Annotated in this window: 91 protein-coding genes and 1 pseudogene (2 of these 92 running past the window's edge); 47 read left to right on the top strand and 45 right to left on the bottom strand. The window is 65.3% G+C overall.

What is annotated here, in order from left to right; genetic code table 11:
• The 4 genes from ACFFDA_RS07345 to ACFFDA_RS07330 all read left to right on the top strand — a co-directional run.
• On the top strand, positions 1 to 63 hold the 3' portion of the coding sequence (locus tag ACFFDA_RS07345) for a TonB-dependent receptor plug domain-containing protein (RefSeq protein ID WP_404477392.1). The gene continues 2,652 nt to the left of window position 1, outside the view; 63 of the gene's 2,715 nt are visible here — the last part of the coding sequence; the start codon falls outside the window, past its left edge; the stop codon is at positions 61 to 63.
• Between the two features lie 159 nt (positions 64 to 222).
• Positions 223 to 1,788, top strand: a complete 1,566-nt coding sequence (locus ACFFDA_RS07340) for a sodium:solute symporter (RefSeq protein ID WP_404477391.1) — start codon at positions 223 to 225, stop codon at positions 1,786 to 1,788.
• A gap of 15 nt (positions 1,789 to 1,803) precedes the next feature.
• Complete coding sequence (locus ACFFDA_RS07335; protein ID WP_404477388.1) at positions 1,804 to 2,694, top strand: N-acetylmuramic acid 6-phosphate etherase; 891 nt, start codon at positions 1,804 to 1,806, stop codon at positions 2,692 to 2,694.
• Positions 2,695 to 2,700: 6 nt separating this feature from the next.
• On the top strand, positions 2,701 to 3,429 hold the full coding sequence (locus tag ACFFDA_RS07330) for a GntR family transcriptional regulator (protein WP_404477386.1): 729 nt from the start codon (positions 2,701 to 2,703) through the stop codon (positions 3,427 to 3,429).
• 82 nt (positions 3,430 to 3,511) lie between these two features.
• Here ACFFDA_RS07330 and ACFFDA_RS07325 read toward each other — a convergent pair whose 3' ends face one another.
• From ACFFDA_RS07325 to ACFFDA_RS07315, 3 genes are all read right to left on the bottom strand, one after another.
• Entirely contained in the window at positions 3,512 to 4,183 is a 672-nt protein-coding gene (locus tag ACFFDA_RS07325) for a spermidine synthase (protein WP_404477385.1), read from the bottom strand.
• 52 nt (positions 4,184 to 4,235) lie between these two features.
• Entirely contained in the window at positions 4,236 to 4,571 is a 336-nt protein-coding gene (locus ACFFDA_RS07320) for a DUF6481 family protein (RefSeq protein ID WP_404477383.1), read from the bottom strand.
• A gap of 81 nt (positions 4,572 to 4,652) precedes the next feature.
• Entirely contained in the window at positions 4,653 to 4,859 is a 207-nt protein-coding gene (locus ACFFDA_RS07315) for a cold-shock protein (protein WP_007684000.1), read from the bottom strand.
• A gap of 809 nt (positions 4,860 to 5,668) precedes the next feature.
• Between ACFFDA_RS07315 and ACFFDA_RS07310 the strand changes: the two genes are divergently transcribed.
• From ACFFDA_RS07310 to ACFFDA_RS07295, 4 genes are read left to right on the top strand one after another with little or no spacing between them, the layout of a single operon-like run.
• A complete protein-coding gene (locus tag ACFFDA_RS07310) occupies positions 5,669 to 12,136 on the top strand; it encodes an Ig-like domain-containing protein (protein WP_404477381.1) in 6,468 nt (2,155 codons plus the stop codon).
• Positions 12,137 to 12,168: 32 nt separating this feature from the next.
• Entirely contained in the window at positions 12,169 to 13,401 is a 1,233-nt protein-coding gene (locus ACFFDA_RS07305; RefSeq protein WP_404477380.1) for a TolC family protein, read from the top strand.
• Positions 13,398 to 15,608 carry a type I secretion system permease/ATPase gene (locus tag ACFFDA_RS07300; protein ID WP_404477379.1) on the top strand — a complete coding sequence of 737 codons (2,211 nt, stop codon included), beginning with the start codon at positions 13,398 to 13,400 and terminating at the stop codon, positions 15,606 to 15,608. The genes ACFFDA_RS07305 and ACFFDA_RS07300 overlap by 4 nt, the downstream gene beginning before the upstream one ends.
• Positions 15,598 to 16,788 carry an HlyD family efflux transporter periplasmic adaptor subunit gene (locus ACFFDA_RS07295; RefSeq protein WP_404477377.1) on the top strand — a complete coding sequence of 397 codons (1,191 nt, stop codon included), beginning with the start codon at positions 15,598 to 15,600 and terminating at the stop codon, positions 16,786 to 16,788. Before ACFFDA_RS07300 ends, ACFFDA_RS07295 begins: the two co-directional genes overlap by 11 nt.
• A gap of 571 nt (positions 16,789 to 17,359) precedes the next feature.
• Here ACFFDA_RS07295 and ACFFDA_RS07290 read toward each other — a convergent pair.
• On the bottom strand, positions 17,360 to 17,770 hold the full coding sequence (locus tag ACFFDA_RS07290; RefSeq protein WP_404477375.1) for a hypothetical protein: 411 nt from the start codon (positions 17,768 to 17,770) through the stop codon (positions 17,360 to 17,362).
• A 234-nt stretch (positions 17,771 to 18,004) separates the two neighbouring features.
• Here ACFFDA_RS07290 and ACFFDA_RS07285 point away from each other — a divergent pair, with 234 nt between their 5' ends.
• Positions 18,005 to 19,891, top strand: a complete 1,887-nt coding sequence (locus ACFFDA_RS07285; protein WP_404478308.1) for a potassium transporter Kup — start codon at positions 18,005 to 18,007, stop codon at positions 19,889 to 19,891.
• A gap of 33 nt (positions 19,892 to 19,924) precedes the next feature.
• Here the strand turns inward: ACFFDA_RS07285 and ACFFDA_RS07280 are convergent.
• The 9 genes and pseudogenes from ACFFDA_RS07280 to ACFFDA_RS07240 all read right to left on the bottom strand — a co-directional run.
• Positions 19,925 to 20,174: pseudogene (locus tag ACFFDA_RS07280) on the bottom strand (helix-turn-helix domain-containing protein); the annotation flags it as partial.
• Between the two features lie 108 nt (positions 20,175 to 20,282).
• The gene (locus tag ACFFDA_RS07275) at positions 20,283 to 20,546 is read right to left on the bottom strand and encodes a hypothetical protein (protein ID WP_404477374.1); all 264 of its coding nucleotides are present in this window, start codon (positions 20,544 to 20,546) and stop codon (positions 20,283 to 20,285) included.
• A 76-nt stretch (positions 20,547 to 20,622) separates the two neighbouring features.
• The gene (locus ACFFDA_RS07270) at positions 20,623 to 21,594 is read right to left on the bottom strand and encodes an ABC transporter substrate-binding protein (protein WP_404477371.1); all 972 of its coding nucleotides are present in this window, start codon (positions 21,592 to 21,594) and stop codon (positions 20,623 to 20,625) included.
• On the bottom strand, positions 21,569 to 24,157 hold the full coding sequence (locus ACFFDA_RS07265) for a TonB-dependent receptor plug domain-containing protein (RefSeq protein WP_404477369.1): 2,589 nt from the start codon (positions 24,155 to 24,157) through the stop codon (positions 21,569 to 21,571). The genes ACFFDA_RS07270 and ACFFDA_RS07265 overlap by 26 nt, the downstream gene beginning before the upstream one ends.
• A gap of 358 nt (positions 24,158 to 24,515) precedes the next feature.
• Positions 24,516 to 25,316 carry a class II aldolase/adducin family protein gene (locus ACFFDA_RS07260; protein WP_404477367.1) on the bottom strand — a complete coding sequence of 267 codons (801 nt, stop codon included), beginning with the start codon at positions 25,314 to 25,316 and terminating at the stop codon, positions 24,516 to 24,518.
• 155 nt (positions 25,317 to 25,471) lie between these two features.
• Positions 25,472 to 26,416: a D-isomer specific 2-hydroxyacid dehydrogenase family protein gene (locus ACFFDA_RS07255; protein ID WP_404477365.1), complete on the bottom strand. Its 945-nt coding sequence runs from the start codon at positions 26,414 to 26,416 to the stop codon at positions 25,472 to 25,474.
• Positions 26,417 to 26,420: 4 nt separating this feature from the next.
• On the bottom strand, positions 26,421 to 27,623 hold the full coding sequence (locus ACFFDA_RS07250; RefSeq protein ID WP_404477364.1) for an acyl-CoA dehydrogenase family protein: 1,203 nt from the start codon (positions 27,621 to 27,623) through the stop codon (positions 26,421 to 26,423).
• Entirely contained in the window at positions 27,624 to 28,619 is a 996-nt protein-coding gene (locus ACFFDA_RS07245; RefSeq protein ID WP_404477362.1) for an ABC transporter substrate-binding protein, read from the bottom strand. It lies immediately after the preceding gene.
• A gap of 114 nt (positions 28,620 to 28,733) precedes the next feature.
• Complete coding sequence (locus ACFFDA_RS07240) at positions 28,734 to 28,955, bottom strand: hypothetical protein (RefSeq protein ID WP_404477360.1); 222 nt, start codon at positions 28,953 to 28,955, stop codon at positions 28,734 to 28,736.
• Positions 28,956 to 28,970: 15 nt separating this feature from the next.
• Here ACFFDA_RS07240 and ACFFDA_RS07235 point away from each other — a divergent pair, with 15 nt between their 5' ends.
• The 3 genes from ACFFDA_RS07235 (at position 28,971) to ACFFDA_RS07225 (ending at position 33,050) form a co-directional block, all read left to right on the top strand.
• Positions 28,971 to 29,255, top strand: a complete 285-nt coding sequence (locus ACFFDA_RS07235; protein WP_404477359.1) for a hypothetical protein — start codon at positions 28,971 to 28,973, stop codon at positions 29,253 to 29,255.
• 58 nt (positions 29,256 to 29,313) lie between these two features.
• Positions 29,314 to 30,651, top strand: a complete 1,338-nt coding sequence (locus ACFFDA_RS07230; protein WP_404477357.1) for an anti-phage deoxyguanosine triphosphatase — start codon at positions 29,314 to 29,316, stop codon at positions 30,649 to 30,651.
• Between the two features lie 230 nt (positions 30,652 to 30,881).
• Positions 30,882 to 33,050, top strand: coding sequence for a M3 family metallopeptidase (locus tag ACFFDA_RS07225; protein WP_404477355.1), 2,169 nt, complete (start codon positions 30,882 to 30,884; stop codon positions 33,048 to 33,050).
• Between the two features lie 201 nt (positions 33,051 to 33,251).
• Here the strand turns inward: ACFFDA_RS07225 and ACFFDA_RS07220 are convergent, their stop codons facing one another.
• The 3 genes from ACFFDA_RS07220 to ACFFDA_RS07210 all read right to left on the bottom strand — a co-directional run bounded on the left by ACFFDA_RS07220 (position 33,252) and on the right by ACFFDA_RS07210 (position 35,054).
• Positions 33,252 to 33,734 carry a methylated-DNA--[protein]-cysteine S-methyltransferase gene (locus ACFFDA_RS07220; protein ID WP_404477354.1) on the bottom strand — a complete coding sequence of 161 codons (483 nt, stop codon included), beginning with the start codon at positions 33,732 to 33,734 and terminating at the stop codon, positions 33,252 to 33,254.
• Positions 33,735 to 33,775: 41 nt separating this feature from the next.
• A complete protein-coding gene (locus tag ACFFDA_RS07215; protein WP_404478307.1) occupies positions 33,776 to 34,756 on the bottom strand; it encodes an alpha-ketoacid dehydrogenase subunit beta in 981 nt (326 codons plus the stop codon).
• Between the two features lie 106 nt (positions 34,757 to 34,862).
• Positions 34,863 to 35,054 carry a hypothetical protein gene (locus ACFFDA_RS07210; protein ID WP_404477352.1) on the bottom strand — a complete coding sequence of 64 codons (192 nt, stop codon included), beginning with the start codon at positions 35,052 to 35,054 and terminating at the stop codon, positions 34,863 to 34,865.
• A 226-nt stretch (positions 35,055 to 35,280) separates the two neighbouring features.
• Between ACFFDA_RS07210 and ACFFDA_RS07205 the strand changes: the two genes are divergently transcribed.
• The 3 genes from ACFFDA_RS07205 (at position 35,281) to ACFFDA_RS07195 (ending at position 39,135) form a co-directional block, all read left to right on the top strand.
• Positions 35,281 to 35,556, top strand: coding sequence for an HU family DNA-binding protein (locus ACFFDA_RS07205; protein WP_404477350.1), 276 nt, complete (start codon positions 35,281 to 35,283; stop codon positions 35,554 to 35,556).
• A 468-nt stretch (positions 35,557 to 36,024) separates the two neighbouring features.
• Complete coding sequence (locus tag ACFFDA_RS07200) at positions 36,025 to 37,647, top strand: GMC family oxidoreductase (protein WP_404477348.1); 1,623 nt, start codon at positions 36,025 to 36,027, stop codon at positions 37,645 to 37,647.
• Between the two features lie 51 nt (positions 37,648 to 37,698).
• Positions 37,699 to 39,135 (top strand): aldehyde dehydrogenase family protein, encoded by a 1,437-nt coding sequence (locus ACFFDA_RS07195; RefSeq protein WP_404477347.1) that lies wholly within the window; start codon positions 37,699 to 37,701, stop codon positions 39,133 to 39,135.
• 116 nt (positions 39,136 to 39,251) lie between these two features.
• Here ACFFDA_RS07195 and ACFFDA_RS07190 read toward each other — a convergent pair whose 3' ends face one another.
• Positions 39,252 to 39,923 (bottom strand): TetR/AcrR family transcriptional regulator, encoded by a 672-nt coding sequence (locus ACFFDA_RS07190; protein WP_404477345.1) that lies wholly within the window; start codon positions 39,921 to 39,923, stop codon positions 39,252 to 39,254.
• A gap of 119 nt (positions 39,924 to 40,042) precedes the next feature.
• On the opposite strand from ACFFDA_RS07190, the gene ACFFDA_RS07185 reads away from it, so the two are divergent.
• The 10 genes from ACFFDA_RS07185 (at position 40,043) to ACFFDA_RS07140 (ending at position 61,278) form a co-directional block, all read left to right on the top strand.
• Positions 40,043 to 41,632, top strand: coding sequence for a phytoene desaturase family protein (locus tag ACFFDA_RS07185; RefSeq protein WP_404477344.1), 1,590 nt, complete (start codon positions 40,043 to 40,045; stop codon positions 41,630 to 41,632).
• Between the two features lie 57 nt (positions 41,633 to 41,689).
• Complete coding sequence (locus ACFFDA_RS07180) at positions 41,690 to 41,920, top strand: hypothetical protein (protein ID WP_404477342.1); 231 nt, start codon at positions 41,690 to 41,692, stop codon at positions 41,918 to 41,920.
• Positions 41,921 to 42,219: 299 nt separating this feature from the next.
• Positions 42,220 to 43,479: a cytochrome P450 gene (locus tag ACFFDA_RS07175; RefSeq protein WP_404477341.1), complete on the top strand. Its 1,260-nt coding sequence runs from the start codon at positions 42,220 to 42,222 to the stop codon at positions 43,477 to 43,479.
• Positions 43,476 to 44,156, top strand: coding sequence for a TetR/AcrR family transcriptional regulator (locus ACFFDA_RS07170; protein ID WP_404477340.1), 681 nt, complete (start codon positions 43,476 to 43,478; stop codon positions 44,154 to 44,156). The genes ACFFDA_RS07175 and ACFFDA_RS07170 overlap by 4 nt, the downstream gene beginning before the upstream one ends.
• Before the next feature lie 145 nt (positions 44,157 to 44,301).
• Positions 44,302 to 46,488: a TonB-dependent receptor gene (locus ACFFDA_RS07165; protein ID WP_404477338.1), complete on the top strand. Its 2,187-nt coding sequence runs from the start codon at positions 44,302 to 44,304 to the stop codon at positions 46,486 to 46,488.
• A 914-nt stretch (positions 46,489 to 47,402) separates the two neighbouring features.
• Complete coding sequence (locus tag ACFFDA_RS07160; RefSeq protein ID WP_404477336.1) at positions 47,403 to 50,345, top strand: DUF6603 domain-containing protein; 2,943 nt, start codon at positions 47,403 to 47,405, stop codon at positions 50,343 to 50,345.
• The gene (locus tag ACFFDA_RS07155) at positions 50,342 to 53,809 is read left to right on the top strand and encodes a hypothetical protein (protein ID WP_404477335.1); all 3,468 of its coding nucleotides are present in this window, start codon (positions 50,342 to 50,344) and stop codon (positions 53,807 to 53,809) included. The genes ACFFDA_RS07160 and ACFFDA_RS07155 overlap by 4 nt, the downstream gene beginning before the upstream one ends.
• Positions 53,802 to 58,364: a hypothetical protein gene (locus tag ACFFDA_RS07150; RefSeq protein WP_404477333.1), complete on the top strand. Its 4,563-nt coding sequence runs from the start codon at positions 53,802 to 53,804 to the stop codon at positions 58,362 to 58,364. The genes ACFFDA_RS07155 and ACFFDA_RS07150 overlap by 8 nt, the downstream gene beginning before the upstream one ends.
• Position 58,365: 1 nt before the next feature.
• Positions 58,366 to 60,048, top strand: coding sequence for a hypothetical protein (locus tag ACFFDA_RS07145; RefSeq protein ID WP_404477331.1), 1,683 nt, complete (start codon positions 58,366 to 58,368; stop codon positions 60,046 to 60,048).
• Between the two features lie 108 nt (positions 60,049 to 60,156).
• Positions 60,157 to 61,278, top strand: a complete 1,122-nt coding sequence (locus tag ACFFDA_RS07140) for a zinc-binding dehydrogenase (protein ID WP_404477330.1) — start codon at positions 60,157 to 60,159, stop codon at positions 61,276 to 61,278.
• A 30-nt stretch (positions 61,279 to 61,308) separates the two neighbouring features.
• Here the strand turns inward: ACFFDA_RS07140 and ACFFDA_RS07135 are convergent, their stop codons facing one another.
• Positions 61,309 to 61,761 carry a tRNA (cytidine(34)-2'-O)-methyltransferase gene (locus tag ACFFDA_RS07135; protein WP_404477328.1) on the bottom strand — a complete coding sequence of 151 codons (453 nt, stop codon included), beginning with the start codon at positions 61,759 to 61,761 and terminating at the stop codon, positions 61,309 to 61,311.
• 278 nt (positions 61,762 to 62,039) lie between these two features.
• Here ACFFDA_RS07135 and ACFFDA_RS07130 point away from each other — a divergent pair, with 278 nt between their 5' ends.
• The 3 genes from ACFFDA_RS07130 to ACFFDA_RS07120 are packed head-to-tail and all read left to right on the top strand — an operon-like array spanning position 62,040 to position 63,743.
• Entirely contained in the window at positions 62,040 to 63,371 is a 1,332-nt protein-coding gene (locus tag ACFFDA_RS07130) for an LLM class flavin-dependent oxidoreductase (RefSeq protein WP_404477326.1), read from the top strand.
• Positions 63,337 to 63,612, top strand: coding sequence for an ATP-binding protein (locus tag ACFFDA_RS07125; RefSeq protein WP_404477324.1), 276 nt, complete (start codon positions 63,337 to 63,339; stop codon positions 63,610 to 63,612). Before ACFFDA_RS07130 ends, ACFFDA_RS07125 begins: the two co-directional genes overlap by 35 nt.
• A complete protein-coding gene (locus ACFFDA_RS07120; protein ID WP_404478325.1) occupies positions 63,546 to 63,743 on the top strand; it encodes a hypothetical protein in 198 nt (65 codons plus the stop codon). The genes ACFFDA_RS07125 and ACFFDA_RS07120 overlap by 67 nt, the downstream gene beginning before the upstream one ends.
• 22 nt (positions 63,744 to 63,765) lie before the next feature.
• On the opposite strand, the gene ACFFDA_RS07115 is transcribed toward ACFFDA_RS07120, so the two are convergent.
• Entirely contained in the window at positions 63,766 to 64,095 is a 330-nt protein-coding gene (locus tag ACFFDA_RS07115) for a DMT family transporter (protein ID WP_404477323.1), read from the bottom strand.
• A gap of 199 nt (positions 64,096 to 64,294) precedes the next feature.
• On the opposite strand from ACFFDA_RS07115, the gene ACFFDA_RS07110 reads away from it, so the two are divergent.
• The 4 genes from ACFFDA_RS07110 to ACFFDA_RS07095 are packed head-to-tail and all read left to right on the top strand — an operon-like array spanning position 64,295 to position 70,415.
• Positions 64,295 to 64,702: a hypothetical protein gene (locus tag ACFFDA_RS07110; RefSeq protein ID WP_404477321.1), complete on the top strand. Its 408-nt coding sequence runs from the start codon at positions 64,295 to 64,297 to the stop codon at positions 64,700 to 64,702.
• 54 nt (positions 64,703 to 64,756) lie between these two features.
• Positions 64,757 to 66,040 carry a TolC family protein gene (locus tag ACFFDA_RS07105; RefSeq protein ID WP_404477320.1) on the top strand — a complete coding sequence of 428 codons (1,284 nt, stop codon included), beginning with the start codon at positions 64,757 to 64,759 and terminating at the stop codon, positions 66,038 to 66,040.
• Positions 66,037 to 67,188 (top strand): efflux RND transporter periplasmic adaptor subunit, encoded by a 1,152-nt coding sequence (locus ACFFDA_RS07100; protein ID WP_404477319.1) that lies wholly within the window; start codon positions 66,037 to 66,039, stop codon positions 67,186 to 67,188. The genes ACFFDA_RS07105 and ACFFDA_RS07100 overlap by 4 nt, the downstream gene beginning before the upstream one ends.
• Complete coding sequence (locus ACFFDA_RS07095; protein ID WP_404477318.1) at positions 67,185 to 70,415, top strand: efflux RND transporter permease subunit; 3,231 nt, start codon at positions 67,185 to 67,187, stop codon at positions 70,413 to 70,415. The genes ACFFDA_RS07100 and ACFFDA_RS07095 overlap by 4 nt, the downstream gene beginning before the upstream one ends.
• Before the next feature lie 319 nt (positions 70,416 to 70,734).
• Here the strand turns inward: ACFFDA_RS07095 and ACFFDA_RS07090 are convergent, their stop codons facing one another.
• From ACFFDA_RS07090 to ACFFDA_RS07080, 3 genes are all read right to left on the bottom strand, one after another.
• The gene (locus ACFFDA_RS07090) at positions 70,735 to 72,744 is read right to left on the bottom strand and encodes an ATP-binding protein (protein WP_404477317.1); all 2,010 of its coding nucleotides are present in this window, start codon (positions 72,742 to 72,744) and stop codon (positions 70,735 to 70,737) included.
• On the bottom strand, positions 72,741 to 74,237 hold the full coding sequence (locus ACFFDA_RS07085; RefSeq protein ID WP_404477315.1) for an ATPase domain-containing protein: 1,497 nt from the start codon (positions 74,235 to 74,237) through the stop codon (positions 72,741 to 72,743). The genes ACFFDA_RS07090 and ACFFDA_RS07085 overlap by 4 nt, the downstream gene beginning before the upstream one ends.
• 243 nt (positions 74,238 to 74,480) lie before the next feature.
• The gene (locus tag ACFFDA_RS07080) at positions 74,481 to 75,551 is read right to left on the bottom strand and encodes a sensor histidine kinase (protein ID WP_404477313.1); all 1,071 of its coding nucleotides are present in this window, start codon (positions 75,549 to 75,551) and stop codon (positions 74,481 to 74,483) included.
• 583 nt (positions 75,552 to 76,134) lie between these two features.
• Between ACFFDA_RS07080 and ACFFDA_RS07075 the strand changes: the two genes are divergently transcribed.
• Both ACFFDA_RS07075 and ACFFDA_RS07070 read left to right on the top strand, forming a co-directional pair.
• Positions 76,135 to 78,525 (top strand): TonB-dependent receptor, encoded by a 2,391-nt coding sequence (locus ACFFDA_RS07075; RefSeq protein ID WP_404477311.1) that lies wholly within the window; start codon positions 76,135 to 76,137, stop codon positions 78,523 to 78,525.
• A gap of 79 nt (positions 78,526 to 78,604) precedes the next feature.
• Positions 78,605 to 79,825, top strand: a complete 1,221-nt coding sequence (locus ACFFDA_RS07070) for a cytochrome P450 (protein WP_404477310.1) — start codon at positions 78,605 to 78,607, stop codon at positions 79,823 to 79,825.
• Between the two features lie 22 nt (positions 79,826 to 79,847).
• On the opposite strand, the gene ACFFDA_RS07065 is transcribed toward ACFFDA_RS07070, so the two are convergent.
• Positions 79,848 to 81,173, bottom strand: a complete 1,326-nt coding sequence (locus ACFFDA_RS07065; protein WP_404477308.1) for a spinster family MFS transporter — start codon at positions 81,171 to 81,173, stop codon at positions 79,848 to 79,850.
• A gap of 141 nt (positions 81,174 to 81,314) precedes the next feature.
• On the opposite strand from ACFFDA_RS07065, the gene ACFFDA_RS07060 reads away from it, so the two are divergent.
• The gene (locus ACFFDA_RS07060) at positions 81,315 to 81,590 is read left to right on the top strand and encodes a hypothetical protein (RefSeq protein WP_404477306.1); all 276 of its coding nucleotides are present in this window, start codon (positions 81,315 to 81,317) and stop codon (positions 81,588 to 81,590) included.
• 33 nt (positions 81,591 to 81,623) lie between these two features.
• Here the strand turns inward: ACFFDA_RS07060 and ACFFDA_RS07055 are convergent, their stop codons facing one another.
• From ACFFDA_RS07055 to ACFFDA_RS07000, 12 genes are all read right to left on the bottom strand, one after another.
• Positions 81,624 to 82,154, bottom strand: coding sequence for a VOC family protein (locus tag ACFFDA_RS07055; RefSeq protein WP_404477304.1), 531 nt, complete (start codon positions 82,152 to 82,154; stop codon positions 81,624 to 81,626).
• Between the two features lie 22 nt (positions 82,155 to 82,176).
• Positions 82,177 to 83,433: a hypothetical protein gene (locus tag ACFFDA_RS07050; protein WP_404477302.1), complete on the bottom strand. Its 1,257-nt coding sequence runs from the start codon at positions 83,431 to 83,433 to the stop codon at positions 82,177 to 82,179.
• Positions 83,430 to 84,206, bottom strand: a complete 777-nt coding sequence (locus ACFFDA_RS07045; RefSeq protein WP_404477300.1) for an SDR family NAD(P)-dependent oxidoreductase — start codon at positions 84,204 to 84,206, stop codon at positions 83,430 to 83,432. Before ACFFDA_RS07045 ends, ACFFDA_RS07050 begins: the two co-directional genes overlap by 4 nt.
• Positions 84,207 to 84,235: 29 nt before the next feature.
• The gene (locus tag ACFFDA_RS07040) at positions 84,236 to 85,423 is read right to left on the bottom strand and encodes a sulfotransferase family protein (protein ID WP_404477299.1); all 1,188 of its coding nucleotides are present in this window, start codon (positions 85,421 to 85,423) and stop codon (positions 84,236 to 84,238) included.
• Positions 85,424 to 85,531: 108 nt separating this feature from the next.
• Positions 85,532 to 86,653 carry a phosphotransferase family protein gene (locus ACFFDA_RS07035; RefSeq protein WP_404477297.1) on the bottom strand — a complete coding sequence of 374 codons (1,122 nt, stop codon included), beginning with the start codon at positions 86,651 to 86,653 and terminating at the stop codon, positions 85,532 to 85,534.
• 1 nt (position 86,654) lies between these two features.
• The gene (locus ACFFDA_RS07030; protein ID WP_404477295.1) at positions 86,655 to 87,749 is read right to left on the bottom strand and encodes a TIGR03857 family LLM class F420-dependent oxidoreductase; all 1,095 of its coding nucleotides are present in this window, start codon (positions 87,747 to 87,749) and stop codon (positions 86,655 to 86,657) included.
• 61 nt (positions 87,750 to 87,810) lie between these two features.
• A complete protein-coding gene (locus ACFFDA_RS07025; RefSeq protein ID WP_404477294.1) occupies positions 87,811 to 88,266 on the bottom strand; it encodes a nuclear transport factor 2 family protein in 456 nt (151 codons plus the stop codon).
• A 10-nt stretch (positions 88,267 to 88,276) separates the two neighbouring features.
• A complete protein-coding gene (locus ACFFDA_RS07020) occupies positions 88,277 to 89,470 on the bottom strand; it encodes a DUF1214 domain-containing protein (RefSeq protein ID WP_404477292.1) in 1,194 nt (397 codons plus the stop codon).
• Positions 89,471 to 89,573: 103 nt separating this feature from the next.
• Positions 89,574 to 90,341 (bottom strand): tyrosine-protein phosphatase, encoded by a 768-nt coding sequence (locus ACFFDA_RS07015; RefSeq protein ID WP_404477291.1) that lies wholly within the window; start codon positions 90,339 to 90,341, stop codon positions 89,574 to 89,576.
• Entirely contained in the window at positions 90,338 to 90,856 is a 519-nt protein-coding gene (locus tag ACFFDA_RS07010) for a hypothetical protein (RefSeq protein ID WP_404477290.1), read from the bottom strand. The genes ACFFDA_RS07015 and ACFFDA_RS07010 overlap by 4 nt, the downstream gene beginning before the upstream one ends.
• 63 nt (positions 90,857 to 90,919) lie before the next feature.
• Positions 90,920 to 91,705, bottom strand: coding sequence for an SDR family NAD(P)-dependent oxidoreductase (locus ACFFDA_RS07005; protein ID WP_404477288.1), 786 nt, complete (start codon positions 91,703 to 91,705; stop codon positions 90,920 to 90,922).
• A 141-nt stretch (positions 91,706 to 91,846) separates the two neighbouring features.
• The gene (locus ACFFDA_RS07000; protein ID WP_404477286.1) at positions 91,847 to 92,725 is read right to left on the bottom strand and encodes a helix-turn-helix domain-containing protein; all 879 of its coding nucleotides are present in this window, start codon (positions 92,723 to 92,725) and stop codon (positions 91,847 to 91,849) included.
• A 487-nt stretch (positions 92,726 to 93,212) separates the two neighbouring features.
• On the opposite strand from ACFFDA_RS07000, the gene ACFFDA_RS06995 reads away from it, so the two are divergent.
• Both ACFFDA_RS06995 and ACFFDA_RS06990 read left to right on the top strand, forming a co-directional pair.
• On the top strand, positions 93,213 to 93,530 hold the full coding sequence (locus ACFFDA_RS06995) for a 2Fe-2S iron-sulfur cluster-binding protein (protein ID WP_404477284.1): 318 nt from the start codon (positions 93,213 to 93,215) through the stop codon (positions 93,528 to 93,530).
• A 112-nt stretch (positions 93,531 to 93,642) separates the two neighbouring features.
• Complete coding sequence (locus ACFFDA_RS06990; RefSeq protein ID WP_404477283.1) at positions 93,643 to 94,071, top strand: ester cyclase; 429 nt, start codon at positions 93,643 to 93,645, stop codon at positions 94,069 to 94,071.
• A 213-nt stretch (positions 94,072 to 94,284) separates the two neighbouring features.
• Here ACFFDA_RS06990 and ACFFDA_RS06985 read toward each other — a convergent pair whose 3' ends face one another.
• Positions 94,285 to 94,401 (bottom strand): hypothetical protein, encoded by a 117-nt coding sequence (locus tag ACFFDA_RS06985; protein ID WP_404478306.1) that lies wholly within the window; start codon positions 94,399 to 94,401, stop codon positions 94,285 to 94,287.
• Between the two features lie 287 nt (positions 94,402 to 94,688).
• Complete coding sequence (locus ACFFDA_RS06980) at positions 94,689 to 95,027, bottom strand: hypothetical protein (RefSeq protein ID WP_404477282.1); 339 nt, start codon at positions 95,025 to 95,027, stop codon at positions 94,689 to 94,691.
• A gap of 140 nt (positions 95,028 to 95,167) precedes the next feature.
• Between ACFFDA_RS06980 and ACFFDA_RS06975 the strand changes: the two genes are divergently transcribed.
• A complete protein-coding gene (locus tag ACFFDA_RS06975) occupies positions 95,168 to 95,380 on the top strand; it encodes a hypothetical protein (RefSeq protein ID WP_404477280.1) in 213 nt (70 codons plus the stop codon).
• Positions 95,381 to 95,467: 87 nt separating this feature from the next.
• Here the strand turns inward: ACFFDA_RS06975 and ACFFDA_RS06970 are convergent, their stop codons facing one another.
• From ACFFDA_RS06970 to ACFFDA_RS06960, 3 genes are all read right to left on the bottom strand, one after another.
• Positions 95,468 to 97,894, bottom strand: a complete 2,427-nt coding sequence (locus ACFFDA_RS06970) for a TonB-dependent receptor (protein ID WP_404477278.1) — start codon at positions 97,892 to 97,894, stop codon at positions 95,468 to 95,470.
• A 198-nt stretch (positions 97,895 to 98,092) separates the two neighbouring features.
• Positions 98,093 to 99,187, bottom strand: a complete 1,095-nt coding sequence (locus ACFFDA_RS06965) for a CaiB/BaiF CoA transferase family protein (protein WP_404477276.1) — start codon at positions 99,185 to 99,187, stop codon at positions 98,093 to 98,095.
• Positions 99,187 to 100,116: a 3-keto-5-aminohexanoate cleavage protein gene (locus ACFFDA_RS06960; RefSeq protein ID WP_404476615.1), complete on the bottom strand. Its 930-nt coding sequence runs from the start codon at positions 100,114 to 100,116 to the stop codon at positions 99,187 to 99,189. Before ACFFDA_RS06960 ends, ACFFDA_RS06965 begins: the two co-directional genes overlap by 1 nt.
• Positions 100,117 to 100,548: 432 nt before the next feature.
• On the opposite strand from ACFFDA_RS06960, the gene ACFFDA_RS06955 reads away from it, so the two are divergent.
• From ACFFDA_RS06955 to ACFFDA_RS06945, 3 genes are all read left to right on the top strand, one after another.
• A complete protein-coding gene (locus ACFFDA_RS06955; RefSeq protein ID WP_404476611.1) occupies positions 100,549 to 101,550 on the top strand; it encodes a zinc-binding alcohol dehydrogenase family protein in 1,002 nt (333 codons plus the stop codon).
• The gene (locus ACFFDA_RS06950; protein WP_404476609.1) at positions 101,547 to 102,323 is read left to right on the top strand and encodes an SDR family oxidoreductase; all 777 of its coding nucleotides are present in this window, start codon (positions 101,547 to 101,549) and stop codon (positions 102,321 to 102,323) included. The genes ACFFDA_RS06955 and ACFFDA_RS06950 overlap by 4 nt, the downstream gene beginning before the upstream one ends.
• Before the next feature lie 97 nt (positions 102,324 to 102,420).
• On the top strand, positions 102,421 to 102,927 hold the full coding sequence (locus tag ACFFDA_RS06945; protein ID WP_404476607.1) for a nuclear transport factor 2 family protein: 507 nt from the start codon (positions 102,421 to 102,423) through the stop codon (positions 102,925 to 102,927).
• A 47-nt stretch (positions 102,928 to 102,974) separates the two neighbouring features.
• On the opposite strand, the gene ACFFDA_RS06940 is transcribed toward ACFFDA_RS06945, so the two are convergent.
• The 4 genes from ACFFDA_RS06940 to ACFFDA_RS06925 are packed head-to-tail and all read right to left on the bottom strand — an operon-like array spanning position 102,975 to position 108,397.
• Positions 102,975 to 103,841 (bottom strand): MaoC/PaaZ C-terminal domain-containing protein, encoded by an 867-nt coding sequence (locus tag ACFFDA_RS06940; RefSeq protein ID WP_404476605.1) that lies wholly within the window; start codon positions 103,839 to 103,841, stop codon positions 102,975 to 102,977.
• Entirely contained in the window at positions 103,841 to 104,998 is a 1,158-nt protein-coding gene (locus ACFFDA_RS06935) for an acyl-CoA dehydrogenase family protein (RefSeq protein WP_404476603.1), read from the bottom strand. The genes ACFFDA_RS06940 and ACFFDA_RS06935 overlap by 1 nt, the downstream gene beginning before the upstream one ends.
• Positions 104,995 to 107,163, bottom strand: a complete 2,169-nt coding sequence (locus ACFFDA_RS06930) for a 3-hydroxyacyl-CoA dehydrogenase NAD-binding domain-containing protein (protein WP_404476600.1) — start codon at positions 107,161 to 107,163, stop codon at positions 104,995 to 104,997. Before ACFFDA_RS06930 ends, ACFFDA_RS06935 begins: the two co-directional genes overlap by 4 nt.
• Before the next feature lie 31 nt (positions 107,164 to 107,194).
• Entirely contained in the window at positions 107,195 to 108,397 is a 1,203-nt protein-coding gene (locus ACFFDA_RS06925; RefSeq protein WP_404476598.1) for an acetyl-CoA C-acetyltransferase, read from the bottom strand.
• 157 nt (positions 108,398 to 108,554) lie between these two features.
• On the opposite strand from ACFFDA_RS06925, the gene ACFFDA_RS06920 reads away from it, so the two are divergent.
• Positions 108,555 to 110,225 (top strand): class I adenylate-forming enzyme family protein, encoded by a 1,671-nt coding sequence (locus ACFFDA_RS06920; RefSeq protein ID WP_404476596.1) that lies wholly within the window; start codon positions 108,555 to 108,557, stop codon positions 110,223 to 110,225.
• 43 nt (positions 110,226 to 110,268) lie between these two features.
• Positions 110,269 to 111,051 (top strand): SDR family NAD(P)-dependent oxidoreductase, encoded by a 783-nt coding sequence (locus tag ACFFDA_RS06915; protein WP_404476595.1) that lies wholly within the window; start codon positions 110,269 to 110,271, stop codon positions 111,049 to 111,051.
• Positions 111,052 to 111,202: 151 nt separating this feature from the next.
• On the opposite strand, the gene ACFFDA_RS06910 is transcribed toward ACFFDA_RS06915, so the two are convergent.
• The gene (locus tag ACFFDA_RS06910; protein ID WP_404477274.1) at positions 111,203 to 111,910 is read right to left on the bottom strand and encodes a GntR family transcriptional regulator; all 708 of its coding nucleotides are present in this window, start codon (positions 111,908 to 111,910) and stop codon (positions 111,203 to 111,205) included.
• Positions 111,911 to 112,038: 128 nt separating this feature from the next.
• Between ACFFDA_RS06910 and ACFFDA_RS06905 the strand changes: the two genes are divergently transcribed.
• The 4 genes from ACFFDA_RS06905 to ACFFDA_RS06890 form a co-directional block, all read left to right on the top strand.
• Complete coding sequence (locus ACFFDA_RS06905) at positions 112,039 to 112,890, top strand: fumarylacetoacetate hydrolase family protein (protein ID WP_404477273.1); 852 nt, start codon at positions 112,039 to 112,041, stop codon at positions 112,888 to 112,890.
• A gap of 81 nt (positions 112,891 to 112,971) precedes the next feature.
• On the top strand, positions 112,972 to 113,931 hold the full coding sequence (locus ACFFDA_RS06900) for a VOC family protein (RefSeq protein WP_404477271.1): 960 nt from the start codon (positions 112,972 to 112,974) through the stop codon (positions 113,929 to 113,931).
• A gap of 5 nt (positions 113,932 to 113,936) precedes the next feature.
• Positions 113,937 to 114,677 carry an alpha/beta fold hydrolase gene (locus tag ACFFDA_RS06895; protein ID WP_404477269.1) on the top strand — a complete coding sequence of 247 codons (741 nt, stop codon included), beginning with the start codon at positions 113,937 to 113,939 and terminating at the stop codon, positions 114,675 to 114,677.
• Positions 114,674 to 115,343, top strand: partial view of an SDR family oxidoreductase gene (locus ACFFDA_RS06890; RefSeq protein WP_404477267.1) — the 5' portion only. It continues 107 nt past the right edge of the window; 670 of the gene's 777 nt are visible here — the first part of the coding sequence; its start codon is at positions 114,674 to 114,676; its stop codon lies beyond the right edge, outside the window. Before ACFFDA_RS06895 ends, ACFFDA_RS06890 begins: the two co-directional genes overlap by 4 nt.

Raw genomic sequence — 115,343 nt, 5'->3', positions numbered from 1 at the left:
TTCCCCGACACGTACGACATCCTCGGACGCACGTTCGGCTTCTCGCTGACCGCGCACATCTGAGGACGTCACCCCCTGCGTAGCGTCCGGCCCGTCATCCTCCTCCGACGGACCGGGCGCTCGCTTCTTATTTTGACGCATACGCGGCTGGAGCCCATCCCGATCAGGCCCCCCAGGTTTGACAGGCCGGGTGTTTCGCGTGGCTGACAGGAGACAATCGCGATGATGCTGCCGTTCTCCCTGGCGGACTGGCTTGTGATCGCCGCCTACCTGCTCCTCCTCGTCGCGGGAGGCTGGATCTTCACGCCGCGCAAGACTGAAACCGCGAACGACTATTTCCTTGCCGGCGGCAACGTGCCCGCTTGGCTCGCGGCGATCTCGGTGCTGTCGGCGACGCAATCCGCCGCCACGTTCCTCGGCGGCCCTGACTACGGCTACCACGGCGATCTCACGTACCTCTCCGGCAACATCGGCGGGCTGATAGGCGCGATCTTCGTCGCCCACGTCATGATCCCGCGCTTCTACGCGATCAAGGCGACCACCGCCTACGAGCTGCTGACCTTGCGCTTCAGCGAGAAGGCGACGCGCTGGGCGGGCGGCATGTTCCTCGTCGGCCGCGTCTTTGCCGGCGGGGCGCGCGTCTACCTCGCGGCGATCGCGCTGGCGATGGTCATTACCGGCAGCGTCGAGGCACAAGGCATCATGATCGCGGCGGCGGTGCTGGTGGTGGCGAGCGTAATGTTCACGTTCGTCGGCGGTCTCAAGTCGGTATTGTGGAACGACCTCATCCAGTTCGTCGTCTACCTCGGCTCGGCCGTCGCGGTGCTGGTGTTCCTGCGCCTGTCGATCCCGGCTTCCACCGGCGACATCATCGCCGGGCTTTCCAACACACCCGAAGGCATCGACAAGCTCAAGGTCTTCGACTTCTCGTTCGACCTGTCGCGCCCGTTTTCGATGCTGGCGATCGTCACCGGCCTCGCGCTGCTCTACATCGCCAACGCCGGCATGGACCAGGACACCACGCAGCGCCTGCTTTCGTGCAAGGACGCCAAGACCGGCGCCCGCAGCCTCTACCTTTCGGTGCTGGCGACCGTGCCGGTGGTGGGCATGTTCATCGTCATCGGCCTGCTGCTCTACGTCTTCTACGATCGCCCCGACCTGATGGGCGGCGCCACCGCCGAGGCCGGCAACCAGTTCGGCGGTGAGAAGATCTCGATCTTCATGCACTACATCCTCACACAGCTTCCGGGCGGCCTGCGCGGCCTCGTGACCGTAGGCATCTGCGCGGCTGCGGTGGCGACCACCAACTCGGCGCTGAACGCGATGTCCTCGGTGCTGGTGCAGGACTTCTACCGCCCCTGGCGCGAAAAGCGCGGCACCCCGCCTGAGCACCACTACGTCCAGGCAGGTCGCGCCGGCATGGGCGTGATCGGTTTCGCGATGTTCGTGATGGCAGTGGTCTCGTTCTACTGGCAGCGCTATTCGAGCATGGGCCTGCTGGAGTTCGCGCTGCAGGTGATGGTGTTCACCTATGCCGGGCTGCTGGGCGTCTATTTCACCGCGCTGTTCACCGGGCGCGGGACAACGGGGTCGGTCATCGCCGCGCTGCTCGTCGGCTTCGTGACGATCCTGCTGCTGCAGCCGGGCATCGCCCACGCCATCGGCTTGCCGACCATCCTTAACGGACTCTCGTTCCCCTTCCAGTTGTGCATCGGCACCGTCGTCGCCTTCGTCGTCTGCGCCGCGCCCGCAGGCTCGGGGAAACTGATGATCTCGGCCAAGAATTGAGTGACAAGGGATATCATGAATACGGAAGCACTCGACGCCCGCTATATCGATCTCGACCTCTGGCCGACCGAACTGGCGGTGGAAGCCATGCTCGAGGGCCAGATGGCCGCCATCGCCGCGATCCAGTCTCAGACCCTCGCCATCGCCCGCGCAGCCGAAGCCGCCGCCGCGCGCCTGGGTAGTGCCGGGCGGCTGGTCTTCGTCGGCGCCGGCACTTCGGGCCGCCTTGCGGTGCAGGACGGGACCGAGCTTTACCCCACTTTCGGCTGGCCGATGGATCGCATGATCTTCCTCATGGCCGGCGGCGTCAGCGCGCTGACCGAAGCCTATGAAGGCGCCGAAGACGACGTCGAGGCGGGCCGCACCGAGATCATCGGTCATGGCATCGGCCCATCGGACGTGGTCATCGCCGTCGCCGCCAGCGGCCGCACACCCTACACCGTCGCCGCGATCGAGCAGGCACGCAAGGCCGGAGCACTGACCATCGGCATCGCCAACAATGCCGGAACCGTGCTGGTGGACAAGGCCGAACACGGCATCATCGCCGTCACCGGCAGCGAGGTCGTTGCCGGGTCTACCCGGATGAAGGCGGGCACTGCACAGAAGGCCGTGCTCAACCTGCTGTCGACTGCGATCATGATCCGCCGCGGCCTCGTCTACGAAGGCCGCATGGTCGCCATGCGCATATCCAATGCGAAGCTCTTGCAACGGGGGCGCGGCATGGTTCAGGATATCGCCGGGGTAGACGCCGGCGTGGCGGCTCGCGCGCTCGAGACGGCCGGGAATGAAATCCGGCTCGGCGTGATCGTCGCCATGGGTGTGCCGGTCGAGGAAGGCCGCACACTGCTCGAGGCGCACGGTGGCAATCTGCGCGACGTCATGCAGGTTCTGAAAAGGCGGGATTGACCAAGGATGCGTGACATAGCCTGGACGCGCAGCGAGGAAGGCACGCCGCTGTACCTGCAGCTTGCCCGATCCCTGCGCGAGCACATTAGCAGCGGCGGTATCGACCCCGGCAGCGCGCTCCCCTCCGAGCGGGACCTGAGCGAAATGGCTGGGCTTTCGCGCGTCACCGTGCGCAAGGGTATCGAACAGTTGATCGACGAAGGCGTTCTGATCCGCAGGCAGGGTTCGGGCACGTTCGTCGCCAAACGGATCGAGGCACCCGGCGCCAGGCTCAGCAGCTTCAGCGACGACACCCGGTCCCGCGGCGAGGCACCCGGCGTCGTGTGGATCTACAAGTCCTACGCCCTGCCGACCGAGGAAGAGGCGACGGCGCTGCAGGTTTCCGCAACGGCACGCGTGGCCCGCCTCGGCCGCGTCCGGCTGGCCGGCGGCGAGCCCCTGGCGATCGAGCACGCGGTGATCCCGGCGATGTTCATGCCAGACCTCGAAAGCTTGGGCGATTCGCTCTACCAAGCTTTGGAAAAGCACGGTTTTCGCCCCACGTCGGGCACCCAGCGGCTGCGCGCGTCATTGGCGACGCCGACCGAGGCGGGCATCCTTTGCGTGCAGCAGAATTCAGAAGTGCTGCGGATCGAGCGTCAGACGCGCATTCCGGACGGGCGGATCGTCGAATTCACCCGCTCGGTCTATCGGGGCGATCGTTACGAGTTCGTGACGGAACTCAACGAGGTCTGATCGCAACCTCGAATGATTCGAGGTCGTGACGCCTTTCTGGCAGTTGGCACGAGTGCCCCCGAACTGGTGAAACGGCGGCGGATTACGCCTTTCGGGCGAACCAGATGACGTGATCGTGACCCTTGCCGTGCGTATAGGCTTTCACCTCGACTTCGTCGACTACGAAGCCGGCTTCCGCCAGTTCCGTTGTGAACGTGCCCTCGGGAGTGGCCGACCAGATCGCCAAGATGCCACCAGGCTTGAGCGCCGCCTTGGCGGCCTGCAGGCCGCGTTTTGAATAAAGGTGGTCGTTCAACCGTCGGGTCAGGCCTTCGGGACCGTTGTCGACGTCAAGCAGGATGGCATCGTAGCCGTCCCGCGCCGCGTGGATCAGCATTGCGACATCGTCGTTCACGAGCACGACGCGCGGATCATCGAGGCACCCCCCGGTCAGGTCCCGCATGGGACCTCGCGCCCACTGGATGATCTCGGGCACGATTTCGGCCACGGTGACGCTGGCATCCGCGCCCAGAACCGCCAGTGCGGCGCGCAAGGTAAAGCCCATGCCGTAGCCGCCGATCAGCAACTCGGGGGCAGGTCGCCCGCCGAGTTGCTCGCAAGTCATCGTCGCCAGCGCTTCCTCGGAAGCGCAGATATCCGTGCTCATCAGCTCGTTGCGATCGAGAATGATCGCGAAGTCGGCGCCGTTGCGCACGAGTTGCAGTTCCACCCCGTCCGGAACGCGGGCAGTGCCGATCAGTTCGTCTCCGATCATTGGCTCAATCGTCTGTGGCTCAATCATCGGGACGTCTTTCGGAAGAGGAGAGCTACTTCTTGCGTGCCTTGCGCGCGGCGTAACGCGCATCGCGGGCCGCCTTGCGTTCGGCCTCGGTGAGTTCGGGGGGCGGTGCGGCTGCGATCGCGTCGAGCTTTGCCTGCTCCGCCTTCGCTAACTTTTCCGCGAGCTTGGCTTCGCGAGCAGCCTTGGCGGCCTCGCGCTTCGCTGCCTGCGCGGCTTCGCGCTCCTGCGCCTTTGCTATCCGCTCTGCCTGGACCGCCGGATCGACCGGGGCCTTGGACTTGAGCAGCGCCAGCGCCTTGGCCCGCGCCTGCGCAGCGGCGTTCACCCGGTCCTGAATGCCGGGTTCCTTGTATCCTGCCATCAACTCGTACCTAATTCTGTCAAGATCGTCGTGGAGTGGAAAGGGCCACGCCTTGGCGGCGCGCCCCTTTCCTCACCCTATTCAGGCCGGCTGAAGGTTGACGGCCGAGGTCTTGCCGCGACGGTCGGTTTCCAGCTCGTAGGAAACGCGCTGTTCCTTGTCGAGGGTGCGCATGCCGGCACGCTCGACGGCCGAGATGTGCACGAAGGCATCGTCGCCGCCGCCTTCAGGCGCAATGAAACCATAGCCCTTGTCGGCATTGAAGAATTTGACTTTTCCGGTGATCATGGGACGCATTCCTTGTCCGAGGTTGACGGGCATGCTCCAACGCGGCGCATCCCGGCTTCGTGAAGCAACTAAGGGACAAAGGGAGCAGCTGAAGCGGCCCGATATCCGTCGATGGCGACATCAGCACCGAGGCCCATAGCACATTCTGGACAGATAGCCATGACCGGAGTGAAATGGATGGGGACGGACTGCAAAAGCTTGCGATTCCGCATCGGGGGCTGACGATGCTCCGGAAAAGTCGGCGCCATGTTCGGCTTGGCCGGGAACTGGACCGTATCGGAGAAGAGCCCGTGTTCGAGGAACGCCCGCTCCGATCGATGCGACAAAATCCAGTCTCGATTGTGTAACCGCCAAGAACTGACCGAGGAACCTCAGCGATCTCCGTATCGAGGAGATGGCTGCGCTACGGAATGGCCCGGGTCGCACCAAATTCATCCGTTATCGAACACCAGCGTCCCCGCAAAATTTCCCTAAGCAACGGAAGCGTTTGGTTCCCGTACAATCCCATCGGATTTGGACGAATCCCGAATTGGCTAATCGCGCAAGGTGCTTATCCAAACGCGAGCAGGGTCCTGACAGCAGATCCGTCTGACGGACGCTGGAGCGCGCGATGACGGCGCGGTGCGGTGAACGGCAGGCGACAACAAGACAAGATACGACAATCCGGCATCGATGCGGCCGGATGACGGTGCGCGGGCTTCCTCCGCCAGGGTCGAGTACGGCTCGCACGCACCCGTCGCTCGCCGCTCCACCGGACTGCCCGTTTCCTTGCCGTTCGTACCCGTTCGCCGATCGTGGGAGGTCACCAAATGCCTGTCGAGGCCAAGATTTCGCCAACAACCAGCGGCATCAACACCGCGACCGTCCAGGCGGTCGAAGGGTCGGTTTCAGTCCCTGCGGGCAGCAGCGTGGCCCTGAATGTCGCCCCCGCTGCGGTTGCGGGCTACACCCGCGATGGCACGGACCTGCTGGTCCATCTCAAGTCGGGCGAAGTGATACGAGTCGCCAACTTCTACCTCGACCCCACGAAAGTCTCGCACCTGCTGCTCGTCCAGAACGAGGAACTGGTCGCCGCCGACATCGGCCAGGCCACGGGCAGCGCCTTGTCGAGCGCTACGTACGTGCCGATAGATGCAGCCGCCGGCTTCCAGGCCTCTGCTGCAGTCGAGGCGGCCGGCGCGGCTGCCGGAGCGGGTGGAGCAGGCCTCGGCGCGGGCGCGCTCATCCCGCTCGGCGTACTCGGCGTGGGCGGCCTGGCCGTGGCGGCCGCGGGTGGGGGAGGAGGCAACGACGAACCGGTCACCCCACCCGACACGACCGCCCCCGCCGCCGCGACGGGGCTTGCCATCAATACGGCGGGTACCAGCCTGACCGGCAGCGCGGAAGCCGGCGCGACCGTCAACGTGGACCTCGACGGCAACGGCACGACCGACATATCGGCTACCGTCGGCGCCAACGGTACGTTTGCCGTCGCACTCTCGCCACCGCTGCTCGACGGCGAGACGGTCAGCGTCATGGTGCGCGATGCGGCCGGCAACACCAGTCCTGCGGCCACCGTCACCGCGCCCGACACCACCGCTCCTGCCGCTGCCCAGGGCGTTGCCATCGCCGCCGACGGGGCGAGCATCACCGGCACCGGCGAGCCCGGCGCAACAGCGCAAATCGACGTGGATGGGGATGGTGCCCCGGATTACAGCGCCACGATCGCGGCCAACGGCACTTTCACGATCGCCCTCGCCCCCGCCCTCGACAACGGCCAGCAGATCAGCGTGACCTTGGTCGACGGTGCCGGCAATATTAGCGCTGCCGTGCTGGCGACGGCGCCCGACCTGTCCCCGCTGCCGACCACCGCGCCTGTGATCGATCCAACCGATGGAACCTTCCTCGCGGGCACGGCGACGAGCGGAACCGCGGTGCTGCTCACCGACGCGGCGGGAGCCACGATCGGCCAAGCGGCGATCGCCGCCGACGGCATCTGGTCTTTCATTCCGTCAACGCCGCTTGCCGACGGCACCATCGTCACTGCGACCGCGGTCAACCGGATCGGCGAGGCCGGGCCCGGGGCGACCGCCATCGTCGACGCGCTTGCCCCGCCCGCGCCGGTCATCGCCCCGTCGAACGGCGGCTCGGTCACAGGGTCTGCGGAAGCCGGTGCGATCGTGCTGATCTCCAACGAACAGGGCACTCCCATCGGCCAGGCCACCGTCGATGCCGGCGGCGCCTGGACCTTCACACCCGTAACGCCATTCACCGACGGCACTGTGGTGATCGCTGTGGCGCGCGATGCGGCGGGGAACACCAGCCCGACCTCCAGTATCACGGTGGACGCAGTCGCGCCCGCCACGCCGGCCGTCACGCCGCCTAACGGAGTGTCCGTGTCAGGCACTGCGGAGCCCGGCTCGACCGTTTTGCTCATCGATGCGGGGGGCGATCCCATCGGCCAAGTGATCGCCGATACCGGAGGCACCTGGACATTCGCGCCGACCTCGCCCTTTGCCGACGGCGCCGTGCTGACCGTCGTCGCCCGCGATGCTGCCGGGAACGCCAGCGCGCCGGCAAGCGCAACGGTGGACGCCGCCCCACCTGAAGCCCCGACGATCGCGCCGACCAGCGGCGAGATCCTGTTCGGGACAGCCGAACCCGGATCATTGGTCACCCTGAGCGATGGCGACGGCAATCCCATCGCCCAGGTTAGCGTCGATGCAGCAGGTGACTGGACCTTCACGCCTGCCTCACCGCTGGGCGACGGCACCGTCGTCGAAGCGGCCGCGACAGACGCCGTCGGGAACACGAGCGCGATCGCCAGCACCACAGTCGATGCGACCCCGCCCGCCGCCCCAGAGATCTACCCGACCGACGGATCGGTGATTTCCGGCACCGCAGAGCCGGGCGTTCTGGTCTCCGTATTCGTCGAAAGCGGCGACCCCATAGGCGAGGCCACGGCCGATGCCGATGGCCATTGGACCTTCACGCTCGACGTGTCCCTGCCTCATGGTGCAGTGATCCACGCCCACGCACAGGACCCCGCTGGCAACCAGGGCCCCCAGGCCAGCGCGACGGTCGATTCGATCGCGCCCGATGCTCCCACGGTGGAAGCAACGAACGGTTCACTCCTCGCCGGGACAGCCGAACCCGGCACGACGGTCATGCTGACGGATAGCGACGGCACCGCCATCGGCGAAACCATTGTCGATGACAACGGCGACTGGACCTTCCTCCCGAACCCTTCGCTGGTCGATGGAACGGTGGTCTCCGTAGTTGCACAGGACGCCGCCGGCAACGCCAGCATGGTGGTAGACGTGACGGTCGACGCCGCAGCGCCGGCCGCTCCAACCATCGATCCCTCCAACGGCGCGGTGCTGTCCGGCAGTGCAGAGGACGGATCGATCGTCACCCTGACGGACGGCGACGGCGATCCGATCGGCCAGGTCACTGCCTACGGCAGCGGCAACTGGAGCTTTACGCCCGGATCGCCCTTGCCCGACGGCACCGTGGTCAACGCGGTGGCGACCGATGCGGTCGGCAACACCAGCCCGCCATCCTCCACCACCGTCGACTTCACCCCGCCTGCCGCCCCCGCGATCGACCCTACCGACGGTTCCACCATCACGGGTACCTCGGAGCCGGGCGCTCTCGTAACCCTGACGGACGACGATGGTGATCCCATCGGCCAAGTCAGAGCCGATAGCGATGGCGCCTGGATCTTCACGCCGGGCGTCCCGCTGCCAGACGGCACCATAGTCAATGCCTTCGCACAGGACGCCGCCGGGAATGTCGGTCCGGAAGCCAGCGTGACGACGGACGCCATCGCTCCACCCGCGCCCACCATCGATCCGACCAACGGCACGGTAATCGCCGGCACGGCCGAGGCGGGATCGACGATCCTGCTCACCGACGAAAACGGCGACCCCATCGGTGAGACCCTGACAAACCAGGACGGCGACTGGACATTTACCACCGGCTCGCCACTGCCGGACGGCACGGTCGTGAACGCCGTAGCCCGTGATGCTGCCGGCAACACCAGCCTCGAGGCCAGCACGACCGTCGATGCCGCCCCGCCAGCGCCTCCCTCGATCGACCCCGGCAACGGGGCATTCCTCATCGGTCAGGCGGAGATCGGCGTGGTCATCACGCTGGCGGACGGCAGCGGCGCCCTCATCGGCCAGACTTCGACCGATGGCAGCGGCAACTGGGCCTTCGCGCCTAGTGTCCCCCTCCCCGACGGCACGGTGGTCGTCGCCGTCGCCAGCGACACCGCCGGTAACGCCAGTACGCCTACCAGCACCACGGTCGACGCGGTCTCACCCCCTGCCCCTACGATCGACGCCACCAACGGTTCGGTGCTGTCCGGCACGGCAGAGGCCGACGCCACGGTCACGCTGACCGACGGCAGCGGCAATTCCATCGGCCAGACCGTTGCCGATGGCGACGGTGCCTGGAGCTTCGTTCCCGACTCGCCTTTGCCCGACGGCACCGTAGTGAACGCCGCAGCGACCGATGCTGCCGGCAATACCGGTCCCCAGGCCAGTACTACCGTGGACGCCGTAGCGCCGGCCGCGCCGGTGATAGACCCCAGCGACGGCAGCACAGTAACCGGCCTGTCCGAGGCCGGGACGCTTCTCGTGCTGACCGACGCTGACGGCAATCCGCTGGGCCAGGTGACGGCGGATATCGACGGCGCCTGGTCGTTCACACCGGCATCGCCATTACCCGAGGGCTTCGTGGTAAATGCGATCGCACAGGACGCGGCAGGCAATACAAGCCCCCAGTCCAGCACTACGGTCGACACCACGCCGCCTGCCGAGCCGACGATCGACCCGACCAACGGCTCGCAAGTCACCGGCACGGCCGAGCCGAACTCGACGGTGATCCTGATGGACGGCACCGGCAACGCCTCCGCCCGCGTGATCATTCCCCAACTCGGCCTGCCGCTGGGCCAGGTCTTTGCGGACGAAGGGGGAAACTGGATATTCACTCCCCTTTTGCCGTTGCCCGACGGCACCGTTGTGATCGCAATCTCGGTCGACGCGGCCGGCAATGTGAGCAGCGCGGTGAACACGACGGTCGACGGTGAGGCGCCCCTGACCCCGACCATCGATCCCACTTCGGGCCTGGCGCTGGCGGGAACCGCGGAAGCCGGTGTGACTGTCCTGCTGACCGACGCACTGGGAGATCCCATCGGTCAGGCCACGGCAGACGAAGACGGAAATTGGACCTTCGCCCCGCTCGTTGCCCTGGTCAACGGCACGGTTGTGGATGCAGTGGCAGTGGATGAAGCCGGGAACGAGAGCCCCCCGGCCACCATCACCGTCGATTCGATCATTCCAGCCGTTCCGCTGGTGAACGCCAGCAACGGAACGATCATCACCGGCACCGCAGAACCGGATTCGACCGTCGTCCTGACTGATGGCTTCGGTAACCCGATCGGCACGGCCACTGTCGACGGCAACGGCGACTGGAGCTTCACTCCCGAGGCATCGCTGCTCAATGCCACCGTCGTGATCGCGGTGGCGCAGGACGCCACGGGCAACACCAGCGGACCGACGGCGATCGTCGTCGATGCCCTCGCCCCGGCAAGCCCGTTCCTGTCACTGCTGTCCAACGGCAGCCTGCTCAGCGGTACGGCAGAGCCCAACAGCCGGATCGAGATCGTCATCGATGGCGACACCGCCAACCCAATCGTCGTCAACGTCGATGGCAGCGGCAATTTCAGCTTCCCGCTGTCTGCGCCGATCGTGCTTGGCGAGACCATAAGCGCCGTTGCGGTCGATGCGGCGGGCAACACAAGCCTGCCGACCCTCCTGGTCGCACCAGACATCGCACCGCCAACGCTCTCGGTGCCGGAGGCCGCGGACGGCTTCGTAAACGCAACGGAGATTGACAACGGCATCCAGGTCGAAGTTGCAGTACGGCCGACGATGCAGGTTGGACAGGTCGTCACAGCCCAGTTCAACGGACAGGGGAACTATCAGGTCCAGGCCACGCACACGCTGACCACCGGCGACATTCTGGTGGGCGCGGTGATTCTCAGTATCGTGCCAACCGGAGGGCTTGGCGCACTGCCGGACGGCGCCTCGACGATTGTGGCCAGCGTGGGCGGGGGCGCGGTTTCGTCGCCCGTCGCCTTCACGATCGACACCACGCCCCCGCCGGCGCCGATCGTAGCCCTGACCAGCAGCGTGCTGACGATCTCGGCCGATCCCGGCACCGACCTCACGGTCAATGCCGATGTAGGCGGGACCAGCGCGAATACGGTGGTTACGGCCGACGAGAACGGGTTGGCTTCGGTAAACCTGCTCACCGGCCTGAATGTCGGCCTCGGATGGAACGACCTGCTGACCGCCGAAGTCACCGTCACCGGCAAGGACAAGGCCGGCAATCCCGGCAATGTCGCCACGATTGACGTCGATTCCAGCATCCAGCGGCCGGTGACGATCGGCAACCTAGCCCTCGACGTCAGCCTCAACCCGCTCAACCCGCGGTTCGGGTTCAGTGGCACCACGGAACCCGATTCTACGGTCGTCATCCGCGTGGTCACGCCGGTGTTGAATGTCGAGCTGCTACCTGTCCAGGCCGACAGTTCCGGCCATTTCGACCTTAACCTGCTCAGCCCCACAATCCTGACCCAGCTCGGCCTGAACATCACCGATATCCTCAACCTGGGAGCGCAGATTTCCTTCGGCGTCGTTTCCACCGATCCCCAAGGCAACGAGAGTTCGGCCTACGTCGTCGATCTGGGCCCGAACGGATTGTCGCTGAATATCGGGCAAGTCGATGTCAACGGCACCGTGGGTGACGACGTGATGTCGGGGTCGGTCGGCACCGAGCACATCAACAGCGGTAGTGGCAACGACCTGATCTTCGACGTCGGAGCCGGCGACCACGTCGCTGCCGGCCCCGGCCACGACACGGTGCAGCTGACCGCGACCAACTTCTCGAACGCGGATGGCGGAACCGGCTTCGACACCGTCCTTCTCGCCAACGGGATCGACCTCGACTACGGCGTCGGGGTCGGCACCTTCACCGGGATCGAGAGGTTCGACCTCGGCAGTGGCGACAGCGGCAGTGTCCTGACGCTAACCGCGAGTGAAGTGACCGCGATCACGAGTGGCAACAACACCCTGCAGATCACCGGCGAGAGCAACGATGCCCTTCACGTCACCGGCGCGGTCGACACCGGCACGACGCAACAAGTCGAAGGCGTCGTCTACCACGTCTATAGTTTCGGGGTGAACACGCTTCTGGTCGAGGACAACACAATTCAGGTCGTGGTGTGAAAGCTGCGCGACGGAGGCGAAAGTGGAGAGCCATGGCACAGGTGGCCTTTCTGGTGCTGCCGACCTTGTCTTCGGGGGCTGGCGCCATGACCGTGGAGGACGCCGTGGCTGCGGGTATCGCGCGAAACCCGCAGATCGCAGCGGCCAGCTCGGAAGCCAGCGCGGCGAAGAGGGACGTCGATGTCGCCAAGGCGAGTTACCTGCCGTCCGTTTCGGTCTCGGGCGGTCCGCAGGATACCACGCCGGATAAATGGGGCTATGAAGTGACCGCGGCACAGATGGTCCACGATTGGGGGCAGGCAAAAAGCCAGGTTCGCGGTGCTCGCGCCGCGCAGCGGCAGCGCGAAGACGAGTGGCTGGTGACGCGCGACGATGCGGTGCTGGACCTCGTGGAAACCTACCTCGATGTCCTGCTGGCCCGGCGGCAGCGCGACGTTGACCTGGCCCAGATCGCGACGCTGAGAGATTTCGCCCAGATGACCGGCATCCGCGCGCAAAGCGGCTACGCAGATCGCAGCGAGCCTGACCGCGCACAACTGGAACTTGCGCGGGCGCATCAACGGCTTGCCATCGACGAAGGAACGATCGCCGACGCCGCCAGCCAGTTCGAGACGCTGGTCGGAGCTATGCCGGACGAACTCGTCGAGCCGTCGCCCCCGTCCATGATCCTGTCGGTCGATGGGCAAGACCTTGCCGCTTTGGTCGAAACCGCGCCTCTCTACCGCAAAGCCTTAGAGGACACCAACCAGGCACGGGCACAGTTCGACGAGACCCGCGCCGCGATCCTGCCGCGGGTCAACCTCGAAGCTACCGCCCTCAGCCGGGAGATCGGCGGGCGCATGCAAAGCGACGCTATCGTGGCCGTGCGCCTGCGAATGAACCCCATGCAGGGCCTGTCCAGCTTCGATCGGGTAAAAGGCGCACGTGAACGGATCGATGCCGCGCAATGGAAGGAAGTCGCGGTCAGGCGCGACATCGAGCGGCGGTTGCGCAATCTCGTGACCAACGGCACCGCGCTGGCGGAACAGGAGCGCGCACTCGAACGTCAGGTTGCCAACGCGGGGGAACTGGGCAGCCTCTACCGCGAGCAGTTCGAGGTTGGCCGGCGTGACATCATCGACCTCGTCACCGTCCAGCGCGAACACTACGACGCGCGGCGGTCGCTCAACGAAGTGCACCTCCAACTGATCCGCGTCCAGTACCAGATGGCTGCCCAACTGGGGCGCCTGGCTGACGTGATCGACCTTGGGGAAAGACTGCCGTGAGCACAGCCCTCCACGATGCCCCCCCTATCGAGAACCCGCATCGGGTGCTCCTGCGCGACCGGGACCCGCTGCGCGAGGGGCTCGTTTTGCTGGCCGGCATGCTGGGCCGTCATACTAGTGCCAGCGAACTGGGTGATGGACTGCCACTCGTCGACGGACGGCTGCCTACGGACATGATTCCGCGCGCGATGCGCCGGCTGGATATAGCCGCGCAAGTGCGCCGCTCTGACCTTGCGATCCCCAGCTATCTCCTGCCCGCCTTGCTGGTGCTGAACGATGGCGAGAGCGTGGTCCTTACCGCCATCGACGACGAGAGTGCCACGATACGCCTCCCCCATGCCGACGGCGGCGTGCAGAAAATGGCATATGCCGACCTCGCCGCACGCCACGCCGGGACGACGGTGTTCGCCAAGGCTCGCTTCCGGGCGGACGAGCGGGCGGGCGGGGCGGTTCCGGCGCTCGGGTCATCGACGACCGGGCAGCATTGGTTCTTCGGGGCCCTGCGGCGTTATCGCAACGCCTATCTCGAAGTCGCGCTCGGAGCGATGATGGCGAACCTGCTGGCCATCGCCTCGGCCCTCTTCGCGATGCAGGTCTATGACCGTGTGGTTCCGAACGCCGCCTTCGACACGCTGTGGATACTGGCCAGCGGCGTCGCGCTCGCGATCGTCTTCGAGGCGGGGTTGCGCCACATGCGCGGCCATCTGCTGGACACGATGGGCAAGAGCCTCGATCTCACCTTGTCCACCCAACTGTTGGCGCGCGTCTTGCAAACCCGGCTTTCGGCACGGCCCGCCTCGCTGGGTGCGTTCACCAGCCAGATTCGCGAGTTCGAGGGCGTGCGCGAGTTCTTCACCTCCTCCAGCGCGGCAATGGCCAGTGACTTTCCCTTCACGCTGATCTTCCTTGCGATCATTGCGCTGATCGGCGGTTGGGTGGTGATCGTACCGGTGGCCGCTATCGTACTGATGATCCTGCCCAGCCTGGTCATGCAGCGCCGGCTGGCTGAACTGTCGCGGCGCAACCTCCAGGAGGGGGCGATCAAGAACAGCCTCCTCATCGAGGCGGTCGAGAACCTAGAAGCGATCAAGGCGGGGCGCGGCGAAGGGCGCACGATGATGCTGTGGGAAACGCTGACCGCGCAACTCGCGGAGACGGCCAAGCGGACCCATTCGTTGGCCAGCGCGCTTGGCTATGGCGCGGGCATGGTGCAGCAGCTCTGCTATGTCGGCGTCGTCGCCTTCGGGGTCTACCGCATCAGCGAGGGGGCGATGACCGTCGGCGCGCTGGTCGCCTGCTCGCTGCTCGCCGCACGCGCGATAGCGCCAGTGACCCAGGCCGCCGGCATCCTTGCGCGCTGGCAGCACACCAAGGTAGCACTGCAAGGGCTGGACCAGCTTATGGCAGCACCCGTCGAACGACCGGAGAGCCGGGCTTTCGTGCGCGCCGAGCGCCTGCGCGGCCGGTTCGAGCTTCGCGATCTCGTGGTGCGCTATGCCGAAGACGGCCCGGCAGTGGTCAACGTCGCCGCGCTAGACATTCGCGCCGGTGAGAAAGTCGCAATTCTGGGTGGCAACGGCGCGGGCAAGTCGACCCTGTTGCGGCTGCTTTCCGGGCTTGGCGACGCGACCGCCGGGGGCATCATGCTCGACGGCATGAGCCTCATGCAGATCGACCCTTCGGACCGCCGCGCAGCGATCGGCTTCCTTCCGCAGGACGTCGCGCTGATGCATGGTACCTTGCGCGAGAACCTCAACCTCGAAGGGCGCGCGATCGGTGATGCCGATATGTACGCCGCACTCCACGACGTCGGGCTAGGCCGCTTCGTAAGGGCTAGTCCGCTCGGCCTGGACATGCCGCTGCTGGGTTCGCGCAGTCTCTCCGGCGGTCAGCGCCAGGCGGTGGGGCTGGCAAGGGTCATCCTGCAGGACCCCCCTATCGTGCTCCTCGATGAACCGACCGCCTTCTTCGACCAGACCAACGAAGAGCACGTCGTTGCGCGCCTCCAGGCATGGATGGGCGAGCGCACCTTGGTACTGACCACACACAAGCGCAGCATGCTCGGGCTCGTACAGCGCATCGTGGTCCTGCGCGACGGGGCAGTGGTGATGGACGGACCGGTGGCCGGTATGGTCTCGGGCAATCAGGTCAAGGCCCCTCCAAGGGCTGCGGCTTCGACGATGGGCGGAGCTGCGCATGGCGATTGACGGCATTTCCGCGCAAGGGCTGCGCCGCGAACTCGACGATCCGTTCCGTGCCACGGCGCACCCGCTTTACCGACCCCTTCTGTGGGCTGTGCTCACCTGCATTTTCGTGGCCCTGGCCTGGGCCGCCCTGGCCCGCATCGACGAAGTGACGCGCGGCGAAGGGCGCGTGGTGCCGGTCAGCCGCATGCAGAAGATCCAGAGCCTGGAAGGCGGCATTCTGGGCGACCTGCTCGTGCAGGAGGGCGACATGGTGCGGCGCGGGCAGCCGCTGGTTCGGCTCGACCGCACGCATTTCCAGACCTCCTACGACGAGTCCGCCAATCAGGCGACGGTGCTAAAGGCCGCAATCGCGCGGCTTCAGGCAGAAGTACTCGGCAAGGGTTCGGTCGCCTTCCCTCCCGAGGTGCCGGCCGATAGTTCGGTGGCCCGGTCCGAGCGCGAACTCTTCGCCTCACGCCGCAGCAAGCTGGAGGAGGGGCGCCATTCCCTGCGCCAGCAGATGCGGATAGCACAGGGGCAGCTCGCCATCGTCCAGCCACTGGCCGTGCGCAAGGTGGTGAGCGACATGGAGGCGCTCAAGCTGCGGCAGGATATCGCCACCTACAACGGCAAGCTGGTCGAACAGGAAAACACCTACGCGCAGGAAGCCTATACCGAACTGGCGAACAAGCAGGCGGAACTCAGCGCGCTCAGCCCCATCGTCCAGCAGCGCGGGGACCAGTTGCGGCGCACCGAAATCCGTTCGCCGGTGCATGGCCGGGTCAATACCGTGCTCATCAACACGCGTGGGGGGGTGGTGCAACCGGGCGAACCAATCATGGAAATCACACCGATCGAGGACCGCCTGCTTATCGAGGCCCGCATCCGGCCGCGCGATGTTGCGTTCATCGTGCCTGGCATGCCTGCCAAAGTGAAGATCACCGCCTACGACTACACCATCTACGGCGACCTCACCGGCCGGGTGGAACGGATCGGTGCCGATACCGTCGAAGAGGAGACGGTACGGGGCAAGGAGGCCTATTATCAAGTCCTCATCCGCACCGACGGAGCGCGCCTGATGCGCGAAGGCCGGCCGCTTCCGATCATTCCCGGGATGGTGGCCGAAGTGGATATCCTGAACGGCAAGCGCAGCGTGTTGAACTACTTGCTGCGACCGATCCTCAAGGCGCGTTTGCATTGAAATGGCGGTTGGGTCCGCTAACTCGACCCAACACGTTCGTGATCGCGCACGACAACATTCGAGCGGACATTCTCCCTTCTCCATGGATGAGGGCCTTACGCCCCCCACCGGTCATCCCTGCGAAAGCGGGGCTCCTGCTCACGTGGTGCGGGACGAGAGACAAAAAGCAGGACTCTCGCCTTCGGGAGGGCGACGGCTGCGGATAGGGGTAAAGGATAGCGCATGGGGAACCCGGTCGGCTCGACCACGTTCGTCGAAGCGCTGCGCCCATTCCGGGCATCACCTTCGGCGCGGTCGAAGGCGGCAACCCGCAAGGCGACCGTCCCTTGATCCGCGGCTTCGACGCCAAGGGCAGCACGTATATCGACGGCGTGCGCAGCGTCGGCGGCCAGTAGCGCGAGATATTCGCGATCGAACAGATCGAAATGCCCGGCACGGTCGAAAGCTCAGCACCCGGCTCCGGCTCGAACTTCTCGCTGCCGTCTTTCGAGTGGGGAACCGGAAATTCCCCAAAGATCGTCCAGCCCGTGCCTGATGGAATCGGGACGACGAACAGCCGCTGGTGGACGCATCACACCCCGGCCTGTCCGTTACGGCGAAAATCAGGTTGTCGCCGTGATCGTATGATGTGGCCGTTAGGGGCCGGCTTCATGTTCGGGAAAGCCTGACTTTCCGGGACTACGGGGTCACCGTAAAGGAGGATGTCGAACTGCCGAGGCTCGACCAGCGCGGCGCTCCACCGTGACGGTATCTCGACCTGCTTCCACAGGCCCGGGCCGACGATGAACAAGGCGCTGCCAACCACGGCCAGAGCGACGAGGAGCGTGCACAGGCCGAGCTCGCTCCATCCCGCCGCCGCGGGTGGATGGGAATGGACCTGCGCGTAAAGCCTCGAAGCCGCGAGCCAGGCCGCGGACAAGACGGCTAGACCACCAATGCGCAGCCCGACCCGGGCCGCCAGAGTTTCATACCACCTGACCATCGTCGTACCTCCATGAGGAGGCACACCAACTACGCAGCGGCGCATAGCAATTCGAGAGCGAGGAACGTCGCGGCGCATTGAGATTTCATAACGCCGGCGGCGAAAATGCGACGAGCCGAAGCAATCATATGCGATTCATATGCGACGCGCCTCCTCTCTGCATGGAGATCAAATGCGCTTCTGTGGCATGGATGGCATCGGCCAGAATCGGGATACAACTTGAGCACCAATGACATGCGCGTGGAAGCGCCCAGCAGCCATGCCGTACACGGACGGCTCCCTACGCTCGCGCTCGGGGCGCTTGGCGTGGTGTTCGGGGACATCGGCACATCGCCGATCTATGCGCTGAAGGAAAGCTTCGTCGGCCACCACCCGCTGACCGTCGATGCGCCGCACGTCTACGGTGTGCTCTCGCTGATCTTCTGGACGATGATGCTGATCGTCACGGTCAAGTACGTCTTCATCGTCATGCATGCCGACAACGAGGGAGAAGGCGGCAGCATGGCCCTGCTCGCGCTGATCGGTCGCACCCTCGGCGAAAATCGATGGACTCCGCTTGTGGTGATGCTCGGGGTGCTCGCCACGGCGCTCTTCTACGGCGATGCGATCATCACCCCGGCCATGTCGGTGCTCTCCGCGGTCGAAGGCCTGAGCGTCGTCGAAAGTTCGCTGTCCGACCTCGTCCTGCCGATCGCGATCGTCATCCTCGTCGGCCTGTTCCTGATCCAGAAGCACGGGACCGAGAAGGTGGGCACGTTCTTCGGGCCGATCATGGTCGTGTATTTCCTGGCCTTGGCGGGCCTGGGCGTCCTCAACATGGTCCCCCACCCCGAAATTCTCGGGATCGTCAATCCATGGTGGGCCTACCAGTTCTTCGCCATCGATCCGATGCTGGCGTTCCTGGCGCTCGGCTCCGTCGTGCTCGCCGTCACCGGCGCCGAGGCGCTCTACGCGGACATGGGCCATTTCGGGCGCAAGGCGATCAGCGTCTCGTGGCTCTACGGCGCCTTCCCTTGCCTGATGCTCAACTACATGGGCCAGGGCGCATTGCTGCTCGACAATCCGGCGGCGGCCAGCAATCCCTTCTTCCTGCTCGCCCCCGAATGGGCGCGATTGCCTTTGGTGATCCTCGCTACCTTGGCAACGATCATCGCCAGTCAGGCGGTCATCTCGGGGGCCTTCTCGGTGACCCGCCAGGCCGTCCAGCTCGGCTTCCTGCCCCGGCTGCGGATTCTCCACACCAGCCCGTCGGCCGAGGGCCAGATCTACATCCCCCTCGTCAACTGGGCGCTGCTGGTCTTCGTCATCCTGCTCGTCGTCTTCTTCCGCTCCTCCAGCAACCTGGCGGCGGCCTACGGCATCGCGGTGACCGGCACGATGGTCATCACTGCCTGCATGCTGGGCATCCTAACCTTTAACGTTTGGCGCTGGCCTCCGCTCGTCGCAGGCGGCGTGACGGGAGTGTTCCTCGTCATCGACGGCGCCTATTTCCTGTCGAACGCCACCAAGATTCCCGATGGCGGCTGGTTTCCGCTGGCGGTCGCCGCCGTCGTCTTCCTGCTGCTCACGACCTGGGCCACCGGTCGCAAGATCATGCGCCGCTACCTCGCCGAAGGCGCGGTGGACTACGACCTGTTCATCAAGTCGACGGCAAGCTCGGTGAAGCGCGTGCGCGGCACCGCGATCTTCCTTTCGTCCACCTTAGAGGGAATACCCCCGGCGCTGCTGCACAACGTCAAGCACAACAAGGTGCTCCACGAGCGCGTCATCATCCTTACCGTGGTGACCGAAAATGTCCCGCACCTGGGGCACCAAGAGCGCTTCGAGGTCACCGACCGGGGTTCCGGCTTCTACCGCATCCGCCTTCGCCATGGCTTCATGGAGGACGTGGACATCCCGGCGACGCTCAAGACCATCACAATGTGCGGCGCCCCGATCGCCATGATGGACACCAGTTATTTCCTGAGTCGGCAGACGCTCATTCCGTCGGAACGCCCCGGCATGGCGATCTGGCGCGAGAGGCTGTTCGCGTGGATGATCCGCAATGCCGCGACGCCCATGGAATTCTTCAACCTTCCCACGAACCGCGTGGTGGAACTGGGCTCCCAGGTGGAAATCTGAAGCCGCCGGCTCTCGGGCGGCCAATTCAGTGCGTCATGGTGGGGCCGCGTCATCCGGGATGCGGAAGCGGTAGCCGATCCCGACGTCGTTGCTGATGATCTGCGGTCGCTGGGGATCGGCTTCCAGCTTCTGGTGCAAGGTCCATACCAGCACGCGCAAGTATTCGACATGCCGCTCGTGCTCGTTGGGCCAGACGTGGACCATGATCTGGTCGTGGGTGATGACCCGACCCGGAAGACTTGGCGAGCTGGTACAGCACCGCGTATTCCTTGGGCGTGAGGTGTGGCGGACGCGACCGAAAAGGGCCCGACAGGAGCCAGCCAGCCCATTACGCTGCTTGCCCCGGGAAGCCGTCATGCGGGAGAAACATCCTGCCTGTCAGGAGCAATGCTCAAGTGTCTCCCCGGACGGGCAATCGACTTCGATTGTCGCTTCCGGAACCGGGAAACCGTACGCGTTTCGAGGCGACGAGATCGAGAGCGACGTCCCATTCGACTTCGACGAACGGTTCCTCCCCGCGACCGGAGCGCGATCGTCCCTCCAGCCAGCCCTGGCGCACCGCCGGCCGTGCGATCCGCAGCGCCTCTACGTCGGGCGCGAGCTGGTCGAGGCCTATCGCGGTCGGGTCTGGGTCGGCTGAAAGCGAGGCGAGCACGGGGGCTGCCCCCTGTCCTCGCCGGACTTCATAGATGCCCCAATGCGAGGTGGAATAAGTCGGCTTCTCCAACGCCTTATAACTTCAGGAGGTTCGGCTCGATCAACCCCGCCACGTCTACGCGGCGCGGCAGCACGCCGTACAGGGAATGGAAACGGTCGGCCGCCGCCTGCAGCGAAGTGACGAACGCCGCATCGGGCGGCGACAGGCCCGGCCGCTCGCGCGCCGCGATCAAGCGGGCGATGGCCGGGTCCATCCCGGTCTGTCGCGCGTAGAGAGCGGCATAGGCGGCGGGATTTTCGGAGCACCAGCGGTTGGCATCCCGCGAACGGGACAGGAAATCGGCGATCGCGGCGCGCTTTCCCGGATCGGCCAGGGCGCGCTCGGAGACGGTGACCGCCGCGTAGCCCGGGCCGATCCCGGTACCATCGCGGATCACCCGGGCGCCGTCGGCCTCGGCGCGGGCCTGATACGTGCCGAATATGGCCCAGGCGGCGATCTGCCCCGTCGCAAAGGCCGCCGCCGCGTCGTTCGGCAGCATGTAGCCGATGGTCACCGACGAAGGCGGCAGGCCCACTTCGCGCAGGGCCTCCAGCAGGAGATAGTGCGATATGCTTCCCCGCGCACTCGAGACGATCACGTTCCTCCCCGCCAGGTCCTTCACCGAACGGATCGGCGAATCCTTCGGAACGATGATCGCCATCGAGCGGCCGGACCCCTTGTTCACCGCGGCGATCTTGAGACGGCAGCCGGCAGCGGCTGCAAGGATGATGGGAAGATCGCCCGCCGGAGCGGTATCGACCGCACCGGCGTTGAGCGCCTCGAGCAACGGCGCGGCCCCCGGGAAGTTGGCCCAGGTGATGCCGTAAGGCGTACCCGCGAGCCGTCCCGCCGCCGATAGCTTGGTTTCAAGCAAGTGAACCTGGTCCCCGAGCACCACTTGCGTACCCGCTTCGCGGCCCCTGCCACATCCGGACAGCAGGGCGATGCCGCCCGCTGCCCCTGCCAGGAAGCCACGGCGGTCAGAAACTGACTGCGATACGGCCATAATAGTATCCACCATTGGGGTTGTAGGGGGATGGGCCATAATAGCCTTGCCCGGTCTGCGGACTGCCCGGCCCGTTGGTTTCGGGCCTCACGTTGAAGACGTTGGTAGCCCCTACCTGCAGCGTGGCGAACTCGGTCACTTGCGCGGAAACCGAGACGTCGGTGATCCACTTCGCGCCGAAATGGCGGTCATCGCCTGCGGCGGTGCGCTGCGTGTACTTGCCATAGCGCGTAGTCGTCAGCGTCAGGCCGACGATGCCCCTCGTCCAACTACCGTTGAGCACCAGTTTGGTACGTGGATTGATGACCTCGAGTTCGCCGATGCGGTCGCCGCCGAAGAAGGCCGATCCGGTTGCCAGCAGCGAAGCTCCATTGGCCCCGAAAAGCTGCTGCGGCACTGTCGGCAGCTTGTCGATCTTGGTCTCGTTGTAGTTGAACGCCGCATTGAGGTTCAGTTTGCCGAACCCGGCCGGTGATACGGTCCAGTCAGCAACGACGTCGAGCCCGCGCGTCGACGTATCGACGGCGTTGAAGAAATACTCGATCTGCTCGATCCCGGTCAGCCCGTTGGCATTGAGCAACGCCGTGATCCCGGCGCCGTAAAGGCGGCCGGTGCGCTCGATGCGGTTCTTGATCTTGATGTAGTAGCCGTCCGCGGTGATGCTGAGATTGGCGGCCGGTGTGATGACCACGCCCGCGCCGGCATTCCAGCTTCGTTCGGACTTGAGCGGCTTTGCGCCGAACAGAGCGCCGACCGCCGAATCCGGCGTCACCAGCTTGGCCACGGTCGGCGTCAGTTCGGTTAGGCCGCTGGCCGGGTTGAAGACCAGAGCGGTGCGCCCGTCGGTCTGCGCATAGGCGGACTGGGTCAGCGACGGCGCGCGGAAGCCCGTGCCGACGGTGCCTCGGATTGCCACGACCGGGCTGAATTCGTAGCGCGTGTTGAGCTTCACGCCGATCGGGCTACCGGAACCGTCGCTGTAGTGCTCGCCGCGCACTGCCGCGCCAATGTACCAGGCGTCGAGCGGGTATATCCCGAGATCGACATAGCCTGCATAGACGCGGCGCGCCGCATCCGCCTCGTCGGCGGGAGAGAGCACGATGGCACCCTGCACCACCGGCGATGCAGCGACGCCGACGTTCCAGTCGTACTGCTGGTCTCCCGGCTTGAAGACATAGGTGGCAGGCGTATAGGCCAGCGGATCGCCCGCGAAGGTGCGGAAGCGGTCGAGGCGGTACTCCGCGCCGAACGAAATCTGCACCGGCCGCGCCAATCCGATTTCGAACTCGCGCGTCACGTCGAGGTTATGGGTCCACTGGCGGAACTCGAAGTTGGCGAGGTTGGGCCAGGAGGTAGGGCTCGTGGGCCCGAGCGACGGCTTGATCGAGCGCTTGGAGAACTGTCGGCTGCGATTGCGGCCGAAGCTGCTGGAAAGATCGACGCTCCAGCCCGCCAGATTTCCCTTGGCACCGGCTAGGAACTGGAAGTCCCTCTCGTCGATGTTGTTGAGCGGATAGTATCCATCGGGAAACAGCGCGGTGAAGTTGGCGGCGCCGTTCGGCCGGCGGAAGTTGTTGCCGATCTGCACATCGCGCTCGCCATAAGTGCCGAACGAATAGAGCGTGAAGTCGCCCACCGGCAGTTCGCCATTGTAGGACAAGTTGAAGGCCTTGATCTGGGGATCGCCGTTATGTGCGCCGTCGCCGTCCCAGGCGGCGTTGCGCGCGGCGGCCTCTGCGCTGTTGGCCGCCACTTGCGCTTCCGTCTGCCCCGAACTGGCGACCACTTGTGCGACCGAACGGCTGCTGGGACGGCCATAGAGGTTGGTGTCGGTCGCCTTGAGGTTCCACCAGTTGCCGCCGCGCTTGCGGTAGTCGCCGCTCAGGCGCAGGAAACCACCGTCGCCGATCGCGGTGCCGTAGCCGATCTGGCCCTGCCAGTTGTCGCGATCACCATTGCCGATGTACTGGCTGCCATACCGGAAGCTGGCGTCCAGTCCCTCCTTGCGATTGAGCTGGATGTTGATGACGCCCGCGATCGCATCGGTGCCGTACTGCGCCGCGGCCGAATCCTTGAGCACTTCGATGCGCGAGATGGCGCTGGCGGGTATCAGGTCCAGATCGACCGCATTGACGCCGCTGCTGTCCTGCGTGGTATTGGTCATGAAGCCGCTGTTGTGCCGCCGCTTTCCGTTGACCAGCACCAGCGTGTAGGCGGGGCTAAGGCCCCGGTTCGTCACCGGCCGCACGACCGAGAACACCCCGGCGTGGGTCGCGGAGAAATTCAGCGACGGCAATATCTTGGTAAGCGCATCGCCGAACTCCGCGCCACCGGTCGCAGCGAGCTTCTCGCCGTCGACGACGTCGATCGGCGCCGGGCTTTCGGCAACGGTGCGAGGAGCACCGCGCAGGCCCGTGACCACGATGTCGCTGGCCGGTGCGTTCGAAAGGGCCCCGGCATCCGCCGCTGCTGCGCCCTCGTCGGCTTGCGCCGTTTCCGCCATCACGAGAACTGCCGCCGCAGCCCCCAAAAGCAGAATGAACTTGTTACCCCTGATATTCATGTCGCCCCTTCAATAAAGAATTGACCATGGGACTAGGGCAGTCGAATTATGACTTATAATGATCTTTAGAAAGGTACGGATTGAATGATCTTATCGATGTAGATGAAGTTTTACCTGCCGAATTTTTACTTTCATGAAATTCACCACTAATGCTTTCTATTTGGCAAAACATAGATGTGTGCACCATGAAATGCCGTTTGATACCGTTTCGGAAGAGACGCGCGCCAGGCAAGACTGCCGCAATCGGCTTAGGTGGCGCGAACAAATGCGCCCTGGAGCGTTGTGCCACCAGAATGACGCACGTTGCCTCATTGCAAGCTGCGCTCGCAATGACGACCTAATCCAAAGTCATCTCGCCCTAGCTGTCGAAGCCGGGCAGTTCGCGCGTGACGCGGCGCAGCACGGCTTCCCACACGAGCTGGTTGTGCGGCTTGTATCCTTCCTTGGCGGTCGCTGCGGTCGGCCGCGCGGCAAGCTGCCGGCGTGCTTCTTCCTGGGCTTCCTCGGGTGCGATCAGGATATGATCGCGTCCGCCGGCCAGCGCTGCCACTTGGGCGGAACACGCGGCCTCCAACTGGTAGATCCGGCTCCACGCCTCGCCCGGAGTGCTGCCCAGCGCCAGCGTTCCGTGGTTGCGCAGCAGCATCTGGCTGGTATCGCCAAGATCGTGCACCAGCCTCTCGCGCTCGTCGAGGTTCAGTGCCACGCCTTCGTAATCGTGATAGGACAGCTCCGGGATAATCATCAGCGCACGCTGGCTGACCGGCAGCAAGCCCTCGGCGTGCGCCGAAGCGCCCATGCCATCGCGCGTGTGGAAATGAGCTATGTAATGCGCATCGTCGCGCGCTGCATGAATGGCGGAATGGATCACGTAGCCGGCATAGTTGATGCCGTACTCGCTATCCCCGATGATGTTGCCGTCGATATCCACCTTGACCAGGCTCGACGCCGTGATCTCGTCGAACATCAATCCGAACGGGTTGATGAGGAAGTGATGGTCGGGCCCCGGCACGCGTGCGGAAACGTGTGTGTAGAGGAAATCGTCGAAGTGGTAGATCGCGGCAATCCGATAGAACGCCGCCAGGTCCACCCGCACTTTCCATTCCGCATCGGTGATCCCCTGCCGGCCGATCCGTTCATCTGCAAAGGCGGTCGCCATGATGCCTGTTCTCCTCGGGGCGCCGGAATGGCGCACAACAGTCGTTCCCTTTCACAGGACTTCGTCACGTACAGCAGACATTCGAAACCCGCCCAGATCAAACGAGATTTCAGCCCGGGCTTATCAGCCTTGCTGATACTCGCGCGCCCAAGCGCTCAGTAGCCTCGGGCGGGATCGACGATGTCGCTGGGCCGCTCGCCGCGCAAGTAGCGGCTGAGATCGTCCAGCACCTTTTCCAACAGGCGATGCCGCACCCGCAGGTAGTTGCTGGAAATATGCGGCGTCAGGCGCACTTTCGGATGGGTATATAGCCGATGGCCCGCGGGCAGCGGTTCCGGTTCGGTCACGTCCAGCGTCGCAAAGCCGAGCCGCCCGGCGTCGAGGGCATCCAGCAGCGCCTCCTGATCTAGGATCGCCCCCCGCGCCACATTGACGAGATGCGCTCCGGGACGAACGCGGGACAGAAACTCCGCATCGACCAGGTTGCGCGTCTGGGCGGTGGAGGGAAGCGCGAGAATGATGTGGTCCGATCGCGATGCCAGTTCGGCAAGCGTCGCCACGAGTTCAACGCCGGTCACGCCCGGCTGCATTCCAGAACGCCGCACCGCCGCTACATGGGCGCCCAAGGCCAGCCCTCGCCGGGCGACCGCCGAACCGATCGCTCCCAGACCGACGATCCCGATCGTCGTACCAGCAACCTGCCCCAGCGCCTTCGGCCCCCATTCCTCGCGCGAACGAACGGTGGCGGCATCCAGATCTTTCGCCTGGGCATAAATGGCGGCGATCACGTAGTCGGCGATCTCTTCCGAGGCCACGCCGCGCCCGCACGTCACCAGCGGTGCATCGAGCAGCCACTCGGGATAGAAGTCGATGCCTGCGGAACCGCTGTAGACCCATTGCAGCCGGCCCGGCCAGGGATCGGGGCGCGGCGCCGGGCGGCGCTTCCATGTAGGCGAGGGCATGACCAGCAGCACGTCTGCATCCTGCGCGGAAGCCCAGGGCTCATCCGCGGCCGCTTCCACGATCACCGGCCGAGAGGGATGCCGCGCCAGCGCCTCGTTGAAATCGGCATCGAACTGGCTGGCGATGACCAGCGACACCGGCTCAGCCCGCCAACACGGCACGGCCCGCGGCTACCAGCACCGTGTCCGCCTGGGGCGAATGGATGCGGCTGCACAGCACGTCGCGATAGTGACGTTCGAGCGGATTGCGCCGGCTGATGCCAGGGTTTCCGGTCAGTTCCAGACCGATGGCGACGGCCTGGATGGCATTGGCGTTGGCGATGTGCTTGAGCAGGTTGGCCTCGACCGAAGACGGCAGTTCCCCCCGGTCCGCCGCGACCGCGGCATTGTCGACCAACACGCGGTTGGCGTAGAGCAGGGCCTCGATCTCCCCGAACTTCTCCTGGACGCGTGGCAGCGTGGCGAGTGCCGCCCCTAGGTTGGTCGGCACCCGCTCGTTGAGGTAGCCGGCCAGCCAGTCGCGCGCGGCGCGAGCGACGCCGTCGTAGATCGTCGCGATCGCCAGCGCATTCCACAGCGCCTGGCGGCTGCCGTCGCCACTTCCGGAACGCGGTGCCCATTCCTGCGGGCTGCGCACGTCGACGGCGAAATCCAGCGGGCTCAGCACGTCGTCGAAGACGACCTTGTGGCTCACCGTCGCCCGCATGCCCAGGTGATCCCATTCCGGCTCGATCGTGATGCCGGGCGTAGTCGGGTCGACCAGGAAGGTGCCCACCCGTGGCTCGACCTCTTCGGTCCGGGCCCATACCGCGAACCAGTCCAGCCCGGTCGATCCGGTCGAGTAGATCTTCTCGCCGCTGATGCGCCAGCCCTCGGGCGTGCGGCGGGCTACCGTCTTGGGAAGGCCACCTCGCACCGGCGTGCCCAGTTCGGGCTCGACGCGGAAGGTGCCGATCAGGCCCCTGCCCGCCACCGCCTCGTGCGCAAGCCGCTCGTAGAGCGCGCGCGGCCAGCGCTCGGTCTTTTCCGGCGCGGCATGGAAGGCGTACGTCATGAACAGGATGAGCGCGGTCGACGGTTCGCCCCTGGCCACCGCGCCTAGGACGCGCACGGCATCGGCATAGCCACCGCCATGGCCGCCAAGCGTGCGATCGACGGTCAGGCCGATAAGCCCCTCGCGCGCCAGCAGATCAAAGTTCCCGCGCGGGAACTCGCCCGAGCGGTCATATCGCTCCGCGGTGAGCGACAGCGCCGCGGTAATCCGGCGCAGGTCTTCGTCGCTCGGAGTCCGTCGCGCGGTTCCGGCAGGCGTGCCTCTGGTTGCCAGGGCAAATTGGCTGGCCATTCAAACCTCTTTCGCGATGATGCTGTTGTAACGGTCGGTCCAGAGCGGACGGACGTCGACATGGCGGGGAATGAGACCCGCGCCCGTGAATACGTCCGCGACCTCCTGCTGCGATCGGATCGCCTCGGGTGTGACGGGGCGCAGTTGGTAACTCGCGCTCTGGCGGCGAAACTGGTCGCGTATGTAGTCCGCAGGCACGCCGATCTCGCCTGCGATGATCCCGGCCCAGCGATCCCGGTTCCGCGTGGCCCAGGCATATCCTCGGCCGAGAAGTTGCAAGTAGGCCTCGATCTGGCGCGATTTCACGGCATCGGCCAGCGCCTGTTCGTGAGCACAGACGACATAGTTGCCGGACAGAAAGCCGAGCGCGGTCTTGAGGACACGGGCGCCTTCGGTAGCCAGCGCGCGCTGGATCGGAAATCCGTAGATCGCCCAGGCATCGAGCGAACCGCGCGAAAAGGCGGCGGCCCCGTCCGAGACCATCATCGCGATCGGCTCGATGTCGGACCACTTCAGACCGACGGACTCCAGCATCTGTATGAGGAAATACTGCGACGTCGTCGCGCGCACGTAACCCACGCGCTTGCCTTTCAGGCCGGCAAGATCGCGGATCGTCGAACCTGCCGGCACGAGCACGACCTGATTGTTGACGTCGCCATGGTTGACGGCGATCTGGCAGAAGCTCTGCACCGTGGATGCAGCGGCAAAGACGGGTGGAATCTCGCTGGTCCCGCCCAAGTCGAGCGAACCGGCATTGAATGCCTCCACGACCAGATGACCCGACTGGAACTCGGAATAACTGATCGGAAAGTCCGGTTCGAGGCCGGCATGCCGGAATAGGAGGCGGGGATCGCCTTCGCCTTTCCCGGTGATCGATACGCGCAGCGCACCTGCATCCCGCGCGCCGCCCGAACAACCGGCGAGGCCCACGGCGAGAACAGCAGCACCGCCGCGAAGAACGGCACGACGATCCAGATTGATGCCGTCATGGAACATCGCCGACCAAGACCTCCTCGCAGCCGTTTTCGCTCCACGGGTTCTGGTCGGACGGCCGCGCAGCGACAATCGAGTTCTAGCGCATCTTCGTTGAGCAACGCCAATTTCGCCGCTTTACGAGGTGATCCGCTTCAGTTCGATATCGTGGCGGGGCGGCTTGCGCATGATCCTTTCAAGCTGTGCAGTCATGGTGGCCTTGTCGGGAAAGTCGCAGGCGGCCGCCATCTGCGGATCGCGCGCGATGAATCCGCCGACGCGCTCCACCGCCTCGGCGATCGAGCCTTTGCAGGGCAGGATGGTGACGAAAAATCCCGGCGGCTGCAGGTCGAGCAGCATGTAGACCGCCTTGGAGTGCTCAAAGGACCGCCCCTCGCCGCCTTCGCGCAGTTGCAGCAGCACGCGATCCTTGCCACGCGCCTGCCCGTCTGGACGGCGCTGAGCCACCTGTTCCTCGATACCGAACTCGACGCCCACGACGTCGGCCGCATCGCACGAGTCCTCGAGCAGTCGCCCTATGTCACGAGCGAGATCGAAGCCATCCTGCGTGACGAGGTGCTGCCGGCCTTCGGAGGGAACCTGCTGTCAACGTGGGGGATGGTCGAGGACGACTGGCGACGCGTTCGTGCCCTGCTGTGATGATGGCGGAGCTTGCCCTATCAGCCGCCAACTGGAATAGCCGGCCGATGGTGAGAACATGAGCTGGCACGCCCGCCGCGAGAACTGGAGCCCTCAGGCAGAGGACGCACGCGAAGATGGCGACATCGACTATGCCCGCGTCATCCATTCCGCATCGTTCCGGCGCCTCCAGGGCAAAACGCAAATCCTAAACCTCGGCGACAGCGACTTCTACCGCACCCGCCTGACCCATTCGCTCGAAGTCGCGCAGATCGCCGGCGGCCTTGCGCGGCAACTGGCGAAATCCTTTCCCGACCACACCGCGACCGCGCTGCTACCCGAGCGCAGCCTGATCCACGCGATCGGCTGCACCCACGATTTCGGGCATCCCCCCTTCGGCCACGGCGGCGAAGTGGCGCTCAACTACTGCATGCGCGACGCCGGCGGGTTCGAGGGCAATGGCCAGACCCTGCGCATCCTTGCCCGGCTGGAGACTTTTTCGGCCGGCGCCGGCGCGAACTTGTGCAGACGCACCATGCTCGGCGTGCTTAAGTATCCAGTGGCCTGGTCGAGCGCCCGCAATCCCGCGATCGTCCCTGCCCTGCTTGCCGGCCCCTCCACGATCCGCGTGCTAGACCCAGCCTCGTGCAAGCCGCCCAAGTGCCATTTCGACAGCGAACAGGAGGTCGTCGACTGGGTCCTGCAGCCGCTCTCCATGGCCGAACGCGACAAGTTCCAGGCGCTCGAACGCAGCGAGGGGAAACATGCGCGCACCCTCCACAAGTCGCTCGACTGCACGATCATGGATGTCGCCGACGACATCGCCTACGGGGTCCACGACCTTGAGGATGCCATCGCCCTCGGCCTCGTCACCAAGGAGGCTTTCGCCGCCGCCATCGATGGGCATTGCGCCTCGTTCCTCGATGCACTCAAGGAGAAGTACCCCGGCGAAAGCGAGAACGACGTCTTCTCCCTCATGCTCGATGGCCTGTTCGGCGATGCCAACGGCCGAAAGCGCTTCGTCAGCCGTCTCGTCCATCATTTCCTGACGGGCGCCGTCTATGTCGAGACGAGGGGCTTCCGCGAGCCCTTGCTGCGCTGGCGAGTCGCCCTCCAGGGCCCCCGCCGCGCCTTTCTCGACGCGCTCAAGGGCTTCGTCGTGCGCGAGGTCATCGCCAGTCCCGAAGTGCAGCAGCTCGAGTTCAAGGGCCAGGCGATGGTCCTCGCCGTTTTCGAGGCGCTGGCCGCCGACCCGGAGCGGCTGCTCCCCCGTGACGAACGCACCCGCTTCGAGAAGGCGCAGGGGGATGTGCGAGTGATCTGCGACTACGTGGCGGCGATGACCGACACCCACCTGCTCAAGACTTACGAGCGCCTCTTCAGTCCACGCATGGGTTCGGTGTTCGACCGCCTCTGAACGCACGCAACTTGATTGCGCCGGCAAGCCCAATCTCGCGGCTGACGAAACGACGCGAGCCGCCACGGCGCAACCGTTTTTCCTTTGCTTCCTAGCACTTGCAAGCCCCCGGATTCTGCGCTTGAAGCCTGTGCATCGACCGCGCCGGCATCCCCCGTCCGTCGCGCGTCCCGACACGAAAAGGCACTGCGCCGGTCCCTTGCGGGTTGGCGAAGCCAGGAGAAAATTCGATGAAGACCCGGTTCATGGTCGCTGCCGCCCCCCTCGTTCTGGGCGCTGGCCTGATTGGAGGATTGCCCGTGACCGCGCTCGCCAAGGACAAGCCCGCTTCCGCCGCTACGCCCGCGGCTTATGCGGGGCCGTTCGCCCACCCCAGCACCCTGCCCTTCCACGCGCCGGACTTCCCCGCCTACAAGGACAGTGACTGGCAGCCGGCGATCGAAGCTGGCATCGCCGCCAAGCGCGCCGAGATCAAGGCGATCGCCGCGAACAAGACCAAGCCGACCTTCGACAACACGATCGTCGCGATGGAACGCGCCGGCACGCTGTTCGACCGCGCCTACAACGTCTTCGGCCAGCTCACTTCGGCCAACACCAGTGACGCGCTCGATGCCATCGATACCGCGGTGAGCCCGCAGGTCTCGGCTCTCAACGACGACATCTACCTCGACGAGACCCTGTTCGCCCGCGTCAAGGCCGTCCATGACAGCGCCGCCGGCAAGGCGCTGTCCGGCGAGGATGCGATGCTCCTGGCGACCACCTACGACAAGTTCGTCCATCGCGGTGCCCTGCTTTCGGCAGCGCAGAAAGTCGAACTCAAGGCGATGAACCTCGAGATCGCCAAGCTCGAGACCGCCTTCTCGCAAAAGCTGACCACGGCCACCGCAGCCAAGGCCCCGATCTTCGACACGGCGGCGCAGCTCGCCGGCCTCTCCGACGCCGAGATCGCTGCCGCGGCCAAGCTCGCCGGCGAGAAGGGCCATCCCGGCAAGTACATGCTGGCGCTGGGCAACACCACCCAGCAGGCGGCGCTGACCAGCCTGACGAACCGCGCGAGCCGCAAGGCGCTGTGGGACGCCAGCGTCAACCGCACCTCGGGCGGCGACGAATACGACACCACCGCCATGGTCACGCAACTAGCGACCCTGCGCGCGAAGAAGGCCAGGCTGCTCGGCGCGCCTGACTTCGCCACCTACCAGATGTACGACCGCATGGTGAAGACGCCAGCCCAGGCGATGGAGTTCATGAAGGGCTTCGTCCCCGCCCTGCACGCCACGCAGGACCGCGAGGCCGGTATGCTCGAAGCCGCCGCCAAAGCCGACGGGCAGACCGAAGCGCTGGCACCGTGGGACTGGTCCTTCTACGCCGAGAAGGTCCGCAAGGCGAAGTACGACCTCGACGAAAACCAGATCAAGCCCTACTTCGAGGTCTGGCGCACGCTGGAAGACGGCGTGTTCTACGCCGCCAACCAGACGTACGGCCTGACCTTCAAGCGCCGCACCGACCTGCCGGTCTACCACCCGACGATGCGCGCCTACGAGGTCTTCGACGCTGACGGCAAGTCGCTGGCGATCTTCTACTACGACCCCTTCGCGCGCTCCAACAAGAAGGGCGGCGCCTGGATGAACAATTTCGTCGAGCAGTCCTACCTGCTCGGTGAAAAGCCGGTCGTCAGCAACACGCTGAACATCGCTCTGCCTGCCGACGGCGAACCGGCGCTGGCCAGCTTCGACGACGTAGAGACCATGTTCCACGAATTCGGCCATGCGCTGCACGGCTTCTTCGCCAGCCAGAAGTACCCCTCGCTCTCGGGCACCAATACGGCGCGCGACTTCGTGGAGTTCCCCAGCCAGTTCAACGAGAACTTCGCGACGATTCCTTCCGTGCTGAACCACTATGCCAAGCACTACCAGACCGGCGCGACGATCCCGGCGGAGCTGATTGCCAAGATCGAGGCTGCGAAAACCTTTAACCAGGGCCTTGGCCTGGGCGAAACGCTGTCCGCGGCGATGCTCGACATCCAGTGGCACCAGCTCTCGCCGGAGGAAGCCGCGCAGCCGCCGATGGCCTTCGAGGCCAAGGCGCTCGCCGCGACCGGACTGAACACCGACCTGATCCCGCCGCGCTACAAGACGCCCTACTTCCGCCACATCTGGGACAACGGCTACGCTTCCGGGTATTACTCCTACATCTGGACCGAGATGCTGGCCCACGACGGCTGGGACTGGGTCGAAAAGCACGGCGGCATGACCCGCGCCAACGGCGACCACATCCGCAAGTCGTTCCTGGGCCAAGGCCACACCAAGGACTTCGAGGTGCTGTTCCACGATTTCACCGGCCACGACCCGCAAGTCGAGCCGATGCTGGAAGCCCGTGGCCTTGCACCCACGGCGAAGTAAGGCGTGACGTCGTTTGACTGAAAACTCCTCGTCGTTCCCGTGCAAGCGGGAACGACGAGAAGATAATTAAACAAGATCACGCTCCAGGACTTCGGGCGGGATGACTTTTCATGGGATCGTCATTGCGGGGCCCGCGGCAACTCCATCCGGGCGCGCTGGCCCCAGTTGTTTCCTCCCGGCTTTCGTCGGCATACGCTACGCTCAGAGCAGCAGTACATGCCCCTCGAGCGCGAGCAGGCGGGTCTTGGCTTCCAGCCCACCGGCAAAGCCGGTCAGGCCACCTCCGGCACCGATGACCCGGTGGCACGGCGCGACGATCGAGATCGGATTGCGACCGTTCGCCGCGCCGACCGCCCGGCTCGCACTCGGCCTGCCAATCGCACGGGCGAGTGCGCCGTAGCTGCGCGTTTCCCCGAAGGGGATCGCGAGGAGCGCCTGCCAGACGCTTATCTGGAACTCGGTGCCGCGAAAATCGAGCGGCAGGTCGAATGCCTGCAGGCGGCCGGCGAAGTAGGCGCGCAATTGCGTCTCGGTCTCCGCCAGCACCGGATGGTCCCAGCCTGGCGTAATCGAGCGCGTGATCGGCGGCAGGGGCACGCGCCCCGGCCGGTCGTTTTCCCAAAGGATCGCCCGCAACCCGCCATCACCGCCAACCAGCGCCAACTCGCCGACGGGCGACGCCATGCTCCTGAGAAACAATTCAGGTTCCTGCACGCGCGATCCCCTCAGGCGGCCTTCGGCTGAGCCACGCAGGCGCCGACGAGACCCCGTGCCGCATCCATGATGCGTCCGACCGAACGTTGCGCCAGCGTCTCGACGTGCGGGCCGAAGGGTAGGTGACTATCCGCCGTATTCACCCGGGCGACAGGCACCGGCAACCCGTCGCGGGCATGCTTGGCAATGGTCGCGGCGATCTCGCTGGCGGCGCTGCAGCTATCGTGGGCAGGATCGACGCAGATCGCGCGGCCGGTCTTGCGCACCGAACGCACGATCAGTTCGCGGTCGAGCGGCACCAGTGTGCGCGGATCGATCACTTCGAGCGCAATGCCTTCCACCTGGAGCCGCCGCGCCGCTTCGAGGGCGATGTTCACCGCGCCTGCGATGGCCACAACAGTCACGTCCCTGCCCTCGCGCCGGATTTCTCCCCGACCGAGCGGGAGGATGAAGTCGCGGTCGTGTGGAACGTCGCAGGAGGTCGTCCAGCAGGTCGAATCCTCGAACGACATCACTGGCCCCTCGTCGCGCACGGCAGCTTTCAGCAGGCCCTTCATGTCGTGCGCGTTCGACGGTGCGATGACCGTCAGCCCCGGCATGTTCATGAAGATCGGATAGGGCCTTTCGACGGGGCCCGCCGGATCGGCCTCCCCGTAGAACAGGCAGGAGCGCACTACCATCGGCAGGATCGCGTCCCCGCCGTAGATGAACCGCGACTTCGCCACGAACGAGCAGATCTGGTCCATGGCCGGAAACCGGAACGAGGTGATCGTCGCGTCGACGATCGGGCGCAGCCCACCCATCGCCGCGCGCGCGGCGACGCCGATCACGCCGCGGTCGCAAACCGGCTTGTCGCGCACGCGCCCCGCACCGAAGCGCTCGACGAAGCCGGTGATGGTGCCGTTGACGTCGCGGCGCAAGTCCTCGCCCATGACGAGGACCCGCACGTCGCGCTCCATTTCTTCGGCCTGCGCCTGGCGTATGGCCTCCAGGTAGGTGATTTCCGCTATGTCGCATTCCTTGACCGGAGCGCGATCAAGCGCGTCCCGATCAAGGTCGATAGCCCATCATCGCGGCCCATGCCAGCCGCACCCGTCTTCAAGCGATGGCGGCGGCTTCGCGAAGGCTGCCGATCGCCGACCGGCGCAGCAGGTATTCGCGCCGCGCTTCGTCGTCCGTCAGCATCACCCGCATCGTTTCGCGGCGCCGCCCGTGCGCCTCGCCCTGCCCGCCGCGCATGATCTCCATGTTCTCGATCGTTTGCCGCCGCTCCCCGGTGCGGTCGAGCAAAACGCGGCCTGCGTGCCCCGCCTTCCAGAACCAAGCCCCGTGCCTGGCGAGAACGCTCGGGCGCAGTGCAGCCAGGACAGCGGCGGATATGGGGACCCGCTCGAACGATGCCTTGCAAAACGCGATTGTGCAAGCCTTGCGCCGATTAGGGCCAAGGCAGTGACTGCGCGTGAGAAACTGGCTAGGAGCGAGGTCCCATAAACTCAATTCGACAGGAAGAACGATCATGAACAACAGCGATCTCGCCGACGTTATCGCCGCCAGCAACGGCCTGACCAAGGCCGATGCCCGCAAGGTCGTCGACGCAGTTTTCGACGCGATCGGCGATGCGGCGGCCAAGGGCGATGAAATTTCGCTCAACGGCTTTGGCAAGTTCAAGGTCAAGGACAGCCCGGAGCGTGAAGGCCGCAATCCTGCGACCGGCGAGGCCATGACCATCAAGGCCTCCAAGAAGCTCGGATTCGCCCCGGCAAAGGCGATCAAGGACAAGCTGAACGGCTGAAGTCCGATACGGCGAGCGCTCCGCAGGCAACTGTGGAGCGCTCGCTCCATCTGGAACGCGCGGCCGGTCCGCCACGCGGCCAGCAAGCTCCTCGGGTTTCGAAACGTCGCGGGCGCCCTGACGCTTCCCCCTTTGGAGGAGCGGCTTCGAGGCGATTTGCCGCCGAGCACCTCGAGAATTCATCCAGCATCATCCCCGTTATCCGTCATAGGCCCAAAGATTGGCGACGGATACGAAAGCGCCGATCACGGCGACCGCGCATGGGCTGCGGACGCCGGCCTGGACATCGTCCCCCCGCTTCAGCCTGAGTCCGCGCCGTCTGCGAGCGATTGTGATTCCAGCGATTCTCCACCACTCAGCGTCGCCGGGACTTCAGCCGAGCTGCCGTTCACTCCCACCCTGCCATTCGACAGGTGATGATCGGTGGGGCGCAGGCGATTTGCGCCTCCACGGGAGAATGCGCATTTCATGCTGGAAGAGTTCTACGACTACATCATCGTCGGTGCCGGATCGTCCGGCTGCGTCCTCGCCAATCGCCTTTCCGAGGACCCGCGGACAACCGTTCTGCTGATCGAAGCCGGGCCAGACGATACCAGCCCGCTCGTCGCGATGCCGCGCGGGATCGGCAAGCTACTGGCTCCGGGCAATCCCCATGTGTGGGACTACCAGGTCTCGCCCGGCGGCAACGCGCCGCGCGAGACCTGGCTCAAAGGGCGCGCGGTCGGAGGATCAAGCTCGGTGAACGGCATGGTCTATGTGCGCGGAGCCCCTGCGGACTACGACGCCTGGGAAGCCGCCGGCTGTGCCGGATGGGGCTGGTCGACCATGCGACGGCATTTCACCGCGCTCGAGGATCATGTCCTGGGGCCCGGCCCAGAGCGCGGCACCGGCGGCCCGTTGAAGGTCGGCATCCATCCGGAGGGCGATGCGCTGTGCGAGGCCTTTCTCGAAGCCGCGCAGCAGGCCGGGACGCAGCGGGTGGAGGATATGAACGATCGGCCTGCGGTGACGCAGGGCGGCATGGGTTATCAGCCGGTATCCATCCATCGCGGCAAGCGTTTTTCCGCCGCACGCGCGTTTCTCGGGCCGATCCGTGGACGCCCCAATCTTCACATCGCTCCGCACACCGAAGCGCGGCGCATAGTGTTCGAAGGCCAGCGCGCCGCCGGGCTGGAACTGCGTGACAAGCAGGGCGACCGCGAAATCAGGGCCCGGCGCGAGATCATCCTGTGCGCAGGGGCGATCCAGAGCCCCAAGCTGCTGCAATTGTCAGGCATCGGCCCACGGGCCACACTGGGCGCGCTGGGCATACCGATCGTGGTCGACGCGCCCGACGTCGGCGGCAACTTGCGCGAACACCGGTATCTCAGCTTCACCTACAAGGTCCGCGGCAACAGCCTCAATCAGAAGCTCGCCGGATTCGGCCTGGTGGCATCGGTCCTGCGCTATCTGTTCACCTCCAGCGGTCCGCTGACCCATGCGGCCCATGAGATCGGCGGGTTCGTCAAGACCACGCCCCACCTCGACCGTCCCGATGCGCAAGTGGGCATGGGGCTATATTCGTTTCACACCGACGCCAAGGGGGCGGTTGTGCTCGACCCGCATCCCGGCATGACCGTCATCGCCTATTACCTGCGGCCCGATAGCCAGGGCCGCGTGACGATCGTTTCCGCCGACCCGCAGACGGCACCGCGCATCGATGCGAACCACCTTGCGACCGAAACCGATCGCCAGCATTTCGTGTCGCTGTTCCACTGGCTGCGAGGCCTCGGGCGGCAAGCGGCCCTGAAGGACTGGATCGTGGAAGAAACCGGCCAGACCCGCGGCCTCGAAACCGACGCCGACATCCTCGCCAGCGCCATGGCCCTGGGCGGCACGTCGTTCCATATCTGCGGAACCTGCCGCATGGGCATCGACGAGAATGCCGTGCTGGACCCCCAGCTTCGCGTTCGCGGGGTGGAAGGACTGCGCGTGGTGGATACCTCTATCATGCCGACGATCGTGTCGGGCAACACCAATGCGCCGGCCATGGCGATCGCCCTCAACGCCGCAGGGATGATCCTGCGCAATTCTCCGGAAGGCTCACGATGACCATACCGTTCACCTCACTCGACAAGTTGTACATCGACGGCGACTGGGTGGATGTCGAATGTGCGCGCGACGAAGTCGTCAACCCGGCCACGCAGGCCATCATCGGAAAGAGTCGCGATAGGCGATGCCGCCGCCGCGGAAGCGGCCATCGCCGCAGCGCGCCATGCCTTCGACCATGGCCCATGGCCGCGCATGGGGATGGCCGAGCGAAGCGTGTACTTGCGCAGGATGCATGCCGCCCTCGATGCACGCCGCCAGCAGATCGCGGCGCTGATCGTCGCCGAAGTGGGATGCGCCCAGGGCGTGACGCATGGGATGCAGGTGGGTAATCCGCTCGATCACCTGCTCGCCGCGCTGGATCATGCCGGGCGGGACGACAGCGTCCGGCTGCCGATCGACGTCAGCCCCGATCCATTCCATCCGGACGGACCGAAGAGGATCGGCGGAACCACCGTCGTGCGCGAACCGGTAGGCGTGGTCTCGGGCATCACGGGATACAATTTCCCGTTTCTTCTCAACCTGGCAAAAGTCGTACCGGCGCTGCTTGCGGGCAATACCCTCGTGCTGAAGCCATCGCCGTTCACCCCGTTCTCGGCGCTGCTGTTCGGTGAGATCGCGGACGAGATCGGCCTGCCGCGCGGAGTGCTCAATATCGTCACCGGGGGGCCCGAAGTCGGCGCGATGCTTACCAGCGATCCCCGCGTGGACATGGTCAGCTTCACCGGCTCCGAGGCGGTCGGGGCGGCGATCATGGGCCAGGCGGCGCCGACCCTCAAGCGAGTGCATCTGGAACTGGGTGGCAAGTCGGCGCTGATCGTGCGCCACGATGCCGATGTTGCCCGGGCTGCAGCGATGGCCGTCGCAGTGCTCTCCGTAAATGCGGGACAGGGATGTGCGCTACTGACTCGGCTGGTCGTCCACAACAGCATCCGCAGGAGCTTCGTCGAGACCGCCTGCGCCGTGGCGTCGCAGTTCAAGATCGGGGACCCGTCCGACCCGTCGGTGGCGATGGGCCCGCTGATCCGGGAGGCGCAGCGCGCGAAAGTGGAGAGCTTCATCGCCATCGGCCGCGACGAAGGAGCGAGGATCGTTCACGGCGGCGGTCGCCCCCCCGGCCTCGACAAGGGCTTCTTCACGGAGATCACCCTGTTCGACGACGTCGACAACGCGATGACGATCGCCCAGGAGGAAGTGTTCGGCCCGGTCGGTTGCGTGATCGGGTTCGACACCGACGAGGAAGCGATCGCCATCGCCAACGATTCCCGCTTCGGTCTCAACGGCGGGATCGAGACTGCCGACGCCGCAAAGGGCTACGAGATGGCGATGCAGATTCGTGCCGGCAGCGTGATGCTCAACGGCGGAACCGGCCGGATGAGCTACGCGCCGATCGGCGGGTACAAGCGGTCCGGCATCGGGCGCGAATACGGCCCCGACTGGCTCCACGAATACCAGAACCAGAAGTCGGTCTTCTATCCGATCGGCCGGTGACCGGGATGACTTTACATTGAATCGTCATTGCGAGCGTAGCAAAGCTACGCTCGCAATGACGAACGTTGCCTCAATGCTAAATCATCTCGCTCTAGGGCCGCAGTGCGCTCATGCCGTCATGCCCCGGCAATGGCGATGAAGGCATCCCACATCCGGTCGAAGTCTTCGCGAATCTGGTCTTCGGTCCATGGCTCGTAAGTCGTCAAGGCTTCCCACCGCGGCCCCTCGGTCACCAGGCGCAACAGGACCGTCCGCCACAGGCCCGGCGGGGCGCGGCGCAACAAGGCGGCATCCTGCGCCAGGGCGATACGGCGATCGACCTGCCGGGTCAGCGTTTCGGGCACCGATGGAATGGAGGGCATTTCCGCGCGTGTACGCGCGCCCGCGCCCCAGATGACGATACGCTGCAAGTCGATCGAGGTCGGGCTGATGACGAAGCGGCAATAGGCCTCCGCCGTGCGCCGCAGCGCCGTGAGAGGATCGTCGGACGGGAGTATCACTGCATCGGCCTGCTCTTCGAGCTGAGCGATCTGGAGTTGCAGCACGCGTTCCAAAAGCTGTCGCTTATCGCCGTGGCGGCGATAGACGGCGCTGCGAGTCACGCCCGCCATGCGCGCGATCCTCTCGATCGAGGCGCCTGCGAAGCCCACGTCACGAAACTCGGCCAGAGCCGCCTGCAGCACAGCCTTCTCGAGATCGCTCGCCTCCTGAGCGGAAGGCCGCCCGACGCGGCGCGGGGCGCGGGGGGAGTCCCGGAACGAGAGATCGGAAGTTAGCTTGGCTGGCATCGACCTACTGTCGCGCAGCGGCCGGCGAATGCAACGTAATAAATGCGACAATCTGTCGCTTTATTCTTCCCCTGCAAGCGGGAAAGCATTATCCTCGCCATCAGAGACGGGAGAGAAGCATGTCTGATTCATATGACGTCGTAATCGCTGGTGCTGGACATAATGCCCTGATAACAGGAAGTTACCTGGCCAAGGCCGGACTGTCGGTCTGTATCGTCGAGCGCAAGGAAAAGGCCGGCGGCAGCGTCGCCACCACCGAGGATTTCACCGGCGCCGGATTCCACCAGGACGTCTGCTCGGTTTCGCATTCGATGCTGATGGGCAATCCGCTGATCCGCAACGACGAACTCGAACTGTTCTCCAGGTTCGGCCTCGAATATGCCAATCCGGAGAAGATGACCGTCCTCTATTTCGACGACGACACCCATCTGGAATTCTGGAGCGACCTCGACCGCACATGCGCTTCCATGGCGAAGATCAGCCCCAAGGATGCCGAAAACTTCCGCCGCTTCTGCACGCAGGTGGACCAGACCATGGATATGCTCGTGATGGGCATGTATTCGGTGCCTCCGTCGACGGGCATGCAGGCCATGATGATGGATTCCACGCCTGAGGGCCAGGAAATGATGCGCCTGCAGGCGATCAGCGCCTGGGACCTGATTTGCGAATGGATCGAGAACCCCAAGATTCGCATCGCCCTCGCCCGCTATGCATCGGAAGCGATGCTCAATCCCTTCGACAACGGTACGGGCTTTGGCTTCTACGTCATCCTGCCGTACATGTACCGCTTCGGCACCGGGATCTGCATTGGCGGATCGGGGGCGCTGGCGAAGTCGCTGGAACGCTGCTTCACGGCGCATGGCGGCGTCATCAGGCTGAACAGCGAGGTTCAGGAAATCCTGATAGAAAACGGCGAGGCCAAGGGGCTGACACTCGTCAACGGCGAGACGATACGGGCCAGCAAGGCTGTCGTGGCCGGATTGCACGTGGCGCAGATCTTCCCGCACATGGTGCCCGGCTTCGAACTGCCGGCCGGCTTCCAGCATCGTGTCGACACGCTGAAATATGCCGATTTCCAGCCGATGACGGTCCATCTCTCGCTGAACGAACCGCTGGATTTCAAATACGGTAACGGGATCGAGGACTATTTCTGGGTGGAACGCTGCCATTCGGACGTGGAGGAATTCCGCCGCGGCTTCCAGAACCTGCAATATGGCATTCCCGACCGCAACTTCGCCTGCTGGGTACAGCAATTCCGCGCAGATCCCAGCCGCGTGCCGGAAGGCAAGGGCCAAGTCCATATCTATGCCTTCATGCCGCTCGACCTCAAGGACGGAGGTCGCGAGAAATGGGACGAGATCGGCGCCGAGGTCGCGCAGGGCTTCATCGATGACCTTCGTGCGCAAGCGACTAACCTGACCGACGACAATATCATCGAAACCCATTTCATGACGCCGCTCGACATCACCCGCTACAACACGTCGCTGGTGAACGGCGACATCCAGCATATCGGCTTCTTCAGTTGGCAGTTGGGCGGCAACCGCCCAGTTCCGGGATGGAGCCAATATCGCATGCCCGTCCCCAAGCTCTACATGACCGCAGGCTCCACCCATCCCGGCGGCGGCGTCACCGGCGGACCGGGGCGCAACGCGGTGCAGGTCATCATGGAAGACCTGGGCCTGGATTTCGAGAAAGTATCCTCAAACTGATACGGCCGGGGGCGTCGGGCGCGTGCCCACGCTCCCCCGCTGAAGCGGGATCAAGCGATGAAGGTATATAGCAAGGACGGCGTCGAGATGATGGACGTCAAGACGATCGATCTGGAAGGCGAGAAGCTGGTGGTCAAAGGCAAGATGATGGGCGCGATGGCCGCAGTCATCCACATCGGGCCCGAAGACATGTGGGAGGCCTTCACCCTCTTTCCGACCAGCGTCAAGATGCGCATGCCCGGCCTTTTGTGGCGGGGTTGGCGCGCCAGCCGCAAGAAGCGCGGCTGATCGTTCGGCCGAACGGACGGGTTCACCTGTAGTCGCCACAGCGGCCCTTTGCGCTGCATCGCCTCCATGGCTTGTGATACGATGGCGACCGACGCGCTGGGGAAGGCGAACCCAGAACTCGGTCATGCACGCCCGCAGAACAGCACCCGGGCGTTTCCGCGCCCGGGTAATCGCCTCTATCCAAAGATAGGTGCAACGCGGCGCGGCCGGATTATCAAACAAATGGTTGATTGCCATTGTCCTGCAAAATCGACCGATTGTACGATTTGAAGACTTGCGCAGACCCAGGAGGAGAGGCCATGCCCGGTGGATCGGCTACCACCCCGACGTTCGATCCGATCGAAGGAACGATCGACGCATTCGCGGATCGCGACCCTTTCCCGTTCTACGAGCGACTGCGGGCCATCGGCTCGCCGGTGTGGGACAGCCGGGCGAAGGCGTGGCTCGTCCTGGATTTCGAGCAATGCACGCAAGTCGAGCGCGACGAGCGCATATTCGCCAACGCTTACGTGTTCGCGGACGACCTGACGCGGCGGATCAAGGGCGGCGGAGCCAACATTACGCTCAGCCGCGATCGGGAACACGACAAATTGCGGCGCTTCCACCTGAAGCTCCTTTCGCCCGGCAGCGTGTCACGCTTTCGCGAAGCGCATATACGCCCGATCGTTGATTTCGTGGCCGACGGCCTCGTCGGCAAGACCAAAGCCGACCTGTTCGAGGATTACGCCGCGCGCATTCCGCCGCGCGTCATATGTTCGCTGTTGGGCGTGCCGTTCGACGACGACGCCATGATGGCGCGTATTCTCGAACTCAACGAGGAGATCGTCAATTTCATCGCTTCCGGCTACGAGGGCGAGGCGCTGCGCGACCGGGCGCTGGCGGCATCGCAGGAATTGAACGAGACGCTCCTGCCCTATATCCGCGCCCGGCGCGACGCGCCTGGGGACGACTTCATCAGTCGCGTGTGGCAGGAGGCGCCTGCCGCAGGCATCGCGACGGATGAAGAGGCGGTCCTGGGGCTATGCCGCGAACTCTACTTCGCCGGCTCCGATACGACGGTCCACGGAATTGCCAATGCACTGTACCTCCTGCTCGCCGACCCGGGCAGGATGGACGTCATCCGCCATGACAGGGGCAAGCCCCTTTCCGCGTTGATCGAGGAATCGCTACGCCTGTACAACGTCGTTCAGTATCGTCATCGAATCTGCATGGAGGAAAGCGTCCTGGGAGACGTTCGGATAGCGAAGGGAGCCGTCGTCATTCTGGTACATGCCGCCGCGAACCGCGATCCGGTCAAGTTCGCATGCCCTGCACAGATCGACCTCGAGCGCCGCGCTCCTACCGACCACCTCGCGTTCGGCCAGGGCTCGCGCTCCTGCGTGGGATCGCAACTCGCGCGCGTCGAGATGAGGATCGCCATAGAAACCCTGCTCGACCGGTTTCCCGATCTCGGCCCGGACGTCACGGCCGACCCTCCGCGCTTCCAGGCTCTCTACATGCGCTCGATGGCCCCATTGCATGTCTCCCTCGAACGCTCGTCTGAAAAGCTCGGCGGATGAACGAAATCGAAGCCCGCAAGGCGCCACGGGACAAGGGAGGCCGCGAAGGCGGTGCTCGCAAGCGGCGGGAGACCCGCTGGCTCGAGATACTCGACGCCGCGGCAACGGTCTTTCACGAAAAGGGATACAGCGCAGCGACCTTGCAGGACATCGCCGACAAGGTCGGAATGCTCAAAGGCAGCCTCTACTATTACATCAAGACCAAACCGGACCTGCTGGAAAGCCTGCTTGTCCAGGTCCACGAGGACGGATTGGCGATGGTGCAGGCAAGCGCGTCCGTCCAAGGCAATCCGCTGGACAAGCTGGCCGCCATCTTTCGTGCCTACATCGACTACATCATCGAGAACCAGACCAAGAGCGCGATTTACATCCACGAGGTGCAGCGCCTGCCGGCCCAGCATCGCAACCGGATCTTGCGGGACCACGCCTTGCGCAACGAAATTCAGGCGCTGATCGAGGCGGGGCAGGCGGAGTCGCTCGTGCTCGGCGATCTTGATCCTCGCCTGACCGCACAAGTCCTGCTGAGCGGCCTCAATTCGATCTACCAGTGGTATCGCTCTGATCGGAAGAGACCCAAGGGGACGCTGATCGACCATATCGTTCGGACGACCCTGCGAGGCATCGCGAGTTCACGAGGACTGGACCATCTCGAACCGTCCAGACCTATCGCCGGATAGGATGACCGCACGGCGATTCGCGCTAGCGGGCGACCATAATCAAACAATTGGTAGATTGATTATGGTCGGAGATGCCGCGATCGCAGAGGCGGCGACCGATCGGCTCGAACAAGGTGCAATAGCATCAGATCAGGGGAGATTTGCCGTGAAGAAACTTTCGATTCTGCTTGCTGCCGGAACGGCTGGCGCCGCTACCGTGACGGCGATTCCGGCGAGAGCCGCAGATGCGCCCGCAGCCCAGGCAGATGCGCAGATCGATTCCGCCCAAGAGGCCGGATCGGCGCTTGACGAAATCGTCGTCATCGGCCGCAAGCGCGCGCGTAGCGAAGCGCTGCAGCAAACCCCGGTTTCCATCACCGCGCTCACCGCGCTCCAGCTCGACCGTGCGGTCAGCAAGGACCTGACCGACGTCGGTCGCATGACGCCCAATGCCTCCCTGCAACCCTCGGCCCAGCGCGGCGTCCAGAACTTTGCCATTCGCGGCATGGGCGTATCGGGTTCGACGCCCTCCGACGAACCGGCCGTCGGCATCTTCCAGGACGGTGTCTACTGGGGATCGAACTACGGCGCATTGAACGAACTGTTCGACATCGAGAGCGTCGAAATCCTGCGCGGTCCCCAGGGAACACTGTTCGGCCGCAACGTCACCGGTGGCGCGGTGACGGTCAGGTCGGCCAGGCCGGCCCAGGAAACCTCGGCGAAGATGATGCTGGGGATCGGCAACGGGATGATGCTGGAAGGATCGGCGGTGGCAAACCTCCCGATCGTCGCAGATACGCTGGCAACCCGCGTCGCAGTGCTCACACGCCGCAACCAGGGGCTGTTCAAGGACGAGGTGAGGGACAGGTCCTACGGCCGCACGTCCAGCTTCGTGGTGCGGCCCAGCCTCCGCTGGACCCCCTCTCCTGCGGTCGACCTGACGCTTCTGGGAGAATTCTACCAGCAGCAAGGCGATCCGGTCGTAGTACGGGGGGTGGCGCCCAACACCGTCCGGGGCGGTCCGCTGACGCTGGCCGAAAAGGAAGGGTACACCACGCCCGCGGACTTCTTCACCGTTTCCCCCGGTGATTCAGGTTCGAGCAACGTGAAGGTCTATTTCACGATGCTCGAGGCGGACATCGACATCGGTCCTGGCGTGCTGACCTCCGTCACCGGCTATCGCAAGGTGCGTTCGCGCGTGTTGACGGACTTCGACGGCACTCCCAGCGACGGGTTTCTCCAGGGCGTGCGCAACGACCAGCACCAATGGAGCAGCGAACTGCGCTATGCTGCAGACATCGCCGACTGGTTGTCGATGACCGCCGGCCTCTACTATTTCGACCAGAGCTTCTCCTTTGCGGAAACGCGAGATCTCAACAATCACGCCAGCTTGCTGGCCACCCGTTCGATGCTCGACAACAGCAGCTTCGCGGCGTTCACCGAAGTCGACATCAAGCCACTGCAGAACCTGACGGTGACGCTGGGCGGCCGGTACACCGAAGAAAAGAAAGTTGCGAGTTCCGCTCCTTTCGGCCGCTGCACGTTCGATCTCGTCACTTGCACCTTCACTGGTCCGGCGCGGTACAAGGGTGACAATTTCTCGCCTAAGGTCGGCATCGCCTACCAGATCGAGCAGGGCCCCCTGCTGTTCGCGTCCATGACCAAGGGCTATCGCAGCGGAGGGTTCGCGCTGCGAGGCACGGCACTGGCATCTCCGTATGATCCCGAAAAGGTGACGGCTTACGAAGCCGGCTTCAAGAGCGACTGGCTGGACCGCCACCTGCGGCTCAACATCTCGGCCTACTACAACAAGTACAAGGACCTTCAGCGCACCGTACTGGCGCCCGATCCGGTCCTGGGCGTGATCCAGTCGGTGTTCAACGCGGCCGACGCCGAGATCAAGGGTGCGGAATTCGAACTCAGCGCGATCCCGGTGGACGGGCTGACCCTCGCCGCCACCTATGGCTACACCAGAGCGCGCTACAAGACTTTCCTGGGCGTCTCCGATCCCGGCAGCCGCCGGTTCGTGCGCGTGCCGGAACACACGGCCAACCTGGCCGCAGACTACGAAACCGATCTCGGCAATGGCGACGGCGTCGGCTTCCATCTGGGTGCGGCCTATTCCGGCACGTACTTCTTCGACGATGCCAATCTGCTTTCGCAAAAGGGGTACTGGCTGGTCGACGTCAACGTCTTCTACAGGCTGCAGGACAGGATGACGGTCTCCGCCTATGGCCGCAACCTGGCCAACCAGAAATATGCGAGCTGGGGTTCTTCGCTCGGCGCCCTGGGCCAGAATATGTTCCCCGGCGATCCGCGCACCTACGGCCTGCGCATCACCGCGGAATTCTAGGAACCTGGCCCCGTCCCGCGCTCCGGCGCGGGGCGGGCGGATTTCGGCGCGCGACGGGGACTCCACATCGGTGGCAATTTGCCGGCTGGATCATGCAGCGATGGCAGCGCACCTCATGAACCGGGACGATGCGCATTTCGCGGCGGGCAAACTGCATCCCACGCCAGCATGAATCCCGAAGCAGACATGACGCGGCTTGCGATCGACGCGAAAGGCAGCCGGATCGTAGAACTCCGCGTGCCTCGCCCAGCCGACGTGATCGGCCTTGCGACCTTGTTGCAGGTCAGGAAGTGCCGGCCCGCAATCTTGATATTCTTCTTGCAGGTACGGAACCTCGTTACCGCATCATAAGCCCGCATCAGTTCGTCACGCGTCACCGCGCTCACGACAACGCAGCACACGCCACCACATCAGCGAATGTGCATAAGCATTTGTGTATGGATGGCCTGGAATCCCTCCAACAACTCAAGATCAATCGTCATGGATTTGATCTGCCCGATTCGATCTAGATTGGATCAAGGCTTTTGGATCGTCGTCTACCAGTTCCGAGAGCATCTCGGCACGTTCACTGCGAAAATTGAGATAATTCAACACATCGAGCAAAAGTTTCAATGGCATGGACATCTTGCACGATTTGAATTCTGATCTCTAAACTCTCGCATCGAACGTTTCGCCTCACATCCATTGACAACGAACTATCAATTGGCCGCTATCCACAGGGACAACAGATCAAAAACAAATAAATAGAACATTCGGGTTGCCCATGCGCATTGGTTTTGCGCTCCCTGTTGGGAGGGGGGCATGTTTTACATTGATCGGCCTCTTCGCATCTGCGAAGCATCGGGCGTTAACACGTCAGTTAACTTTCATATTCTCGCGTCAACTGCAGCCTCCTCTCGCTTGCAGGTGCCGACATGAGCGACGACGTCTGGACAGCCCTGGTCAAAGGGGTTCTCGGCTTCACCCATAGCCGTGCCGGCGATATGGTCGGCACGACGTTCAAGGATACCGGCTCCTTCATAACGTCCCTGTTCGATGGTGCCTCCGGCACCACCAAGACGGCACTCGAAACGATCAAGCAGGACGTCAAGGACCTGACCCCGATCGGCAAGGCGCTCGGCGAGGCGCTCAAACCCAAGTTCGAAGCGGCGAAGACCGCGGTGACGAACATGGCGACCGAGATCGGCACCGATCCGTTCACGCTGGAGGCGGCCGCGCGGGCTGCGACCGAACTTGCCTATGTCCTGATCGCCTTCGACGAAGCGCTTGACATCCTTGCGGAAAAAATTGCCGAACGGGAACAGAACCCGGCCAGCAAGCAACAGGTACTCGACGCGATCGGGGGCATCACCGATCCGTGGAAGGCGCCGTTCAAGGCGCTGGGCGCCGATGCGATCAAGGCGTTCGATTCGCTCTGCAAGACCGTGCTCGGCGTCGATGACGCGCATGGCGATGTCGCCGATGCCCTGGTGTGGAGCCGTCCCGACAAGAAGCTGGGGCTGAAGTTTGTCAGCACCGGTCCCCGGTCGCTGGGGCCGATCAGCTTCGACGGCGCCTATGTCGAGGCTTTCCTCGACTACAAGACGCAGGCCAAGGTCGGCGTCGAACTGCATACCAAGATGGCCGCCGGGCTGCGCTCGGACAAGCTCCTCGAGAAGATCATGCCCGGCCAGGGCAAGACCGCCGAGACCGACCAGGTCGCGATCACGCTCGATACGGCCAACGGACTGAGTTTCGGCGCAGGCAAGGACAAGAAGCTGATTTTGCCGGTCCGGTTCTCCTTCCCCGGGGTCGAACTGCGGGAGTTCGCGCTGATCCAGCCGGAAAAGGACAACAAGGACAGCCAGAACCGCATCGACGTGGTGATGACGATCGCCGGCAAGCTGGGCGACGTCTTCGCCGTCGTCGTCGAAGGTGGCGGCGTATCCATTCGCTGGACCGACGGCGGCGGGCCGGACGTGCAGCCCAAGATTCCTACCGGCATCGGCGCGCGGATCAATACAGGCGTCGTCAGCGGTGGCGGATACTTGCGATATTCCGAAGACAACAAGGAATACGGCGGGGTCTTCGACCTCCAGTTCCTCAAGTTCGGAATCACCGCGATCGGTTTGCTGGGGACAGAGCCGTTCAGCTTCGTGATCGTGATCGGCGTCCACTTCGCTCCCAAGATCGATCTCGGCTTCGGTTTCACGCTCAATGGCCTGGGCGGCATCCTGGCGATCGAGCGCTCGGTCGATACCACCGCGCTGAGCGAGGGGCTCAAGACCGACATCGTCGGGCAACTGCTGTTCCCGTCCGATCCGGTGGCAGCGGCGCCGCAGATCCTCGACTCGCTCGGCAAGGTCTTCCCGCAGCGCAGCGGCGGCTTCGTCGTCGGCCCGATCGCGGAGTTGGGCTGGGGTTCGCAGGCCGGTTTCGTCAAGGCGAGACTGGGTATCGTGCTCAGCCTGCCGGACCCCAAGGTGGTGATCCTGGGCGCGCTGGAGATCGGCGTACCCTCGGCCGACATCAAGCCCGATAAGCGCATCGTCGACATCCATGCCGACCTGCTCGGCGAGATAACGCCGGACTATTTCCTGCTCAAGGTTTCTATCTTCAAGTCGAAGCTTTTCACCCTGAGCCTGTCGGGCGACATCGCGCTGTTCATCAAGTGGGCGGGCGGCGGCGCCTTCGCGCTTTCGGTCGGCGGCTTCTTCCCGAAGTACGACGCGCCCAAGGAGATCGGCAAGCTCGACCGGCTCTCGATCGGCTTCAAGCCGCCGGTCGACTGGCTCAAGATCACCGCCGAGGCCTATGTGGCGATCACCTCGAACTCGATCCAGTTCGGCGGCAAGCTCGACCTCAGCGCCGATGTCGGCGTGGCTTCGGCACATGCGTGGATTTCGCTCGATGCGCTGTTCCAGTGGGCGCCCTATTTCCACTTCATCGTCATTCTCGACGTCGGCATCGAAGTGAAGGCCTTCGGCGCGACGATTGCGGGCGTCCACTTCCATGGCGAGCTGTCCGGCGACCAGCCCTGGCGGCTGGAAGGGACCGCGACCGCCGAAATCCTGTGGTGGGACGTCGATGTCGATATCGGCCCGATCACCTGGGGCGAACCGCGCCCCTCCGACGCGCCACGGATCGACAGCGTGAAGGCCGCGGCCGACGCCCTGACCGCCGACGCCGCATGGACGCCGATCCTGCCTGCCGACGCGCTGCAGCTCGCCCGCTTCACCGACACCGGCGGCGACCGCCTGTTCCACCCGCTCGGGCGGCTCGAGGTCAAGCAGGCACAAGTTCCGCTGGAAACGGAGATCGACCGCATCGGCTCGAGTTCGGTATCGGCCCGGCGCGTCTATCTCGCGCAGCCGACCGTCGGCACGATCGAAGCCGCGGCGGTATCGACGGTCCAGGATCGCTTCTCGCCGGGCCATTTCCTCGCGCTGAAGGACGACCAACTGATGGCGCGTCCCGATTTCGAGCAGATGCCGGCTGGCCTCGTCGTCGCGGCTTCGGCGCGGCCCGTGTTCACCAGCGACGTCCACGCGGCCTATGCCTGGAACACGGTCTTTCCGCACCGGCCCGAACCAGCCGTAGCCACCACCGACGGCTGGAAGATCACCGGCATCGCCAAGACCATGCTGGCCACCTCGGCCGTCGCCAAGGCGCGGCGCCAGAGCGCTAACCCCTACATGACGGTCGTCCCCGAGCCGCCCGAACCCATGCTCGCCGACCCCGGGCTGGTAACGGTTATCCATCGCGACACGCTGGCCCCCCTGTCAACGACCCTCACCGACATCGGCGCGACCCACGCGGCCGAGTTCCTGGCCGGATCGAACGATCTCGGCGTCCTGGCAAGCGGAATGGCGGCATGATCGAATCCCTCAGCACCGCGAAGAACTTCGTCGCCGACGCGCGGATCAACCTCGTCGCACCGTTCAAGCCGGAAGAAGTTGTCCTCGAGGACTACAACTTCGTCCCCTTCGTGCGGAACGGGCTTTCGGCCGCGATCGGCACCGCGCCTGCCACCGGATTGCGCACGCAAGTGCATGTCGCGTTCGACGTCAGGGGCACGGGCGCGGACACGCGCAAGGTCGAGAAGAACCTGGTCCTTTACGGACCCGGCGATATCGTCGGCCTCGATCCCGGGCAGATCATCCGCCGCGAACCATCGCCGGGCGCCGCCGAGGCCGAAGAAACCTTCATGGTGCAGATCGAATTCGATCGGCCCGACATACCCTGGCTGTTCAGCCCCCTTGCGCCCAATGGCGACAAGCTGGAACCCTGGCTGGCGCTGGTGGTGTGCGAGCGGGCGCGATCGCAGATTCTGCCGCCCTCGACGCCCGGCCTGCCGCGCGTCCTTTCCACCGAGTTGGGGGAACTGCAGTCGCTCGACGACAATGCCTATTTCGCCCATGCGCAAGTCGTCGACGGTGCCAAGGTGGCCATCCCCGCAAATCCGGCGATCGCCGATCGCCTGTCGGACGAACATGCGCTCGCCAACCTGTCGCGGCTGATCTGCCCGCGCAAGCTCGACCCGAACAGGGGCTATCGCGCGGTCCTGGTACCCGCCTTCGATTGCGGTGCCAAAGTGGGGCTGGGCGTGCCGGGCGGAACGCTCGGCCCGGCCTGGACCCGCGCGGCCGACGGCAGCGACGCCCAGAGCGCCATCCTTCTGCCGGCCTACGATAGCTGGGATTTCGACACTGCACCGCAAGGCGACTTCAAGTCGCTGGCGGAGCGGCTCGTCCCGATCGGTGCGCCCTGGCAGGTCGGCCGGCGGATCATCGACGGCACCCAGCCGGGCGGCGACATCGCCGGCGCGGCGCCGGGTACACCGGGCGCGGTCCAGGTCCTCAGTTGTGCGCTGAGGTCCCCGGCGGCCCCGCCCCCCGACCGCCCGAGCGACAGCGATGCCGGCTGGCCCGCGCCACTGCGCGACGCACTGCGACTGCGGGTCGAGGCCGCGAATGCCGACACGCCGCTGCTGCCGCGCGTGGGGCCACGGCTCTATGCCCGCTTCCACGCCGGGCGCAATGCCGTCGGCCCGGTGTTCGGAGCACCTCCGGCCGATACGGCGGCGGCGGACGCGAACTGGTTCTCCCAGATCAACACCGACCCCCTGCAGCGCATCGTAGCAGGGCTGGGCACGCGCGTGGTCCAGAAAGACCAGGAACTGCTGATGCAGTCGGCCTGGGCACAAGTCAGCGAGGTCAACAAGCTCAACCACCAGATCCAGCAACACCAGTTCGCCAAGATACTCAACGAATCGAACATGCGGCGGCGCATCGCGGTGCGCGACCTGGGGGCGATGACGCAAGTTACGCGCCCGCTGCACGACCGGATACGCATCGCCGCCCGGCCTGAAAGCCTGTGGAAGCAGGTCGAGGACAGCCGCACCGCAGGCAGCCTCCTGAGCGTCACCGCGAAGCGTATGACCAGTGCATCCTCGCCCGCCATGCGCAAGGGCATGGCGCAGCGCCAGTTGGCCGCAGCGCCCGATTTCGTGGCGACGGCCGGCCGCTTCCGCGACGGGCGGATGACCTATGCCAATCCGGACGGCATAACCGCGATCGCCGACAAAGGCCTCGAAGTCCTCGGACCCGAGCTGGTCGGCCGGGTTCTCGGCGTGGCGCCCGATGCCGCCTTCACCACCTTGCGCAACCGCATGACGGTCCTGTCCGGGGGAACCGGAATTGCACGGCTGTCGGGCGGCGTGGCGGCATGGCAGCTCCAGCCCGACCGCGCCGTCGGGGGGCTCTATGCCCAATATTTCGCCAAGCGCATCGACGCCAGCGTGCCTGATCTGGCCGATGCGGGCGGTGTGCTGCGTGCCGAGCTGGCAGGAGCAGCCCTCGCCGGCCTCGCCCAAGTGGCAGCGCCCGAGTTCGCCGGCGTCAGCGGGGCAACGATCGCAGGCCTGGCCGCCGTAATCCCCGAGGCCACCGTGCGCCGCGACATTGCCGCGCCGGTCCAGCCGAGCACGCGAATTTCCTCCCCGGGCGCGATGGCGGCAACCACGGGCATCGCCGCCGCGCGCGTCACGGCGGCGACCTCGCTGCGCACGGGCGTGGAGGGCAGTGTCTTCTCCCGGCGCGGCCCGGTGGTCGTCCGCCCCGTGCCCGCGCCGACGACCCAGCCCCGTCCGCCGGCGGCAGACCCGGCCGCCCGTTTCGAGATGCCTCTCTCGCGCGACCTGACGCGCAAGGTCTCCGACCTCGCCGCGCTCAAGACGAGGGCGCTGGCACGGGCCTTCGACGCGACGATCAACGCGATCGCCCTGCCCCCCGTGCGCGACACCGCCTCGGTCCAGCCGCTGGCCCTTACGACCGTGCAGATCGTCGAGACACTGGCACCGGCGCGGACGATGACGGCCTACCTCAAAGGCCGCATCCGCGCCTGGCCCTCGCTGATCCGCCCCGACTGGTTCGACGACCTGCGGATCGCTCCCGTCATGGCCGCACCGAACTTCCCGCGCGCGATGTACGAAGCTCTCGACAGTTACGACCGCGACTGGCTGGTCCCAGGCCTGGGTAGCATCAGCCAGCCCGATTTCGTCACGCTGCTGGAAGCCAATCCCGCCTTTTGCGAGGCCTTCCTGACCGGCCTATCCGACGAAATGGGGCGCGAGCTGCTGTGGCGGAATTATCCGACCGACCAGCGCGGCACCTATTTCAAGCGATTCTGGGATGCCGAGCAGGATGAACTGACAGGTCCCATCCACCGCTTCTCGCCACAACCGCTGGGCGCGCACATGGCGATCGGCGGCACGTCGAGCCCCGGCTTCCGGCCGGTGGTGCTGGTCGTGCGGGGTGCCATCGTGCGGCGCTATCCCGAGGCGATCATCTCCGCGGTCCGCGCCGCCACCGAGGTCTTCCCGCCCGCATTCGTCGAAGGAAGCGAAGCGGAGATCCTGTTCCACGCCCATCTCAAGCCGGACTATCTGCTGGTCGGCTTCAAGCTTTCGGCCGAGCAGGTCCGCAGCGGCAACTGGTGGTTCCTGCTGGCCGAACATCCCACGGCGCCGCGTTTCGGCATGGCGCAAGCCCCGCGCGGCAACCAGCGCGCCCCGGACGCCGTCATCGCGCAGGACAATCTCGACTGGAACGATCTCACCGGCCTCGTCAGCGACGTGCCGGTGCTCGATCGCGGACGGTTTCTCGCGCCCAGCGCGCGTGCCGTGAAGATCCGCGACGTCGGCAGCGTGCCGGAAGTCCAGCAATGGCCGGGTTCCTCGGCGGTGGTCGCGCGCACGTTGCTGCGCGATCCGGTCCGCGCCGCGTTCGACGGCAACGACCTTCTCGATTCCATCACCGCGCCAGGAGGTCCCAATGCCTGATCCCGAAGAGCCCGTACTGGCCGAAGTGCATGGTTCCACGGCCTCGCTGCTCGGCAAGATCAAGGCCAAGGGCGAGGAGATCGCCGCGATCGGTGCGGACCTGCGGACCGCGCGCGCGGCCCTGGCTGCGGCCAGGGCCAAGGGCGACCAGGCCGCGGTCCGGCGCAGCGAGAGCAAGCTGGAGACGCTTACCGGGCGCGTGGAGGCCGCGCGGACCGACCGGCTGGCGCTCGACGAGGATCACGCCCGCCTCGTCGACCGCCTCGCCCTGCGCGACAGCTGCGATGCCCCCGCCGACGTACCGCTGTTGCTGCTGCCGGTGCGCGTCGAAACGCGCTTCAATGCGGCCGGCACCGAATTGCGCATCCGCATATATCCCGATGAAATCCACGTCGACCGACTGGACCGCGGCCTGTCGGAAAAGGAAGCTTCCGCCGGCCAGTCCTATTGGACCAAGCTCTGGGCCGGCGGGGTCGGCGAAGCGGCGGAGACGGCCTCTGCCGAGGGCTGGAAGGAACTGCTGAATGCCGTCGGAGCGGCCCGCGCACACTGGGTCGCCCGCAGCACGACGCCCACCAACGTCGACCTGCTGGGTACGGGCGCGCCCGTCTTCCCCGAGGCGACGGCGCAAACCGGCGCCGCGGCGCTGGCCCGGCTGCTGCCCGATCGGTTCGTGGCGATGGCGGACCAGGGCGGCAACCGCAGCCGTGCGGTCGGTTCCGCGATCCCGCCGGAAGTGCGGATCGGCCTGCTGTCGATGGACGACGAGCCCATGGTCGAGAAGGACGGCCTGAAAGTCCTGCCGGGCACGGAATGGCTCGCGGACTACGATGCGGCGGTGGCCAAGGGCTTGGCGTTGACCCTCCCCCTGGCGCGGCCGGGCAAGGTCGACCGGCTTATCGTCGCCGGTGTGCAGCGAAGCCGCGATCCGGCGGGCGCCGCGGCGGACTTCTCCGCCTTGCTCGAAGCGCATTGGGAAAGCGACGGGCTCGCCTTCCTGCCGCAGGGGACGCCGACCAACAACACCGAGATCGCCCGGTCGGCCTGGCAGCGCAGGGTCGCGCAATCGCCGCCCCCGATCGCGGCGTCGGCGGCACCAGCGGATTCCAATGCTGCCGTGCTGACCCGCACGCTGGGGATCGATGCACCTTGGCTCGCCGCTGCCGAGCATGCACAGGAGCACGAGCAGGCAGACGCGGCGGCGATGAATACCGCCCTGTGGCCCGCGACGCTCGGCCAGTTTCTCGACGCGGTGGACGAAGGCAACGACGCCATCTCCCCGGTGGTGATCGAGCAGATCCGCAGCTTCCACCGCGACCATGTGCGCGGACGCGGTCCGGTGCCATCGCTGCGGATCGGCAGCCAGCCCTATGGCATCCTCCCGGTGTCGAGCTTCGCGACGGCATGGAAGGACGATGCCGGTGACAAGTTCGGCGGCCAGCTTACCGGCTTCCTGCGCAAGCTGCGGCCGAACTGGATGGCGGCGACGGAAGACCTCGCGCACATCGGCTCGGGCGGGGACCTGCGCGATACCATGGACCGGATACTGGGTCAGGCCGGCGTCTCCTACGGCGTGCGGGCCAGGCGCTGCCTGTCCGCCAGCATGGTTGGGGCCGTCGCCGAAGTCACCGGCACCGCCAAGGCGGCGACCGACATCGAATTTCTGCTGACGCGCATGTTGCAGGAGGCGATCGGCAATTTCAGCTACGCCAACCTCGGCGCCACGCTGGACGACAAGTCGCGCGCCGTGCTGCTGCCCTATGCCGACGATGCGCGCGATGCTACCTTCCTCACCGCGCTGCTGGCCAATGGCAGCGGCGGCAACATTTCCAGCGTTTTCCAGGCGCTGATCGCGATCGCGGCCGCACTGGTCACGACCAAGCCCAAGCCCGGGCGGGACTTCATCGACCATTTCCGCAACAGCGCGACCATAGCGCCGGCCGTGCGCGACGCGATCCTTGCCCAGATCACCCAGCCCGCCAATCCCGACTTCGCCTCTCTCGAACGCCTGCGCGCCGCGTTGCCCGGCGCCGACGATCCAGTCGCCCGCCCTGCGGCCCGCAGCTTCGCCATGGACGGCACGCACGAGCCCAGCTTTGCGACCTATTTCGACAACGTCAGCAGCACGGCCTCGCGCGACTACCTGTCGGTCCTGGTGGCCGACGAGTTCCTGCGCGCGGGGATGAGCAGCGCCGAGTTTCGCGCGGCGCTCGAGCATCTGTCGAAGGATGTGGGAGACGTCGCCAACCAATCGCGGCACATCCTGGTCGGCGAGACCCTCGACGGCGTGTCGCACCGGCTCGATAGCTGGATCACCGGCGCGGTCTCGCGCAGGATGGCCACGCAGCGGGCCGCCAAGCCGGTCGGGCTCACCGTCGGCGCCTTCGGCTATGTCGAGAATCTGCGCCCCGAGCAGCGACCGCGATCGGGCGGCTACATCCTCGCGCCCTCGCTCGGACATGCGACGACTGCGGGCATATTGCGCGCCGCCCACTTGAGCCATCGGCCGGAACCCGGCGCGCGCAATCCCTATGCGATCGGCCTGTCCTCGGCACGCGTGCGCGATGCGCTGCATCTGATCGACGGCATCCGGCAGGGACAGCCGCTGGGTGCGCTGCTGGGCTACCGGGTCGAGCGTGCCTTGCAGGACGCCACGCTGGGCCATCTCGTGCTCAGCCTGCGCTCGCTTGCCCCGCTGACGCAGGGCAGGCTGAGCGACCGCGGCGAAGCGGTCGATTCCGGCGCCCAGGAAGCGATCGCGGCAAGCAACGTCACCGACGGGCTGCGTCTCGTCGAACTGTGGCGCAGCCCGAGCGGCGTCGCGGAAATCCAGGCCAAGCTCAACACCCCGCCGACGAACAATCCCTATCTGCCGCCCGGCGTGGTCTGGCCGACCCTGACGCCAGCCAACTGGGCGACGGTCGATGGCGCGATCCGCAAGCTCGACCAGGCCGTCGATGCGGTGGCGGACATGCTGCTGGCGGAAAGCGTGCACCAGGTCGCGCAGGGCAACCTGGCGCGGGCCTCGGCGGCGATGGACGCGGCCGGGCGCGGGGACGTGGCACCGCCCGAGCCCGACTTCGTCAATTCCGCTCGCGGCGGGCAGCCCGTCTCGCACCGCCTGCTCATCATCGGCCGCGAAGGTGGCTGGGACACCCGCGCGCCTCGCGCCAAGGTTGCACCGGGACTGGAAGGCTGGGCGGCGGAACGGCTGGGCGATCCCTCGCGGATCGTCGCGGGCTTCTCCCCGGCTGGCGACGCCGTGCGCCTTGTGCCCGGAACGATCGCCGCGCTCGATCTCGTCGCGTTGAGCAGCGATGCCCCGTCGGCGACCCGCCGCGCGACGGGAAATGCCACCCTCGATCCCGCCCTCCCCGCCGACCCGCGCCTGGCGGCGGGCGACATCGCGCTGGCCGATGCGCTTGTGGTCGCCGATGGCCTGCGGCGCCTGATCGCCGGAGCGCGCATGGCCGGCGGCAGCGATTTTGGCCTGCCAGGCGCGCCCCCTGCCCACACTCCGGACCTGTCCGCACTGACGGCCCTGGGCGCCGCGCTCGACGAAGCCGCGCTCATGCTGAAGCAGCGGCGCGATACGCTGGCCGCGCTGACGACCGCGCCGCAGGCCGATCTCGCGGCCTTGTCGAACGCGCTGGTGGCCATGACCGACTTCGGCATCGCAACGCCCAGCGTTTCGGCAGCGCAGCTCGGCGAGACCGCGCTGCTCGCGGCCGCCGAAGCGGACCGGCGGATTGCCGCCTATGCCGCCCTCGCGGCAGGCCCGATTGATCCCGAAGCGCTGGCGCAGCGGGCGACGGCGCTGCTCGGGCACGATTTCGTCCTGCCGATCCCGCACGTGCCGACGGCCGAGCCCAGCCTGCAGGTCGCGCTCGATCCCGTCGCCCCGGCATCGATACGGCGCTACCTCGGCGACATCGCGACCGTGCGCCCGCAAGTGCGCCTGTTCACCGATCACCTGATGCTCTGCGATGCGGTCGGTCCCGCCCCGAGGCTCGCCATCATGCAATTGGGGGGAGCGCCGGGACGCTGGGTAGCGGAGGCCCTGCCCGACGATGCGCACACGCCGGACTCGGCCGTCATCTCGATCATCGCCGACGCACCGGAGACCCCGCCCGCCACTTTCGCCGGGCTCGTCATCGACGACTGGACCGAAACCTTCCCGCGTCGCGCCCTGAAGGGCGAGGGCGAGGAAGCCAGGCCGGTGCTCGAAACCACGGCGGGCGTCGCGATCCATGCCAATGCGCCAAATGCCCAGCCCCCCCAAACGATGCTGCTCGGCATTTCCCCCGATGGCGCGCGCTGGACCGACGAGCGTGTGTTCGATCTGCTGACCGAGACCATGGACATGGCGCGGATGCGGCTGGTCACGCTGGAAACCCTGCCGCTCGCCGCCCGTATCCTTCCCGCGATCTACACGCAGTCTTGGTCGCTCCAGGGCCAGAAGACGATCGACTGGTCGAAGTTCGGGGACGTGTTCCTCAAGGCCTCCATCGCCGGGGCGCCGCTGCGGGCCTTTGCGATGGTCGAGGAGAACTGACATGTGTGCCGATATCGTCCGGGAAGGCGCCGTCGCTTACGTCGAACTGGCCTCCGAAGCCGCGGTCCGCTTCCCCGTCCTCGCGCCCCCGGCGTGGACGCGGCTGGAACCCCAGACATTGAGCGGGGAGCCTGCGCAGGCCCTGGCCGCCCGGGTCCACGATCCGCTGTGGCTGCTCGCCCGCCAGTGGCAATTCGGGGAGTTCGACGGCGAGGACGCCGGCACACCGGTCGCGGTGGACCTCACCGCCAGTGCGCGCAGCCTATCCGCTTTCGCACCCGAAGGACACGAAGCGCGCGGGATCGGCCCCAGCGACCTGATCGAACCGGAGGCCGAGGCCGAGCCCTTCACCGGAGCGACGCTGCGCGACCGGGCCGAGGCGGGGACCCTGCTCGCCGCCATGCTCGCGGACGCGGGCGCCGTTATCCGGCCTGCCCTGGTGGCGGCCTGCCCGCTGGTCGTGCCAGCCGACGCCTCCGTCCCCGCAATGTGGCAGTTGCTCGCCCGTGGCGGGATCGACGGCTCCACCGCTGCCGCGCAGATCGAGGACGACAGCTTCCTCACTTCCTGGGCGGCCGGAACGGATACGAAAGTCCAGCAGGCCGCACGGGACTGGCTGGCGTGGTTCCGCGGCAATATCGAGCCTTCCGCGAACCTAGGCGATTGCTGGCAGCAGGCACGCCTCGAATATGGCTTCTCGGTGCGCGCCGGCCTTGGCGACGACCAGCGCGCCCTGCATGCCGATGCCCATGACGGCGGGCCGGTCGACTGGTTCAGCTTCGACCATGACGCGCCTGCGCGGATCGCGGTGGATACCGATCCCCCCACAGCCCCGCCGACCCCGATCGCCGCCACGGTGCATGCCACCCGCCTGCGCTACGCCGGAATGCCGACGACGAGACTCTGGCGCTTCGAGGACGGACAGGTCAACTTCGGCATGGTCGAGGTCCAGCCGCACGATCTCACCCGGCTGGCCTTTCTCGATTTCGCGACCGTCCATGCCGACGACTGGTTGATCGCGCCCCTCGACGTGCCCCGCGGCGCCCTGATCGAAATGGCCTCGGTGTCCTACCGGACCACTTTCAACGAGCGCATCACGGTGACCGACGGGAACACGGGCGTCGAGGACTTCGAACTGTTCACTCTCAATGCCCCCGGCGGGACGCTGCGCGGGCTGCTTGTGCCGCCGGGCGGCCGCAACGTGGTGGAAGGCGCCGCGATCGAGGAAGTGGTATTCGCCCGCGACGAAACCGCGAACATGGTCTGGGCGATCGAGAAGCGGGTACAGGGCCCGACCGGAGACCCGCGCGAACGGCGCCTGGAACCGCAGCCCAGCGACGCCTTCACCACTGCCGACGGCACCGACCTGACCTACCGCCTCGAAACCGAGGTTCCCGGCTGGTGGATACCGATGGTGCCGGTCGCCAACGGCAACAGCGGCGGCTTCCACTTGCGCAAGGGCAGCTTTACTGACGAGGATGCCTCACGCGGCCGCATTCTCGCCCCCATGCCGCTCGACATGTTCGAGGAGGAAGTCCCGCGCGAAGGCGTCGTCGTCCGCCGTGTCCCGGCACTGGTCCGCGACAACCGGGGGCAACTGCGCCGGTGGATCGCCCGGCGCGTGTCGGTGGCGCGGGGCGAGGCGAATTCGGCGCTCGCCTGGGACAGCGCGCTGCGTCGATAATCTGCCGATTGGCTATGCCCAGATCCCGGGCTGGTTGCGCCTGCCCTTCCGCGCACTATGTTCCGCCGGCATGACCGCCTGACGGCAGCGTAAACATCGGAGACAGCCGTGGCATTCACCGGACGCGAACTGAGGTCGACGGTCAGCGATGGCAAACTCGCACTGTCGCTGGAAGAAGTGCGCATGGACGATCCCGGGGACGACGAAATCATCGTTCGCATCGAGGCGGCGCCGATCAATCCTAGCGACCTCGGCCTGCTGCTGGGTCCGGCGGACCTCGCGACGCTGGCACGGCGAGACGGCGATCGGCCTGACCTGACCTTCGACATCCCCCATGCCAGGCTCGCCGCCGTCGCGGGCCGGCTCGACCAGTCGATGCCGGTCGGCAACGAAGGCGCGGGTACCGTCGTCGCGGCGGGCCGGAACGCGTCATCCCTAGCCGGCAAGCGTGTCGGGATGATCGGGGGCGCCATGTACGCCGACTATCGCCGCATCAGGGCGAGCGACGTGATCCCCCTCCCCGAGGGCGCAACCGCCGCCGATGGCGCCTCAATGTTCGTAAACCCGCTAACCGCCCTGGGCTTCGTCGAGACGGCGCGACGCGAGGGGCACCCGGCCATCGTCCACACCGCCGCGGCATCGAACTTGGGCCAGATGCTCCAGAAGGTTTGCCTCAGCGACGGCATACCGCTGGTAAACATCGTCCGCTCGCGCGAACAGGCCGCCATCCTGCGTGGGATCGGCGCCACGTTCGTGGTCAACAGCAAGGACGACGACTTCGCCGCGCAACTTGCCGAAGCGATCGAGCAGACCGGCGCGACCATCGCCTTCGATGCGATCGGCGGGGGCACGCTGGGCAGCGACATCGTCCGGGCCATGGAACGTGCCTCGGTACGGCGGATGTCCGAATACAATCGCTACGGCTCCACGGTGTTCAAGCAGCTCTACATCTACGGCGCGCTCGACCCTTCCCCGACGACGCTCGATCGGCTGGCGTTCGGTTTCCAGTGGGGCGTTTCTGGTTGGCTGCTCTTTCCCTTCCTGCAGAAGGCCGGCCAAGACGTCGCGCAAAGAATGCGCAGGCGCGTGGTGGACGAACTCAATACGACATTCGCCAGCACTTACACGCGTGTCATCGGCCTGGCCGAAGCGCTCGAACCGGACATCCTGCGCGCCTATGAACGCAAGGCGACGGGCGAGAAGTTCCTGATCGACCCTACCAGAGGCTGAGTGTCGCCTGCTCGGGCCGAGGCTCGCCCCTCAACCGGGCAAGGTCGCCGTCTGGCGCAAGGCTTCGCCGAGCGCGAGTGCCGTCGACGTCGCGAGATTCATCGAGCGTACCTGCGTCCGCATCGGAATGCGTACCCGGCCATGGCAGCCATCGGCCACGGCGTCGGGTACGCCGGCGCTTTCCTTCCCGAACAGCAGGACGTCGTCGGCCATGAAGCTGAAATCGTAGATCGATTCACTGCTTTTGGTGGTGAAGAGAACCAGCCTTCGCGAACCGATCGCGGCCCTGAACGCGTCGAAATCGGCGTGACGTGCGATAGTGACATGATCGATATAATCCATGGCCGCACGGCGAACCCTGCGATCGTCCCATGCGAACCCCAAGGGTTCGATAAGGTCCACGGCCGCACCCAGGCAGGCGCCCAGGCGCAGGATGGCACCGACGTTTCCGGCAATTTCCGGTTCAAACAGAGCAATTCGCATTCCGGCTAATTGGCGCCGGCGAACCGGGCATGCAAGCCTGCGGTACGATCGCCGGAAAACAGGGCCGCGGCTCTGGACAGCGCCAGCCATCATCCCCGCGAGGGCGAAGCTTTGGATAGGGCATGTCGTACCTCGGCTTATCAGCTTTCCCGTGAGCCCGACAAACGAAGCGGGCCTAACTTCAGCAGCTTCAATACCGCTATCAGAACGCCTCGTTATTCAGCTTCGGTCCCCTCGCCTATCGTCCGGCCATTCACTGGCTTTTTCAGGATCAGATAATGGGCAACCGGCAACTTCACCTTGGCGCCATCCTTACCGGCGTGGGCAACGACCAGTACAATTGGCGCCATCCCGACGTTCCGGGCGATGCAAGCATCGACATCAACTGGTACATCCAGAACGCCAAGCTGGCCGAAGAGGCGAAGTTCGACCTCGTCTTCATCGTCGACTCCCCGTTCATCACGCCCGACACCTCGCCCCATTTCCTCAACCGGCTGGAACCGCTCACACTGTTGTCCGCCGTGGCAAGCCATACCTCGCACATCGGCCTCGTCGGCACTCTCACCACAAGCTACTGGGAGCCCTACAACGTGGCGCGCCAGTTCGGTTCGCTGGACCAGATCAGCCGGGGGCGGGCGGGGTGGAACGTCGTCACCACTGGCCTCGAAGGCGCGGCCAGGAACTACGGCCGCGAAGAGCATTTCGACCATGCGGTGCGCTACGAACGCGCGCTCGAATTCGTGCGCGTGGTGCAGGGACTCTGGGACAGCTACGAGGACGATGCCTTCCCGCGCGACAAGGCCAGCGGCCTGTTCCTGCACAAGCATAAGCAGCATCCCCTCAACCACAAGGGCCCGCACTTCTCGGTCGCCGGGCCACTGGCGCTGACCCGCTCGCGGCAGGGCCAGCCGGTCATCTTCCAGGCCGGCGACAGCAGTGAAGGGCGCAACCTCGGCGCACACATCGCCGAGGCGACTTTCGCCGCTTCGGCCGATTTCGCCTCGGGCCAACAGTACTATGCCGACCTCAAGGGCCGCGCCGCGGCGCTCGGCCGCGATGCCGATGCGATCAAGGTCCTGCCCGGGCTGTTCCCGATCCTCGCCGACACCGACGAGGAGGCCCACCGCATCGCCGACGAGCAGGTGCAGAACCTCGACATCGACAAACTGCTCGTCCAGCTCGGCCGGGCGTTCAACTATCACGACTTCAGCCAGTACGAGCTCGATGCCCCCTTCCCCGACCTCACCGGCGTCACTCTCAACAGCTACAAGGGAATGGCCGAGCGGCTGATCCGCACCGCGCGCGAGGAGAAGCTGACCCTGCGCCAGGCGGCTTATCGGGGCCAGGGCGCCAAGGGCTTCGTCGGCTCGCCTGAAACCATCGCCGACGAGATCGAGCGCTGGTTCGCCGGCCGCGCGGCAGATGGCTTCAACGTGAACATCGGCACGCCCGACAGCTTCGCGCTGCTGCGCGAACGGGTGGTCCCGATCCTCCAGAAGCGCGGCCTGTTCCGCACCGAGTACGAGCACGACACCCTGCGCGGCCATCTCGGCCTGCCGGTGCCGGAAAACCGCCATGCGGAGCAACGGGTCGCCGAAGCCGCCGAATGAGCGAGGCGATGACGGCCACGGCGCGCTGGTGCACGGCGGCGGCATGATCGCGCATATCTTCGAAGACTTGTGCGACGGCTGCAACGACTGCGTCGCCGTGTGCCCCACCCATGTCCTCGACGCAGGCGACGTGGTGCCGATCGTCGCCGGTTGGACCAGTGCCAGACCTGCGACATGTGCGAACCTCACTGCACTTCCGACGCGATCTACGTCGGGCCCGATCAGCACGAGATCGAAGTGATCGACCCGGACGCGATCCGGGCTTCCGGCCACCTCGAACTGCTGGGCCCGCTGCTGCAGAAGGGAAGCAAGACGGCTGCCCGCCGCCAGGACGCCCTGTTACGGGCCGCGCTCGGCAGCGACGCGCGCTGACGGGCTTGTCATGGCCCTGGGATCAGTGCTGCGCCGTGCCGGAAAACAGGTTGATGACGAGCGTGCCGGCCAGAATCAGCCCGATCCCGGCGAGCGCGGGCGCATCCAGGGTCTGGCGATAGAGCACCAGCCCGATGATCGAGATCGCCACGATGCCGACCCCCGACCAGATCGCATAGGCAATGCCCATGGGAATGGTCCGCAGCGCGACCGACAGGCAGAAGAAAGCCGCGATGTAGCAGGCCACCGTGATCGCCGTGGGAAGGACCCGGCTGAATCCATCGGTTGCCTTGAGCGCCGAGGTCGCGACGATTTCGAAGGCGATGGCTGCCAGGAGATAGATCCAGTTCATCGGGCTTGCCTACCCCCCGGCCTGGCGATCGACAACGGCTTATGCCGTCGCGATGGCCGGAGGACTGCGGAATGGCCGCCTTCACCACGGATAGAGGGAGCCGCCGCATCTCGCCGGGCCGAACGGCGTGGCAGATAATGCCGTGCGAGTGCCAAGGACGCGATTGTTCGCTCCGCGCTTTGCCGTTATGCCGCATGACATGGCCGCGCGTGCGCATCAGGAACGGCATTCTGGATCGCCAAGGTTGTTCCTTGTCGTTGGCGTGGTCGTGGCGTTCCTCGCCCTGGCCAACGTCTTGGCGTTGAGCAACTGGCATGCCTCGCTGATCGAACATGACGATCACGCGGTCGCTGCGATGACGAACCCGGCAGAGTATCACGGCTCCAGGGACGATGTATCCTTCACCCATCCCGCCGACGAGCCGGATTCTCCCGCCATAGACCTGCACGCACTGACGCACGCGATGATTCACGGCATGGTCGGGCTGGTCCCGAACCTTACCGTCGCGATCGATCTCCATCGTGCAACGATCGACTGGTATACCGGCCGCAGCTTCGTGCTCTGCGGCATCGCTTCGGAAGGTCTGCTGCGGCCGCCTCGATTCTGAAGTGTCCGCACCCTCGCGGTGCGTCCAGACACATCAGCTTCAGAGGAACTCCCAATGACCGATTCCATCGGCTTGCGGCGCCGTCACAAGGCGCTGCCCGGCCTGACGCCCGCGGCGTGGATGCTCATGGCGGTGCCGCTCGCAGCGGCAGCCGCCCAAGCCCAGACCGCCCCGCCGTTCGCCCAGCTCTACCGGGATACCCAGACCGCGCCCCGCCAGGTCGAACTCGACGCACAAGTCGATCGTGCCGAGGGCCTCGCCCTGCAGGCGCGGGCACGGCCGAACCCGACCTTCAGCGTGACAACCGAGAACGTCGCCGGCCAGACCCCATACCGGGGCTTCGACCGATCCGAGAACACGCTCCAGCTCAACCAGCCGATCGAAATCGGCGGCAAGCGCTCCTCGCGCATCGCCGCCGGGCTTGCCGAGGTCGATGCCGCGGTGGCCCGTACCCGGGATGCGCGCCTCGCCTATGCCTACGATCTGGCGCTGGCCTATGGCGCCGCCGAAATCGCCGACCGCAGAATCGCTCTAGCCGAGGATGAGGTCGAGAAGGCCGGCGGCGACATGCGCGCGGCGCTCGCCCTCGTCGAGGCGGGCAAGGAAGCGCGGCTGCGTGGCCTGCAGGCGGAAACCGAGGTCAACGCGTTGCAGGCCGTGGTCGAGACTGCCCGGGCGGAGCGCATCGGCGCGTTTGCGCGGCTGGCGGCCCTGGCGGGACAGGCTTCAGGCTTCGACCGCCTTGCCGAGCCGCTGCTGGGACGCCTCGAGGCGAAAGGGGGCTATGGTCCGGTCGACCCGATGCAGACTTCGCCCTACCTCGCCGCCAAGGCGGAGCAGGAGGCTGCCGAACGGCGGCTCGCGGCGGCAAGACGCCAGGCAGTGCCGGACGTCACTGTCTCGGTGGGGGTCCGGCGGCTGGAAGTCGACAGGGCCAATGCCGTCATCGCCGGCATCAGCGTGCCGCTGCCGCTGTTCGATCGCAATCGCGGCAACGTGAACGCGGCCGAAGCGGATCTGCGGGCAGCCCAGGCCCGTGATACCGCCACATTGCTGAACGTGCAGGCTGAGATCGCGGCCTCCCTGGCCTTGAACGAGGCTGCCGACCTGCGGGTCGCCGCGGCCGACCGCACCTTGCAGACGGCGGAAGAGACTTATCGCCTCGCGCGGCTTGCCTACGAAGCCGGCAAGTCCCCGCTCCTGGAACTGCTCGCCGCCCGCCACGGCCTCGGCGTCGCCCGCGGAGTCGTCCTCGATTCCGCTGCGGCACGTCTCGAGGCGCGCGCGCGCCTTGCTCGCCTGCAGGGCACCACGATCACCGGAGAACCGGTCCAATGAACGACAAGACACCTCTCCATGCCGGCGCGGCCATCGCGCTGGTGGCCGCCGTCGCCGTGGGCTTCGGAGCCGCGCGCCTGACCCAGCCCGGGGGCTCCGCCGAAACCGAAACCCGCGAGACCGCGCCTGCCGCTCCCGCCGACCACGTCGAGATTTCGGACGCGGGCGTGAAGCTGTCGCAGATCGCGGTCGCCCCGGCCACTTCGGGTGAGTTGGACGCCGCGATACCCGCATCGGCGACGGTCCAGGCGACGCCGGACGCCGAAGCTGTCCTGACCGCGCGGGCGCCCGGCACGGTCATCCGCATCTTCAAGCGGATCGGCGATCCCGTGCGCGCCGGGGAAACCCTGGCGCTGGTGGAAAGTCGCGAGGCCTCGTCGATCGCGGCCGACCGATCCGTCGCCTCCGCCCGCGTCACGCTTGCAAGCCGCCAGCTCGAACGCGAGCGCAAGCTGCTCGACCAGGGCGTGAGCCCGCGTGCAGACTACGAGACCGCGCAGGCCGCCCTTGCCGTCGCGCGGGCCGATGCGATGCGTGCGAGCGCCGCTGCCAGTTCCGCCCATGTCGCACGGGACGGTCGCTCGGTGATGGTGACGAGCCCCATCTCGGGCCGCGTCACGATGGCCTCGGCCAGCCTCGGCCAGTTCATCGCCGCCGAGACGGAGCTTTTCCGTGTCGCCGATCCGCGCCGGCTGCAGATAACCGCAGGGGTTCCAGCCCAGGACGCAGCACGCATTCGTGCCGGCGACCGGGTGGAGCTGACCGTCGGCGAGGGCCAGACGATCCAGGCCCGCGTGCGCTCGTTCACGGGCGTGGTGGACCCACGCAGCCGGGCCGCAACGGTGGTGGTCGAAGCGGAGGACACCAGCGCCCTCGCCCCGGGACAACTAGTGCAGGGGCGGATCTTCGCCAGTGGGGGTGCCATCCGCGGCGGGGTCATGGTGCCGCAGGATGCGGTGCAGACGACGGGGGCCCGCACGGTCGTGTTCGTCCGGACGCCCAAGGGCTTCAAGTCGGTGACCGTTCAGGTCGGCAGCCGCAGCGGGGAAATGGTCTCGATCGTGTCCGGCATCAAGGCCGGCACGCCGATCGCGACCGCCAATGCATTCCTCCTCAAGGCCGAACTCGAAAAGGAGACGGCCGAATGATATCGCACATCCTCTCCCTTTCGATCAGGGGGCGATGGCTCGTCGGCCTCCTGACCTTGACGGTCGCGGGCTTCGGCCTCTGGCAGTTGACCAGGCTGCCGATCGACGCCGTTCCCGACGTCACCAACCGCCAGGTCCAGATCAGCACGTTCGCTCCGGCTTTCGGTCCGGTCGACATGGAAAAGCAGGTCACCTATCCGGTCGAGGCCGCTTTGGCGGGCATTCCCGGCCTGACGATGACCCGATCGATCTCGCGCAACGGCTTCAGCCAGGTCACCGCCGTATTCACTGATGGGACCGACATTTATTTCGCCCGGCAGCAGGTGACCGAACGCCTCGCCCAGGCGAAGGAAAGCCTGCCGGCAACCGTGCAGCCAGTGCTGTCGCCGCTGAGCACCGGTCTTGGCGAGATCTTCTTCTACTCCATCGCCTTCCGCCATCCCGACGGTAAGGGCATCAAGGCGGCCGACGGGAAGCCAGGCTGGCAGTCGGACGGCAGCTATCTCACCCCGGAGGGTGAGCGGCTGACGACGGAACTGGCCAAGGCCGCCTACCTGCGCACCGTGCAGGACTGGATCATCCGACCGCAGATGCGCAACGTTCCCGGGGTCGCCGGGGTCGATTCAAATGGCGGGTACGTGAAGCAGTACCTCGTCGAGCCCAATCTCAACGCCCTCGCCTCCTATGGCATCTCGATCACCGAACTGGCCGACGCGCTGGAGCGGGCCAACCTGTCGGCGGGGTCCAACTACGTGCGCCGGGCGGGCGAGAGCTTCCTGGTCCGCGCCGACGCACGCCTCAAGTCCGTGGAGGACATCGAAGAGGCTGTCGTCGCGACACGCTCGGGAATGCCGGTGCGCGTCAAGGACATCGGTCAGGTCGTGATCGGGGGGGCGGTGCGGACCGGCTCGGGCAGCCGCATGGGTTCCGAGGCCGTCATCTCGACGGTGCTGATGCTCGTCGGCGAGAACAGCCGCATCGTCGCCAACAGCGCCGCCGACAAGCTCATTCAGATCAACAAGTCGCTGCCGCCCGACGTCTTTGCGGAGCCGGTCTACAACCGCTCGAAACTCGTCAACGCGACGATTGCCACTGTCGAGAAGAACCTCGTAGAAGGCGCATTGCTCGTGATCCTCGTGCTGTTCCTGCTACTCGGCAACATCCGGGCGGCGCTCATCACGGCGGCGGTCATCCCGATCACGATGCTGATGACCGCCTCGGGCATGAACGGGCTGGGGGTCTCGGGCAACCTGATGAGCCTGGGTGCCCTCGATTTCGGCCTGATCGTCGACGGGGCCGTCATCATCGTCGAGAACGCCCTGCGACGGCTCGCGGAACGGCAGGAGCACGAAGGTCGCCTGCTGACCAGGGCAGAACGCATGGAGGAAACCAACCTCGCTGCGCAGGAGATGATCCGGCCAACCGTCTACGGCCAGCTCATCATCTTTCTCGTCTTCATTCCCCTGCTCACCTTCCAGGGCGTGGAGGGCAAGACGTTCGCGCCCATGGCCGTGACGCTGATGATCGCGCTGGCCTGTGCATTCGTGCTTTCGCTTACTTTCGTGCCGGCGATGGTCGCGCTGTCCATCTCCGGCAAAGTCAGCGAGACGGAAGTCAAGCCGATCCGCTGGTTCAAGGAAAAGTATCAACCCTTCCTGACCAGAGCGGTAGCGCGGCCCCTGCCCTTCGTCTTTGCCGGCGTGGGCGTCTTCGCGGCGGCCATCCTCGCCTTCGGGCTGCTCGGCGAGGAGTTCATGCCGCAGCTCGACGAGAAGGATATCACCGTCACCAACTTCCGCGTGCCTTCCGCCTCGATAGACCAGTCGACGCAGATGCAACTCGCCATCGAGGAAACGCTCAAGACGCTTCCGGAAGTCGCCCTGGTCTTCTCCAAGAACGGAAACGCCGATCTCGGCACCGATCCGATGCCACCCAACGCCTCGGACACCTACATCATCCCCAAGCCCGAAAGCGAATGGCCCGCGGAGGTCAAAAGCAAGGAGGACATCCTGCGGCGCATCGAGGAGCGGATGAAGCCGCTGATCGGCAATCGGACCGAAATCCAGCAGCCGATCCAGATGCGCTTCAACGAACTCATCGCGGGCGTGCGCGCCGATGTCGCGGTCAAGCTCTACGGCGACGATCTCGACGCGATGAGCGAGCAGGCGCAGAGGATCGCAGGCGTGCTGCGGAAGATTCCCGGTGCCGCCGACGTGAGCGCCGAGCAGACCTCCGGCGCGCCGACGTTCGATGTGAAGATCGACCGGCAGGCCGTTGCGCGCTACGGCCTTTCGGTGGAGGAAGTGGCCAATACCGTCGCCACGGCGCTGGGCGGCCGCGAGGCGGGTCTGCTGTTCGAGGGCGACCGCCGCTTTTCCGTCGTGGTGCGCCTGCCCGACGCCCAGCGGGACGACCTTGATACGCTCGGATCAATCCCCGTCATGCTGCCTCGAGGCGAGGGTCAGATCGCTCCCTCGATCCCGCTGCGGGAAGTCGCACGGTTCAGCTACACCCAGGGCCTGAACCAGATCAGCCGGGAAAACGGCAAGCGCATGGTCGTTGTCCAGGTGAACGTGCGCGGGCGCGACCTTGGCGGATTCGTGACCGACGCGCAGGACGCCATTGGCAAGCTGTCGCTTCCGCCCGGCATGTACATCGAATGGGGTGGCACATTCGAAAGCCTGCAATCGGCGCGCCTGCGCCTGCTGCTGGTGGTCCCGATGTGCTTCGCGGCGATTTTCGCACTGCTCTACATGGCCCTCGGCAGCCTGGGCCGCGCGACGATCGTATTCAGTGCGGTCCCGATGGCGCTGGCCGGAGGGGTTTTCGCGCTGCTGCTGCGCGGCATCCCGTTCTCGATCACCGCGGCGGTCGGCTTCATCGCCCTGTCGGGCGTGGCCGTGCTCAACGGGCTCGTCATGATGAGCGCGATCCGCAAGCGCGTCGACGATGGCGCGCCGCCCGACGAAGCGATCATCGGCGGTACCATGGAGCGGGTGCGCCCGGTCCTGATGACCGCGCTCGTCGCCAGCCTCGGCTTCGTGCCGATGGCGCTCGCGACCGGCACCGGCGCGGAAGTCCAGCGTCCGCTGGCGACCGTAGTGATCGGCGGCCTCGTCACCTGTACCGTGCTGACCTTGCTTGTGCTGCCGGCCATCACCGCGCTGGCGGCGCGGCGCGGGAGCCCCAAGGACTCGCACTTCGCCGCAATGCTCCACACCGCGTGACCTTCGGCCGGCATTCTCCTTGGTAAGATGCCGGCCACCGCCCTGCCAAACGGCGCGGAAAGACGGCAGCGTTGCTGTCGGCGGATCATGCTTCCGTCGCCACGGTGCACATCCTTGCGGGTGCGCACTAGGCCAAAGTAAGGGCTAGGCTTGTCGCGATCGATGCCCGGCACAGGCTGGTCCTGCTTTTCCTGCTCATCGACCATGTGCGGGAAACCTGCTTCCTTCCCATGCAGGTGACCAATCCGGCCCATGCCGACACCGCCGGACCGGCGCTGCCGGCCAATCGTTACGGCTCAATTCCCACCGCCCAAGGACGTCAAAGGCGCGCCAGACTCGAAGCAAGATCGCTTTGTTTGAAAGGCTTCGTCAAACGCGCAATGAAAGGCGAGACACCCATGTTCTCCGCATAGCCAGAGATTATCAGGACCCTAATCTGCGGGCGCACATTCTTTATCCGGGCGGCCAGATCTGTCCCCGTGATCCCCGGCATAAGATGATCCGTTACGAGCAGATCTATGCTTGCATCATCATGAAAGATCCGCAGGGCGTCCTCTCCGGATGCCGCCTCGACCACCGAGTAACCCAATTCGCTCAGCATATGGACGGTGCTGGCCCTGACCAGATCCTCATCGTCCACGACCAGAACGGTGCCGGCCTGAGGCGCGGCGATGCGCTCGTCGACGATCGGTTCCTCGACCGGTGGCTCCTGGGTTACCGGCAGCCACAAATGGATGGACGTGCCGCGCCCGACGGCGCTTTCGAGTTGCAGTCCGCCACCAAGCTGGGCAGCCAGACCATGCACCATCGAAAGGCCGAGACCAGTGCCCTGCCCGACGCCTTTGGTGGTAAAAAACGGCTCGATGGCCTTCGTCATGGTCGCCTCGTCCATGCCCCTGCCTGTATCTGCGACGGTCAGGCGGACAACGTCGCGACTTGGCAAATCCCGAGCGCTCTCGGCATCGAGCCTGTCGCGTTGAACGCTGACTGTAAGCGTTCCTCCGTCCGGCATCGCGTCGCGTGCGTTGACCACCAAGTTCAGCAAGGCCATCTCCATCTGATTGGCATCGGCGTTGGCCTTGGGAATATTCGAGTCAATCTGCAGAACAACTTTTACACGCGGCCCGCAGGTGCTGACTATCAGACCGTGCATGTCGCGCACCAGCGCATCGAGGTCGATGGCTTTTGCCTGAAGCGGCTGCCTCCGTGCGAAAGCCAGCAAACGTTGGACTAGCATACGTGCACGGTCGGCCGATTTGATCGCACCCTCGATCAGCTTACGCTCACGATCGCTTCCAACTCCGCGCCGATGCAGGAGGTCCAGGCTGCCGACGATGGGAGTGAGTAGGTTGTTGAAATCGTGCGCCACACCCCCGGTCAGCTGACCCATGGCTTCGAGCTTCTGCGACTGTCGCAGCGCTTCCTGCGCCTGCTCGAGAGCCCGCGTCCGCTCGTCCACACGCTCCTCGAGGGTTTCATTCAAACGCCGGAGCACCTCCTCGCTCTTGCGGAGAGCTTCCTCCATCACGCGCCGCGCCGAAACGTCGTTGAATAGGATTGCGACGCGGGCAGCTTTCGGATCGCCAACCCGAAACGCATAGACCTCGTACCAGATGTCGCCGAGTGCTTCGGCATGTTGCTCGAAACGCACATGCTCGCCGCTGCGGGCGACCCCGCCATAGATGTCGAACCAATGCTGCTCGTGACCGGGGACCATCTCCCGCATGGACCTTCCTGCGGCATTCAGCAAACCCGTCTGCCGCTCGAATGCAGGATTGGCCTCGATAAAAATATAGTCCGAAGGCCTGCCCTGCGCGTCGAAGATCATCTCGATGATGCAGAAGCCGGCGTCGATCGATTCGAACAGGGACCGGTATTTGTCCGCCCCTTGGTCCAGTTCTTCGAGACGGCTCCGCGCATCGTATTGACGGCGCCGTCCGCGCAACGCTGATTGTGCCAGGCTCACCAGCGTAGTCGGATGGAACGGTCGTTCGAGAAAAGTCACGTTTCCAAGTACGTCGAGCAAACGCTTGGCTACCGGGTTGCGCTCCAGTCCGCCCCCCTTTGCGGTCAGAAGCACGAACGGAAAGTCCGACCACTCGGACTGTTCACCTAGCCAGCGTGCGAGCGGATTAAGGTCGGAGGTCCGCAGGGCTTCTTCGGTCAGCAGCGCAAATCCCGCGCCGCGCTCAAGCTCCGCAACGAGCTGCGGTACCGAAGACGCAATGACGGAGCGCAGTCCGGCATCCATGAAAAGACTGGCCGCGATGGCCGCATCGCGGCCATGCGGAGCCAGGATTACGGCGCGTTCAGAAAGATGCGGGATCACCCGTGTACGTCTTCAAGAAGGGCCGGTGCATCCTCTCCGCCGACGAAATTGGGCACTCCACGCAGCACCCCCTGAAAACCGATCAGAGGTTCGCCGACCTTGATCCCGTAATTCCCGATCCGATACTCGCGGATGGTATCTTCATGCGCGCCGGTCCGCTTCTTGATGATAGAGATGGCACGCCGCACGCGGCCCGCCGCCTCGAAATAGCGTAGCAGGATGACGGTGTCGGCAAGGTAAGTGACATCAACCGGCGACTTCATGTCGCCGACAAGTCCATGCTGCGCCACGGTCAAGTAGGTCGTCGCCCCCTGCCGATTCAGGTACTGCAGCAGCTCGTGCATGTGAAGAATGAGCGCATTCTCTTCGGGCATAGCTGCCTGGTAACCGTTCAGGCTATCGACGATGACCGACTGAACCCCGTGCCGTTCGACCATCGTCTGCACGCGCTGCGAGAATTCGCCCGGCGACAGTTCCGCTGCGTCCACCTGCTCGATGAACAGACTACCGGCATCGACCATCGCCTGCATGTCGATGCCCAGGCCTCGGGCGCGATTGAACAGCAGTCCGATCTCCTCGTCGAAGACGAACATCGCTGCCCGCTCCCCGCGTGATATTGCGGCTGCAGCGAAGATCAGCGTGAGCAACGATTTGCCGGTTCCCGCCGGTCCGAGCACGAGGACGCTGGAGCCGCGTTCGACGCCGCCACCCAGGAGAGCATCGAGTTCCGCGGAAGTGCTCGAAAGCATCTCGCGTTCAAAGCTGGTCTTGTGCTCGGCGGAGACCAGGCGGGGGTAGACCTCAACGCCGCCGGTTTCGATGCGAAAATCATGGAAGCCGCCCCTGAAGCGCCTGCCGCGGTATTTGATGATGCGCAGGCGCCGCCGCTCGGGTCCGTAGTTCGGCGCCAGTTCCTCCAGCCGCACCACACCGTGCGCAACGCTGTGCACCGTCTTGTCGGCCACGTCCGCCGTGAGATCGTCCAGCATGAGCACCGTCGTGCTTTGTCGCGAAAAGAAATGCTTCAAAGCAAGGATCTGCCGCCGGTATCGCAGCGAACTCTGTGCCAGCAGCCTGATTTCCGAAAGACTGTCCAGTACCACCCGGTCGGGCTTGATCCGGTCGAAAGCCTCGAAGATGCGGCGCGTGGTTTCACCCAGTTCAAGGTCCGAGGAGTAGAGCAGGCTCTGCTGCTGGTCTTCGTCCAACAGGCTTTCGGGGGGGACCAGTTCGAACAGATCGATGCCGGTGAGGTCCCAATCGTGCGATTGCGCGCTCTCGCGCATTTCTTCCTCGGTCTCCGACAGCGTGATATAAAGACACCGCTCGCCCTTCGCCGCGCCCGCCATCAGAAACTGGGTTGCGATGGTCGTCTTGCCGGTTCCGGGGCTGCCTTCGAGCAGGAAAACCCGGCCACGCGAGAACCCGCCCGCCAAAATGTCGTCCAGTCCACCCACCCCGGTCAATGCAGGGGCCATCGCGCCATCCACCATTCTAACAATCTTACCTGGCCAATCGCACCCCGCGGTCGACGGTTGCGAAATATCTTCGTCAAAGCACTATACGCGCGAAGGCGTGATTGGCTGCACGGGATCGCGCTCGAAGTTGCCCCTTCCCTATCGCGGCCTGAGCCCGACCCGCTCTCGCGCTTGCCGATATCGGCAAGTTCGACCGCAGCGCAGAGCGTGCGAACGTTGGCAGGCACGGTCTTTACACCACCGGTCGCATCGGTCCGGCTATGCGGGCTGCCGGGCGAAGAATATATCCACCCGCAGCCCCTCGCCCGGCGCGGAGTTCACCGTAAAGCTCGCCTTTGCATTCTGCCGAAGCGATTCGGCGATGACTGCGCCCAGTTTTCCGGGCTTTGGCCAGGTCATGCCTTCAGGAAGGCCGATGCCGTCGTCGGCCACGATCACGTGGCAGCCGGTGTCTTCCACCAGACTGTGAAGGGTGATCTTTCCTCCACCCTCGCCAGGGAACGCATGCTTGAGCGCGTTGGTCAGAAGTTCGTTGACGACCAGTCCCGCCGGCATTGCAACATCGATCCCCACAGCCCAGGTGTCGACTTTCAGGTCGAGCCGAATCCCTTCAGGCGCATGAGCCTGAATCACTGCGGAGGCTATCTGGCTGAGATAGATGCCCAGATCCACGACGTCGCCCTGCTCCCCTGCCGCCAGCGAGCGATAAAGCAGCGCGAGCGCGTTGATACGTCCGGCCAGCCGGTCGAAACGCTTGCCCGTCTCCTGGTCGGGCACGTTGCGCGCCTCCAGCCGGATGAGCGCCGTGATCATCTGAAGGTTGTTTTTCACGCGATGCTGCAGTTCCAGCAGAAGAGCGTCCTTGTCCCGCAGGGATTGCCTCAGAGCTTGGTCTTCATCGCGAGTCTTCGCGCCCAATCGAGCCATCGCGACGAGACGGAAAAGCGGCCGCCCTTCCTCGTCCTCGATGGTATTCGACCAGGCATCGACCTCGAAAACCTCATCGCCATGCTCGATCCTGAAGGCGCCTACATGCTCATCGTCGTGCTCGACCGCCTCGCCAAGGCTGCGCACGTCGTCGCGCGGCAACGCCTCACCACGCAATGCCTGCCAGTTCTGTCCCACGAGCTGTCCAGCTGTCTGCCCCGTCAACCGTTCGAATTCGAGGTTGACGTAAGTGATGAATTCCGTCGGCTCTATCTCCGAAACGGCGATAGCGATCGGTACATGATCGAGAAACTGCTTAAACCGATCGCTTTCAAGCGCGTTCGCCAGATCCGGTGCCTCGAGAATTCTCTCAAGCGGATCGTTTTCCTTATCTTCGCTCATTCACCACCTCCGGCAGATCGGGCCTAACATACCTGGCCCCGACTTGACGCATCCAATTCTTCATCAGTATGCCCAAGGCGATCGGCGTGGTGTTTTGTGGGCCCATCAATCGGTCGCCCGCTATTGCAATTTCTTGTCGTAAGAATGGTTCGCCAGACTTGACGGGCACCATTCATTCCTCCCCGTGAACCAATCATTGGGCAGCCATTCTGGACTGCCCAAAGTTTGGCTGATCTAGTTCATCGGTAAAGACGAGAACATGTTCGATACGTGCAGTGGTGGCCCGCGGCGCGCCGCAGGAGCCAAGGACCTGCTGCGCGGCGATGGGCCGACGATCGAGCGAAAAAGCAGGCGTTGCGCTCTTCCGCTACCTCGACCTTTTCCGCGGCGTTTCCGACGGCCACCGGACATTTGCCGCCGCAGTTACACTGAATCACAAATATCGAATGGCGGCCAAAACCTGTCGTCATGCAGTCAATTCGTGCCCGATCTATATGTAACCCACCTCGCCTTGGATAAGTCCTCCTGACATCGGCGTACCACTTAACGGTGTGCCGAAAAGAAAAACCGTTGGGAGGATAAAATGACGAAGGCCGAGATTCTGGGCAAAGTTGCGCTGGGTGCGCTCGTTGCCGCCATCGCACAGCCCGCATGGGCGCAACAGCAGACAAATACGGTCGAGGGGATCGAGGACATCATCGTTACCGCCCGCCGCACCGAGGAAAGTCTGCAGACCACTCCGATCGCGGTGACGGCACTCAATGCCGAAGCCCTCACCATCGCGAAAGTGGAGAATGTCGCCGACCTGCAGGCCACCGCACCCGGTCTGGTGATCGGTCGCGGGTCCGCCGGCGGCGACGGTATCGTCTTCGTCGCCATCCGCGGTCAGGGCAATCTTCAGCCCATTCTCGCCAACGACCCCGCCGTGGCGACTTACGTGGACGGGATCTACATCCCGCGACCTTCGACCGGCATGACCGACATTCAGGACATCCAACGCCTGGAAGTCCTGCGTGGGCCGCAGGGCACGCTGTTCGGCCGTAACACCACGGGTGGTGCGATCAACATCATCACGAACGATCCATCCGACACGTTCGGTGGCAAGTTCAAGGCCGAATATGGAAATTACAATAATCTCGGCATTCAGGCGAGCCTCAACGTTCCTTTGGCCGAAGGACTTGCGATGCGCGTGAGCGGCGCGATCAACGATCGCGACGGCTACGGGAAGAATCTCGACAGCGGTCGCCAGTTCGCGGACAATTCCAGCAAGTTCGTGCGTGGCAAGATCAGGTATGAAGGCGATGGCTGGGACTTCACCCTGACAGGCGATTGGAACCGGCAGAAGAACCACGGCCAACAGATCGCACTATGGGCCTTCAATCCGGCCATCGTACCTGCTGCCTTTCAGCCGGGCCTCACCGCAGGTCTGCTGACGAAGGACCACTGGTGGGGCAACACGGCGACGGGCATCGCGTTGAACGCGGGAACCGGCGCACTGACCCCGGAAGCGCAAGCGCTGTACGGCGCGAAGCCCTTCAATACCCTTGAGGTCTACGGCTTTGCCGGAACCCTCAACGTCGAAGTGGGTGGTCTCAATTTCAAGTCTATCACCGGCTATCGCCATTCCATGAATTACGGCCTGAGCGATACCGATGGGACCGCGGTGCCATTGCTCGGCACGTATGCGGGATCGGGTTCGTATTACCTGTCGCAGGAGTTCCAGGTTTCGGGCGACATCACGGACAGCCTCAACTTCATCGCCGGCGCCTACGGCGGCAAGGAAAGCGGGTACGAATTCAGCCGCTCACAGATATTCGGCGGCTTGATCCGTGACAGCAATGCCGATGTCACCAACAAGACCCTGGGGCTCTTCGCACAGGCGTATTACGAACTCACCCCCAGCCTGCGCGCCGTCGGTGGTTTCCGCTACACGTGGGATACCCGCGACAGCGTGCTGCACAATGCCCAGGTTCTGGGACGCCCCTACAATGTTCCCGTTGCCGGCACGCCCACCGGAATCAACTGCACGGTCACACCCACCGACCCAGTGACGGCCACTACCTGCAACCAGGCCCAGAACGCCAAGTTCAACTACCCGTCCTGGAACTTCGGTGTCGACTGGCAGGCCAGTGACCACCTGTTCCTCTACGCGGCTACGCGCGGCGCGGCGAAGGCAGGCGGCTGGAACCTGAGGGCCGGCGGCCTCCCCGCGTTCGCGCCCGAAAAGGTCAAGGACGTCGAAGCCGGCCTGAAGGTCGATCTGTTCGAGCGTCGCCTGCGCTTCAATACCGCCGTATTCCATACTTGGAAGTCCGACAACCAGGCCATCGTCAATAGCTTCGTGCCAGGGATCGGCGTCACGCAATATATCCAGAACAACGGCAAGGTCCGCATCTGGGGCATCGAGAACGAACTCACCGCCGTGCCGTGGGAAGGGATGACCTTCACGGTCAACGGATCGCTGCAGGATGGCAAGTACGTCAAGGGCACCTTCACCGAAACCCAGGTCATTGCCGGTAGCGGCTGCACCAACGACGCAGGGGTGGTCAATGGCTGCGTCGTCGACCTGAGCGGACTTCCCCTGCTGCAGCTTCCCAAGAAGCAGTTGAACGTCAGCGCGACGCAGAAGATTCCGCTCGGCATGGGCACACTGGCCGTGACGGCAGCCTATGCCTACGTCGGCGCGCAGTACTTCGATGCCGTGAAGGCTGCCGAACAGGCATCTGCGGCCACGAAGGCCGCCTATGACGTCGAGCACACGCTCGGTCGCGTACCCGGGTACGGCATTTTCAACGGACGCGTTGCCTTCCAACTCGATGGTCCGGACATCGAGATCGCCGTCTACGGCCGCAACATCTTCGACAAGAAATACCTGCTGCGTCGTTTCCCCGACCTCTACCGGACGCTGGGCATCGCGGCTGCCTATGTAGGCCAACCTGCGACATACGGGGTAGAAACCACCTTCAAGTTCTGAAACGGTCGGCGGAGCGCGGGATACGCATTCCCCGCTCCGCCGAAGCCGATGGAACTCACATGATGCTTCGGAGACCTTGATGACACAGCTCGTGCAACAGCCGCTGCCCGACCACGTCCCGCCAGCACTGGCGATCGCGCTACCACTCTTTTCGCGCCAGGTGGTCTACGAAAATCCGCAGGAGACGCTGATCCCGGCGATGCAAGCGGACCTGCCACCCATCACGTACGTCACCAATATCTTTCCGGGCGACCAGCCGGGCTGGCTTCTGAAGAACGCCGCCGACGTCCAGGCCATGCTGCGCGATGCCGACAACTTCACCAAGAACGGCATGGGCAAGTGGGCGCAGAACATCGGCGAGAACTGGCTCGTGATTCCCACCGAGGCCGATCCCCCCGTTCACACCGGCTATCGCAAGGCGCTCAACGGCCATTTCTCGCCGCAGAAGATGTTCGCCATGAAGGAGCAGGTACGCGAACGCGCCGTCGCGCTGATAGATACCTTCCAGGAACGCGGGCATTGCGATTTCGTCGCCGAATTCTCGGAAAAGTTTCCGATCTTCATCGTTCTCGACCTATTGGGCCTGCCGCAGGAGCGCATGGCGCAGTTCCTGCAGTGGGAAAAGGAACTGCTCCACACCAACGACTGGCAAGTGCGCGGCAATGCCGTCCGCTGCGTGAAGGACTACCTGCTCGAAGAGATCGAAGCGCGCCGCATCAACCCGCGTGACGATTACATCACGAAGATTCTGGGCTTCGAAGTCGATGGCCGCCCCTGGAACGATGACGAAGTGCTGGGCCACTGCTTCAACCTCTATATCGGCGGCCTGGACACGGTCACTTCGCTGCTGGGCAACATCTTCAATTACCTAGGCTCCCACCCCGACAAGCAGAACGAACTGCGCGCAGATCCATCGCTGATCGTGCTCGCGGTTGAGGAATTCCTGCGGGCTTTCGCTCCGGTGACGGCATTCCGCATCGCCACCAAGGTCATCGAGATCCACGGTCATACGATCATGCCCGGCGAATACGTGGCGTTCTGCTCGCCGGTGGTCGGGCGCGATCCGGCCTACTACGAGGAGCCGCAGGAAATCCGCTTCGATCGCAAGGCACCGCACATGTCACTGGGCAGCGGCATCCACAAGTGCCTCGGCATGCATCTGGCCCGGCTGGAACTGCAGATCGCGGTGCACGAGTTCGTCACCCGACTGCCCGAGTTCCGCATCAAGAACGGCTTCGAGGTGCCCTATTTCTTAGGCAACATCCTCCACGTTCCCGACCTGCATCTGCAATGGAACTGACGCTGCGGGCGCTGGATCGGCTTCACGCCACGGCACTTTCGCGCAAAAGGTTCTTTCCCGCGGCGAGATAGTTGGCCACGGCGACCGCGAGCACGGAGGCAGAGATCAGCATGCTCTGCTGCAGCCCGGTCGCCGATGCCACAAGGCACTGCGCCGGCACGGCCGCGGCATGCTGGCCAAGGCATGTCGCGGCATAATCGCCGGAAAAATGGTAGTCCGCCAGAAGGTCGCTGAGATAGCCAAGGGCGACCGAACCGATGCCCAGCCCCGCGACCGTCTGCCCGAAGGCATGCAGCGCTGCCGCCGATGCCCGCATGCGCGGCTCTACCAGCGTCTGCGTGACAGTCATCACCGCGGGTGTGAAGGCGTAGAGCAGCGCCGTCGCCATGAACAGGAAGCCGACCAGGACACGCCAGTCCGACTGGTATAGCGCGAGCAGGTACAGCGGCAGGGCCAGTCCCACGGTCGCTGCCGGGGCCCAGGCGCCCCAGCGGATATCACGTTCGATCAGACGGCTGGCGACGTTGCCGCCGACGACCTGACCGACCATCGTCGCCAGGCTGAACGACATCGCGAAGATCAGTCCCGCCTGCGACAGCGGCAGGCCGAACCTGCGTACCAGCAACGGGATGAGGAACAGATTGGTCCCGAAACCGACGAGCCCCACGAGCCCGCTTCCGCAAGTCAGGTGCAGGAAAGAGGGCGAGCGACCCAGGCGGCGCAACACTTCCCCGAACGGCGGCGTCTGTGCGCGCTCACCGGCATCCTTGCGCTCTGGTTCGGGGATCGTCCCAAAGAGCAGCAGGGCCAGCACCAGCCCTGGCGCCCCGACCGCGACCATCGTCCAGCGCCAGCCGAAGGCCTGGGCGATCTCACTGCCCGCGACCGCCGCAATGGCACTGCCGAGCGGGGCTCCCAGCGCGATCAGCGAGAACACCAGCGCCCGGCGCCCGACAGGAAAGCGATCGGAGATCATCGACACCAGTGCCGGCGTGAATCCGGCCTCGCCCACGCCCACGCCCATGCGGCAAAGCAGCAGTTGGAGGTATCCCCCCGCCGCGCCGCACAGTGCCGTCATCATAGACCAAAGGATAGTCACGACCACGATCAGGCGCACCCGGTTGAACCGCTCCGCCAGGCGCGCAAGCGGTATGCCCAGAACGGCATAGAACAGAGAAAAAGCCAGGCCGCCCATCATGCCGAGCTGCAGGTCGCTTAGCTGCAGGTCGCGCCGGATGGCTTCCCCGACGACCGCGATGATCGTCCGATCGACGAAATTTATCATGAAGATCGCGCCCAGAAGGGCCAGGAACCACCTGTCCTTAGGCGCGAAACCGCTAACTGCCATTGTTCTCTCCCGACACGGCCGCCGTCATGCCCTGCCCGTTGAACAAATTGAACAGATTTCCTCTCATTTGCACGATTTTTTCTTGAAACCGATAATCTTCTGCGCCAACAGCAGCACGCACCATTCAATGGGAATCTGAATATGAAGACGCTTTTTATGGCTTTCGCCGCGCTGACGCTGACTACGCCGGCTCTGGCTGCCGAAGCCCCCACGGTCGATCGTAACCAGACGGTCTTTTCCGCCGAAGGCACCAAGCTCGGCAAGATCGACCGCGTTCTTCAGGGTGCCGACGGCACCGCCAGCGCCGTGCGCCTGATCTATCGTGGCAAGTTCATCACGATCCCCGCGCAGACACTGAGCAGCGGCGAAAAGGGCCTTACGACCAGCATGACGAACGCCGAACTCAAGAAGCTCTGAGCATCGGGCGGCCGCCGGGCCGCCCTTCCACGATCAGGCCAGGTCGGACATGCTGCGGATGGGGCGGGTCGTCTCATCCCATGCCATATGGGCGGCGTGCATCCGGCCCAGCGATGCTTCCATGGCCGGCGAAATCTCCATCAGCTCGACGTAGCCGCCATTCCCCGGGCGCGTGTCGAACAAAGCGAAGCGTTCGCCCGAAGGCATGGTGCCGCTGAAGGCCATGGCATAGCCTTCACCCGACAATCGTTCGACGCCGGCGTCATAGGGCACCCGCAACATGACGTGGTGATAGCCTTCACCCGTCGTCTCGAGCATTTCCGTAAATACGGATGGACCCTCGCTCGTCTGCTGCAGCAGCTCGATCAGCAGGCCGCCGGAAAAGCCGAAGGCGACGCGCATCGCCACCTCGGTCGGCTCGCCGCGGTAGACCTGCCCGGGGAGCACAGGCACGTCGAAGACGAAGAATGGCCCCGCGCCGAGAACCCGCGTCCAGTGGTCGAGCGCGCGGTCCATATCGCGAACCACCTGGCAGAGTTCGAGGATTGATCCGTTCGGCTGCATCACAGGCTCCTCACCACGGGTTCTAGTCGGACGCGCAAGTGCGCAGGCCATGCTGATGCGCGCGGTCGCGCAATTGGGCGCCACGCTGGGCGATGGTGACACGAGGCACGAAATCAGCAAGTTCGCTGTCGATGTCGGCCAGGTCGATGACGCGGACCTCACGCAGGAACCGGGCTGGATCCGTGCCTGCGGGCACGCCTTGCCAACGCAGCAGAACCCAACCGCAGGACAGTCCCGCGGTATCGATCCAGTTGCTTACCCCTGGGTCGATTCCGGCCACGACATACGTCTGCGTTCCATCCGGGTTGAGCGCCACTTGCCCACTGTTCAGGCTCACCATGCGCAGCATGGGATCAGGCGAGATCGTCCAGGGATCGGCGATCTGGATGCCTGTATAATAGCTGTCTTCGGCCGATATCGTAATCAGCAAGCCCTGCCCTTCGGCCAGCGCGAAGCGGCCACCCGCCAGATAGCCCCAGCCGCCGTCCCGGCCATTCGGCCCGACCAAGGTATTGACGCGGTGATCGCCCAGAAATTCGTTCTTGAATGCCGACCAGAACGCAACCCAGGCCGGAAGGTCGGTCACGACGGTTGCGGCGATCTCGTCCTCGCTGCGCCGGCGATGGCCCGCAGGAGGATCGACGCGGCGCACGCCCACCTCGGCAGGGACCTGTCGCCAGTCGCGCTGGCTGTCGCGGGTGTAGACCTGCATTCGCGTGCCCGGCTCGCTGCGCAAGTGAGTGGCCCCGCCCTCGCCCGGCCCTACGGTCACCGTCACGCGGCGCTCGGCATCGCAATGGGGCAACAGTTGCTGCAGCGTCAGAGCCCCCAGATTGCGCCCGAGCCCAGCGTGATGCAGTGGCTCGACTTCCGCCACGATGCTGAATTGCGGCGGATCGGCGGAGAAGCGAATGTCGATCTCGTAACGGCCATCGCCGTCGACGGGTATCTCGCGGTTGAAGTTGTCAGGATTGTCCACCGCGACGGCCGCGCCGCGATAGACGTGGCCAAACCATGCGCGGGGCGCATTGCTGATGTTCCACACGACTTTGGGATCCGCCGTATCGCCGTTCGCTTCGCGCATGGCGAGACCCAGTACCCATTGGTCGAGCGCACGATCGAGCCCTATCCGCCCGTCCGGCGTCGCGGCGACCGGGTCTGTCAGCATGATCCGTCGCGCAGCCTCGCGAGCGGCACGGACGTCGATGCGTTCGATCAGCCGCAGAGCCAGCCGTTCCGCAGCCTCCTGTTCCTGCGTCCACAGCGGATTTCGGGTCACGAGATCGTACCCACGCGGCCGCCTTCGGTGAAGACGGTGCTTCCGGTGGTATAGCTGGATGCGTCGCTTGCCAGCAGGATGGCGGCGCCCACCGCCTCGTCGGCCGCGCCAAAGCGCTTGATCGCGTTGCGTTGTGCCAGGCCCAGGCCCTTGTGGATGTCGGCCTCCTGACCGTCCGGGCTCATCGACCCCACACACAGGCAATTGACGCGGGTGTGCGGCGCCTGCGTCTTCGCAAGTTCGCGGACCAGGAACAGCAGCGCTGCCTTGGATACGCCGTAGGCCACGGCGGGCGGGATCGGCGTGAAGCCACCGCAGCTCTGGACTGAAATGATGCTGCCCTTGCCGTGCGCCTTCATGTCGCTTTCGGTCAGTTCGGCTAGGCGCCAGGTGGCCATGACGTTGACGTCCATGGCGGTCTGCCACACCTCGTCGGTATTGGCCCCGAGCCCGCCATCCGCCGCATAGATCACCCCCGCGGCGGCATTGTTGAAGATGATGTGGATGGGCCCGAAAGCGTCTCGCGCCGACGTCACCAGTCGTTCGAGATCGGCCTTGCGCCCGGCGTCGGCGGCGATCGCCAGAGCTCGTCCTTTGCCGGCGGCGTTGATGTCCGCGGCGATCACGTCGAGCCGATCCTGCGACCGCGCGGAGATGACGACATTGGCCCCCAGCTCTGCATAGGCCCGCGCTACGTGTTCGCCCACTCCGGGGCCGACGCCCGTCAGTATGGCAGTACGACCATCAAGGCGGAAACGATCGAGTACGCTCATGTCGGAGGTTGCTCCTGTAGAGGGGAAGGTCAAGCTTTGGCCAGCAGATGGCCGTAGCGCGCGTAGTATCCGGCCAGTCGGCTACGCACTTCGTCGGGATCGATGCCGAACTGCTCCGCCGTGTGCTGGTGCTTGCCGAGGCGCCCGGCCGCAGGATTGTCCGCAAGGAAGCGCGTGATGCGCGCGCGGTGGACTTCGCCGAACGGCAGGTCGAAACGTGCATAGATCCGCTTGATCGCGGCCATGGGATCATCGACGATTTCGGTATGGGCCAGATCGAGAATCCGCGCCTCGATATCGGGGCGGGAGGCGCGCGCCTCGGTTGCCCTGGCCATTCCCGCGCTCCAGGTGTCGAACACCGAGCGACCGATCGCGGCGGCGTCTTGCGGTGCGCCCACGGCCGCCAGGAAGCCCGAGATCATGCTGGCGAGCGAAGAGAACGTCTTCACCGGATCACGATGGGTCCATACCAGCATGGCCCCGGGATAAGTCTCGAGCAGTCCGGGCAGGTCGAAGAGATGCTGCGGTGATTTCAGGGTCCAGCGGCCTTTGGGGCCTTTCCACTGGAACTGCTGGAGCATCCGCTTGTGGGTCCGGTACTGCCCTTCCGGGACCGTCTCGCGCAACCAGCGGGCGAACTCGGGCACGCCCAGTTCGGCAGGGAAGTTGGTGCTGGCAAAATGCAGCATCATGCCATGGTTGCATTCGCCGGGCTGCGTACAGTCCATGCGCTGGATATCGGCAAGCTGCGGCGCGTGGGACAGCCAGTTCTCGTAGTTCGACTGGACCTGGGCGATACGTGGATCGCTCTCGAACGTCGCTTCTTCCGGCGCCGGCCAGGGGACGTACCATTCCCATTCACGCGGTGCCCGCGCACTCGGATCGAGGCAGAGCAGATCGTAGGTGATCGTCGTCCCCGTCCTGGGCAACCCGCAGACGACCAGCGGAGCGCCGACGTCCTGCGTGACGATTTCGGGATGCTCCTTCTCGTCCTGGACGTAGCGCAGGCGGGTAGCCAGGAGTCCGGTGATCTTGCCCCGCGCCGTCTCGCGAAGCTGCGGCGGCGGCGACATCGCTTCCACCGCCGCGACGAGTCTGCGAAAGCCGGTCTCGAACGAGCGATCGGCCCCGAAATCATCCAGCCCCGTCGCCGCCTTCGCTTCGGCGACGAGCGTGTCGGCATCGAGCATCGAACCTTGTTCCGAAGCGGGGCTCATCCGCGCCATGCCGTACGAACGATCTGCTTCATCTCGCCTCTCCAATCCTGCACCGCTTTGCGCGTGTGCGGTGCGGCCGGACGCGTTTTGCGCCTGCCGTCGATGCCCCTATTCCTCCACTGGCGTCAGGTTCTTCATGAAGGCCACGAAGTCCGGCCCGAATTCGGGGACCGGCAGGCCCAGCTTTTCCGCCAGATATTGCGTCATGAAATTGTCGTTGAGCGACTTGTTGGTAGCCGGGATGTTGCCGATGCCCACCTGCCTGTCGAATGCACCCACCGCAACAAGGGCCATGCGCAAGGCCGCGACGATGTCGTAGTAATCCAGATGCCGCGCAGTCTGCCCGCTCGCCTGCTCCCACAGGACGATGCTCTCCTCTTTGCTCGGGAGCCCTTCCAGCCGCGTGACCCCGAAGCGGCGGCCGAAGAGGTCGTCAAAATAGAGCCACCAAGCGAGGTCGAGTTCTGCCGGACCCAACGCGGCCAGTTCCCAGTCGATCAGCGCATTGACGCTGCCGTCGGCCGCGAACATCACGTTCGACGGGGTAGGATCGCCCCACAACACGTTGACCCCGGCGTCCGCCGGCATGTTTTCCCGTACATAGGCCATGGCCGCATCGACGATCGGCATTGCACGCCCCTTGCCCGCGGCCTTGTGCCAGGCCTCGAGGGCGCCGACGTACTGGTCGAGACCCGGTTTGCCGAGGTTGGGCAAGGCAAGGAATTCGAAGCCGTCTTGCCAGTCGATCCTTGCGAGGCTGCCGAAAGCGGCGATCGCGTTCGCGAAGGTCTTGTGACGCTGGGCCGGCGTCATCTCGACCAGCCAACCCTCGAGGTTGTAGTTCGGCTTCTGCTTGGCACATTCGCCCTCGACCTTGCCCATTACCAGGAACGGAAGGCCCAGGATGTCCGACTCCAGGTGCATGCCTATCCACGGAGGCACGCGCTGGTCGCCGCGCGCGTCGAGTGCGGCCATCATCTTGCCCTGCAGGGCAAGGCTGCTGCCGAACACGACTTCGAGGTCGGTCGGCTGGCGACGCACCACCAGTGTCTGGTTGCGCGCGCCGTCATCCTCGACGTAGTCGACCTCGACGAAGAATATGTCGGCGGAAAAGCCCGCTCCGAGTGTCACGTCGAGCGGCTTGACAACGATGTCCCGCCAGCCCGGCTTCTGGGTCGCCAGCCAGTCCTGAAGCTGGGTGGTGATGCGGTCGGGAGTCAGAAGCTCCATTTCACAGTCCCTTCGCCGCGAGGGCGCGCTTCAGTTCGACGGTCAAAGGTCCCATGTCCTTGGGCGAAGAACCGTGGAGAAGGATTTCGTCGGCGCCGGCGTCGAGGAAGTCCATCAACTGATCCGCGCATTGGCTGGCGGTGCCCACCGCGGCTCCTTCGTCCAGCCAGTGCTGGGGGATCAGCTTGCTGACGTCGACAAGTTCCTGACGCGTGTAGGCCTGGTCCGCCGGCTTGCCATTTAGCCCGGCGATCTTCGGATGAGCGCGAATCTCTTCCAGGACCTTCTTGTCCCAGCCATTGATGTCGACGATCATGTCGCCAAAGCCCGGCAGTTCGAAATAGGTTATCGCGCGTCCCCCGACGACGGCCTCCTCTTCCGCCTTGGGCAGGTCGGGAGCGACGATGATATTGTGGTAGATGCGCACCGACATCGGATCGCGGCCGGCCTTGGCGGCAGCGTCTCGCACGATCTTCGTGCTGTTCCGCACCCCCTGCGCCGAAACGAAAGGATGCAGCAATACGCCGTCGCAATGGGTGCCCGCGAACTCGAGGCTCTTGGGGCCTATGGCCGTAAAGATGATCGGCGCCGGCGCGCCGCCGTGCCTGTCGGTCAGGCTGATCGCGGGGAACTGGCCGAGAATGCCGTCGTAGTTGACCTTCTCGCCTGCCCAGAGGCGGCGGCAGATCGAAATCAGATCAGCCAGCCGCTCCATCGTGATCGCCGGCGATCCCAGCATTTTCATGTAGGCGGGCACCGCGCGCGCGAACATCAGGCGGAAACGGTCGCCACTCATCGCCTGCATCATGTCGGCGACGCTGGCGGTGACCAGCGGGTGGCGCATGGTCGCGTACATGGTGCCGGTGATACGGATCTTCGACGTCGCTTGCGACACGGCACCGGCAAGGACGGCCGGCTCCTTAAGCGAATAGCGCTCGGATATCCAGACGCAACCCAGGCCGATCCGTTCCGCTTCCTTCGCCTCTTCGATGCCCCGCCGCGGATCGTTCACGCGGCCCGGCAGAATATAGGTGCCGAACTTGTCGAACAGGGCTTGAGCCCCCGGTTCCAGAGCCAGGTCCTGCACTTGCGCCATCAATCCGTCCTCTCTTATCGACGCCGGGAAGATTGCCCGCGCCCATCATGGCCGGAACCTATCAGGCGACAGGGACGGGATGGACCTCGACATAGAGGCGGGTTAATTTGAGCGCAGCGATTTTCCACTCTCCCTCCACCCGGACGTAACGCTCGTGATAATGGCCGAAACCCGTTATCGACGCCCCACCCGGGATAGGGCACTTTCCAGGCGCCCATACTACCTGGTCCTGCATCGCGGTGACGACATGCGCTTCGTCGTCCCCGAGGTCGATTTCCGAGGAATGGACCTGGTGGGCAGAGCGGGCGTCCATGACTGCGAAGCGAACTTGTTCGAGAATCGCCGCATGGCCCGTGATGGGCGGATTTCCCGTATCCTCCTGCACGTCCATCACCGCATCCGACGTGAACAGGGCGATGAAGCCGTCCCACTCCTTGGTGTCGAGCAGGCGGCAATAGCGCGCCTTGACCATCCGGATCGCCTCGAGGTCCACCAGTCGGGCCAGATCGTCCCTCATGCCGCGCACCTTACCAGATGATGCGGGTATGCGCGCGCAAGGTCCGCTCGCGGATCGCTTCGGCGCGCTGCTCGGGCGTGACCAGCGCCGTGTCGGCAGGCAGGTGCATGCGCACCTCGCTCAGCTTGACTTTCTTCATCGTCGGGGTCGGGCGCTCGTCCGTGTTGAACCAGCGTCCCTGGACCGCGCCGCTTGGGTAACCCGAGGTATCGAGCCAGTTGTAGACCCCTGGGTCGCGTGCCGATATCACCGCTCGGAACAGACCGTCGCTATCGAGAGCGGCCTGAGCTGCGTTGAGGCTGGACTGGTTGTGATACCAGTCGATCGTCTCGTAAAGTTCGTTGGTGAGGATCAGCGACCAGTAGTCGACTTCCTTGGGTATCCGCACCTCTGTGATGAGCGCTTCGTCGTCCGCCAATTCGTAGGCGCCTTCGTAGTAGGACTGCCGGGTCAATCCACTCATCTGCGAAAAATCGACGACTTTCAGCGTGTTGATGAGGCCTTCGTCCCGCAGCTTCTGCACTTTGTCGGGGAATGCGAGGGCGCAGACGGCGGCGGTTCCCGGGATTTCGGAAAAGCGCTGGGCGAGCTGCTGCAAACTTGGCCGCCCCTTCGATGCCTGCGCCGCGTCGAGCCGCACGATCCCGAAGCGCGGTTCGCGTTCGATGCCCCAGTCGCAGCCGACGATGCGCACCATCAGCTTTTCGGTCTCCGGCTTCAGCTCCCACCAGTCACCCGCATGGCCTTGTGGCCGGCTGGGCGAAAGGATGACGTCGAAGCTGCCGTCGGCGCCGATGGTCAGATCGTTGAAGTCGTTGGCGTCCTGTGCCGGATGATGCTGGCCGGTGCGCAAGGTGTCCGGTCCCAGCTGGGCCAGGATCATCATCCGCGTGGTACCCCTATCGCCGCGGATGCGATAGGTGCCGCCCTTCTCGATCAGCGCAGCCTTGTAGATGGTGTCGGCGTTGGGCTGGAAGATGTTCTGGCAGATGTTCAATTCAGGCACGAAGATCGGATGGCTGCGGTCGTGCATGATGGCATCGTTGGTCGTGCGCAGCACGCCCGACAACAGCAGTCGAAGCGATTCCTGCATCACATGCGGATCGTTGCGCAGGCGCTCGGGAATGCGTTCGCGCATCTTCGCCCCCAGAGGTCTCAACTGGTCGAGCAAATCTTCCCATTGGTAGATGCCGGTGTCGGTCATTTCGGTCTCCACTGTCTGTCGAATGTCGGGCAGGGCAAGCGCGCGGAACACCGGAAGAACCGTGCCGGCCAGGATGGCCGAAGCGCCCGCGCAAATTTGCCGCCTAGTGTGTGGCAAGACGGCCGCGCAGCTCGTCGCGTTTCGCGGCATCGATTCCAGCCGCTTCGAAGTACCCGTCGATGCTACCCCATTCCCCGTCGAGCGCTTCGAAGGCACGATCGAGGAACTTGTCATCCACGCCGATCAGCACCGCGACCATGTCGTCGGGCGGCACGAAGCCGAAAGTCTCCTGGAGGCCCTTCTTGAGATGGCCGGACATCTTGAGATTGGCGCCGAAGACATCCGACCTGCGATAGTCCTCGACGATGGCTCCGCGCGGAACGCCCAGCAATTCCAGGAACAGCGCGATCACTACGCCGGTCCGGTCCTTCCCCGCCGTACAATGAACCAGCATCGGCACGTCGCCCGCCAGCAGCGCATCGACCATGGCGGGAAGGTGCCGCAGGAACGCCTGGGGCATGAGCCCGTAGTTGTGGGCCATCACCTCCATCGCACGACCGGCCGTGGGTTCCCTGCCGAGCGATTTCCACATGTCCTCCCCCTGCGCGCGAAGATCGGTATTCATGTCGAGGTCCAACAGGCGGCAGCCGGGCCCGCACCACAGATGCGGAGCCTTGTCGCGCTCCATCGATGAGCGAAGGTCCGCAACCGATCGAAATCCCAGCTCGCCCAGTTCGGCATGGTGGTTCTCGACGAAGCTTGCAGGGCCTTCCGAGCGGTAGATCACGCCGGAGCGCACGGTGCGGCCGCCCGCCGCCGGGAGCCCGCCGACGTCACGGAAGTTCAGCCGGGACAGGGCACGGGTCATCATATGGGATCCTTCGCGGAAGGATAGGAAGGGACCAGGTCGGCCATCTGCCCGAGCAGTTCGGGCGACATCCAGACGTGCTCGATGTAATGGCCCAGAGCGTGACGCTCGTCGGTGTAGATATAGCGCAGCATGTCGCCTACGCCGCCCTCGAACACCACTGGATGCCGTGCCAGGTCGAGTGATGCCAGATGCGCCTCCCAGTTGGCGATCGGCCCTCCGATCCGGGTGGCGACATGGTGGAAACGGATGGCCAGTCCCTCGCCCCCGGGCAAGGTTTCGCGAAAGATCGGCGCGGTATCGCCGACAGGTTCGATCAGCTCGATCTCCACCCCGCCGACAATCGTGAGCGCGATCTTCAGCACCGGCTTGCCAGTCGGGTCCTCGCCGGGCTGGATGTTTGTAAGTTCGAAGAAACCGGGCGCGCCGTATTCCGATCTGAGCAGCGCCATTGCCGCGACGAGATCATTGGTCACGTAGGCCACTTGGCTATGCTGGCTGTTGGGCCTTGCGAACATTCGAATCTCCTCGAGTCGCGGTCAGGGTCGATGCCGCGCGAATTTGCGCAACCTGTCGGTCGGTCAGTTGGCCACCATCTTGCCGCCATCCACGACCAGCGTATCGCCGGTATGGTAGGCCGACATGTCGCTGGCGAGATAGATGACCGCACCCGCCAGGTCAGACGGCTTGCCGGCACGGCCGAGCGGTGTCTTGGCCGCGACCATGTCGGCCAGCATCTTGCCCACCTCGGGATCCGCGAACGTCATTTCCGTCTCGATGAAGCCCGGCGCGACGACGTTGCAGCGCACCCCGATCGGACCCAGTTCGGCCGCCAGAGCCTTTGCCAGCGCGTTCAGGGCGCCCTTGGCAATGCCATAGTGCGCCATGGTCGGCACGCCCTGGAAGATCGAACCGCTCCCGCAGATGATGAGCGATCCCCCAGGATCGCCAGCTTGCGCCCGTGCTTTCATGTGCCGCGCGCCTTCGCGCAAAGTGAACACCGCACCGTCCAGATTGACGTCGATAAGCTTGCGATAGGTCGCGACGTCCATTTCAGTGAAGTCCACCTGACTGGCGATGCCGGCATTGGCGACCACGGTGTCGATGCGCCCCATCGCGTCCAGAGCGCGCGCGAAACCCGCCACGATGTCCGGTTCGCTGGCGACGTCGACACTGTCTGCGAAGACCCGCACGCCATGGGCGCGCAGCGCCGCGGCGGCTTCCTCGTTCTTGTCTGTACGACGGCCCCAGATGACGATGTCGCTTCCCGCGCGGGCAAGCCCCTGCGCGAATCCGAAGCCCAGGCCCGAATTGGCACCGGTGACCAATGCCACTTTGCCACTGAGGTCGAAAAGATTTTCCGGCAAATACCCTCTCCGATCACGCTCCGCCGATACGGCAGCGCTTTGGCGGGACTGTGCGACGTCCGCCACCGCCCCACAAGCCGACGGTCTTTCGCGATCGCGCCAATGCCATCGCCAAACCGCCCTGCCTGTCCGGTGCCGCGCTCAATGCATCATCGCCTGCCGAAACTGCCGCGGGGTCAGGCCGGTCGCCTTGCGAAAAGCTGCGGAAAAGGCTGCGGCACTGTCGAACCCGCACTGCCAGGCGACCATCTTGATCGCGGCGCCACCGGGCTCCAACAACCGGCGTGCAAGGGCGATCTTGCGATCGGCCACGTAAGCGGTGAGAGTCTGCCCGGTAGTCGCACGGAACAGGCGGAAGAAGTGGCGTGCCGACAGGCCGCAGTCGGCTGCCAGTTCGCAGACCTTAGGCGGTTTGCCGGGCTGTTCGACCCGGTCCTGGATACGGGCGAGCTGGGCCGGGGAAAGCCGCAAGGCGCCGGAGGCATGGCTGCGGGTCGCAAGTTGCAGGTAGCGGTGAAGTTCAACGGCAGTCTGCGTCCAGACCGCGTGCGCCAGTATTTCACTGCAGAACCCCGGCCGAGCGATCTCTTCGGCGATGCGGCGCAGGGCTTGGACTATCGGGCGGCTGCGGATGTCCAGCGTCGCGCGCAGCACCTCGGTGCAGATACCCATCTCTTCCGACGCCAGGCCCGAACCATCGAACCCGCAGCAGATCGAGGTCTGGCGTCCCGCGCCCCAATGCGTGTGAAGACGCGCGCCGGCCGGCACGAAGATCACCGGGCCGAGCGCCTGCACCGCCCCACGATCGACTTCGTCATAGCCGCCGCGCGGTTCGCCCGGCCGCGGCGACAGCGCCAGGTCCAGGAAGCTGCGAGGCGAGGAGAACACCCCGCCTTGCGGGCCTTCGAAACGGTATTCGTGGAGTTCCATCACGACCCCCGGCAGCGCGATGCGGCCTCTGATGGCACAGTCCATCCCGGACGTGGTCGGCAGGTCGTAGACATGGGAGAAGCTTGTCATATGTCCTCTTTCCGCTTGCCTGTTCTGGCACCCATTTCGGGCGTCGTGGCGTTCTGGCGGGCAATTTGGCGCAGTGAGGACAGCAGCGCACCTTGCCGAAGGAAGGGTCGCCGGCCTTACATCGTGCATCGTCACGTCGGCCAGGACAATGCACCACGACAGGGGAGAGCACCATAGACAGCGCCGCGCAGGAACAGGCCGCAGGCAACGTCATCGACATCACCGACCTAGCTGATCCGTAACCCCGACCCTATCGTCAAGGAAATCTACCGTATCGCGGACATCCCGCTGACCGATGCCGTCCCGGCCGATCTCCACGCCTATCTGGCCGAACATGGCGAGCACCGCCCTTTCACGTTCTATTTCGATCGTTTCTCGGTCAACGGGAGGGCCGCTGAGCACTTGGCTGGCTCCTACCGTCCGGCAGGATGGCGACGGCGTGGCGGTGTTTAGGACGCCCACATCACCATGGTCCACGAGAGGTACAATGCCCGAACTTAACGTCGTCACCCGCGATGGCACGGTCAAGACGATAGAGGCCGCTGCGGATGTCAGTGTGATGGAGGCAATCCGCGATTCCGGGTTCGACGAGTTGCTGGCCCTTTGCGGTGGATGCTGCTCCTGCGCCACGTGTCACGTTTACGTCGATCCCGCGTTCGCCGCAGCGCTGCCGCCGATCTCGGAAGACGAGAGCGACCTGCTGGACGGTTCGCCCCACCGCAGCGAATATTCGCGCCTGTCGTGCCAGGTGATGATGGTCGACGCCCTCGCCGGCATGCAGGTAACGATCGCGCCGGAAGACTGACACCGGCATTATCCGGCAAGATATGGAGAGACTTGAAGTGGCTTGGAAAGAACCCATTCGCGAACAGTTGGACGTGACCGGCTCCCCCCTGTTGACCGACAGGCAGAAAACAATGGTCAAGCATTGGACCGACCTGCAAGAGACGCTGAACGCAGGCGACTTCGACGGCATGGACCGCTTCTTCCACGCCGATTTCCGCTACGGCAACCCCAATCGTCCCGATCTCGGCACATACGAACAGTGGAAGACGTCACCGGTCGCGCTCTACAAGACCTTCTACCCGGCCGCCTACAAGACCATCGATGCGGTCGGCAAGGGCGACAACGAAATCTGGATCTACGCCACCCACTACTGCAAGCACGTCGGCGGGCCCTACATGGGGGTGCAGCCGACCGGCAATGAATTCCAGGTCAACTGGTTTTCGATCGTCCAGTTCGCCGACGACAAGATCGTGAGCATCTTCAGCATTTCCGACGTGCTGACGATGCTCAAGGACATCGGCGTCGTCGAAGTGCCACAGCCCGTCGATCCGTATAAGTAGGCCGTCAAGGGAGTAGGGGGCCGCACCTTGCCCCTGCTCCCATGCGCTGTTGGCGACCGGGGGTAGCAGCCCGGCAAGCGGGAGCCCGGCCATCCGTTCGGCCTGTTCGGCAGTTTCGGAGGGCGCCGCGATGGCGACGATCCCTCCTACGCGGTGCTGGACCCTAGGCGGGGACGAGCGCCTCGGCCATGACCTTGCCGGCTATGTAGCCGGTCACCATCGCCGGTCCCACATTGCAGCCGTGCGCGGGCGAGTTGCCGCGCCAGATCGAGTTGGCATCGAGCCGGCGGCGTAGAGCCCGCGCACCGCCTTGCCATCCGCGCCGACCACCCGGCACTGTGCGTCGATCTTCAGGCCCACCGTGGTCGAACCGTCTCCCGGCTGCCGCGATCGGTTTCTTTAGCCCGCCACCGCCGGGGAAGATCATGCCCATCCCGTACTTCTTCACGAAGTCCGCATCGCCGATGATGTGCGCCGGGACCGCGCCGGTGCCGGGCATCGCCTCGACGAAGTGAACCGAGGCGTCGTTGCCGAAACTTTCGCCCTTGTCGTTGACTGCGATGCAGCCGGGTTTGGTGCCCCGCGCAGCCGGCGCTGCCCCCTTCCGCCGGGCAGGTTCAAACCTTGGGCATGATCTCTTCGGCCACCCAGCGCAATCGGTCGAGATATTCGTCGAGCCCCGAAATGCCGGGCGGCAGCGGCACGATGGTTTCGTTGACACCCAGTTCCTTGAGCCATCCGATCTGGTCGATGATCTTCTGCGCATCGCGCGTGCCCGGCGCGCGCGGATCGTCCATGATCTCGTGGTGCGGGCCGACCTTGAGCATTTCCAGCGCGAAGAACAGGTCGATCGGCCGGCCGTCGTATTCGGGCTGCGAACGGATCAGGTCGAGGCATTCGGGGAATTTTTCCGGCGGCGTGCGGAACGGCGACCAGCCATCGCCGAATTTCGCCACGCGCCGCAGTACAGGTTCCGCATCGCCGCCGAACCAGATCGGCAGCCGCGGCTGCTGCGATCGCCCGGAGGTGATCGTCCAGCGACGGTTAGGGATGACCCGCCATCAGAGTGCCGGCCTTGACGCGGAAGGGCCGGACGATGACGTCCTGGATGTTGCCGTCGCTGCAGTTCGCGGATCGCCTCCCGTGCACCGACCTGCTCGCCGCGCGTCTCGCCGATGCCGATCAGCAGGCCGGTGTCGCACAGGACAAATTGCGCAATCTCCGTGAGTTAGCACAAGTTCGAACCGACGCCCATCGCCGCCAATGCCTCGCGGCAGCGGGCCCGGGCAATGGTCGCGCGATGTCTTAGGCGGGGCCGGAGGCGAGGTAGAGTTGCTCCGATGTCATATCGCACTCCGCACCCTGGCCCGCCGGCCCACTATCCCGAACGCACTTTTCAGAAAGAGTACTTGGCCGATACGCCCCAAGTCCGCGGCTCGCCGGCATAGACCGAACTGGTCGGGAACGAGGGCAGCAGAACGCTCGACGCCGAATAGTAATCGACGTTGAACAGGTTCTTCACGTAGACGCCCAAATCCAGCCCCGAACCAGCGATGCCGCGCCAGTCGAGGCGGGCATTGGCGAGGTCGTAGCCGGGTAGCTTCTCGCCGTTCTGGCCGCCGAAGTCAGTGGTCATGAACAGGTCCGCGTTGAACGTCAGCTCGCCATCTGCCGGGCGCACTGGAAGAATCCAGCTAAGGCTCGCCGTGCCCGAGAAGCTGGGCGAATACTTGTTGATCTGGTCCGGGCCCAGCACGATCGTCGACGGCAGGGTGCCCGGCACCGACACGCTCTCGACCTTGACGTTAGTGTAGGCGGCGTTGAAGCCGACCGTCAGGCTGCGCACTGGGCTGATCGAGGCTTCCAGCTCGACACCCCAGATTCGCAGGTTCGCCGCGTTGACCGCCAGCGAGCCATTGCTGGGCGAATCCGGCGTACCGTTGGGCACCGTGGTCTGCGTGTTGAGGAACTGCAGCGCGTTCTTGTACTTGCTGTAATACGCGGCGATGTTGAGCAGTCCGCGTGCCGAACCGACGTGGTAATCGTACTTCGAGCCGACTTCGACGTCGGTGATCTTTTCCTCGCCGGTTTTCTGGAACGGGCGCAAGTCTGCGCAGACCCCGCCGGTCGCGACGCAGGCCGGGTCGATGCCGCCGGTGGTATAGGGGGTCTCGAAGAACGGCGTGTTCACGTTCGCGCCGCGATAGCCGCGCCGCGACACGACGTAGAGCAGCCAGTCGGGGTTGGGCTTGTAATCGAGACCGATGGTCCAGCTCGGCTCCTCGCCCTTGTTCGAGACCACGCCGACGCCGTCCGCCGCGCCCGTCGCCGCGACGTCGAGGCAGGTCGCCTCGTCGACGTAGCCCGTGCCGATCGTGCCGCCGCATGCCGAGACCTTGTCCCAGCTATAGCGCCCACCCAGGTTGAGCTTCAGCTTGTCCGTGATCTCGTAGCCGATCTGGGCATAGACCGCGTAGTTCTTGTTGCGAACGTGGGCGGTGACGGCGGGGGCGGGCACCGAGCCGACCGAGAATGCGGTGAACTGCGAACCACTGGCGCCCGCTGGCTTGTCGTTGTTGTAGAAGACGCCGGCGATGAAGTTGAAACCATCGAAATCACCCAGCAACTGGGTTTCGTTGGTGATGTACTGGCGGTCGAGGATCGACGCGGCGGTGAACAGCGTAAACGGCACGGTGGCCGGAGCGGCGAGCCCAGTCGGAATCTGCAGTTCGGGGAGGCCGCCGGTGTTGATGAGCTGGTCGCTGTAGTTTTTGCGATAGCCGAAGATGTTGCGCAACGTCAGCGCACCGAAGGTGAACGAGGTGTCGTTGGTGACCGAGGTGGTCTTGCGGTACGAACGGCCGCCATCGATGCCGCCGTCGAACGAACCCCGGCGGTTGCCGCGCTGCGTCTCCAGCGCCGCCTGCACTTGCGGGTCGACCACGCCCAGGCCGAGCGCGGCGAAGGGGAAATTCTGGCGCAGGAGGTAAAGGCCGCCCGCCAGTTCGTCGCCCTTGAAGTATTCGTAGATCGTGGTGCTCTTGAGCCCGTCTACCGGCTCGAGCAGCAACGAGAGACGGAAGCCGTCCTGGTGGATGTCGTCGAAGCCGGGACCGCCGTCGAAGGCGACCGTGCGCGGGTCCTGACGGCGGATCTGGCCGGCGGCGCGCAACGCCACCTTGTCCGCGATGATGGGGATGTTCACCGCGCCTTGCAGTTCGCGATAATCGAAGCGGCCATACGTCCCTTGAACGTAGCCTTCGAACTGGTAGCTCGGCTTCTCGCTGCCGATGACGACGGCGCCGCCCAGCGTGTTGCGGCCGAACAGCGTACCTTGCGGCCCCTTGAGGACCTGGATGCTGCTGATGTCGTAGGTCGGCACGTTTGAGCCGACCGAGGGCAGCGGCGTGTCGTTGAGGTAGATGACGACGCCGGGGGTCACTTCGCCCAGCGGCAACTGGCCGATGCCGCGCAGGGTAAGGGCCACGTTGTCCTTGCCGCCCTCGGACGAGAAAGTGAAGCCGGGGGCGATCGTCTTGATGTCGCTGACCGTCTGCACGGTGCTGCGATCGAGCGAGGCGGCCGAGAACGCCGTGATCGAGACCGAGACGTCCTGCAGCCGCTCGGCGCGGCGGCGGGCGGTGACCACGATGTCGCCGGAACCCGCAGTGTCCGCCGGGACTGCTGCGTCGGCCACTGCCTCTGCCGTCGCCGGTGCCCCTGCCGTCGGTGATGCCTGGGTGTCGCTGTCCTGTGCGCTGGCCGGCACGGCGATCAGCGCCGCCGTCGAAAATAGTGCGCACTTGAGCAATGTGGTCTGCATGAGATCCTCTCTTGAATTCTTGTTCTGCTCGGTCGGCACCGGCAAAGCTTGCGGCAAATGGCGGGGTCACCCCCTGCTCTCCACCTATCGTGGGATAGGATGCCGCTGTGGTTTAAAGTTAATTTGCGGAATGTTGCACCGATGCACCATCCGCGCGAATGCGCAGTTGTGGGACATCGGCACTGCGCCGGCGGCGCATCACGACCATGCCGCGAGAGCCTCCGTGATGTCGAGCGCCCCGGGTTCGCGAATGGCGGCTGGGGTGTTGGACAGACGCGGTGCGGGCGCCGGCTGGGCGATCGCGTTGCGCTCCACGAACGTGCCTCGTGCCCGGTTGTGCGGATGGCTCGGCGCCTCGGCCATCGACAGGACCGGGGTGACACAGGCATCGGTTGGGGCGAACAGCGCGGCCCATTCATCGCGCGGCCGGCTCGCGAAAGCGGCGGCGAAGTCGGCTTCCATCGCCGGCCATCCGGCGCGCGCGTTCTGGTCGTAGCCGCGATCCGCAAGCCCCAGTCCTTCGACCATCTGCGCGAAGAACTTGGGCTCCAGGCATCCCACCGCGACATGGCCGCCATCGGCGCAGGCATAGGTGCGATAGAACGGCGCGGCGCCGTCGAGCAGGTTGGAGCCGGGCGCGTCTTCCCACAGCCCCTTGGGCTGCCAGGCGTAGAACAGGCTCATCAGCGAGGCGACGCCGTCGGTGATGCACGCGTCCACGACCTGCCCCCGCCCCGTGCGCTGGGCGGACAGCAGCGCGCTCAGCATGCCGGCGATCAGGAACATCGCCCCGCCGCCGTAATCGCCCACGAGGTTGAGCGGCACCGGCGGCGGACTGCCCTTCTCGCCCATCGCGTGCAGCGCCCCGGTGATGGCGAGGTAGTTGATGTCGTGCCCGGCGCGCAGCGCCAGCGGGCCGGTCTGCCCCCACCCGGTCATGCGGGCGAAGACAAGGCGCGGATTGCGTGCCAGGCAGGCATCGGGTCCCACGCCGAGGCGTTCCATGACACCCGGGCGATAGCCCTCGATCAGCCCGTCCGCCCGCTCGACCAGGTCCAGCAGCCGGGCGCGGTCGGCATCCTGCTTGAGATCCAGGTGGACCACCGCGCGGCTGCGGTGGAGGATGTCGCCCCCGACGTCTTCCCAATCTCCCACCCCGGCGCTGGGCGGACGCGCCACACGCACGATGTCGGCGCCCATGTCCGCCAGCAGCATCGCCGCCAGCGGCACCGGCCCGATCGCGTCGATCTCGACGATGCGGATGCCGGCGAGCGGCCCCCTCGGCTCTTCCATCAGATGCTGGTCCGATCGGCGCCCTTGAGGTCGAGCATCGCGCGCGCCTCATCAGGCGTGGCGACCTCGAGCCCCATCCCTTCGATGATCTGTCGCGCGGTGCGGACCTGCTCGGCGTTGGTCTCGGCAAGCCTGCCGCGCCCGCCCCACAACGAGTCCTCGAGCCCCACGCGGACGTTGCCGCCCATCGAGGCGGCCATGGCGACGATCCCCATCTGGCGCGCGCCCGCCCCCAGGACCGACCATTCGTACTGGTCGCCGAACAGGCGGTCGGCAGTGCGCTTCATGTGCATCACGTCGTCGGGATGGCCGCCGATGCCGCCCAGGATGCCAAAGCACGTCTGGATGAACAGCGGCGCCTTCACCAGGCCGCGGTCGAGGAAATACTTGAGATTGTAGAGGTGGCTGGTGTCGTAGCATTCGAATTCGAAGCGCGTGCCCAGCGGAGACAGCGTCGTCAGCAGGTGTTCGATGTCGGCATAAGTGTTCTTGAACACCAGGTCGCGCGACGCTTCGAGCGCTGCCGGTTCCCAGTCGTGCTTGAACTCCTTGTAGCGGTCCAGCATCGGGAACAGACCGAAGCCCATCGTCCCCATGTTGAGGCTGGCGACTTCGGGCGCGAAGGTCTTCGCCGGGCGGATGCGCTCCTCGACGGTCATCGAGGGGTGGCCGCCGGTGGTCAGGTTGATGACCGCGTCGCTGCGCTGCTTGATAACCTTGAGGAAGGGCTCGAACAGGTCCGGGTTCTGGTCCGGCCGCCCGTCGACGGGATTGCGCGCGTGCAGGTGGATGATCGCGGCGCCCGCCTCGGCGGCGCCGATCGCCGATTGCGCGATCTCCTCCGCCGTGACCGGCAGATAAGGCGACATCGACGGGGTGTGGATGGCCCCGGTGACGGCGCAACTGATGATGACTTTACGTTTGGACATGACGGTTCCTTTCGCGCCGGCGGGAGTTGGCAGGTCAACCACCGGTCGCAATCTATCCTTCGATAGGCGCAAGCGAGCGAACGGAAGCGGCCCGGGTTGCCCCGGGCACAGCGTCAGGGAAGAATGCCCAGCTGGCGGGCCCGCAGCACGGCCTGCGGCCGCCGCCGCACGCACCGCACGGCGCGCTTCCGAACGATTACCCTGAAGCACCGCGATTTCCGCCAGCAGGGAAGTCCGAACCGCGCCGAGCAAGATCCACGCGCCTCCGCGCAGCGAAATCTTAAATGCAAGCTTCTTTCCCTATCGGCAGATAGGTCATCAACGGTGCGGGACATTGTCCACGCTCATTTACGGGGGAGCGCGCCGCGAATGTGCGAGACTCCCAGTCTGCCGGCAGGCGCTTGCTTGCATGCGAAGTAGGAAAGGTTGACCATGAAGGCTCTCTATCTCGACCGGGCGGGCGGCCCTGAGGCTGTTGTCGTTACGGATGTGGAGACGCCACTCCCCGGTCCGGGCGAGGTACGGGTCGCCGTGCGGGCAGCTTCGGTCAACCATCGAGAACTGTTCATTACTCACGGGCAATATCCGGGCATGACGCTGCCGGTGACTCTCGGCTGCGACGGTGCCGGCGTGGTCGACATGGTCGGCGAAGGCGTCTCGGGCGTCACCCAAGGCGATGAAGTGGTCTTGTACCCTGCACGCAACTGGGGACCCGACCGCCACGCGCCCGCTGACGACTTCGGCCTGCTGGGGATGCCCTTTGCCGGGACCATCGCGGAGTACATCTGTGTGCCTGCGGGCAATCTGGCCCCCAAGCCTGCCTTCATGAGCTTCGAGGAAGCGGGCGCGATGCCGCTTACCGCGCTGACCTCCTGGCGCGCCCTGATGTTCAAGGGGCGTCTCGAGGCCGGCGAGACCGTCCTCATCAGCGGCGTCGGCGGCGGCGTGGCGACCTTCGGCCTTGCTTTCGCGGTGGCCAAGGGTGCCAACGTCTACGTGACCGGCGAGAGCCAGGAAGTGATCGACCGCGCGGTCGCCATGGGTGCGAAGGGCGGCCTGCTCTATACCGATCCCGACTGGCGCAAGCAGGTCGGCAAGCTGACCGGCGGCATCGACGTCGTGCTCGACGGCGCACCCTCGCCCAGTTTCGCCAACTACGTACGCGCGATCAATCCGGGTGCGCGGATCGTCATCTATGGCTCGACTGCCGGGAACGAGATCAAGTTCAACGCCACCGACATCTTCCTCAAGAGCGCCAGCATCGTAGGTAGCCAGGTGGGCGATCCGCAGGACTTCAGGGACATGCTGGCCTTCGCAGACACGCACGCGATCAAGCCGGTGATCGAAGCGACGTATCCGCTGGCACAGGCCAGGGAAGCGCTTCTGCACCTGCGCGATGCGCACAAGTTCGGCAAAGTCGTGGTGACGATGTGAGCGACCTGTTCAGCCTTGCCGGCAAGAAGGCGCTCGTCACCGGGGGGGCGCAGGGCCTGGGCAGGATGATCGCGGAAGGTCTTCTCAGGGCCGGTGCCACGGTCGCCGTCACGTCGCGCAAGGCAGAGGTCTGCGAAGCGGCGGCAAGGGAGATGGATGGCCTTGGCACGTGCGTCGCCCTGCCCGCGGACCTGTCGACCCCGGAAGCGGCGGTGGACCTTGTGGCACGCTACCGGGAAGCCCTCGGGGAATGCCACATCCTCGTCAACAACGCCGGCAAGACCTGGGGTGGGTCGATCGATTCGTTTCCGGACAAGGCCTGGCCCGGGGTGATGGCGGTCAACGTCCAGACGCCCTTCACCATGATCCGCGAACTGCTGCCGCAATTGAGCGCAGCGGGTGCCCCGCTGGACCCGGCGCGCATCATCAACATCGGATCGGTCGCCGGCATGAAGACGGAACGGTTGAGCGCCTACAGCTATGCAGCCAGCAAGGCGGCGGTGCACATGATGAGCCGGGACCTGGCCGGCGACTTGGCCGAACGCAACATCACAGTCAACGCCGTGATCCCGGGCTTCTTCCCCACCAAGATGACCGCGCACATGCGCGAGGACGATCGGGTCGATCCCGCCCTTCTGGCGCATATCCCGATGAAGCGACTGGGCACGCCGGAGGACATCGCAGGCATCGTCGTCTTCCTGTGCTCGCGCGCGGGCGCTTACGTGACCGGAGCGCAGATTCCTGTCGATGGCGGCGTCGTCGGCTGCGGCTGACATGCCCCGCGCCGGCAACTTCGTCTTCGTCGGACGAGGCGCTACGTCTTTGGGACATCACCACGCAGATCGCCGCCACCAGGGGAGTGCGCCTACCATGACCATCGATCTCGAAGCGATCGCCGATCGCATCGCCATTGAGGAATGCGTCTATCGCTATGCCCATCTCGTCGATGCCATGCAGTTTCATCGTATCGCCGAGGACGTCTTCACGCTGGACGGCAGCATCGACTTCGGCGGCACGCGATCGATCGGGCGCGAGGCGATCCATGCGCAGTGCATGGCCTACCAGGGCGCGCTGCTGGGCTGCTCGCACAACGTCACCAATCTGGTCATCGAACTGGCTGGCGACGAGGCGCGTGCGGCAAGTCGTATCCTCGCATGGCACTGGTTTGCCATCCCTGATGCCGATCCGCTACGCCCCACAGATCTGCTCGCCATCGGCGGCTACGAGGATCGCCTGCGCCGCACGGCCGAAGGCTGGCGTATATACGAGCGGCGCGGCATCAACTTCGGGACGGGGGTCGGTGCCGGGCAAGTGCCCGAACCGATGCGGGCCATTTTCACCGGAATGCAGGGGCGGGTGCCTAGCTGGCCCGCATAGCGCCGCCCTTGCCTGCCGGCCTCGGACGCGAGACCGGCAGGCAAGGTTCACACCGTACCAAACGTCGCGACGCCGCAGTCGGCAATGACGATGCCCCGCTCCGGCACAGAGGCGCGGAACCGGGCCGAACCGTCGCCCTCGTCCCATATCTCGGTGCGGATGACATCGCCGGGAACGACCGGCGCGGTGAAGCGCTGGCGCATCGACCGCATATGGTCGGGGTTGCCGTCGGCACACTTGTGAAGCAGGGCCCGCCCGATCACGCCCATGGTGGAAAGGCCGTGCAGGATCGGTTCCTCGAAGCCGACGCTCCTGGCCAGCTCCCGGTCGGCATGAAGCGGGTTGCGATCGCCCGAAAGGCGATAGACCAGAGCCTGATTACGCGAAGTCGGCAGGTCGATGACGCAGTCTGCCCCCCGATCGGGCACGGCCGGCAAGGGATCGCCCGGAAGGTCGCGAACGCCTCCGAAGCCTCCCGCCCCGCGAAGCACCCAGACCCCGGTGGTCTCGGCTACGGGAAGTCCCGATAGGGTCGTCAGTTCGCGGCGGCTGCGGATCATGACCGGCTTGCCGGGGCCCTTGTCCGCGATGTCCAGGATCCGGGTCGAGCCGACGAGTTCGCCCGTCGCTTCGATCGGGCGATGGACGACCAGCGTTTCCTCCCCGTGGAGGATGTTCTTCCAATCGAGGCCCGCCTTGGGGTCCATCGCCCAGAATCCGGGCGTGCCCAGCACCAGGGCCATGGTCGGAAGCGCCTTCAAGTCCCGTTCGAACACGAAGTCCAGTTCGTCGACGGTGTCCGACAGGCCCGCTCCTACGCCCAGGGCATAGAGGATGGTGTCCCGCATGTCGTAGCTCTCGCGGTACTCCGGCAGCCGGTATGCCAGCAGCTTGTCGATATCCAGAACCGCCATCAGTTCAGCTTCCGTTCGTCGAGGCCCAGTCCGCGGCCGATGATCTCGCGCATGATCTCGCTGGTGCCGGCGAAGATGCGGCTGACGCGCGCGTCGGTGTACATCCGGCAGATGCGGTATTCCTGCATGTAGCCAGCGCCTCCGTGTAGCTGGACGCACTGGTCCATCACGCGGGCCTCGAGCTCGCTGGCGAGCAGTTTGGCGGACGAGGCGTCCTCCGCGGTCAGTTCACCTGCGTTCAGCAGCAGCACGCTTTGATCGACGTAGGTCTGCAGAGAATCGAGTTCGGCGCGCATCGTCGCCATCGCGAAGCGGGTGTTCTGGAAGGCTCCGATCGGCTTGCCGAACGCCCTGCGCTCCTTGACGTAGTCGAGCGTGAGATCGAACGCGGTCTGCGCCGTCGCCATGAACCCGATCGCGGCGACCAGGCGCTCCTGCGCCAGGAAGCGCGCGAGATACCGGAAGCCCTGGGTCGGATCGCCCAGCACGTTGGCCTTGGGCACCTTGACGTCGCTGAAGAACAGTTCGGCGGTATCCTGCGCCTGCATGCCCATCTTGTCGAGCTTGCGGCCGCGTTCGAACCCGTCCATCCCGCGTTCGACGACCAAGAGCCCCAGGCCATGGCGGCTTTCCGGATCGGTCCGCGCCGCTACGACCACCAGGTCGCCCAGGATGCCGTTGGAGATGTAGGTCTTCGCCCCGTTGAGCAGCCAGTGATCGCCCTTGTCGACCGCGCTCGTGCGCATGCCGGCAAGGTCGCTGCCGGTCGAAGGCTCGGTCATCGCGACGGCGAGAATCTTCTCGCCGCTGACGATGCCGGGCATCCAGCGGTCCTTCTGCTCGTCGGTGCCCAGCTTGGCGATATAGGGCGCGACGAGGTCGTTGTGCAGGTTGATGTAGAAGCCGATGTCACCGTGGCGCATGTTCTCCTCGATGATGATCTGCTCGAAGCGGAAATCGTCGATCCCCGCCCCGCCGTACTTCTCGTCCGCCCAGGTGCACAGCAGGCCTTGCGCGCCGGCCTTGAGGAACACATCGCGATCGACGATGCCCTGCTCGCGGAAGCGCTCGGCATGGGCGCCCACTTCGGCTTTCATGAACTTGACGACGCTGTCGCGGAACTGCTCGTGCTCCGGCTCGAAGGTAAGCCGCTTCATGCCGGGACCGTTTCCTTGATCGCGCTAGCCTGTGCCGGCGTATAGAACGCCTCGCCCCGCGCTGCCTTGTCGCGCAGCCACGCCGAGGGCAGGAAGCGCGGTCCGTAGAGCTGGGCCAGGCGATCGGATTCCTGGACGAAGGCGGCCAGGCCGACGGTGTCGATGTAGCTGATCGTGCCGCCGGTCCAGGCCGGGAAACCCCAGCCATAGATCGCGCCGAGGTCGGCATCCTGCGGGGTTTCGAGCACGTTCTCCTCGAGGCAGCGCGCCGTCTCCATCGCCTGGGCATAGAGGTAGCGCGTCTTCAGTTCCTCCACGTCCCAGCTGTCCTTGACGGGGAAATGCTCGCCCAGTCCCTTCCACAAGTGCTTCTTGCCGCCTTCGGGGTATTCATAGAAGGCGCCGCCGGTCTTGCGGCTCGACCGACCGATCTCGTCCTTCATCCGGCGCATCACGGCAACGCCGGCGGGCGGGGTGTAGGCATCGCCTTCCTCGGCGATCGCCTGGTCGACGATCTTGAGCGGCAGGTCGAGCGTCAGTTCGTCGAGCAGCGCCAGCGGGCCCACCGGCATGCCGACGGCCTTGGCGGCATTCTCGATCACGGCGGGCGGAACGCCTTCGCCCAGCATCGCGGCGCCCTCGTGGATCAGCGTCTGGAAGACGCGGCTGGTGTAGAAGCCGCGGCTGTCGTTGACGACGATCGGCGTCTTGCGCAACTGGGCGATGAAGTCGAGCCCCTTGGCCAGCGTCTCCTTGCTGGTCTGCTTGCCCATGATGACCTCGACCAGCCCCATACGGTCGACCGGCGAGAAGAAGTGCAGGCCGATGAACTGGTCCGGCCGCTGCGAGGCCTGGGCCAGCTGCGAGATCGGCAGCGTCGAGGTGTTCGACGCGTAGATGGCGCCCGTCGGCAGGACCGCTTCGGCCTTGCGGGTCGTCTCGGCCTTGATCGCGGTGTCCTCGAACACCGCCTCGACGACGAGATCGCAGCCTTCGAGCAGGGCGAAGTCGTCGGTCGGGGTGATGCGCGCAAGGACGGCATCGGCCTTGTCCTGCGCCAGCTTGCCCTTTTCGACCAGCTTGCCGAGCACCTTGGCGGAATAGGCCTTGCCCTTCTCGGCGGTGGCGACGTCGCGGTCGATCAGCACCACCTCGATCCCGGCATTGGCCGAGACGTGGGCGATGCCCGCCCCCATCATGCCTGCGCCCAGCACGCCCACCTTGCGCGCCTCGAACCTGGCGAAGCCCTCGGGACGGCGCGCGCCCTTCTCGGCCGCGAGCTTGGAGATGAAGGTGGTGCGGATGATGTTGCGCGAGACCGGATTGGTCAGCAGCTTGGCGAAGTACTTGCCTTCGACCGTCAGCGCCTTGTCGAACGGCATCTGCAGCCCGTGGAACAGCGCGTTGAGGATCGCCAGCGGCGCCGGCTGGTTGTAGCCCGACTTGGCGAGGCCGCCTGCCGCCATCATGTAGGCGGCGGAATCCTCAGGGACGGTCAGGCCCTTCTTCTGCGGCGGCACCCAGCCCTTGACGTCCCACGGCTTCACCGCGTCGGGTCCGGTGGCGAGCCATGCCCGGGCGGCATCGACCAGGCGATCGGCGGGAACCACCTCGTCGACGATCCCCAGCTTGAGCGCCTCGGCCGGACCGACCGAGCGGCCCGACAGCAGCAGGTCGAGCGCGGTCTTCATGCCGGCGATGATGCCCAGGCGCACGACGCCGCCCGAGCCGGGAAGCAGACCCACGTTGACTTCGGGCAGGCCGACCTGCGCCTTGGGGTCGTCGACCAGCACGCGACGATGGCACGCCAGCGCCAGCTCGAAGCCGCCGCCCAGCGCCAGGCCGTTGATCGCCGCCACCCAGGGCTTGCCCGAATGCTCGATCGCGCGGTGCATGTCGGTCGCCCGCTTCGAGAAGGCATAGGCATCGTCGACCGAGAGCGTCTCGAAGCCGTTGACCAGTTGCTTGAGGTCGGCGCCGGCCATGAAGGTCTTCTTGGCGGACGTGACGACGACGCCCTTGATCGCATCGTCCCCGGCGATCCGCGCGGTCGCCTCCTCCATGTCGGCGATGAAGGCGTCGTTGACGACGTTCATCGGTGCATCGGCATCGAGGGTCAGGATCGCAATGCCGTCGCCGGCCACGTCCAGTCGCATAGTTTCCATGGGTGTTCCCGATCTGCTTGTCGTTTGGCGCTCAGACGCGCTCGATGATGGCGGCGGTGCCGAGGCCGTTGGCGGCGCACAGCGTGATGAGGCCGGTGTTGAGATCGCGCCGTTCCAGTTCGTCGAGCACGGTTCCCAGGATCATCGCCCCGGTCGCGCCCAGCGGATGGCCCATCGCGATCGCGCCGCCGTTGACGTTGATCCGGTCGTCGGGAACGTCCATGTCGCGCTGGTAGCGCAGGACGACGCTGGCGAAGGCCTCGTTCAGTTCCCACAGGTCGATGTCGTTCGCGGTCATGCCGCCGGCCTTGAGCGCCTTGCGCGAGACGGCGGCGGGCGCGGTGAGCATGATCGTCGGCTCCGAGCCGATGTTGGCGTAGGAGCGGATGCGCCCGCGCGGCTTGAGCCCCGCCTTCTCGCCGAACTCGAGCGAGCCGACCAGCACCAGGCCCGAGCCGTCGACGATGCCCGAGCTGTTGCCGCCGTGGTGGACGTAGGCGATGTCCTCGATCTCGGGATACCGGGCCTTGGCGACCGCATCGAACCCGGCCTTGCCGAAGCCTTCGAAGGCAGGCTTGAGCTTGGCGAGGCTTTCCAGCGTCGTGGTCGGGCGCATGTGCTCGTCATGGTCGAGCAGGACGTTGCCCAGGATGTCCTTCACCGGCACGACCGACTTCTTGAAGTAGCCGTTCTGCCAGGCGTTGGCGGCCTTGCGCTGGCTTTCCACCGCGAAGGCGTCGACGTCCTGGCGGGTATAGCCGTCGAGCGTGGCGATGATGTCGGCGCCGATGCCCTGGGGGGCGTAGTAGTTGCCGTAGGCGACCGCCGGATCGGACGTCCAGGCGCCCGAATCATAGCCCATGACGGTGCGGCTCATCGATTCCACGCCGCCGCCGATGCCGGCCTGGATCATGCCCGAATGGACCTGCGCCGCGATCAGGCTGACCGCGTCGAGCCCGGTCGCGCAGAAGCGGTGGATCTGCTGGCCGGCGACGGTCTGCGCATAGCCTGCCTGCAGCACCGCCGCGCGCGCCAGCACGCCGCCCTGCTCGCCCACCGGCTGGGCCATGCCGATGATCACGTCGTCGAGCAGGCCGGTATCGAGGTCGTTGCGCTCCTGCAGCGCCTTGAGCAGCTGCGTCGCCATTTCGACCGAAGTGACCTCGTGCAGCGCGCCATCCGGCCGGCCTTTGCCGCGCGGGGTGCGCACATGATCGTAGACATAGGCTTCCATCGTAAATTCCCGACAAGTGATCCGCGAAATATCGTGATCCAGCTCTTGGATCGCCAAGGCCCGTCCGCACCTATCCGACGAAAGGCGCACCGCTGCCGCCCTGCTGCAATCTCCCCCTCACTTCATGGACACACGAGCATTTGCGGAGCGGACATCGGTGGGCACTACGGGCGAGGATTACGCCGCGATTCGGATATCGGGGACGACGCTGGGCGACCTTCTGCTCAAGGCGTGGGACCTGGGCGGCGACAAGGAGGCCCTGGTCTTCCCGGGCGAGCGCAAGACCTACGACGACGTCGTCGCCAGCGTGCTGCGCCGGGCGCGGGGTCTCAAGGCGCTGGGCGTCGGGCGCGGCGATCACGTCGGCATCCTCCTGCCCTCGAGCATCGAATTCGTCGAGACGCTGTTCGCCAATGCCATGTTGGGTGCCGTCTCGGTCCTGATGAACGCACGCTACAAGGCGCCCGAGGTCACTTACGTCACCCAAAATGCCGACCTGACGACGATCGTGACCAACGACCTGGTGAGCGAACACCTGGATTTCTGCGGGCGGCTCGTCGAAGCGCTGCCCGGCCTGAGCACCGCGACCGCCCCCAACGACCTCTCGCTTTCCCAAGCGCCGCGCCTCAGGCGGGTGGTGATGCTGGGTGGGCGCAGCCTGCCGGGCTTCGTCGACCAGGCGATGTTCGATGCCGGCGTCGAGACCGTGAGCGAGGCTGAAATCCACGCCGCCCGGCTGACCGTGCGCATCCGCGACACCGCGATGATCCTCTACACGTCCGGCACGTCGGCCAATCCCAAGGGCTGCCTGCTCAGCCACGAGGCCGTCACGCGCGAGGCCGGGAACCTCGCCCGCTATCGGTGGGAGTTCCGCAACGACGAGCGCGCCTGGTCGCCGCTGCCGCTGTTCCACATCGCCGCGATGCTGTGCATGCTGGGGGCGATGGACGTGGGCGGCACGTTCATCGGCCAGCCCCACTTCGATGCCGGCGAAAGCCTCAGGCAGATCGGTGAGGAGCAGGTGACGATGATGTTCCTGCCCTTCGTCACCTTCCACCAGGCGATGATCGCGCATCCCGACTGGGCAAGCGCCGACTTGTCGTCGGTTCGCCTGCAGAACAGCTGTTTCGCCTTCATGCCCGACCGCGTCGGCCAGGCCTATCGCGACAAGGCCCCGGGCATGCTCCAGGTCGGCACCATGGGCATGACCGAGGCGACCGGCATCGTCACCACCGGCGGCTATGCGATGGACCCCGAGATGGGCCTGAAAAAGCTGGGCTATCCGCTGGCCGGGATCGAGATGAAGATCGTCGATCCCGAAACCGGCGCGGAAAAGGGCGTCGACGAGCGCGGCGAGATCCTCATCCGCGGCTACAACCTGTTCGACGGCTACTACAAGGACCCGGAGAAGACCGCAGAGGCCTTCGACGCCGACGGCTGGTATCACAGCGCCGACATCGGCTCGATCGACGCGCACGGCCACGTCATGTTCCACGGCCGGTTCAAGGACATGCTCAAGGTGGGCGGCGAGAACGTCGCCGCCGCCGAAGTGGAAGCGGTGCTCGCCACCCACCCCGCCGTGCGCCTCGCGCAAGTCGTGGGACTGCCCGACGAACGCCTCGCGGAAATCCCCGCCGCCTACGTCGAGCGCGACGGCGACGTGGCAGTCGATCCCGACGAACTGATCGCCTATGCCAAGGCGCGCCTCGCATCGTTCAAGGTCCCCCGGCACATCCGGTTCATCGACGAATGGCCGATGTCGGCGTCCAAGATCCAGAAGTTCAAGCTGCGCGCCGCGCTGATGGACGAACTGGGCCTGGCCGACTGACGCGATGACCGCGCAAGGCACGGAAAAGACAAGGGAGGATACGATGCGTGTAATCATCACCGGCGCGGCAAGCGGCATAGGCCGCGCCTGCGCCGAATTGCTGGCGGCGGGCATTGTCATCCCGGGCGATCACCGGATGCTGCTCGCCGACCGCGACGCGGCCAATCTAGCCAAGGTGGTCGAGGCCATCGGCCCGGCGGCGGCGGCCTGCGTGGTCGACTTGTCCGAAGCGGACTGCGGCGAGCGGATCGTCGCCGCCGCGCTCGATCACATGGGCGGCGTCGACGCGGTCGTCAGCAACGCCGGGATCATCATGGGCGGAGCCCTGGTGGATCAGCCGGCGGCGGACTTCGATCGCATCTTCGCGGTCAACACGCGCTCGTCCTGGCTGCTGGCCAAAGCCGCGCATCCTCACCTCAAGGCCAGCAAGGGCGCCTTCGTGGCAACCGCCTCGATGTCGGGGACGCAGGCGACGCCGGGGCTGGGTTTCTATTCGTGCAGCAAGGCGGCGCTGCTGATGCTGGTGCGCCAGCTCTGCGTCGAGTGGGGCCCCGACGGCATCCGCTGCAACACCGTCTCGCCCGGCCCCACCTACACGCCGATGACCGCCGCCGGATACGAGGATCGATCGCGCCGCGACCAGCGCGAGGCGAACATCGCACTGCGCAAGCTGGGCCTCGCCGAGGACGTCGCCAATGCGATCCTGTTCCTGATCGGCCCCCATTCGGGCCACATCAGCGGGATCGACGTGCTGGTCGATGGCGGCATGAGCAACATGCTGATGCCCGCCAGCGGCGGCGGCACCGGCCAGCAGCGACAGAGCTGAAATGCCTCCACAGCCTGCTTCAAAATTCCGGTTCCGGCCCACACCCCCACCCGGCCTCCCATCCAGGATACACTGCTGTGGGAGGCCGGGTGGGGGTGTGGGCCGGAACCGGACTCGAAAGTCGTCCCACGGCGACTTTCGAAGCAGGATCTCAGGCCGCCTTGTCGCCGAGCAGGCGCACCCCCCCATGGGCCAGGGCCGGGTCCTCCCGGTCGATGAGGACGCGCGCGGTGGCCGACAGGTGCTCGCCCAGCAGGGCGACGGCGCGGTCCGCCTCGCGCGCCAGCACGGCACCGACGATGTCGGCATGCTCGTGGACCAGATCGCGCTCGGCGTTCGAGAGCGGCACGGTGAGATAGCGGTAGCGTTCGGACTGGGAATAGAGCCAGTCGCGCATTTTGAGCAGCCAAGGGCTGTCGCAGGCCGCCACCAGGGCATGGTGGAAGGCGGCGTGGGCCTCGGCGTAATCCTCGTTGAGACGGGCCGGATCGGCGGGATCGCGCGTCGGCGTCTTGCTCAGCCGGTGGGCGGCGCGCACGATCTCGGATTCCCAGTCGAGCCCGCCACAGGCGATCGCGCGGCGCAGGCATTGGCCTTCGATGTCGCTGCGCACCGTCACGAGGTCGGCAAGGTCGGCGATGGAGATCGGCGTCGCGCGAAAGCCGCGCGCATCGTCCTGGGTGACGAAGCCTTCCGAGGTCAACCGCGACAAGGCTTCGCGCACGGCGCCCAGGCTGAAGCCCTGCGATTCGGCTATGTCCTTGATGTTGATACGTTCGCCCGGGACGAGACGGCATGTCAGCAACTCGTCCCGCAACTGGCGGTAGGCCCGTTCGGTCAGGCTGATCTTTCTGCTCATCCCCGCAGGCATAGCATTTCCAGCGCCATGCGCAACCGCTGCAGTCTATTTCAATGTTCGGAATATATTTAATGTTGACCGAGACGCCCGGGCGCAGCACGGTGCCGGCGCTTCAGGAGAATTGAATCATGCGATTGGCGAGAATTTCGAAAGACGGACGCACCGGCCTGGCCGTGGACACCGCCGAGGGCATCAAGGTGGTGCTGGGCGACGCGTCGCTCAACGACCTCGACGCCCTCGTCGCGCAGGGCGGCGACGCGCTGGTGCAGGCAGGATCGAAGGTCGTGGCCGAAGGCGTCCTGGTGGACGAGGCGGAGCTGACGTTCCTCTCGCCGCTGGTCAAGGCGCCCAAGATCATCTGCCTCGGCCTCAACTACAAGGACCACGCGGCCGAAGGCGGCTTCCAGGTGCCGGAATTCCCGACCGTGTTCGGGCGCTTCAATTCCAGCCTGATCGGCCATGGCGCGCCGATCATCAAGCCCACCACCTCCGAACAGCTCGACTACGAAGGCGAGATGGTCGCGGTCGTGGGCAAGGCCGGCAAGGACATCGCCAAGGAAGACGCGCTTTCCCACATCGTCGCCTATTCGGTGTTCAACGACGGCTCGGTGCGCGACTACCAGCTCAAGACCCCGCAGTGGACGGTGGGCAAGAACTTCGACGATACCGGCGCCTTCGGCCCCTGGCTCGTCACCGCCGACGAACTGCCCGCGGGCGGCGCCGGCCTCAAGATCGAGACGCGCCTCAACGGCCAGGTGGTGCAGAGCGCCAATACCTCCGACATGGTGTTCGACGTGGTCGATACCGTGGCGCTGCTGTCCACCTGCTTCACGCTCGAAGCCGGGGACGTGCTGGTGATGGGCACGCCATCGGGCATCGGCCTTGCCCGCACGCCGCCGCTGTTCATGAAGGACGGGGACGTGTGCGAAGTGGAGATCGAGAAGATCGGCTTGCTGGTCAACCCGATCAAGGCGGCCTGATACGCCGCGAATTGTTCGGCGGGCGACGGAACGGCGTCGCCCGCATGGCCTGCGTGGCCTGCATGGAATCTGGAGGACGGGATGAGTGAACTGAACAAGAGCGGGCGCCGCGCGGGCGCGCTGGGGGTCCATTCGATCGACCATTTCGCCATCGAGGTCCCCGATCTCGAAGCGGCCCGCGCGTTCTACACGCTGTTCGGCCTCGACGTGCGCGACAACGGCGGCGCGCTCGAACTCTACACCCGCGACAATCCCCACCGCTGGGCGGTGGTGACTCAAGGCGCCGCCGGCAAGCGGCTGCGCTACCTCAGCTTCGGCGTCTACGAGGACGAGATCGACGCTTTCCGGGCGCGTCTCGACGGCTGCGGCGTCACTTACATCGATGCGCCCGCCGGCGCCGATTCCAATGGCATCTGGTTCGCCGGCTACGACGGCCTGCCGGTGAACGTGCGGGTCGCCGAGAAGGCGACCCCGCACGAAAAGAGCCGCTTCACCTTCGTCAGCGCCGAGCCCGGCAAGTCGGGCGCGATCCTCAACAGCCAAGCCCCCGCCGTCCATCCGCGCCGGCTTTCGCATTTCGCGATCTTCACCACCGACGTGAACGCCGCGATCGACTATTACGAACGCACGCTGGGCCTGCGCCTGTCCGACAAGAGCGAGCCCGCCGTCGCATTCCTCCACGGCGCCCACGGCAGCGACCACCACCTGCTGGCGCTGGTCCTGTCCGACCGGCGCGGCATGCACCACAACAGCTGGGACGTCGGCTCGGTGCAGGAAGTGGGCCTGGGCGGCGCGACGATGGCACGCGCCGGCTACGGTCCCAACTGGGGCGTAGGCCAGCACGTGCTGGGCGCCAATTACTTCTTCTACGTGCGCGATCCCTGGGGCAGTTTCAGCGAGTATTCCGCCGACATCGACTTCATCCCGCACGACGTCGACTGGCCGGCGGCCAACCACGCGCCCGAGGACAGCATGTTCCTGTGGGGGCCAGACCCCTTCCCCGAATTCATCCAAAACACCGAAGAACCTGCGGAGGCCTGAACGCCATGACCACATTCGTACTTCTCCACGGCGGCGGCATGGGCGGCTGGACGTGGAAATTCGTCCGCGAGCTGCTCGAGGCCAAGGGCCACCGCGTGCTCACCCCGACCTTCACCGGCTTCGGCGAACGCGAGCACCTGATCGGCCGCGACGTCGGCAATGCCACCCACGTCCAGGACATCGTCAACGTCTTCAGGTACGAGGACCTGCACGACGTCGTGCTGGTCGCGCACAGCTATGCCGGCACCGTGGCCCCGGGCGTGCTGGCGCAGGTCGGCGACCGCGTCGCCAAGGTCATCTACCTCGACGCCATCGTGCCGCACTCGGGCGAGCGCATCGCCTCGCTGATGGGCTACGTGCCCGAGGACCAGCTCGCCGGGCTCGACGCCATGCTCGACGCCGGCGAGGGGCCGATCGGCTCGGGCGTCCACGAAATGCAGCGCGCCGCCGCCAAGGAGCACCCGCACCTGATGCCGCCCGAGCGCGAGAAGTGGCTGCTCGACAACCTCTCGGACCAACCGATGAAGGCGACCGCCTGCGTGATCCCGGTCGGCGCGGAAACCATTACCCGGCCGGTCGACTACGTCGCCGCCGCCGTGACTGTGATGACCGCCATGCACGAGCGCGCCCGCGCCCTGGGCTGGACGATCCACGACCACCCTGGCGACCATGCTTTCCTCGTGGGCGACCCCGAAGGAACCGTGGACCTGATCCTGACGATCGCCGAAGGCAAGGTGGCGGCATGAACGTTTCGGAGCTGTTCTCCGTCAAGGGGCGCGTCGCCCTCGTGACCGGCGGATCGACCGGCATCGGCCGGCACATCGCCACCGGCCTCGCCGCCGCCGGCGCGAAAGTCTACATCTGCGCCCGCACCGAGGCCAAGGTCCTGGCCGCCGCCGCCGACATCGCCGCGACCACCGGCGGCACCTGCATCGGCCTTGGCGCCGACCTGTCGAGCCTCGCGGGGATCGAGGCGCTCGTCGCCGACATCTCCGCCCGCGAGAGCGCGCTGCACGTCCTGGTCAACAACGCCGGGACAATGGCCGACGCGCCCATCGACGAGACGGGGGAAGAGGCCTGGGACCAGGTCATTGACCTCAATCTCAAGGCGCCGTTCTTCGTGCTCCAGAAGTTCCTGCCGCTGCTACGCGCAGGTGGCACCGCCGAGCGGCCCGCCACGGTCATCAACATCGGCTCGGTCGGCGCGCTCAAGGTCGGCCCCAAGGAGAACTACGCCTACCAGGCCTCCAAGGGCGCGATCCACTGGCTGGCCAGGGGCCTCGCCAAGCGCCTTGGCCGCGACCACATCACCGCCAACGTCATCGCCCCCGGCTTCTTCGAATCCGAGATGACCGTGATCGCCTCGGACGAGATGCGCAAGATGGTCGAAGGCATGGTCCCGCGCGGCCGCG

It is taken from the genome of Novosphingobium sp. BL-52-GroH, from assembly GCF_044813085.1.
Taxonomy (GTDB): Bacteria; Pseudomonadota; Alphaproteobacteria; order Sphingomonadales; family Sphingomonadaceae; genus Novosphingobium.
This window is presented reverse-complemented; position numbering and strand designations above follow the sequence as displayed.

Coding starts and splice junctions, on each gene's coding strand:
- ACFFDA_RS07295 (WP_404477377.1), top strand. CDS start 15,598: ATGGCGATTGACGGCATTTCCGCGCAAGGGCTGCGCCGCGAACTCGAC.
- ACFFDA_RS07265 (WP_404477369.1), bottom strand. CDS start 24,157: ATGAATATCAGGGGTAACAAGTTCATTCTGCTTTTGGGGGCTGCGGCG.
- ACFFDA_RS07250 (WP_404477364.1), bottom strand. CDS start 27,623: ATGGCCAGCCAATTTGCCCTGGCAACCAGAGGCACGCCTGCCGGAACC.
- ACFFDA_RS07230 (WP_404477357.1), top strand. CDS start 29,314: ATGAGCTGGCACGCCCGCCGCGAGAACTGGAGCCCTCAGGCAGAGGAC.
- ACFFDA_RS07320 (WP_404477383.1), bottom strand. CDS start 4,571: ATGGCAGGATACAAGGAACCCGGCATTCAGGACCGGGTGAACGCCGCT.
- ACFFDA_RS06930 (WP_404476600.1), bottom strand. CDS start 107,163: ATGGAAACTATGCGACTGGACGTGGCCGGCGACGGCATTGCGATCCTG.
- ACFFDA_RS06900 (WP_404477271.1), top strand. CDS start 112,972: ATGAGTGAACTGAACAAGAGCGGGCGCCGCGCGGGCGCGCTGGGGGTC.
- ACFFDA_RS07160 (WP_404477336.1), top strand. CDS start 47,403: ATGAGCGACGACGTCTGGACAGCCCTGGTCAAAGGGGTTCTCGGCTTC.
- ACFFDA_RS06960 (WP_404476615.1), bottom strand. CDS start 100,116: ATGTCCAAACGTAAAGTCATCATCAGTTGCGCCGTCACCGGGGCCATC.
- ACFFDA_RS07115 (WP_404477323.1), bottom strand. CDS start 64,095: ATGAACTGGATCTATCTCCTGGCAGCCATCGCCTTCGAAATCGTCGCG.
- ACFFDA_RS07260 (WP_404477367.1), bottom strand. CDS start 25,316: ATGGCGACCGCCTTTGCAGATGAACGGATCGGCCGGCAGGGGATCACC.
- ACFFDA_RS07150 (WP_404477333.1), top strand. CDS start 53,802: ATGCCTGATCCCGAAGAGCCCGTACTGGCCGAAGTGCATGGTTCCACG.
- ACFFDA_RS07075 (WP_404477311.1), top strand. CDS start 76,135: ATGACGAAGGCCGAGATTCTGGGCAAAGTTGCGCTGGGTGCGCTCGTT.
- ACFFDA_RS07040 (WP_404477299.1), bottom strand. CDS start 85,423: ATGAGCCCCGCTTCGGAACAAGGTTCGATGCTCGATGCCGACACGCTC.
- ACFFDA_RS06895 (WP_404477269.1), top strand. CDS start 113,937: ATGACCACATTCGTACTTCTCCACGGCGGCGGCATGGGCGGCTGGACG.
- ACFFDA_RS07025 (WP_404477294.1), bottom strand. CDS start 88,266: ATGAGGGACGATCTGGCCCGACTGGTGGACCTCGAGGCGATCCGGATG.
- ACFFDA_RS07205 (WP_404477350.1), top strand. CDS start 35,281: ATGAACAACAGCGATCTCGCCGACGTTATCGCCGCCAGCAACGGCCTG.
- ACFFDA_RS07060 (WP_404477306.1), top strand. CDS start 81,315: ATGAAGACGCTTTTTATGGCTTTCGCCGCGCTGACGCTGACTACGCCG.
- ACFFDA_RS07335 (WP_404477388.1), top strand. CDS start 1,804: ATGAATACGGAAGCACTCGACGCCCGCTATATCGATCTCGACCTCTGG.
- ACFFDA_RS07020 (WP_404477292.1), bottom strand. CDS start 89,470: ATGACCGACACCGGCATCTACCAATGGGAAGATTTGCTCGACCAGTTG.
- ACFFDA_RS06990 (WP_404477283.1), top strand. CDS start 93,643: ATGGTCAAGCATTGGACCGACCTGCAAGAGACGCTGAACGCAGGCGAC.
- ACFFDA_RS07240 (WP_404477360.1), bottom strand. CDS start 28,955: ATGCTGCTCGACCTGCAGCCGCCGGGATTTTTCGTCACCATCCTGCCC.
- ACFFDA_RS07180 (WP_404477342.1), top strand. CDS start 41,690: ATGAAGGTATATAGCAAGGACGGCGTCGAGATGATGGACGTCAAGACG.
- ACFFDA_RS07130 (WP_404477326.1), top strand. CDS start 62,040: ATGGGCAACCGGCAACTTCACCTTGGCGCCATCCTTACCGGCGTGGGC.
- ACFFDA_RS07270 (WP_404477371.1), bottom strand. CDS start 21,594: ATGGCCGTATCGCAGTCAGTTTCTGACCGCCGTGGCTTCCTGGCAGGG.
- ACFFDA_RS07190 (WP_404477345.1), bottom strand. CDS start 39,923: ATGCCAGCCAAGCTAACTTCCGATCTCTCGTTCCGGGACTCCCCCCGC.
- ACFFDA_RS07070 (WP_404477310.1), top strand. CDS start 78,605: ATGACACAGCTCGTGCAACAGCCGCTGCCCGACCACGTCCCGCCAGCA.
- ACFFDA_RS06905 (WP_404477273.1), top strand. CDS start 112,039: ATGCGATTGGCGAGAATTTCGAAAGACGGACGCACCGGCCTGGCCGTG.
- ACFFDA_RS06945 (WP_404476607.1), top strand. CDS start 102,421: ATGACCATCGATCTCGAAGCGATCGCCGATCGCATCGCCATTGAGGAA.
- ACFFDA_RS07045 (WP_404477300.1), bottom strand. CDS start 84,206: ATGAGCGTACTCGATCGTTTCCGCCTTGATGGTCGTACTGCCATACTG.
- ACFFDA_RS07200 (WP_404477348.1), top strand. CDS start 36,025: ATGCTGGAAGAGTTCTACGACTACATCATCGTCGGTGCCGGATCGTCC.
- ACFFDA_RS06970 (WP_404477278.1), bottom strand. CDS start 97,894: ATGCAGACCACATTGCTCAAGTGCGCACTATTTTCGACGGCGGCGCTG.
- ACFFDA_RS07120 (WP_404478325.1), top strand. CDS start 63,546: ATGTGCGAACCTCACTGCACTTCCGACGCGATCTACGTCGGGCCCGAT.
- ACFFDA_RS07125 (WP_404477324.1), top strand. CDS start 63,337: ATGCGGAGCAACGGGTCGCCGAAGCCGCCGAATGAGCGAGGCGATGAC.
- ACFFDA_RS06935 (WP_404476603.1), bottom strand. CDS start 104,998: ATGAAGCGGCTTACCTTCGAGCCGGAGCACGAGCAGTTCCGCGACAGC.
- ACFFDA_RS07175 (WP_404477341.1), top strand. CDS start 42,220: ATGCCCGGTGGATCGGCTACCACCCCGACGTTCGATCCGATCGAAGGA.
- ACFFDA_RS07285 (WP_404478308.1), top strand. CDS start 18,005: ATGCGCGTGGAAGCGCCCAGCAGCCATGCCGTACACGGACGGCTCCCT.
- ACFFDA_RS06955 (WP_404476611.1), top strand. CDS start 100,549: ATGAAGGCTCTCTATCTCGACCGGGCGGGCGGCCCTGAGGCTGTTGTC.
- ACFFDA_RS07095 (WP_404477318.1), top strand. CDS start 67,185: ATGATATCGCACATCCTCTCCCTTTCGATCAGGGGGCGATGGCTCGTC.
- ACFFDA_RS07135 (WP_404477328.1), bottom strand. CDS start 61,761: ATGCGAATTGCTCTGTTTGAACCGGAAATTGCCGGAAACGTCGGTGCC.
- ACFFDA_RS07225 (WP_404477355.1), top strand. CDS start 30,882: ATGAAGACCCGGTTCATGGTCGCTGCCGCCCCCCTCGTTCTGGGCGCT.
- ACFFDA_RS07010 (WP_404477290.1), bottom strand. CDS start 90,856: ATGTTCGCAAGGCCCAACAGCCAGCATAGCCAAGTGGCCTACGTGACC.
- ACFFDA_RS07155 (WP_404477335.1), top strand. CDS start 50,342: ATGATCGAATCCCTCAGCACCGCGAAGAACTTCGTCGCCGACGCGCGG.
- ACFFDA_RS07015 (WP_404477291.1), bottom strand. CDS start 90,341: ATGATGACCCGTGCCCTGTCCCGGCTGAACTTCCGTGACGTCGGCGGG.
- ACFFDA_RS07030 (WP_404477295.1), bottom strand. CDS start 87,749: ATGGCGCAAGTGCAGGACCTGGCTCTGGAACCGGGGGCTCAAGCCCTG.
- ACFFDA_RS07340 (WP_404477391.1), top strand. CDS start 223: ATGATGCTGCCGTTCTCCCTGGCGGACTGGCTTGTGATCGCCGCCTAC.
- ACFFDA_RS07315 (WP_007684000.1), bottom strand. CDS start 4,859: ATGATCACCGGAAAAGTCAAATTCTTCAATGCCGACAAGGGCTATGGT.
- ACFFDA_RS07100 (WP_404477319.1), top strand. CDS start 66,037: ATGAACGACAAGACACCTCTCCATGCCGGCGCGGCCATCGCGCTGGTG.
- ACFFDA_RS07065 (WP_404477308.1), bottom strand. CDS start 81,173: ATGGCAGTTAGCGGTTTCGCGCCTAAGGACAGGTGGTTCCTGGCCCTT.
- ACFFDA_RS06975 (WP_404477280.1), top strand. CDS start 95,168: ATGACGTCCTGGATGTTGCCGTCGCTGCAGTTCGCGGATCGCCTCCCG.
- ACFFDA_RS07185 (WP_404477344.1), top strand. CDS start 40,043: ATGTCTGATTCATATGACGTCGTAATCGCTGGTGCTGGACATAATGCC.
- ACFFDA_RS07110 (WP_404477321.1), top strand. CDS start 64,295: ATGGCCGCGCGTGCGCATCAGGAACGGCATTCTGGATCGCCAAGGTTG.
- ACFFDA_RS07170 (WP_404477340.1), top strand. CDS start 43,476: ATGAACGAAATCGAAGCCCGCAAGGCGCCACGGGACAAGGGAGGCCGC.
- ACFFDA_RS07035 (WP_404477297.1), bottom strand. CDS start 86,653: ATGGAGCTTCTGACTCCCGACCGCATCACCACCCAGCTTCAGGACTGG.
- ACFFDA_RS07145 (WP_404477331.1), top strand. CDS start 58,366: ATGTGTGCCGATATCGTCCGGGAAGGCGCCGTCGCTTACGTCGAACTG.
- ACFFDA_RS06965 (WP_404477276.1), bottom strand. CDS start 99,187: ATGGAAGAGCCGAGGGGGCCGCTCGCCGGCATCCGCATCGTCGAGATC.
- ACFFDA_RS07290 (WP_404477375.1), bottom strand. CDS start 17,770: ATGGTCAGGTGGTATGAAACTCTGGCGGCCCGGGTCGGGCTGCGCATT.
- ACFFDA_RS07330 (WP_404477386.1), top strand. CDS start 2,701: ATGCGTGACATAGCCTGGACGCGCAGCGAGGAAGGCACGCCGCTGTAC.
- ACFFDA_RS07305 (WP_404477380.1), top strand. CDS start 12,169: ATGGCACAGGTGGCCTTTCTGGTGCTGCCGACCTTGTCTTCGGGGGCT.
- ACFFDA_RS06995 (WP_404477284.1), top strand. CDS start 93,213: ATGCCCGAACTTAACGTCGTCACCCGCGATGGCACGGTCAAGACGATA.
- ACFFDA_RS07325 (WP_404477385.1), bottom strand. CDS start 4,183: ATGATCGGAGACGAACTGATCGGCACTGCCCGCGTTCCGGACGGGGTG.
- ACFFDA_RS07310 (WP_404477381.1), top strand. CDS start 5,669: ATGCCTGTCGAGGCCAAGATTTCGCCAACAACCAGCGGCATCAACACC.
- ACFFDA_RS06940 (WP_404476605.1), bottom strand. CDS start 103,841: ATGGCGGTTCTGGATATCGACAAGCTGCTGGCATACCGGCTGCCGGAG.
- ACFFDA_RS07245 (WP_404477362.1), bottom strand. CDS start 28,619: ATGTTCCATGACGGCATCAATCTGGATCGTCGTGCCGTTCTTCGCGGC.
- ACFFDA_RS07080 (WP_404477313.1), bottom strand. CDS start 75,551: ATGAGCGAAGATAAGGAAAACGATCCGCTTGAGAGAATTCTCGAGGCA.
- ACFFDA_RS07000 (WP_404477286.1), bottom strand. CDS start 92,725: ATGACAAGCTTCTCCCATGTCTACGACCTGCCGACCACGTCCGGGATG.
- ACFFDA_RS07105 (WP_404477320.1), top strand. CDS start 64,757: ATGACCGATTCCATCGGCTTGCGGCGCCGTCACAAGGCGCTGCCCGGC.
- ACFFDA_RS07195 (WP_404477347.1), top strand. CDS start 37,699: ATGTCGAATGTGCGCGCGACGAAGTCGTCAACCCGGCCACGCAGGCCA.
- ACFFDA_RS07220 (WP_404477354.1), bottom strand. CDS start 33,734: ATGGCGTCGCCCGTCGGCGAGTTGGCGCTGGTTGGCGGTGATGGCGGG.
- ACFFDA_RS06910 (WP_404477274.1), bottom strand. CDS start 111,910: ATGAGCAGAAAGATCAGCCTGACCGAACGGGCCTACCGCCAGTTGCGG.
- ACFFDA_RS06925 (WP_404476598.1), bottom strand. CDS start 108,397: ATGGAAGCCTATGTCTACGATCATGTGCGCACCCCGCGCGGCAAAGGC.
- ACFFDA_RS07055 (WP_404477304.1), bottom strand. CDS start 82,154: ATGCAGCCGAACGGATCAATCCTCGAACTCTGCCAGGTGGTTCGCGAT.
- ACFFDA_RS06915 (WP_404476595.1), top strand. CDS start 110,269: ATGCGTGTAATCATCACCGGCGCGGCAAGCGGCATAGGCCGCGCCTGC.
- ACFFDA_RS07085 (WP_404477315.1), bottom strand. CDS start 74,237: ATGGTGGATGGCGCGATGGCCCCTGCATTGACCGGGGTGGGTGGACTG.